The organism is Methylophilus sp. Leaf416 (genome assembly GCF_001424665.1).
Classification (GTDB): Bacteria; Pseudomonadota; Gammaproteobacteria; order Burkholderiales; family Methylophilaceae; genus Methylophilus.
On sequence record NZ_LMQS01000002.1, the window covers coordinates 1 to 115,343 of the forward strand.

Annotated in this window: 106 protein-coding genes, 4 tRNA genes and 3 rRNA genes; 38 read left to right on the forward strand and 75 right to left on the reverse strand. The window is 48.9% G+C overall.

Features of this window, described 5'->3' with window-relative positions:
- Positions 1–384 precede the first annotated feature (384 nt).
- The 10 genes from rrf to htpG all read right to left on the reverse strand — a co-directional run bounded on the left by rrf (position 385) and on the right by htpG (position 13,327).
- A 5S ribosomal RNA gene (gene rrf / locus ASG34_RS04835) occupies positions 385–498 on the reverse strand.
- Between the two features lie 270 nt (positions 499–768).
- Positions 769–3,657 (reverse strand): 23S ribosomal RNA (locus ASG34_RS04840).
- A 400-nt stretch (positions 3,658–4,057) separates the two neighbouring features.
- Positions 4,058–4,133 (reverse strand) — tRNA-Ala (locus tag ASG34_RS04845).
- A 10-nt stretch (positions 4,134–4,143) separates the two neighbouring features.
- Positions 4,144–4,220, reverse strand: a tRNA-Ile gene (locus ASG34_RS04850).
- 86 nt (positions 4,221–4,306) lie between these two features.
- Positions 4,307–5,845, reverse strand: a 16S ribosomal RNA gene (locus ASG34_RS04855).
- The 16S, 23S and 5S rRNA genes sit together here with 3 tRNA genes alongside, the layout of an rRNA operon.
- Positions 5,846–6,175: 330 nt before the next feature.
- Positions 6,176–6,252, reverse strand: a tRNA-Met gene (locus tag ASG34_RS04860).
- Positions 6,253–6,436: 184 nt separating this feature from the next.
- Positions 6,437–7,183, reverse strand: coding sequence for a DUF4197 domain-containing protein (locus ASG34_RS04865; RefSeq protein ID WP_055827425.1), 747 nt, complete (start codon positions 7,181–7,183; stop codon positions 6,437–6,439).
- A 100-nt stretch (positions 7,184–7,283) separates the two neighbouring features.
- Positions 7,284–9,785, reverse strand: a complete 2,502-nt coding sequence (locus ASG34_RS04870) for a glycogen/starch/alpha-glucan phosphorylase (protein WP_055827428.1) — start codon at positions 9,783–9,785, stop codon at positions 7,284–7,286.
- 213 nt (positions 9,786–9,998) lie between these two features.
- Positions 9,999–11,261: an OmpP1/FadL family transporter gene (locus ASG34_RS04875; RefSeq protein WP_055827432.1), complete on the reverse strand. Its 1,263-nt coding sequence runs from the start codon at positions 11,259–11,261 to the stop codon at positions 9,999–10,001.
- Positions 11,262–11,413: 152 nt separating this feature from the next.
- Complete coding sequence (gene htpG / locus ASG34_RS04880; RefSeq protein WP_055827435.1) at positions 11,414–13,327, reverse strand: molecular chaperone HtpG; 1,914 nt, start codon at positions 13,325–13,327, stop codon at positions 11,414–11,416.
- 256 nt (positions 13,328–13,583) lie between these two features.
- Here htpG and ASG34_RS04885 point away from each other — a divergent pair, with 256 nt between their 5' ends.
- A complete protein-coding gene (locus tag ASG34_RS04885; protein WP_055827438.1) occupies positions 13,584–14,216 on the forward strand; it encodes a hypothetical protein in 633 nt (210 codons plus the stop codon).
- 251 nt (positions 14,217–14,467) lie between these two features.
- Here ASG34_RS04885 and ASG34_RS14140 read toward each other — a convergent pair whose 3' ends face one another.
- Positions 14,468–15,166: a hypothetical protein gene (locus tag ASG34_RS14140; RefSeq protein WP_055827441.1), complete on the reverse strand. Its 699-nt coding sequence runs from the start codon at positions 15,164–15,166 to the stop codon at positions 14,468–14,470.
- 170 nt (positions 15,167–15,336) lie between these two features.
- On the opposite strand from ASG34_RS14140, the gene ASG34_RS04895 reads away from it, so the two are divergent.
- Both ASG34_RS04895 and ppx read left to right on the forward strand, forming a co-directional pair.
- Positions 15,337–15,612, forward strand: a complete 276-nt coding sequence (locus ASG34_RS04895; RefSeq protein WP_235559666.1) for a hypothetical protein — start codon at positions 15,337–15,339, stop codon at positions 15,610–15,612.
- 18 nt (positions 15,613–15,630) lie between these two features.
- Positions 15,631–17,109, forward strand: coding sequence for an exopolyphosphatase (ppx, locus tag ASG34_RS04900; protein WP_055827446.1), 1,479 nt, complete (start codon positions 15,631–15,633; stop codon positions 17,107–17,109).
- Between the two features lie 64 nt (positions 17,110–17,173).
- Here the strand turns inward: ppx and ASG34_RS04905 are convergent, their stop codons facing one another.
- Positions 17,174–17,419 (reverse strand): hypothetical protein, encoded by a 246-nt coding sequence (locus ASG34_RS04905; RefSeq protein ID WP_055827457.1) that lies wholly within the window; start codon positions 17,417–17,419, stop codon positions 17,174–17,176.
- A gap of 75 nt (positions 17,420–17,494) precedes the next feature.
- Positions 17,495–18,115, reverse strand: a complete 621-nt coding sequence (locus ASG34_RS04910; RefSeq protein WP_055827473.1) for a ParA family protein — start codon at positions 18,113–18,115, stop codon at positions 17,495–17,497.
- Positions 18,116–18,259: 144 nt separating this feature from the next.
- Here ASG34_RS04910 and ASG34_RS04915 point away from each other — a divergent pair, with 144 nt between their 5' ends.
- A complete protein-coding gene (locus tag ASG34_RS04915) occupies positions 18,260–18,757 on the forward strand; it encodes a hypothetical protein (protein ID WP_055829039.1) in 498 nt (165 codons plus the stop codon).
- A 148-nt stretch (positions 18,758–18,905) separates the two neighbouring features.
- On the opposite strand, the gene ASG34_RS04920 is transcribed toward ASG34_RS04915, so the two are convergent.
- The 20 genes from ASG34_RS04920 to rpoE all read right to left on the reverse strand — a co-directional run bounded on the left by ASG34_RS04920 (position 18,906) and on the right by rpoE (position 38,026).
- On the reverse strand, positions 18,906–19,370 hold the full coding sequence (locus ASG34_RS04920; RefSeq protein ID WP_055827476.1) for a SixA phosphatase family protein: 465 nt from the start codon (positions 19,368–19,370) through the stop codon (positions 18,906–18,908).
- A 10-nt stretch (positions 19,371–19,380) separates the two neighbouring features.
- Positions 19,381–21,423, reverse strand: coding sequence for a polyphosphate kinase 1 (gene ppk1, locus ASG34_RS04925; protein WP_055827479.1), 2,043 nt, complete (start codon positions 21,421–21,423; stop codon positions 19,381–19,383).
- Positions 21,424–21,499: 76 nt separating this feature from the next.
- Positions 21,500–23,038: a cryptochrome/photolyase family protein gene (locus tag ASG34_RS04930; protein ID WP_055829041.1), complete on the reverse strand. Its 1,539-nt coding sequence runs from the start codon at positions 23,036–23,038 to the stop codon at positions 21,500–21,502.
- The gene (locus ASG34_RS14265; protein ID WP_082504807.1) at positions 23,035–23,196 is read right to left on the reverse strand and encodes a DUF2256 domain-containing protein; all 162 of its coding nucleotides are present in this window, start codon (positions 23,194–23,196) and stop codon (positions 23,035–23,037) included. Before ASG34_RS14265 ends, ASG34_RS04930 begins: the two co-directional genes overlap by 4 nt.
- The gene (tpiA, locus tag ASG34_RS04935; protein WP_055827481.1) at positions 23,193–24,023 is read right to left on the reverse strand and encodes a triose-phosphate isomerase; all 831 of its coding nucleotides are present in this window, start codon (positions 24,021–24,023) and stop codon (positions 23,193–23,195) included. Before tpiA (ASG34_RS04935) ends, ASG34_RS14265 begins: the two co-directional genes overlap by 4 nt.
- 141 nt (positions 24,024–24,164) lie before the next feature.
- A complete protein-coding gene (fba, locus tag ASG34_RS04940; RefSeq protein ID WP_055827484.1) occupies positions 24,165–25,199 on the reverse strand; it encodes a class II fructose-bisphosphate aldolase in 1,035 nt (344 codons plus the stop codon).
- A gap of 11 nt (positions 25,200–25,210) precedes the next feature.
- On the reverse strand, positions 25,211–26,188 hold the full coding sequence (locus tag ASG34_RS04945; RefSeq protein ID WP_055827487.1) for a class 1 fructose-bisphosphatase: 978 nt from the start codon (positions 26,186–26,188) through the stop codon (positions 25,211–25,213).
- A gap of 266 nt (positions 26,189–26,454) precedes the next feature.
- Positions 26,455–27,228 carry a tRNA threonylcarbamoyladenosine dehydratase gene (locus ASG34_RS04950; RefSeq protein WP_235559668.1) on the reverse strand — a complete coding sequence of 258 codons (774 nt, stop codon included), beginning with the start codon at positions 27,226–27,228 and terminating at the stop codon, positions 26,455–26,457.
- Between the two features lie 17 nt (positions 27,229–27,245).
- Positions 27,246–27,632: a holo-ACP synthase gene (gene acpS, locus ASG34_RS04955; protein ID WP_055827493.1), complete on the reverse strand. Its 387-nt coding sequence runs from the start codon at positions 27,630–27,632 to the stop codon at positions 27,246–27,248.
- A 110-nt stretch (positions 27,633–27,742) separates the two neighbouring features.
- Positions 27,743–28,471 carry a pyridoxine 5'-phosphate synthase gene (gene pdxJ / locus ASG34_RS04960; protein WP_055827495.1) on the reverse strand — a complete coding sequence of 243 codons (729 nt, stop codon included), beginning with the start codon at positions 28,469–28,471 and terminating at the stop codon, positions 27,743–27,745.
- A 114-nt stretch (positions 28,472–28,585) separates the two neighbouring features.
- A complete protein-coding gene (gene recO, locus ASG34_RS04965; protein WP_082504808.1) occupies positions 28,586–29,338 on the reverse strand; it encodes a DNA repair protein RecO in 753 nt (250 codons plus the stop codon).
- 23 nt (positions 29,339–29,361) lie between these two features.
- A complete protein-coding gene (gene era, locus ASG34_RS04970; protein WP_055827499.1) occupies positions 29,362–30,264 on the reverse strand; it encodes a GTPase Era in 903 nt (300 codons plus the stop codon).
- Positions 30,261–30,932, reverse strand: coding sequence for a ribonuclease III (gene rnc, locus ASG34_RS04975; protein ID WP_055827502.1), 672 nt, complete (start codon positions 30,930–30,932; stop codon positions 30,261–30,263). The genes era and rnc overlap by 4 nt, the downstream gene beginning before the upstream one ends.
- A 5-nt stretch (positions 30,933–30,937) precedes the next feature.
- On the reverse strand, positions 30,938–31,315 hold the full coding sequence (locus ASG34_RS04980) for a DUF4845 domain-containing protein (RefSeq protein ID WP_055827504.1): 378 nt from the start codon (positions 31,313–31,315) through the stop codon (positions 30,938–30,940).
- 48 nt (positions 31,316–31,363) lie between these two features.
- Positions 31,364–32,179 carry a signal peptidase I gene (gene lepB, locus ASG34_RS04985; RefSeq protein ID WP_055827507.1) on the reverse strand — a complete coding sequence of 272 codons (816 nt, stop codon included), beginning with the start codon at positions 32,177–32,179 and terminating at the stop codon, positions 31,364–31,366.
- 32 nt (positions 32,180–32,211) lie between these two features.
- Positions 32,212–34,005 (reverse strand): translation elongation factor 4, encoded by a 1,794-nt coding sequence (lepA, locus tag ASG34_RS04990; protein WP_055827510.1) that lies wholly within the window; start codon positions 34,003–34,005, stop codon positions 32,212–32,214.
- A 138-nt stretch (positions 34,006–34,143) separates the two neighbouring features.
- The gene (locus tag ASG34_RS04995; protein WP_055827513.1) at positions 34,144–35,568 is read right to left on the reverse strand and encodes a DegQ family serine endoprotease; all 1,425 of its coding nucleotides are present in this window, start codon (positions 35,566–35,568) and stop codon (positions 34,144–34,146) included.
- A 290-nt stretch (positions 35,569–35,858) separates the two neighbouring features.
- A complete protein-coding gene (locus ASG34_RS05000) occupies positions 35,859–36,812 on the reverse strand; it encodes a MucB/RseB C-terminal domain-containing protein (protein ID WP_055827515.1) in 954 nt (317 codons plus the stop codon).
- Between the two features lie 17 nt (positions 36,813–36,829).
- Entirely contained in the window at positions 36,830–37,285 is a 456-nt protein-coding gene (locus tag ASG34_RS05005) for a sigma-E factor negative regulatory protein (protein WP_055827517.1), read from the reverse strand.
- A 111-nt stretch (positions 37,286–37,396) separates the two neighbouring features.
- Positions 37,397–38,026 carry an RNA polymerase sigma factor RpoE gene (gene rpoE / locus ASG34_RS05010; RefSeq protein WP_055827520.1) on the reverse strand — a complete coding sequence of 210 codons (630 nt, stop codon included), beginning with the start codon at positions 38,024–38,026 and terminating at the stop codon, positions 37,397–37,399.
- Positions 38,027–38,235: 209 nt separating this feature from the next.
- On the opposite strand from rpoE, the gene nadB reads away from it, so the two are divergent.
- From nadB to ASG34_RS05025, 3 genes are all read left to right on the forward strand, one after another.
- On the forward strand, positions 38,236–39,846 hold the full coding sequence (nadB, locus tag ASG34_RS05015) for an L-aspartate oxidase (protein WP_055827523.1): 1,611 nt from the start codon (positions 38,236–38,238) through the stop codon (positions 39,844–39,846).
- A gap of 1 nt (position 39,847) precedes the next feature.
- Positions 39,848–40,321: a thermonuclease family protein gene (locus tag ASG34_RS05020; RefSeq protein WP_055827526.1), complete on the forward strand. Its 474-nt coding sequence runs from the start codon at positions 39,848–39,850 to the stop codon at positions 40,319–40,321.
- A gap of 62 nt (positions 40,322–40,383) precedes the next feature.
- Complete coding sequence (locus ASG34_RS05025; protein ID WP_055827529.1) at positions 40,384–40,863, forward strand: FKBP-type peptidyl-prolyl cis-trans isomerase; 480 nt, start codon at positions 40,384–40,386, stop codon at positions 40,861–40,863.
- A gap of 11 nt (positions 40,864–40,874) precedes the next feature.
- Here the strand turns inward: ASG34_RS05025 and ASG34_RS05030 are convergent, their stop codons facing one another.
- The 7 genes from ASG34_RS05030 to ybeY all read right to left on the reverse strand — a co-directional run bounded on the left by ASG34_RS05030 (position 40,875) and on the right by ybeY (position 45,308).
- A complete protein-coding gene (locus ASG34_RS05030) occupies positions 40,875–41,537 on the reverse strand; it encodes an ATP-binding cassette domain-containing protein (protein ID WP_055827531.1) in 663 nt (220 codons plus the stop codon).
- Positions 41,537–42,226: a molybdate ABC transporter permease subunit gene (modB, locus tag ASG34_RS05035; protein WP_055827534.1), complete on the reverse strand. Its 690-nt coding sequence runs from the start codon at positions 42,224–42,226 to the stop codon at positions 41,537–41,539. The genes ASG34_RS05030 and modB overlap by 1 nt, the downstream gene beginning before the upstream one ends.
- A gap of 18 nt (positions 42,227–42,244) precedes the next feature.
- A complete protein-coding gene (gene modA, locus ASG34_RS05040) occupies positions 42,245–43,027 on the reverse strand; it encodes a molybdate ABC transporter substrate-binding protein (RefSeq protein WP_055827536.1) in 783 nt (260 codons plus the stop codon).
- A gap of 109 nt (positions 43,028–43,136) precedes the next feature.
- The gene (locus tag ASG34_RS05045; RefSeq protein ID WP_055827539.1) at positions 43,137–43,484 is read right to left on the reverse strand and encodes a winged helix-turn-helix domain-containing protein; all 348 of its coding nucleotides are present in this window, start codon (positions 43,482–43,484) and stop codon (positions 43,137–43,139) included.
- A gap of 6 nt (positions 43,485–43,490) precedes the next feature.
- Positions 43,491–44,039, reverse strand: coding sequence for an SMC-Scp complex subunit ScpB (gene scpB / locus ASG34_RS05050; RefSeq protein ID WP_055827542.1), 549 nt, complete (start codon positions 44,037–44,039; stop codon positions 43,491–43,493).
- 11 nt (positions 44,040–44,050) lie between these two features.
- Positions 44,051–44,836: a segregation and condensation protein A gene (locus ASG34_RS05055; RefSeq protein WP_055827545.1), complete on the reverse strand. Its 786-nt coding sequence runs from the start codon at positions 44,834–44,836 to the stop codon at positions 44,051–44,053.
- 37 nt (positions 44,837–44,873) lie between these two features.
- Entirely contained in the window at positions 44,874–45,308 is a 435-nt protein-coding gene (gene ybeY / locus ASG34_RS05060) for an rRNA maturation RNase YbeY (protein ID WP_055827548.1), read from the reverse strand.
- Between the two features lie 63 nt (positions 45,309–45,371).
- Between ybeY and tpiA (ASG34_RS05065) the strand changes: the two genes are divergently transcribed.
- Positions 45,372–46,154 carry a triose-phosphate isomerase gene (tpiA, locus tag ASG34_RS05065; RefSeq protein ID WP_055827551.1) on the forward strand — a complete coding sequence of 261 codons (783 nt, stop codon included), beginning with the start codon at positions 45,372–45,374 and terminating at the stop codon, positions 46,152–46,154.
- Positions 46,155–46,237: 83 nt separating this feature from the next.
- Here tpiA (ASG34_RS05065) and ASG34_RS05070 read toward each other — a convergent pair whose 3' ends face one another.
- From ASG34_RS05070 to ASG34_RS05090, 5 genes are all read right to left on the reverse strand, one after another.
- Complete coding sequence (locus tag ASG34_RS05070) at positions 46,238–46,456, reverse strand: hypothetical protein (RefSeq protein WP_055827555.1); 219 nt, start codon at positions 46,454–46,456, stop codon at positions 46,238–46,240.
- A 210-nt stretch (positions 46,457–46,666) separates the two neighbouring features.
- Positions 46,667–47,824 (reverse strand): cupin domain-containing protein, encoded by a 1,158-nt coding sequence (locus ASG34_RS05075; RefSeq protein WP_055827557.1) that lies wholly within the window; start codon positions 47,822–47,824, stop codon positions 46,667–46,669.
- Positions 47,825–47,839: 15 nt separating this feature from the next.
- Complete coding sequence (locus ASG34_RS05080) at positions 47,840–48,580, reverse strand: hypothetical protein (RefSeq protein ID WP_055827562.1); 741 nt, start codon at positions 48,578–48,580, stop codon at positions 47,840–47,842.
- The gene (phoR, locus tag ASG34_RS05085) at positions 48,577–49,875 is read right to left on the reverse strand and encodes a phosphate regulon sensor histidine kinase PhoR (RefSeq protein WP_082504840.1); all 1,299 of its coding nucleotides are present in this window, start codon (positions 49,873–49,875) and stop codon (positions 48,577–48,579) included. Before phoR ends, ASG34_RS05080 begins: the two co-directional genes overlap by 4 nt.
- A 92-nt stretch (positions 49,876–49,967) precedes the next feature.
- Positions 49,968–51,056, reverse strand: coding sequence for a TIGR03790 family protein (locus ASG34_RS05090; RefSeq protein ID WP_055829049.1), 1,089 nt, complete (start codon positions 51,054–51,056; stop codon positions 49,968–49,970).
- A 107-nt stretch (positions 51,057–51,163) separates the two neighbouring features.
- Between ASG34_RS05090 and ASG34_RS05095 the strand changes: the two genes are divergently transcribed.
- The gene (locus ASG34_RS05095) at positions 51,164–51,859 is read left to right on the forward strand and encodes an SDR family oxidoreductase (RefSeq protein ID WP_055827566.1); all 696 of its coding nucleotides are present in this window, start codon (positions 51,164–51,166) and stop codon (positions 51,857–51,859) included.
- Between the two features lie 25 nt (positions 51,860–51,884).
- Here ASG34_RS05095 and ASG34_RS05100 read toward each other — a convergent pair whose 3' ends face one another.
- On the reverse strand, positions 51,885–53,045 hold the full coding sequence (locus tag ASG34_RS05100; RefSeq protein WP_055827569.1) for a GNAT family N-acetyltransferase: 1,161 nt from the start codon (positions 53,043–53,045) through the stop codon (positions 51,885–51,887).
- A gap of 119 nt (positions 53,046–53,164) precedes the next feature.
- Complete coding sequence (locus ASG34_RS05105; RefSeq protein ID WP_235559669.1) at positions 53,165–53,731, reverse strand: EF-hand domain-containing protein; 567 nt, start codon at positions 53,729–53,731, stop codon at positions 53,165–53,167.
- Between the two features lie 476 nt (positions 53,732–54,207).
- Here ASG34_RS05105 and ompR point away from each other — a divergent pair, with 476 nt between their 5' ends.
- Together ompR and ASG34_RS05115 are read left to right on the forward strand one after the other, a co-directional pair.
- The gene (gene ompR / locus ASG34_RS05110) at positions 54,208–54,933 is read left to right on the forward strand and encodes an osmolarity response regulator transcription factor OmpR (protein ID WP_055827575.1); all 726 of its coding nucleotides are present in this window, start codon (positions 54,208–54,210) and stop codon (positions 54,931–54,933) included.
- 27 nt (positions 54,934–54,960) lie between these two features.
- Positions 54,961–56,274 carry an ATP-binding protein gene (locus ASG34_RS05115; protein WP_304437668.1) on the forward strand — a complete coding sequence of 438 codons (1,314 nt, stop codon included), beginning with the start codon at positions 54,961–54,963 and terminating at the stop codon, positions 56,272–56,274.
- A 13-nt stretch (positions 56,275–56,287) separates the two neighbouring features.
- On the opposite strand, the gene cysG is transcribed toward ASG34_RS05115, so the two are convergent.
- Positions 56,288–57,676, reverse strand: coding sequence for a siroheme synthase CysG (cysG, locus tag ASG34_RS05120; protein WP_055827578.1), 1,389 nt, complete (start codon positions 57,674–57,676; stop codon positions 56,288–56,290).
- Positions 57,677–57,796: 120 nt separating this feature from the next.
- On the opposite strand from cysG, the gene miaB reads away from it, so the two are divergent.
- Both miaB and ASG34_RS05130 read left to right on the forward strand, forming a co-directional pair.
- Positions 57,797–59,134 carry a tRNA (N6-isopentenyl adenosine(37)-C2)-methylthiotransferase MiaB gene (gene miaB / locus ASG34_RS05125; RefSeq protein WP_055827581.1) on the forward strand — a complete coding sequence of 446 codons (1,338 nt, stop codon included), beginning with the start codon at positions 57,797–57,799 and terminating at the stop codon, positions 59,132–59,134.
- 3 nt (positions 59,135–59,137) lie between these two features.
- Entirely contained in the window at positions 59,138–60,088 is a 951-nt protein-coding gene (locus ASG34_RS05130) for a PhoH family protein (protein WP_055827583.1), read from the forward strand.
- Between the two features lie 270 nt (positions 60,089–60,358).
- Here the strand turns inward: ASG34_RS05130 and ASG34_RS05135 are convergent, their stop codons facing one another.
- Positions 60,359–60,973 (reverse strand): glutathione S-transferase, encoded by a 615-nt coding sequence (locus ASG34_RS05135; RefSeq protein ID WP_082504810.1) that lies wholly within the window; start codon positions 60,971–60,973, stop codon positions 60,359–60,361.
- Positions 60,973–61,989, reverse strand: coding sequence for a quinone-dependent dihydroorotate dehydrogenase (locus ASG34_RS05140; protein ID WP_055827589.1), 1,017 nt, complete (start codon positions 61,987–61,989; stop codon positions 60,973–60,975). Before ASG34_RS05140 ends, ASG34_RS05135 begins: the two co-directional genes overlap by 1 nt.
- A 149-nt stretch (positions 61,990–62,138) precedes the next feature.
- Here ASG34_RS05140 and ASG34_RS13805 point away from each other — a divergent pair, with 149 nt between their 5' ends.
- Positions 62,139–62,267, forward strand: a complete 129-nt coding sequence (locus ASG34_RS13805; RefSeq protein WP_082488045.1) for a DUF3149 domain-containing protein — start codon at positions 62,139–62,141, stop codon at positions 62,265–62,267.
- A gap of 85 nt (positions 62,268–62,352) precedes the next feature.
- Here the strand turns inward: ASG34_RS13805 and ASG34_RS05145 are convergent, their stop codons facing one another.
- Positions 62,353–66,222, reverse strand: a complete 3,870-nt coding sequence (locus tag ASG34_RS05145; protein ID WP_055827592.1) for a DUF3683 domain-containing protein — start codon at positions 66,220–66,222, stop codon at positions 62,353–62,355.
- Between the two features lie 92 nt (positions 66,223–66,314).
- Here ASG34_RS05145 and ASG34_RS05150 point away from each other — a divergent pair, with 92 nt between their 5' ends.
- The 8 genes from ASG34_RS05150 to ASG34_RS05185 all read left to right on the forward strand — a co-directional run bounded on the left by ASG34_RS05150 (position 66,315) and on the right by ASG34_RS05185 (position 71,968).
- A complete protein-coding gene (locus ASG34_RS05150) occupies positions 66,315–66,821 on the forward strand; it encodes a TlpA disulfide reductase family protein (protein ID WP_055827595.1) in 507 nt (168 codons plus the stop codon).
- Positions 66,822–66,824: 3 nt separating this feature from the next.
- Positions 66,825–67,235 (forward strand): CopD family protein, encoded by a 411-nt coding sequence (locus ASG34_RS05155; protein ID WP_055827598.1) that lies wholly within the window; start codon positions 66,825–66,827, stop codon positions 67,233–67,235.
- A 3-nt stretch (positions 67,236–67,238) separates the two neighbouring features.
- The gene (locus tag ASG34_RS05160; RefSeq protein WP_055827600.1) at positions 67,239–67,985 is read left to right on the forward strand and encodes a hypothetical protein; all 747 of its coding nucleotides are present in this window, start codon (positions 67,239–67,241) and stop codon (positions 67,983–67,985) included.
- 70 nt (positions 67,986–68,055) lie between these two features.
- Positions 68,056–68,622, forward strand: a complete 567-nt coding sequence (locus tag ASG34_RS05165) for a TetR/AcrR family transcriptional regulator (protein ID WP_055827604.1) — start codon at positions 68,056–68,058, stop codon at positions 68,620–68,622.
- 115 nt (positions 68,623–68,737) lie between these two features.
- A complete protein-coding gene (locus tag ASG34_RS05170) occupies positions 68,738–69,709 on the forward strand; it encodes a carbohydrate kinase family protein (RefSeq protein ID WP_055827607.1) in 972 nt (323 codons plus the stop codon).
- A 45-nt stretch (positions 69,710–69,754) separates the two neighbouring features.
- Complete coding sequence (locus ASG34_RS05175; RefSeq protein ID WP_055827609.1) at positions 69,755–70,213, forward strand: glycine zipper 2TM domain-containing protein; 459 nt, start codon at positions 69,755–69,757, stop codon at positions 70,211–70,213.
- A 158-nt stretch (positions 70,214–70,371) separates the two neighbouring features.
- Complete coding sequence (locus ASG34_RS05180; protein WP_055827612.1) at positions 70,372–71,157, forward strand: GNAT family N-acetyltransferase; 786 nt, start codon at positions 70,372–70,374, stop codon at positions 71,155–71,157.
- A 1-nt stretch (position 71,158) separates the two neighbouring features.
- The gene (locus ASG34_RS05185; RefSeq protein WP_055827614.1) at positions 71,159–71,968 is read left to right on the forward strand and encodes a lysophospholipid acyltransferase family protein; all 810 of its coding nucleotides are present in this window, start codon (positions 71,159–71,161) and stop codon (positions 71,966–71,968) included.
- A 17-nt stretch (positions 71,969–71,985) separates the two neighbouring features.
- Here the strand turns inward: ASG34_RS05185 and ASG34_RS05190 are convergent, their stop codons facing one another.
- From ASG34_RS05190 to ASG34_RS05210, 5 genes are all read right to left on the reverse strand, one after another.
- The gene (locus ASG34_RS05190; RefSeq protein WP_235559670.1) at positions 71,986–72,747 is read right to left on the reverse strand and encodes a sulfite exporter TauE/SafE family protein; all 762 of its coding nucleotides are present in this window, start codon (positions 72,745–72,747) and stop codon (positions 71,986–71,988) included.
- A 30-nt stretch (positions 72,748–72,777) separates the two neighbouring features.
- Positions 72,778–73,614 carry a symmetrical bis(5'-nucleosyl)-tetraphosphatase gene (locus ASG34_RS05195; RefSeq protein WP_082504811.1) on the reverse strand — a complete coding sequence of 279 codons (837 nt, stop codon included), beginning with the start codon at positions 73,612–73,614 and terminating at the stop codon, positions 72,778–72,780.
- A gap of 120 nt (positions 73,615–73,734) precedes the next feature.
- Complete coding sequence (locus ASG34_RS05200; protein WP_055827616.1) at positions 73,735–74,238, reverse strand: c-type cytochrome; 504 nt, start codon at positions 74,236–74,238, stop codon at positions 73,735–73,737.
- Positions 74,239–74,413: 175 nt separating this feature from the next.
- Positions 74,414–75,898 carry a choice-of-anchor I family protein gene (locus ASG34_RS05205; RefSeq protein ID WP_055827618.1) on the reverse strand — a complete coding sequence of 495 codons (1,485 nt, stop codon included), beginning with the start codon at positions 75,896–75,898 and terminating at the stop codon, positions 74,414–74,416.
- A gap of 158 nt (positions 75,899–76,056) precedes the next feature.
- Entirely contained in the window at positions 76,057–77,196 is a 1,140-nt protein-coding gene (locus ASG34_RS05210) for a sugar phosphate nucleotidyltransferase (protein ID WP_055827620.1), read from the reverse strand.
- Between the two features lie 155 nt (positions 77,197–77,351).
- Here ASG34_RS05210 and ASG34_RS05215 point away from each other — a divergent pair.
- The 5 genes from ASG34_RS05215 (at position 77,352) to ASG34_RS05235 (ending at position 80,835) form a co-directional block, all read left to right on the forward strand.
- Positions 77,352–77,428, forward strand: a tRNA-Arg gene (locus tag ASG34_RS05215).
- Positions 77,429–77,633: 205 nt separating this feature from the next.
- On the forward strand, positions 77,634–78,209 hold the full coding sequence (locus tag ASG34_RS05220) for an MOSC domain-containing protein (protein ID WP_055827624.1): 576 nt from the start codon (positions 77,634–77,636) through the stop codon (positions 78,207–78,209).
- A gap of 413 nt (positions 78,210–78,622) precedes the next feature.
- The gene (locus ASG34_RS05225; RefSeq protein WP_055827627.1) at positions 78,623–78,973 is read left to right on the forward strand and encodes a hypothetical protein; all 351 of its coding nucleotides are present in this window, start codon (positions 78,623–78,625) and stop codon (positions 78,971–78,973) included.
- Between the two features lie 133 nt (positions 78,974–79,106).
- Complete coding sequence (locus ASG34_RS05230; RefSeq protein ID WP_055827630.1) at positions 79,107–79,502, forward strand: YccF domain-containing protein; 396 nt, start codon at positions 79,107–79,109, stop codon at positions 79,500–79,502.
- A gap of 25 nt (positions 79,503–79,527) precedes the next feature.
- Entirely contained in the window at positions 79,528–80,835 is a 1,308-nt protein-coding gene (locus ASG34_RS05235) for a chloride channel protein (RefSeq protein WP_055827632.1), read from the forward strand.
- A 30-nt stretch (positions 80,836–80,865) separates the two neighbouring features.
- Here the strand turns inward: ASG34_RS05235 and ASG34_RS05240 are convergent, their stop codons facing one another.
- From ASG34_RS05240 to ASG34_RS05260, 5 genes are all read right to left on the reverse strand, one after another.
- Positions 80,866–81,966 carry a mechanosensitive ion channel family protein gene (locus tag ASG34_RS05240; protein WP_082488043.1) on the reverse strand — a complete coding sequence of 367 codons (1,101 nt, stop codon included), beginning with the start codon at positions 81,964–81,966 and terminating at the stop codon, positions 80,866–80,868.
- A 160-nt stretch (positions 81,967–82,126) separates the two neighbouring features.
- Positions 82,127–82,861 carry a phosphatase PAP2 family protein gene (locus ASG34_RS05245; protein ID WP_082504812.1) on the reverse strand — a complete coding sequence of 245 codons (735 nt, stop codon included), beginning with the start codon at positions 82,859–82,861 and terminating at the stop codon, positions 82,127–82,129.
- A 30-nt stretch (positions 82,862–82,891) separates the two neighbouring features.
- The gene (locus ASG34_RS05250) at positions 82,892–83,692 is read right to left on the reverse strand and encodes a metallophosphoesterase family protein (protein WP_055827637.1); all 801 of its coding nucleotides are present in this window, start codon (positions 83,690–83,692) and stop codon (positions 82,892–82,894) included.
- Positions 83,689–84,705, reverse strand: a complete 1,017-nt coding sequence (locus ASG34_RS05255; RefSeq protein ID WP_055827640.1) for a diacylglycerol/lipid kinase family protein — start codon at positions 84,703–84,705, stop codon at positions 83,689–83,691. The genes ASG34_RS05250 and ASG34_RS05255 overlap by 4 nt, the downstream gene beginning before the upstream one ends.
- 235 nt (positions 84,706–84,940) lie before the next feature.
- Positions 84,941–85,324, reverse strand: coding sequence for a DUF6232 family protein (locus ASG34_RS05260; RefSeq protein ID WP_055827643.1), 384 nt, complete (start codon positions 85,322–85,324; stop codon positions 84,941–84,943).
- A 170-nt stretch (positions 85,325–85,494) separates the two neighbouring features.
- Here ASG34_RS05260 and ASG34_RS13810 point away from each other — a divergent pair, with 170 nt between their 5' ends.
- On the forward strand, positions 85,495–85,650 hold the full coding sequence (locus ASG34_RS13810) for a PEP-CTERM sorting domain-containing protein (protein ID WP_082504813.1): 156 nt from the start codon (positions 85,495–85,497) through the stop codon (positions 85,648–85,650).
- Between the two features lie 204 nt (positions 85,651–85,854).
- On the opposite strand, the gene ASG34_RS05265 is transcribed toward ASG34_RS13810, so the two are convergent.
- The 4 genes from ASG34_RS05265 to ASG34_RS05280 form a co-directional block, all read right to left on the reverse strand.
- Positions 85,855–86,733 (reverse strand): alpha/beta fold hydrolase, encoded by an 879-nt coding sequence (locus tag ASG34_RS05265; RefSeq protein WP_055827644.1) that lies wholly within the window; start codon positions 86,731–86,733, stop codon positions 85,855–85,857.
- Positions 86,734–86,735: 2 nt separating this feature from the next.
- Positions 86,736–87,356 (reverse strand): LexA family protein, encoded by a 621-nt coding sequence (locus ASG34_RS05270; protein ID WP_055827647.1) that lies wholly within the window; start codon positions 87,354–87,356, stop codon positions 86,736–86,738.
- Positions 87,357–87,510: 154 nt separating this feature from the next.
- Positions 87,511–87,885, reverse strand: coding sequence for a DsrE family protein (locus tag ASG34_RS05275; RefSeq protein WP_055827650.1), 375 nt, complete (start codon positions 87,883–87,885; stop codon positions 87,511–87,513).
- A gap of 114 nt (positions 87,886–87,999) precedes the next feature.
- On the reverse strand, positions 88,000–88,884 hold the full coding sequence (locus ASG34_RS05280) for a LysR family transcriptional regulator (RefSeq protein ID WP_055827652.1): 885 nt from the start codon (positions 88,882–88,884) through the stop codon (positions 88,000–88,002).
- 179 nt (positions 88,885–89,063) lie between these two features.
- On the opposite strand from ASG34_RS05280, the gene ASG34_RS05285 reads away from it, so the two are divergent.
- From ASG34_RS05285 to pdeM, 5 genes are all read left to right on the forward strand, one after another.
- Entirely contained in the window at positions 89,064–89,702 is a 639-nt protein-coding gene (locus ASG34_RS05285; RefSeq protein WP_055827657.1) for a pyridoxamine 5'-phosphate oxidase family protein, read from the forward strand.
- A gap of 478 nt (positions 89,703–90,180) precedes the next feature.
- A complete protein-coding gene (locus tag ASG34_RS05290; RefSeq protein WP_055827660.1) occupies positions 90,181–91,302 on the forward strand; it encodes a ligase-associated DNA damage response exonuclease in 1,122 nt (373 codons plus the stop codon).
- Complete coding sequence (locus ASG34_RS05295) at positions 91,299–93,062, forward strand: ATP-dependent DNA ligase (protein WP_055827663.1); 1,764 nt, start codon at positions 91,299–91,301, stop codon at positions 93,060–93,062. Before ASG34_RS05290 ends, ASG34_RS05295 begins: the two co-directional genes overlap by 4 nt.
- On the forward strand, positions 93,059–95,851 hold the full coding sequence (locus tag ASG34_RS05300; RefSeq protein ID WP_082504814.1) for a ligase-associated DNA damage response DEXH box helicase: 2,793 nt from the start codon (positions 93,059–93,061) through the stop codon (positions 95,849–95,851). The genes ASG34_RS05295 and ASG34_RS05300 overlap by 4 nt, the downstream gene beginning before the upstream one ends.
- Before the next feature lie 17 nt (positions 95,852–95,868).
- A complete protein-coding gene (pdeM, locus tag ASG34_RS05305; protein ID WP_055827665.1) occupies positions 95,869–96,564 on the forward strand; it encodes a ligase-associated DNA damage response endonuclease PdeM in 696 nt (231 codons plus the stop codon).
- A gap of 59 nt (positions 96,565–96,623) precedes the next feature.
- On the opposite strand, the gene ASG34_RS05310 is transcribed toward pdeM, so the two are convergent.
- The 4 genes from ASG34_RS05310 to ASG34_RS05325 form a co-directional block, all read right to left on the reverse strand.
- Positions 96,624–97,172 carry a GAF domain-containing protein gene (locus ASG34_RS05310; protein ID WP_055827668.1) on the reverse strand — a complete coding sequence of 183 codons (549 nt, stop codon included), beginning with the start codon at positions 97,170–97,172 and terminating at the stop codon, positions 96,624–96,626.
- 350 nt (positions 97,173–97,522) lie between these two features.
- Entirely contained in the window at positions 97,523–100,078 is a 2,556-nt protein-coding gene (locus ASG34_RS05315) for a bifunctional diguanylate cyclase/phosphodiesterase (RefSeq protein WP_055827672.1), read from the reverse strand.
- A 321-nt stretch (positions 100,079–100,399) separates the two neighbouring features.
- Positions 100,400–100,918, reverse strand: a complete 519-nt coding sequence (locus ASG34_RS05320; RefSeq protein WP_055827674.1) for a response regulator — start codon at positions 100,916–100,918, stop codon at positions 100,400–100,402.
- A 314-nt stretch (positions 100,919–101,232) separates the two neighbouring features.
- Positions 101,233–101,601, reverse strand: coding sequence for a DUF6232 family protein (locus ASG34_RS05325; RefSeq protein WP_055827677.1), 369 nt, complete (start codon positions 101,599–101,601; stop codon positions 101,233–101,235).
- A gap of 274 nt (positions 101,602–101,875) precedes the next feature.
- Between ASG34_RS05325 and ASG34_RS05330 the strand changes: the two genes are divergently transcribed.
- The 3 genes from ASG34_RS05330 to ASG34_RS05335 all read left to right on the forward strand — a co-directional run bounded on the left by ASG34_RS05330 (position 101,876) and on the right by ASG34_RS05335 (position 103,752).
- Positions 101,876–102,265, forward strand: a complete 390-nt coding sequence (locus ASG34_RS05330; protein WP_055827681.1) for a hypothetical protein — start codon at positions 101,876–101,878, stop codon at positions 102,263–102,265.
- Between the two features lie 789 nt (positions 102,266–103,054).
- Positions 103,055–103,228 (forward strand): DUF1328 domain-containing protein, encoded by a 174-nt coding sequence (locus ASG34_RS13815; RefSeq protein ID WP_082488040.1) that lies wholly within the window; start codon positions 103,055–103,057, stop codon positions 103,226–103,228.
- Between the two features lie 152 nt (positions 103,229–103,380).
- Positions 103,381–103,752 carry a YidH family protein gene (locus ASG34_RS05335; protein ID WP_055827684.1) on the forward strand — a complete coding sequence of 124 codons (372 nt, stop codon included), beginning with the start codon at positions 103,381–103,383 and terminating at the stop codon, positions 103,750–103,752.
- Positions 103,753–103,856: 104 nt separating this feature from the next.
- Here the strand turns inward: ASG34_RS05335 and ASG34_RS05340 are convergent, their stop codons facing one another.
- The 6 genes from ASG34_RS05340 to ASG34_RS05365 all read right to left on the reverse strand — a co-directional run bounded on the left by ASG34_RS05340 (position 103,857) and on the right by ASG34_RS05365 (position 112,735).
- Positions 103,857–105,044: an efflux RND transporter periplasmic adaptor subunit gene (locus ASG34_RS05340; RefSeq protein WP_055827686.1), complete on the reverse strand. Its 1,188-nt coding sequence runs from the start codon at positions 105,042–105,044 to the stop codon at positions 103,857–103,859.
- Positions 105,034–108,213: an efflux RND transporter permease subunit gene (locus ASG34_RS05345; protein ID WP_055827691.1), complete on the reverse strand. Its 3,180-nt coding sequence runs from the start codon at positions 108,211–108,213 to the stop codon at positions 105,034–105,036. Before ASG34_RS05345 ends, ASG34_RS05340 begins: the two co-directional genes overlap by 11 nt.
- A complete protein-coding gene (locus ASG34_RS05350) occupies positions 108,206–109,153 on the reverse strand; it encodes a DedA family protein/thiosulfate sulfurtransferase GlpE (RefSeq protein WP_055827695.1) in 948 nt (315 codons plus the stop codon). The genes ASG34_RS05345 and ASG34_RS05350 overlap by 8 nt, the downstream gene beginning before the upstream one ends.
- A gap of 83 nt (positions 109,154–109,236) precedes the next feature.
- Entirely contained in the window at positions 109,237–110,331 is a 1,095-nt protein-coding gene (locus ASG34_RS05355) for a calcium:proton antiporter (protein ID WP_055827698.1), read from the reverse strand.
- 216 nt (positions 110,332–110,547) lie between these two features.
- Positions 110,548–111,615, reverse strand: a complete 1,068-nt coding sequence (locus tag ASG34_RS05360) for an NAD(P)-dependent alcohol dehydrogenase (protein ID WP_055827700.1) — start codon at positions 111,613–111,615, stop codon at positions 110,548–110,550.
- A gap of 166 nt (positions 111,616–111,781) precedes the next feature.
- A complete protein-coding gene (locus ASG34_RS05365; protein ID WP_055827703.1) occupies positions 111,782–112,735 on the reverse strand; it encodes an AraC family transcriptional regulator in 954 nt (317 codons plus the stop codon).
- Between the two features lie 184 nt (positions 112,736–112,919).
- On the opposite strand from ASG34_RS05365, the gene ASG34_RS05370 reads away from it, so the two are divergent.
- The gene (locus ASG34_RS05370; RefSeq protein ID WP_200934458.1) at positions 112,920–114,875 is read left to right on the forward strand and encodes a PQQ-dependent sugar dehydrogenase; all 1,956 of its coding nucleotides are present in this window, start codon (positions 112,920–112,922) and stop codon (positions 114,873–114,875) included.
- 153 nt (positions 114,876–115,028) lie between these two features.
- A complete protein-coding gene (locus tag ASG34_RS05375; RefSeq protein ID WP_055827708.1) occupies positions 115,029–115,316 on the forward strand; it encodes a PsiF family protein in 288 nt (95 codons plus the stop codon).
- The last annotated feature ends 27 nt before the right edge of the window (positions 115,317–115,343 follow it).

Sequence of the window (115,343 nt, forward strand, 5' to 3'; positions counted from 1 at the left end):
GCATTTGTATTTTCTGAGGCTTCTACGCATTAAATGCGCTTCACCCAACTACAAACACCCACACTTATCAGTCATCCTAATTTTTAAAGAACAGGGCCACTAGGGCCTTCAACATCAACGCTTTGCGTTAACGAGGTGCGCATTATACAGAGCTTTTTTAAGCGGTCAACAACTTTTTAACTGGCTGCTGACACATTCTGATCAATCGCAAATTTATTACTGCCTTCCTTCAAATTAACGTTTCGTTGTTTCGAAGCAAGCCGCGCATTTTACAGCGCTGGCGATTTTCGTCAAGAAAAATATTACTTATTTTCCATTACAAAAATCGACTATTTACATAAAAAATAGAGCCTCGCATTCACGAGGCTCTATTCGTTGTAAGGAGCTTGGGGATGACCTACTTTCGCATACGAAGAGTACACTATCATTGGCGCAAGTTCGTTTCACGGCCCTGTTCGAGATGGGAAGGGGTGGTTCCAAACCGCTATTGTCCCCAAACATAACTGGTAATGTTATGCCTGACATATCCCAAGGGATATGTGACATGCAGAGTGCTGAGTTGTAGCTCAGCCTGCTTTAACAAATTGGAAGAAGTAAAGGATGCAAGCGTTCGCTTGGTTTTCAATGGGATTAGGGTATGAAACAACTTGTGTTTCTTATTTCTAGATGATTGCCAAATCATATTGCTTTGAACTACACCTTATGGATTTTCATCCATTAGATTTTGTATCGTTTTCACGTTACATCATGTCTAAGTTTTAAGGTTATAGGATCAAGCCTCACGAGCAATTAGTATCAGTTAGCTTAATGCATTACTGCACTTCCACACCTGACCTATCAACGTCCTGGTCTTGAACGACTCTTTAGCTGGCTTAAAGCCAGAGGCAAGTCTCATCTCGAGGCGAGTTTCACGCTTAGATGCTTTCAGCGTTTATCTCTTCCGCACTTAGCTACCCAGCTATACCATTGGCATGATAACTGGTCCACCAGAGGTGCGTCCACTCCGGTCCTCTCGTACTAGGAGCAGGTCCCCTCAAACTTGCAGCGCCCACGGCAGATAGGGACCAAACTGTCTCACGACGTTTTAAACCCAGCTCACGTACCACTTTAAATGGCGAACAGCCATACCCTTGGGACCGGCTACAGCCCCAGGATGTGATGAGCCGACATCGAGGTGCCAAACTCCCCCGTCGATATGAACTCTTGGGAGGAATCAGCCTGTTATCCCCAGAGTACCTTTTATCCGTTGAGCGATGGCCCTTCCATACAGAACCACCGGATCACTATGACCTGCTTTCGCACCTGCTCGACCTGTCCGTCTCGCAGTCAAGCAACCTTTTGCCATTGCACTATCAGTACGATTTCCGACCGTACCTAGGTTACCTTCGCACTCCTCCGTTACTCTTTGGGAGGAGACCGCCCCAGTCAAACTGCCTACCATACACGGTCCCCAGTCCGGATTACGGACCTAGGTTAGAACCTCAACAACATCAGGGTGGTATTTCAAGGTTGACTCCACGATATCTAGCGACACCGCTTCATAGTCTCCCACCTATCCTACACAAATCTTGTCAAAGTCCAATGTAAAGCTGCAGTAAAGGTTCATGGGGTCTTTCCGTCTAGCCGCGGGGAGATTGCATCTTCACAAACATTTCAACTTCGCTGAGTCCCGAGAGGAGACAGTGTGGCCATCGTTACGCCATTCGTGCGGGTCGGAACTTACCCGACAAGGAATTTCGCTACCTTAGGACCGTTATAGTTACGGCCGCCGTTTACTGGGACTTCAATCAAGAGCTTGCACCCCATCATTTAATCTTCCAGCACCGGGCAGGCGTCACACCCTATACGTCCACTTTCGTGTTTGCAGAGTGCTGTGTTTTTATTAAACAGTCGCAGCCACCTTTTCACTGCAACCCCATCACGCTTCAAGAGCAAGTCTCTACACGTTACCGGGGCGCACCTTCTCCCGAAGTTACGGTGCTAATTTGCCGAGTTCCTTCTCCCGGGTTCTCTCAAGCGCCTTAGAATTCTCATCCTGCCCACCTGTGTCGGTTTGCGGTACGGTCTTATACAACTGAAGCTTAGTGGCTTTTCTTGGAAGCATGGTATCAATCACTTCACGTACAAGTACGCTCGTTATCACGTCTCAGTCTTAGCTCTCCGGATTTGCCTAAAGAACCAACCTACACGCTTGAACCGGGACATCCAACACCCGGCTGACCTAACCTTCTCCGTCCCCACATCGCATTGTATAGAGGTACAGGAATATTAACCTGTTTCCCATCAGCTACGCATCTCTGCCTCACCTTAGGGGCCGACTCACCCTGCGCCGATGAACGTTGCGCAGGAAACCTTGGGCTTTCGGCGAGGGAGCTTTTCACTCCCTTTATCGCTACTCATGTCAGCATTCGCACTTCTGATACCTCCAGCATTCCTCACAGAACACCTTCGCAGGCCTACAGAACGCTCTCCTACCATGCACCTAATAAATTAGGGCATCCGAAGCTTCGGTTACGTGCTTAGCCCCGTTACATCTTCCGCGCAGGACGACTCGACCAGTGAGCTATTACGCTTTCTTTAAATGATGGCTGCTTCTAAGCCAACATCCTGGCTGTCTATGCCTTCCCACTTCGTTTTCCACTTAGCACGTCATTTGGGACCTTAGCTGTCGGTCTGGGTTGTTTCCCTCTTGACCACGGACGTTAGCACCCATGGTCTGTCTCCCGTAATTGCATTTCTCAGTATTCGGAGTTTGCAATGGTTTGGTAAGTTCTTATGAACCCCCTAGCCATAACAGTGCTCTACCCCCGAGAATGATATACGAGGCACTACCTAAATAGTTTTCGGAGAGAACCAGCTATCTCCAAGTTTGTTTAGCCTTTCACCCCTATCCACAGCTCATCCCCAAATTTTTCAACATTTGTGGGTTCGGACCTCCAGTACCTGTTACGGCACCTTCATCCTGGCCATGGATAGATCACTTGGTTTCGGGTCTACACCCAGCGACTAATTCGCCCTATTCGGACTCGATTTCTCTACGCCTCCCCTATCGGTTAAGCTTGCCACTGAATGTAAGTCGCTGACCCATTATACAAAAGGTACGCAGTCACGGAACAAGTCCGCTCCCACTGTTTGTATGCATACGGTTTCAGGATCTATTTCACTCCCCTCCCGGGGTTCTTTTCGCCTTTCCCTCACGGTACTTGTTCACTATCGGTCGATTACGAGTATTTAGCCTTGGAGGATGGTCCCCCCATGTTCAGACAAGGTTTCTCGTGCCCCGCCCTACTTTTCGTTACCCTAGTTCCACAGACGGGATTTCGTATACGGGACTATCACCCACTACGGTCGGACTTTCCATTCCGTTCTACTATCGCATCTGCTAAAAATAACAGGCTATTCCATGTTCGCTCGCCACTACTTACGGAATCTCGGTTGATTTCTTTTCCTCGAGCTACTTAGATGTTTCAGTTCACTCGGTTCGCCACCATCTCCCTATATATTCAGGAGCGGTTACCCTTGCGGGTGGGTTTCCCCATTCGGACATCTCCGGATCAAAGCTTATTTGCCAGCTCCCCGAAGCTTTTCGCAGGCTATCACGTCCTTCATCGCCTGTAATCGCCAAGGCATCCACCATATGCACTTATTCACTTGACCCTATAACGTTAAAACCTAAACCCTTTTTAAATCCAGGTTTCGTCGTGCATGAGACACGCGTTACAGGTAATTCTAAAGCACTATCAAACCTCGTTAGATTCGCTCAAATCAATGATTTCTCATCAACCTAAGCCTCTCAACTTGCGTTTAATATATTTATGATTTTGCAATCAATCGATATTATTTCCGGTTAAAAAATAATATCGCCCATTGAATATAAGTTGTCATCACACAACCTATATTCCTTTACTTCTTCCATTTTGTTAAAGAGCAGTCTTAGTCATTAAACTAATCGTTTAAAAACCAGAAGCAAACATTATTTGATCGTTACCAATCAAGTAACATTTGCTTCTAATCTCTAAACCGCAACAAAGAACCACGTATCCAAACCATCAATAGGTGGTGGAGGATAACGGGATCGAACCGTTGACCCCCTGCTTGCAAAGCAGGTGCTCTCCCAGCTGAGCTAATCCCCCAATATCAGAGTGGTGGGTCTGGTTGGGCTCGAACCAACGACCCCCGCCTTATCAAGACGGTGCTCTAACCAGCTGAGCTACAGACCCTAAGGCGGTTTGCCTAAATCTTTGTTGCTGCTTATTTTCAGATGACTGATAAGAGTGAATGCTTGAAGCCGAGTGATCTTCTCTAGAAAGGAGGTGATCCAGCCGCACCTTCCGATACGGCTACCTTGTTACGACTTCACCCCAGTCATGAATACTACCGTGGTAAGCGTCCCCCTTGCGGTTAGACTACCTACTTCTGGTAAAACCCACTCCCATGGTGTGACGGGCGGTGTGTACAAGGCCCGGGAACGTATTCACCGCGACATGCTGATCCGCGATTACTAGCGATTCCGACTTCATGCTCTCGAGTTGCAGAGAACAATCCGGACTACGATCGGCTTTCTGAGATTAGCTCCCCCTCGCGGGTTGGCAACTCTCTGTACCGACCATTGTATTACGTGTGAAGCCCTGGCCATAAGGGCCATGAGGACTTGACGTCATCCCCACCTTCCTCCGGTTTGTCACCGGCAGTCCCATTAAAGTGCCCAACTAAATGATGGCAATTAATGGCAAGGGTTGCGCTCGTTGCGGGACTTAACCCAACATCTCACGACACGAGCTGACGACAGCCATGCAGCACCTGTGTCCACTTTCCCTTACGGGCACCTAATGCATCTCTGCTTCGTTAGTGGCATGTCAAGGCCAGGTAAGGTTTTTCGCGTTGCATCGAATTAATCCACATAATCCACCGCTTGTGCGGGCCCCCGTCAATTCCTTTGAGTTTTAATCTTGCGACCGTACTCCCCAGGCGGTCTACTTCACGCGTTAGCTGCGTTACTCATGGATTTTACTCCACCAACAACTAGTAGACATCGTTTAGGGCGTGGACTACCAGGGTATCTAATCCTGTTTGCTCCCCACGCTTTCGTGCATGAGCGTCAATATTATCCCAGGGGGCTGCCTTCGCCATTGGTATTCCTCCACATCTCTACGCATTTCACTGCTACACGTGGAATTCTACCCCCCTCTGACATATTCTAGTCTGGCAGTTTCAAACGCAGTTCCCAAGTTGAGCTCGGGGATTTCACATCTGACTTGCCAAACCGCCTGCGCACGCTTTACGCCCAGTAATTCCGATTAACGCTCGCACCCTACGTATTACCGCGGCTGCTGGCACGTAGTTAGCCGGTGCTTCTTATCAAGGTACCGTCAGCCTCACTCTTTATTAGAAAGTAAGTTTTCTTCCCTTGCGAAAGAGCTTTACAACCCGAAGGCCTTCTTCACTCACGCGGAATGGCTGGATCAGGCTTGCGCCCATTGTCCAAAATTCCCCACTGCTGCCTCCCGTAGGAGTCTGGACCGTGTCTCAGTTCCAGTGTGGCTGGTCGTCCTCTCAGACCAGCTACTGATCGAAGCCTTGGTAGGCCATTACCCCACCAACTAGCTAATCAGATATCGGCCGCTCTTATAACGTAAGGTCCGAAGATCCCCTACTTTCCCCCTCAGGGCGTATGCGGTATTAGCTAATCTTTCGACTAGTTATCCCCCATTACAAGGCACGTTCCGATATATTACTCACCCGTTCGCCACTAATCCCCCTAGCAAGCTAGGGTTCATCGTTCGACTTGCATGTGTAAAGCATTCCGCCAGCGTTCAATCTGAGCCAGGATCAAACTCTTCAGTTTAATTCCTAACTATTACTTTATACCTCTTTCGAGGCGGTATTCGTTTCGCTTAATTTCTCAAATTCATTTCAAGGTATGTGTGTAAAAAACACTGTACATACTTGTCATAAATCTAAGTGTAAAGCATTTGTATTTTCTGAGGCTTCTACGCATTAAATGCGCTTCACCCAACTACAAACACCCACACTTATCAGTCATCCTAATTTTTAAAGAACAGGGCCACTAGGGCCTTCAACATCAACGCTTTGCGTTAACGAGGTGCGCATTATACAGAGCTTTTTTAAGCGGTCAAGCAAAGAAGTCAATTTAAATTTAAACAGAATTTTTACTTGGTTGCGGGAACAGGATTTGAACCTGTGACCTTCGGGTTATGAGCCCGACGAGCTGCCAGACTGCTCCATCCCGCGTCCGAATCGACCTAAAAACTTGTGTTGCGTCGAGAGGTGAGACTATAGCAAAGAATTGAAAGAGGTGTCAACACAAAATCAGAGAATTGTTACGGACAGATGTATAGACAGTGACGCATCAGTTAAATAAAAACGCCGTTTCCTCACGGCGTTTTTATTTAACCGACTGAATACTAATACTAAATTACTTTGCTGCGCCAAATACCTTTTTCAGTAAGTTACTCGCCTGCCCCATCGGATCCTGGCGGATAGCGGCTTCTTCTTTCGCGACCATTAGGTAAACACCATCCAGCGCCTTCTGGGTGACATACTGATTAATATTGGCATTTTCCTTTTTCACCACACCAAACTGGCTGCCCATTTCCGCATACTTATTATAGGTATCAGCCAACTGCACATTTGCAGTTGCCTTTTGTACGATAGGCAGAAATTTTGCCGCCATGTCAGTTGAAGTGGTTTTTTTGAAATATTGCGTTGCCGCATCTTGCGGACCGGTCAGTATGCCTTTGACATCCGCAAGACTCATTTGCTTGATGGAGTTAACCAATAAGGCCTTAGCTTCTGGCACCGCTTGCTCTGCGGCCCGGTTCATTTTCAACACAAGATCATCGGCCTGATCCCCCATGCCAACCATTCGCATGCCTTTCTCTATTTTCTTTAGTGAATCAGGCAACGGAATTTTCACTTCTTTATTACCCAGAAAGCCATCTGTCGCACCAAGCACATCAACGGCTTTAGTCACTCCCTGGTTAAGAGCCAGCTTGAGACCATCGTTTGTTTCCTTGTCAGTTAAATTGCTGACAGCCGCATCATTGCCAGCTGTGGAATCACCCCTCACTTTATTGACAACATCGCCCAAACCTTTGAGGTCAAGTGCCTGAGCATTGGTAATTATCAAACCCAAAACAAGTAAATAGGCTGTTTTTTTCATTATGCTTCTCCGTCCAAAAGGCTGCTCTAGTGTACCCACAAAGCACAAAGCAAGTCCATAAGGACTTGCTTTGCTTAAAAGCTACTTTTATAAAGCTGAATCAGGCTTTGAACTGTTCCACTTTCCAGATACGACTCGCATATTCGCCTATGGTACGGTCACTGGAAAATTTCGCCATCCGTGCCACATTCAAAATAGCCACGCGTGACCAGGCATCCTCATCTTGATATAAGGCAGCCACTTTGTCTTGCGCCTCAACATAAGCTGAATAATCTGCAAGTAATAAGTAATGGTCACCTTTTTGCAGCAGGGTTTCCACGATTGCCTGGTAGCGACCGCGTTCGCCAAATGAAAAGAATCCGTTTCCTATCATGTCGATGACCTGCTTGAGTTCAGGGTTGCCGTTGTAATAATCCCATGGGTTATAACCGCTGGCTTTAATCTGCGCCACCTCTGGTGTGGTCAGCCCAAAGATGAAGATATTCTCGTCACCCACTTCTTCCTTGATTTCGACATTGGCCCCATCCAGCGTACCTATGGTCAGCGCACCATTCAGCGCCATTTTCATATTACCGGTGCCGCTGGCTTCAGTACCTGCGGTGGAAATTTGTTCGGATAAGTCCGCGCCTGGGAATAGGATTTCAGCAGCACTTACCTCATAGTTAGGATAGAAGACGACTTTTAGCTGATCGCCCACTGCCGGGTCATTATTGATAATTGTCGCCACATCATTAATCAAACGGATGATCTGCTTGGCTAGCCAGTAGCCAGGTGCGGCTTTACCGGCAAAAATCACCACGCGCGGCGTCTGGTTGTGTGCCTGGCCATTGCGGATTCGGTTATACAAAGTGATGACATGCAACACATTCAATAACTGACGTTTGTATTCATGAATACGCTTGATCTGCACGTCAAATATCGCTTGGGGATTAATAGCAACGCCAGTTTTCTGCAATATTTTGTATGCCAGCCTTTGCTTATTGGCGGCTTTCACTTCGCGGAAAGCTTTTCTGAAAGCGGCATCATCTGCCAAAGGCTCAATTTTTTTAATCAGGCTAAGGTCTTTCTGGAAACCGGTACCTATATGCTTGATTAACAGTTCAGTCAGCAAAGGATTACATTGGTTGAGCCAGCGGCGCGGCGTAATGCCGTTGGTCACATTGGTAAATTTGCCAGGATAGATTCTATTGAAATCGGCAAACAAGGTGGTTTTCAATAACTCGCTATGTAACGCGGCGACCCCGTTTACAGTGTGACTACCGACTACAGCCAAATGCGCCATGCGTACACGGCGGCCATTACCCTCATCAATAATAGAGACACGGCTCAGCAAATCACTGTCGCCAGGGAAATGCTGGTTAACCATTTGCAGGAAGCGATGGTTGATTTCGTAAATGATTTCCAGGTGACGTGGCAACAGTGATGAAAACAAATCCACTGACCAGGTTTCCAGTGCTTCCGGCATCAGGGTATGGTTGGTGTAGGCGAAGATCTGAGTGACCAGATTCCATGCTTTTTCCCATGGCAGATGATAAAGATCTATCAGTTGATACATCATTTCAGCGACGGCAATCGCAGGATGTGTATCGTTTAACTGGATAGCGACCTTTTGCGGCAAGGTTTCCCAATCGGGATTGTGCGTGATAAACCGGTGCAGGATATCTTGCGTAGAGGCCGATACAAAAAAGTATTGCTGTTTTAAACGTAATTCTTTACCAGATTCAGACGCATCATTCGGATATAGAACCTGGGAAATGGTCTCCGCCCCATGACGGCCTTCCACAGATTTATCGTAGTTACCCTGATTAAATGATGTCAGGTCAAACTCTTTAGCGGCTTTGGCAGACCACAAGCGCAGGTTATTGACCGTTTGCGTGCCATAACCCGGCACTGGGACATCATAAGGCATGGCCACTACGCTGGCGGTGTCTATCCAGTGGCGCTCATTACCCCGCTCTGTATGCACCTGCACTACACGGCCATAAAATTTCACTTCGCAAGTATGCTCAGGACGCTGAACCTCCCAGATGTTCTGGTAGCGCAACCAGTTGTCAGGGTTTTCCACCTGCTGGCCGCCTTCGATACTTTGCCTGAACATGCCATAGTCATAACGGATCCCGTAACCGGTGGCGGGGATATCCATGGTTGCCATTGAATCGACAAAACAAGCAGCCAGTCTGCCCAAGCCGCCATTACCCAGTGCAGCATCCGGTTCCATCTCGGCCACGCCTTCCATTTGCTGGCCGATTTCCTGCAAACCTTCGCTTAATTCCGGTGCAACGCCCAGATTCAGTGCCGCATTAGAGAGCATGCGGCCGATCAGAAACTCTAGTGAAAGATAATAAACACGTTTGGTATTCGCATCTCTATAGGCATCGCGGGTTGTCACCCAGCGGCTCATCAGGTGATCACGTACAGTAAAGGCAGCAGTTTGATACCAGTCACGGGTCGTAGCCCAGGAGTCAGATTTACCCAGGGAAAAGGTCAGGTGGTTGCGTAATGCCTGTGGAATCGGTAACTGTTCATTCAAAAATTGTTCAGCGTTATGGATAGTTTCTTTTTTATCGGTCTTGCTACGTGTGGATTTGGCATTGGTGGCCATGCATCTTCCCCTAGAATATTCAATAACGGATGTGACTGTGAAGATTGTCTACATTTAAAAAGCAAAAAACAAGCCTGTCAGCGGCTGTTACGCTATATGACAAAAAGCCACGGCGAAAGGTGCCATGGCTTTTATTATAAATTACTATAAATGTAATTTTGATGACTATCGTGCTTACGCTAGTTTTGTCATACAAAAATCAAAGACTCACTCCTAAAGCGACCAACCGTAAGCAACCCCTAGAGAGTTCTGGTTCATGCGGACGTCCGCTTCTCCACCGCCAAATGGCACGGCAGGGATAGAGTTATTGCCGCGCACTTTATTTTCAAAGGCATGCGCAAAAAAGAAAGAAAGCTCGGACTTATTCGGCAAGGTATAGGTGGCTCCTAAAGTAAGGTGATCCTGAACCACGGCTGGCGCAAGAATATTAAACAAGGTTTCGCTACTGCGTACCGGTTGTGAACTGTGGTTATAGCCTGCGCGTAATGTCAACGAGTCACTATAGGCATACTGCGCACCTACCTTAAGAACTGTCACATCCCGCCAGCCAAAACCAGAGCCGCTGGATGAGCCTAATCGTGAAGCAAGGTTACTTAGTGACAAATTACCGATCGCATTCACATCAGAATATAAGATTCGCTGCGCATCTGCTGCCAGTGTCAGTGCAGGCGTGGTTTTGATGGCAATCCCGATACCGTAGTTTGCAGGGATATCAATATCGCCACCTTCCGCAAACAAGCCTTTATATTTGTCAAACTTGCTGGCATAGGTTTTTGTTTGATAAGTGGCACCTAAAGTCACCGCATCACTTACTTGCCCAACCCAGCCGAACCGCAAGCCGGCGCCGTAAGAGTTGTCATGTCCGTTATTGGTGACATTGCCCGGCGAGGTGCTTGAAAGCGCATTATCAAAGTTCTGTAAGCCCTTCGCCTCAAACCGCTGGTAAGCCAGATTCAGGGACACGCCTAATACATGTTGCTCATTGATGCGCCAGGTCGCGGTTGGTGCAACGACCACTTGCAGGTAATCAATCCCGGTGCGGCTACCTGTGTTATTGAAATAAGGGATACCATCTTTATAGTCGGTATTCATGCCGCCATTACCATAGACGCTCACGCCCAGCGTGGTGCGGTCATTAATCACCCGGTTATAACCAAACTCCGGGATAAAAAAATGCTCGGTATCGTTACCATCGTAACGTCCATCCAGCGCGCCGCTACCACCGGCGGTGTTGGACAGACGGACATCGCGGTCAGGTTTAAACCAGGTAACCCCAAAATCAATACGGTCACCGACGATGCCTAAGCCTGCAGGGTTTGTTGCCGCTGCCAGCGCATCTTGCGGCAGCGCAATACCGACACCACCCAATCCCAGGCCCTTTACTCCATAGCCATGGGCAAAATAACCATCAGTCGCATATACATGCCCTGCCATAATGGAAAGTAGCCATGGTAATAATTTAACGGTGTTACGCATTTCAGCCCCTTAGCGATAGTTGAGGCTTATTAATCTACCAATCTTATTAAATAGCTAAAAATAATTTGGAATTATATTGTTATAACTTTAAAAAATATAAAGCCCGCATCTGCGGGCTTTATATCTGACGCTGATTCGGACTGACCGAATGATTACAGAATCAGGCTGTTCATACGTTTCACAAAACTGGCAGGGTCTTCCAGCTGACCACCTTCAGCCAGCAATGCCTGATCAAACAACACATGTGCGTAATCGGCAAAACGGGCATCATCGGTTTCTGCTTTCAGTTTTTCCACCAACCGATGCGCGGGGTTCACTTCCAGGATAGGCTTGCTTTCAGGCGCCTGCTGGCCGGCTGCTTTCAGGATACGTGCAAGGTTACCCGAAAGATCATGCTCGCCTGCAACCAGGCATGCTGGTGAATCTGTCAGGCGATGCGTCACTTTGACTTCTTTCACTGCTTCACCAAGCGCGGTCTTGATGCGCTCCACCAGGTCTTTGGCATTTTCCTCCACCTGTTTCTGCGCTTCCTTGTCTGCTTCATCTTCCAGCTTGCCGAGGTCCAGATCACCTTTGGCAATCGATTGCAGTTTTTTGCCTTCAAACTCTGTCAGGCTACCAAGCAACCATTCATCTACCTTGTCTGACATCAGTAATACTTCAATGCCTTTCTTGCGGAAGATTTCCAAATGCGGCGAATTCTTCGCGGCAGCAAAAGTATCGGCTGTGATGTAATAAATCGCTTCCTGCTCAGGCTTCATACGGCCGATGTAATCTTTCAGTGATACATTCTGTACTTCGTTATCCGCATGGGTGGAAGCAAAACGCAGCAGAGCGGCAATTTTTTCTTTATTGGCAAAATCTTCGCCAGGACCTTCTTTCAATACGCGGCCAAACTCACTCCAGAACTTGCTGTAATCTTCAGGCTTGTTTTCCGCCAGGTCTTCCAGCAAGCTCAACACTTTTTTCACTGAGCCATTTTTAATCGCTTCCACATCACGACTGTCCTGCAGGATTTCACGCGATACATTTAATGGCAGATCGGCAGAGTCAATCACACCGCGCACAAACCGCAGGTATTGCGGCATCAGCTTTTCGGCATCTTCCATGATGAATACGCGTTTCACATACAGCTTGATGCCTTGGCGACGCTCGCGGTCATACAAATCAAACGGCGCCTTGCCCGGAACGTACAACAGAGATATATATTCCTGCTTGCCTTCTACACGGCTGTGGGTATAGGCCAGCGGGCTCTCATAATCATGAGAAACGTGTTTGTAAAACTCGTTGTATTCCTCCTCAGTGATGTCACTCTTGCTGCGCGCCCACAAAGCAGATGCCTTGTTAATCGTTTCATCCTCATCAGTTGTCACCATCTGACCGCCTTCGCCATTCTCGCCATCTTTCCATTCGGATTTTTTCATCACGATAGGTAAGGTGATATGGTCAGAATATTTGCGGATGATGGTTTTCAGTTTCCAGTCATTCAGGAACTCGTCTTCGCCTTCACGCAGGTGCAGGATGACCTCGGTACCGCGCCCGGCTTTTTCCGTTGTTTCAATCGTGAAATCGCCTTCACCGCCTGATTCCCATTTGATGGCTTCCGTCTCGCCGGCGCGGCGTGTAATCAGTGTGACTTTGTCAGCAATGATAAAACTGGAATAGAAACCGACACCAAACTGGCCAATCAGGTTGGCGTCCTTGGCCTGGTCGCCGGTCAGGTTCTGGAAGAATTCCTTGGTGCCGGATTTGGCAATGGTACCGATGTTATTAATCACTTCTTCGCGGCGCATACCAATACCATTGTCAGAAATGGTCAGGGTGCGTGCGTCTTTATCAAAAGAGACATTGATCTTCAACTCACTGTCATTTTCGTACAGGCTGCCATTCGAGATTGCCTCAAAGCGTAATTTATCTGCTGCATCAGAGGCATTAGAAATTAATTCACGCAATACGATTTCTTTGTTGCTATACAGTGAATGAATCATCAACTGCAGTAATTGTTTGACCTCGGCCTGAAAGCCCATGGTTTGTTTAGATGGCGATTCTGCTGTCGCTGTCGTCATAACGATTTCTCCAAATAACAGGGTTACACGAAAATTTTGTGATTAGATGGGGAAAAGAAAACCGTTTTTCAAGAGGGGATAATGACGGATGAATTAAATCAGAGATCCAACCCACGATTACAACATAGATTTACTCTCACCATTCAGTGGCTAAAACGACAGTTCATGATGTTGCTTGCCTATTTAAAGCGTTTTTCTCAGCACGCTTCTTGCTAGCTTTTTATTGAAAAGGCTTTGTAAATAGAAGGAGTGGATCATGAATATTTTTCACACTTTAATCGAGCAAATGCAGGTCATGCAGTTGCCCTTAACCGCAGTCACACTCACTGCGGTGCCGCGTGCGGATACCCCGCTGTTGCTGATGTTACATTGGCACGGCTTCCGCAAACAGCCGATGGAGGCTTTGCCCCTGCTCAAACCAATGCTGCAACCGGTGCCAGGCTCGGCCTTGCAGATCAATGATCGCTGGCGTCAGCCGGAAGTGGTAGAAGAAGTCGTGCTGGATGCTGCATGGCAATTGGGCGCCTGGGACGTGCAGCGCGAAGAACACCGTGCATGCACTTATATTGGTGCAAGTGACCAGGAAGCTTTGGCCTGCAAGCAGGCATTTGGCAAATATGATGAAGAACTTGAAGAAGATTTACTGATAAGTGAAGCGCCCGATCGCGATGAAATGTTGCAACTTGGTGCCAAAGTTGGGTATATACGCTGGCAGTTCAGGCCGGTGAATGGTGGGGTTTGGCAATCGACGGCAGAGGATGATACGTTGCTGGAAGATGGCAGCAGGATTCCGCCGTGCCCGATTAGACCATTGGCGTTGAAGGGTGGGAAGATGAGCAGGACTGCTTTTAGGCTAGGGCAGATTAACCGGATTATTCTTTTGAGATAGGTTTTACTGAGAAGTGTCTCAATAAGTCAAGGATTGAGAACTTATGTGGCATTTTATTTCGCCGCTAGGCGAGTGACTTTTCTTTGCTTGCCCAAAGCAAAGAAAAGTCACTCGCTGAGAAGCGAAAAGGAATGGTGATTATCTGAAGAAATACTGACTAGAATTTCAGAGTAAAGCGACTATTTCCAAACTAAACATAACTCTTGCCTGTATTCTGACCTCTGCCAGAATGACGACCTAAAAATAAATGCCTATGGTGTCCATCTCAACCCAATCGACAACCACTGACTCTCACTATCCCCATTCACCTGCTGCCCAATCGTTCCATCAATCTGGAACACCTCCGGCACCAGCGAATACCTTACCCCCAACTGATAAAACGGATTCTGCGAATTGTCACCAAACACTTCCGCAATGCCTTTAAATGCGCCACCCAGCTTAAATTCTGCCCCCAAGCCCATGCTGGCTTTAAGTTCTGAAGCCTGCTTGTCCCGCAACATCCCCATATTCAGGTGCACGATCACATCATCATCGTGCAGCGAAAAAGATACCGGCACATAAAAATAAGTATTACCCAGTTGATTGGGCCCAGGCTGGATATCTGTGTGCTTGACATGGCCTGCCGCAAATCCTGCACCCCAGCCATTAGTCTCTAGTGGTTTGAATAAGGTTTTGAATTGTATTATCCAGTCTTCGGTGCGGTAGTTTTCATCCTGATTACGATAAACGCCGCCACCAAAAGTGATTTCTAAGTTTTCGCCCAAGTTACATGCTGGTAACGCCCATGCTTCACGCCCTCCTTCATAGGAACGCATCCAGGTTTCAAGTTGGCAGCTATGGGCATTGGTCAGGCGCGCGTCATCGGTGACTAGAGGGCGTGCAGCATAAACACTGTGCGAAAAACACAGCGCTAATATCAGGCTTATACAGATGAGGACAGATTTATGCATTTTTTGTTTTTATTTTATTTTCAAGCCGTGACAGTTTGATGAAACCGCCTTTTTTCATGCATGTGTTTTCATATTCGTTATGCGTCACATTAGTTTCACTGGCCTATGCCAATATAACGATTTATACTGTTTGCAAGACTTGTCTACCGAGACAAATCATGACGGAGGCAATGATGGCGAATATTGAGGTGACCGAAACCAGTCCACACTCTTTTTCAGTGACCGTTCATGGGGCACAAGTCACTACACATCAAGTCAGCGTCAAACCCGATTATGCAAAACAGCTATTAAGCACGCCGAATACTATCACCGAACTGGTAGCGGCTTCGTTCAATTTTTTACTCGACCGCGAATCGAATACCAGTATTTTGAGAAGTTTTGATTTAAGTGTGATTGAACGTTACTTTCCTGAGTATCCCAAGGTCATTTCCCGTTATCTAAAGTAATTTCTTCAGTGGTATCGCATGCTAAACATTACCCAAGACACCCAACTCGCAGCTGTAGACCTGGGCTCCAACAGTTTCCGGCTTGAAATTGGCCGTGTGGTCGACGGACAGATTCTGCGCGTGGATTACTTAAAAGAGGCCGTTCGCCAGGGAGGTGATCTTGATGAAGATCGTAACCTCAAGCCTGAAGGCATAGAGCGCGGACTGAAATGCCTGGCCCGGTTTGGTGAGCGTTTAAAGGGCTTTCCTGCTGAACAGGTGCGCGCTGTAGCGACACAAACCCTGAGGGAAGCAACTAACAGTGCTGAATTCATTAAGCAAGCGCAAAAGGTATTGGGTTACCCGATTGAGATTATTTCAGGGGTGGAAGAAGCACGCCTGATCTACCAGGGTGTCAGCCGCATGCTGCCGCAGTCGGATGAAAAACGCCTGGTCATTGATATCGGCGGACGCTCGACCGAATTTATCCTTGGTCAGCATTTCAAAGCCAACGTTACAGAATCCCTCAGGTTAGGCTCAGTTGGCTGGTCACAAAAATACTTTGCTGATGGCCAGTTAAGTGAGCGTAACTTTGAACGGGCTGAAATCGCCGCCGAATCTATTATCGATATGATTGCCAGCCGATATAACGGCCACTGGGATGTCGCGTATGGTGCTTCGGGCACGGTCGGTGCCGTAGCCGATGTATTGGCTGGCTCAGGATTTTCTGCCGAAAAAATCGAACGTAGCCAGTTGGAATGGCTGAAGCAAACGCTGATCAAAGCTAAAACACCTGACCGCCTGCATATGGAAGGGCTGAAGGATGACAGGCGTGCGGTGATCGGTGGTGGCCTGGCCATCCTGACTGCGGTATTCGATACGCTGAATATAGACACCATGAACGTGGCCAATGGTGCGCTGCGACACGGTGTGCTGTATGACATTTTAAGTCCGGCTGATGCCACCGAAGATTTGCGTTCGGCCTCCATCGCCCGCCTGTGCAAACAGTTTGGCGTAGAGCTGGAGCATGCGCAGAATGTCAGCAAGGTAGCCCTGCATTTTTATGATGCGATGCAAGCCTGTGATACACAAAAACCTCTGCTGCAATGGGCCGCACTGTGCCATGAAATCGGCTGGGCCATTTCACATACTGACTGTAACAAGCATGGCGCTTATATACTGGATAACACCGAGCTGATGGGGTTTGCCCAAAGCGAGCTGCACACCATCAGTCTTCTGGTATTGGGTCATCAAGGAAAATTGCGCAAACTACCTGCGGATTTCGACAACCAGGACCTGGTGTGCCAGTTGATGGCATTACGCCTGGCAGTGATTTTCTGCCACTCACGCCGGTTGCCTGTGATGAAACATTTACAGCTGATACACGACAAACAGCAGTTTACGCTAGCGCTGCCAGCACAGTGGGTCAGCCAGCACCCTCAAACGCATTACCTGCTGGAAGAAGAATGCCAGCTTTGGCAAAAACTCGGCTGGCAACTGGAAGCGGAATACAGTTAAAAAAACGGGCCGAAAGGCCCGTTTTGCTAATGCGGCATTGTACGCATCTACTGAAAACTACAAACTAATCCTTTTTCTTCTTCGATTGTTTTTCATCTTCTTCGCGCAGTTTTGCTACTTTCTCACGCCACTCTTGCAGCTGCTCATCTTCAATCTCCAACTGCAACGCAAGCGCTTCTTCCTGGGTCAGTTTTTCCTTGATAAATCGTTTAGGCAACTTGCCACCCATGCGTGACAGCACGCGTTCAGCTTCATCAGGGCTGAGTTGTTTCACTTTTTCCAGGTACACTGGATTTGACTTATCTTTCATATGACTCCCTTTAATTTGATGCTAGCTGCCGGCGTCGACAGCTTTTTTACTCATCGCCTGAAACGACAGGCCTCTCTAACTGTTCTGCAAAATCCAGTCGGTGACCGGATTCCACTGCGCAATATCGATCTCCTTTAAAGAGCCCGACAATTCAAAAATACTTAACCCCTCTTCTGCCGCAGTGACATAGATCTGCGAAGAACGCAGCATCGACAAAACCGCAAAGCCGGTCTCATCCATAAACGCTAGCAGGCGCTCGGCAGATTTAGTACGCGGCATCACACGCATGCCCACCAGCCCGACAAAAGTCTTGTGCTTGCGCACGGCTTTTTCTTCAGCCAGCAAGCTCAGGAAGTCCTGGGTAGCGCCAATATCAAAAGCAGAAGGTGCAATTGGTACCAGAATTAAATCGGTCTCGGTCACTGCATCAGAAATTTTTTTGTCGCGTAAACCACCGGGGGAATCGGTAATAACCCAGTCAGCTTTTTGCAAAGCGGATTTACCCAGGTCTTCAGCATTGAATACAGTCGCTACATGCTGTGGACGGCGCGCCAGCCAAGATGCTGACGATTGCTGGCGATCAATATCTTCCAGTACAACTTTATGTCCCAATTGCGCCAGATACCCAGCAAGATTGGAGGCGAGAGTCGTTTTACCGCTACCGCCTTTGGTGTTTGCCACCAATACCCTGCGCATCTCATGCTCCCTGTGTGATGGTGTTGAATTCTGTCATGGAAAACAGCCTCTATGACACCATATCAATATGAAATTTTTATGACAATTGACGCAAAACAAAAACGGTATAAACTGTTTTCACGCAAAAATAAACAGGAGATCCACATGGCCACTAAACCGGCAGCCAAACCTACGGCAACAAGCAAGCCAGTAGCCGCTAAAACCCCTGCATCAAGCAAAACAGTAAAACCAGGAACCGCCAAACCAGCGACGGCAGCTTCTACAGCTAAGCCAGTGGCAAAACCGGTGGCCAAAATTGCGGCAAAACCGGCAACTGTTGCACCTAAAAAAGCGACGCCCGCTGCTCAAAAACCAGTGGCAAAAGTAGTAGGCAAACCTGCTGTGAACAGCAGTAAACCTGTGACAGCTGATAAATCAAAAACACCTAAAGTCAAAATGGAACGCGATAGCTTTACCATGCCAAAAGACGAATATGCACAAATTGCTGCATTGAAGAAACGTCTGGAAGCCGCTGGCAAAGCGGTTAAGAAAAGCGAACTACTACGCGCCGGTTTAAAACTGCTGTCTGGCCTTGATGACACAAAACTGAAAGCGGCATTGGCAACAGTACCAACCATTAAAACCGGCAGACCAAAGAAGTAATTTCCAGGGTATTAATTGTAAAAATTCGAATCAGACAGCCTGGATTGAAGAGGTAGCTCACATATCTGTTGAGCTACCTCTTTCAGTTTTTACGTTTCCGAAAAATAACCACCTCGAGCAGTCGCTTAAACTGATCGATAACGACAGGTTACTCCACCAAGTCTGGCGACTGCACGCTGTAGAGTTTGTAAGGCGGGCCGGACTTTGGCAACCGTAACCACCAGACGGCGCCTTTTTTAATACTCAGTTGCGTATCTTCCATACCCAGGCATTGGGCAGCCAGTTCGCCTATCCAGGGCTGATGCCCGACCAGCATAATGTGTTCAAACGGGCTCTGCTCAAGTAATTGCAAAATCGGCTGTAAAGGCCGTTCAGGCGCGAGGCGGTTTTCTTCCTGCCAGCCATCCGCCCAATAAGCGGCCGTTTCCTTGGTCCGCAATGCCGGGCTGACCATGGCGTAGGTTTGTTTAGGCAGGTATTTCTTCAGCCAGGCCGCCATTTGCTTTGCCTGCTTGTGGCCTTTTTTAGTCAAAGCTCGCTCGAGGTCAGAATGACCATGCAGCAAGTCTTCTGCTTCTGCATGCCGCCATAAAATCAGGTTACGTACCGCCATCTCGCAGACCCTATAATGAATGATACTGTTTTAGCAATATCTGCTGGCAAGACTGCAATGGGGCATCGCCTGCCGATTCGCGCACGGCTTTATACACACCCTGCTCAGTCAACTGCCAGGCATCCAGGTTGTCATCGAGGTATAACTGCAACCCCTCCTGCATAATGCGCAATTGCATTTCAGGGTCAGTGATCGGCCACGCCAGCTCGACACGGCGTATCATATTGCGGCTCATCCAGTCGGCGCTAGAAAGCCACATTTGGACCTGCCCATCCAGATTGAAATAGAACACGCGCGAATGCTCCAGCAAGCGGCCCACAATTGACCGGACACGGATGCGGCCTTTCAGCGCGGGCAAATCTACCGGCAAGATGCAGGCGCCACGGATGATCAGGTCAATCTCGACACCGGCTGCGGCAGCTTTGATCAAGGCTTCGGTTAATGGGATATCTGTCAGCGCATTCATCTTGGCGATCACGCGCGCCGGTTTGCCTTGCCTGGCCAGGCGTTGCGCTTTACCCAATTGCTTGATCATGCCAGCGTGTAGCGTGAACGGTGCCACCAGCAAATGCCGCATGCGCGGCAAGGGCAACTCGCTGGTCAAATGACGGAACAGGGCTTCCATTTCCCTGGTCAGGTCAGGATTTGCCGTGAGCATGCTCCAGTCGGTATATAAACGTGTCGTTTTCGGATTGTAGTTTCCGGTCGACAAATGCCCGTAGCGATGGATGCTTTTCCCTTCGCGACGCATGATCAATAACATCTTGGCATGGGTTTTCAGGCCTACCACACCATACACCACCTGCGCGCCTACGGATTCCAGCGCCTCTGCCCAGTTGATATTGGCTTCTTCATCAAAACGGGCTTTGAGCTCAACCACTACCAGCACTTCTTTACCACGGCGTACCGCTTCCTGCAGCAATGACAGCATGCGCGGATCAGCGCCGGTGCGGTAAATGGTCATACGGATAGCCAGCACATGCTCATCCTTGACTGCTTCTTCCAGCAACTGGATCACTACATCAAAGCTTTCATAAGGTTGATGTATCAATAAATCACGCTCACGCATCTGCGCCAGCAAAAGAATGTTTTTATTGATGTGTTTAGGCCACTGTGGCTGAAAAGAGGTGAACTTGAGATGATCGCCTTTTGCCATATCCGGCAGCTGGATCAGGCGGCCCAAATTCACCGGGCCATTCACGCGGTAAAGCGCCAATGCGGGCAGGTTGAACTGTTTGAGCAGGAATTCAGCCAGCGCATCATCACACTCATGCGTGACTTCCAGGCGCACTGCTTTACCGTATTGGCGATGGGCAAGCTCTTCACGCAAAGCCATGCGCAAATTACTTACGTCATCCTCATCAACTTCAAGGTCACTGTTACGTGTGACGCGGAACTGGGAAAAGTGCAGGATTTTTGCACCTGCAAACAGCACATGCAGGTTTGAGCGAATAATACTGGTCAGCGATACAAAACATTGCTGGCCTTTACTAATGTTACTCGGCAATTGCAACAAACGCGGCACTACGCGCGGCACGCGTACGATGGCGATTTTTTCTTCTTTATCAATCTCAATGCGGACAATAAAATTAAGCGACTTATTAGCGACCTGAGGGAAAGGATGCGATGGATCGAGCGATACCGGCATCAGAAATGGCAACACTTCACGCTTGAAGTAATTGGCTACCCAACTGATTTGTTCTGGCGTACGCACGGTACCGGAAACCAGGTGTATCGCTTGCTCGGCAAGCGCTGGCATTAGCGCATCATTAAACAACTCATATTGTTTTGCTACCAGCGCATGTGCCATGCTGGCAATTTGTTCGCAACCAGTAGCGGTGACCGGGCCATGCGTCACGCCTTGCTGATGCGCTTCCATTTGCAAAGGCATGCGCACTTCAAAAAATTCATCCAGATTATTGGAGACAATGCATAAAAATCGCAGTCGCTCCAGCAGGGGGTAATCTTCGCGTTGCGCCAGGGATAATACGCGCGCATTAAAACTGAGGATACTGAGGTCTCGGTCTAATAAAACAGAGGGGTTATTTTTCATGTCGACTATTGTAGCGCTTGGCGGCCAGCCATTTATGACAGTTTTATGAAATCGTATGAATCAAAAAATTCCTCGTTTATAACTGCTGTATTTGTTTCAGTCGCTGACTGGCAAATGCCTTGATCGCAGATTGTTCGCTGGCCGTCATTTTGCCCACATGTTGCACCATCAGGCGGGTGCGTTGATTACCAGCCAGCAATGTTTCATGCTTGATTAAAAATGCCCAATACAAAGTAGTGAATGGACAGGCAGCCTCACCTGTTTTCAGTGTCGGGTCATAGCGGCAGTTTGCACAATAATTACTCATGCGTTTGATATAGGCACCACTGGCGACATAAGGCTTGCTGGTGAATCTGCCACCGTTGGCATACAAGGCCATGCCCGCCACATTTGGTAATTCCACCCACTCGACTGCGTCGACGTAGACAGCCAAAAACCAGTCTGCGACCTGCTGGGGCGAAAATTCAGCCAAAGTTGAAAACAGGCCTATGACCATCAAGCGCTGGATATGGTGTGCATATCCGGTTTCCAGGGTTTGGCCTATACATTGCGACAGGCATTGCATCTGCGTTTGTCCGGTCCAGAACCAGGCTGGCAAATCACGTTCATGCTTGAAATAGTTAGCTGACTTTAATGCCGGCATTTCCAGCCAGTAAACGCCACGTACAAATTCGCGCCAACCCAATATCTGCCGTATAAAACCCTCAACACTGGCAAGCGGCGCCTGGCCTTGCTGGTAGGCCTGCTCGGCAGCGGCAATGACTTCCCGCGGATTCAACAGTTTAAGATTGAGCGCCGAGGCCAGCAGAGAATGCCATAAATAAGGGCTGTCTTGCCACATGGCATCCTGGTAAGTGCCAAACTGCGGTAATTTTTCTGCGATAAAATGCGAGAGCAGTTTAAGTGCCTGTGCACGCTTCACCGGCCATGGAAACTCATCCAGCTTGCCAGGATGATCGGGAAACCGTTTTTTTACTAAGGCGATGACCGCTTGAGTAAGCGCATCGGGTGCAAACCTTGGCGATGGCTTTAAATTTTGCGGACCTTCTTTACCTAAGTGTTCCCGGTTCTGCTTGTCATAGTTCCATTCACCACCGGCTGGCGCGTCGCCTTTCATCAGCAACTTGTATTTTTTGCGCATGCCGCGGTAAAAGTTTTCCATTCGCAAAGAACTACCTTTTTGCTGCTCTGCCCAACGCTGGAACTGCGGGATACTGCACATATAATGCGTGTCCTGCAGAACATCCAGCGCTACATGATGTTCCTTGGCTGTGGCCTGTAATGCCTGCAATACCCGCCAATCGCCAGGCTCGCACACTCGCATCGCTTCAGGCTGATGTTGCTGCAACATGGCTCGCCACACCGCAGCCAGGTCCGGGTAATCATGTGATTCGAGTTTGAAATAGGTAAGCGGAAAATGCCTGGCTTGCAAAGCTTCGGCAAAGTGGCGCATGGCGGATAAAAACAAGGTAATTCGCTGCCGGTGTGACCAGACATGCGTACTCTCCTGCATGACTTCTGCCATCACAATATGATCCTGAGATGGATCAAATGCTTGCAGGGCGGGGTTATCCAGCGTGAGCTGGTCACCCAAAATGATGACCAGGTTTTTCATGCTGCTGCTGATTTCGCTTGCCGCCGGCAACGTTCGGAACAGTATTTGACTGCTTCCCAGTTATTCGCCCAGGATTTTCGCCAACTCATCTCCCTGCCGCATTGCTGGCAGGGTTTGCTGGGTAAGTGACTTTTGTTGCCTTTAAACGAAGAGATCATGCAACATAGACTGGTGCAGACCTGCTGGATTCCTTTAAGGCCTGTTTTTGCTGGTAGCAACGGCTGGCGGTTTTGCAGATATCCACGAAATCTTCAGCAACCAGCGCCGCACGCCCCAGCAGGCCACCATCGATATCCGGCATCACTAACAGACTTTCAGCATTTTTAGGCGCCATACTGCCGCCATACAGGATGCGGATCTGATCAGCAAACTCGCGGTCACGCTCGGCAATCATCATGCGGATAAACGCATGCATACGTTGAGCATGTTCAGGCGTAGCATGTTCGCCGGTACCAATCGCCCATACCGGTTCATAGGCAATCACCATATTCAGTTTTTTTGCCAGCGCAAACGCCTTGTCGTCCAGGCCATACACTACATTCAGCATCTGGTTACGGACGATTAACTCCGCCATGCCACCATCGCGTTCATCCAGCGTTTCACCAACACAAAAAATGGGGGTAAGCCCGGCATGCAAAGCATTCAGCAAGCGTTTGGTCGCTACCTGGTTACTTTCCAATTTGAGGGCGCGACGTTCCGAGTGACCGACGATAGTGTAAGTGCAGCCAAATTCGGCGACCATTTTTGCCGAGATGCATGAGGTAAAAGCGCCCTCAGTAAATTGACTGACATTTTGTGCGCCCCAGGCAATCGCGGAGCCTTGTAAAGCAGACTGCGCCTGATATAAGTATACATAGGGCAGGCACACAGCCGCATCCACACCTTCAAGATGATGGAGTTCTTGTTTGAGCCGATTCAACAGGCCCTGATTTTCCAGCAAGCTGCCATGCAGCTTCCAGTTACCGACAACTAATTTTTTGCGCATGATGTAAACCTTTCTATCATGCCCCCTTGGTTAGGATTATTTTTTAAGAGCAAGCGTTTAAGTTGGATGATGTGTTTCGAGTACCAGTTAGCTGGCAACGTTATTATCTATGGCAGCTTTACCCAACAACCGTTCAATCATTTAATAAATGGCGGCCATTTTTTCCAGGGAAACCACTTTTATTTTACCCGCCTGCCCTGCACTGCCAAATGCTTCAAAGCGCTCCTTACAAAGCTGTTGCGCGGCGTTGGTTGCCTCTTTAAAGTAACCCCGTGGATCGAACTCTTCCGGATGTTCTACGAAGTATTCGCGAATGGCTGCAGTCATTGCGAGGCGGATATCGGTATCAATATTGACTTTGCGTACACCGCTCTTGATGCCTTCCACAATCTGGGAAACCGGAACCCCATAGGTTTCCTTGATGTTACCGCCATAATGGCGGATTCTTTCCAGGAATTCTTGCGGCACACTTGAAGAACCATGCATGACAAGATGCGTATTAGGAATCTTGGCGTGAATTTCCTGGATACGCTTGATGGATAAGGTATCCGCTGACGGCGGACGTGTGAATTTATATGCACCGTGACTGGTGCCAATCGCAATAGCCAGCGCATCTACTTTGGTCGCTTCAACAAACGCAGCCGCTTCGTCCGGGTCGGTCAATAGCTGGGATTCATCCAGCTTTCCTTCGGCGCCTACGCCATCCTCTTCTCCAGCCATGCCGGTTTCAAGTGATCCCAGTACACCTAATTCGCCTTCTACAGAAACACCCACTGCATGAGCAAACTCTACCACGCGCCGTGTCACATCCATGTTGTATTCATAACTGGCCGGGGTTTTGTGATCTTCTTTTAACGATCCATCCATCATCACGCTGGAGAAGCCGCTACGGATCGCCATCTGGCAAATTTTGGGAGAAGTGCCGTGGTCCTGGTGCATACACACCGGAATATGTGGAAACTGCTCGATGGCTGCTTCTACCATCTTGCGCAGAAAGGACTCGCCAGCATAGCCACGTGCCCCAGCCGAAGCCTGCAAAATAACCGCACTGTTTACTTCGTCAGCAGCTTTCATAATGGAGATGATCTGCTCCATATTATTGATATTGAAAGCAGGATAGCCGTAACTATTTTCGGCGGCGTGATCGAGTAACTGCCTGAGGGAAATCAATGCCATGCAAAACTCCTTTATTCTGTGGCTTGCTGGTGATATTCACGCAAGCGCTGGATTTCTTTTTTGGAACCCAGTAAAACCGGGACCCGTTGGTGGCAGGACGTGGGTTGTATCGCGAGGACATCTTCCAGGCCAGTGATGCTCTCACCGCCCGCCTGTGCCACTAGCAGGCTCATCGGGTTGGCTTCATACAATAATCTTAAACGCCCGGCCTTGATCGGCTGTTTATTGTCGCTTGGATATAAGAACACACCACCACGCGCCAGGATGCGATGCACATCCATCACCATACTGGCGCACCAGCGCATATTGAAATCACGGCCGCGTTCACCTTCTGCGCCTTGTAAACATTCATCTATGTAACGCTTCACTGCTGGTTGCCAGTAACGTTGATTGCTGGCGTTAATGGCGAATTCGGAAGTCTCAGCTGGAATTTCGACCGTTTGTTGGGTAAGCACAAAGCTGTCATTTTCATGGTCAAGCGTAAATACATGTGTACCTTGGCCTAGCGTCAATACCATTAAAGTCGCTGGCCCATACATAATGTACAGCGCTGCCCGTTGTGCCTGTCCTGGTTGTAGAAAAGCCTGCTCGCCCTGGGTTGCCACACCGGTATTCGGTAATATAGAGAAAATACTGCCGACCACGCCATTGATAGATAAGTTGGAAGAACCATCCAGCGGGTCCATGCAGACCAGAAACGGTGCATCCACGGTTTCAAAAACAATCGCTTCTTCTGTTTCTTCAGAGACTACACCGGCTACCACGGCAGAAGCACGAAATTGTTCAAGAGCGACTTCATGACTACGGATATCCAGTTGCATCTGGGTTTCACCCTGCACATTCGTACTGGTGGTTTTCTCGGTCACCCCTTGTAATGCGCCTTGCTTGACCAGGTCAGCAATCTCAATACCAGCCTGGGCTGCGTGCCATATCAGCACGTTCAATGCATGATTCAGTGAAACCTGTTTCAGAAATACATCCAATTGCATGGCAGATACCTTTGTTATGGTTTTAGCGATACTTGCAGCGAAACTTTAACCCACCTTCATGCGGCCCTAAATAAAGAAGACAGACTGGAAACCCCTGCACTAACCTCAATCAGAAGTTTAACTATGCAATGTCTATGCCTGTTTTCTATTCGCTGTTTTCTATTGGGTAGACGTTACATCTTAAAGATTGTTCAACAATCTTATAACAGTAGTGTGTCAATTTACGCCAAACTCACTGCGAAGCGCAAATTGAATTGAAAAGAGGATTAGCGCGAAAACACTAATTCTTGCAGGGCATGCTGCGCAGCGATAAAGCCGAAACTGGCAGTGACACAAATACTGGAACCATAACCGGCGCAATTCAGGCCGGTCAATCCTGCCTGGGTATCACAGGCTTCTGCTGGTTTTTCCACCGGCTCATCGGAATACACCGCAGTGATGCCGAATTTGGCTGATTTTTTGTTATCACTGGCTTTGGGAAAACCATGATCACGACGCAACTGATTACGGATTTTTGCCAGCATACGGTCGCCATGCACATGCGCCAGATCCGCCAGCCGGATACGTGTCGCATCGAGCTTGCCGCCAGCACTACCCACCACAATCAGCGGCAATTGCTGCTGATGGCAATAATTTGCAAGTGCAATTTTCGCTTTGGTATCATCCATGCAATCGACCACGATGTCCGGGCGCATTGCTAGTACCGCTGCCATATTTTCTGCTGAAATAAAGTCCTCGATCTCAACCACGTCACAGGCCGGATTAATCTGCGCAATCCGCTCATGCATGGCAGTGACTTTTGCTTTACCTACACTTTCATCCAGCGCATGGATTTGCCGATTGATATTGGATACCGAAATATTATCCAGGTCGACCAGGGTCAGCTTGCCCACGGCATTGCGCGCCAGTGCTTCTACTGTCCATGAGCCAACACCGCCCAGGCCTATCACCAATACATGCGCCGCTTGCAGTTGCTGCAAGCCTTGCTCGCCATATAACCGACGCACGCCGGAAAAGCGGCGTTCATTATCTTCTGCCACGACTGTATTTGCTAATATCACTTGCTTACGGTTTCCAGTACGACATAAGCCAGCGCCAGATTTTTTTCGTCGCTGATACTGATATGTGACTGGTGGATATGATGTTGTTTGAGGAAGCCTTGTAACGTCGCGGCCAATTGCAGCAGTGGCCGACCCAACGCATCGTGGGTGACAGCAATATTATGAAAGCTGACATCGCCGCGAATTCCGGTACCAATGGCTTTGGCAAAGGCTTCCTTGGCGGCAAACCGCTTGGCAAGAAAGCGCGCTTTTAACTGGCTGGCCTGGTAATCCGCCCATTCAGATTCGGCCAGAATGCGTTTGGCAAATGGCTCACCAAACTGGTCCAGCGAGGCTTGAATGCGCTCGACTTCAACAATATCAGTCCCTATTCCAAAGATCATTTGACCACCTCGCAAAACAATTTTGCATTGATATTAGGCATCGCCAAATACTTTTAACAGACGCATTCGTATGAATGACTCACTACAATTATAAAACTGGATGGGCTGCATTACCTGGCTGAAAACTCTTTCATCAGGGATTTCATCTCACGCACCGCATTATCCCAACCGACAAACAAGGCATGCGCGACGATAGCATGGCCGATATTCAGCTCTTCAAACCCCGGCAAACGCGCGATGCGGTGTACGTTGTGATAATGCAGGCCATGCCCGGCATTGACTACCAGGCCACTGGCTTTCGCATGATGCAGGGCTGCCTCTACTCTGCGTAACTCTTCAGTTTGCGTTTTTTCAGTGTCCGCATCGGCAAATGTACCGGTATGTATTTCGATCACCGGTGCACCGATTTTCACTGCGGCATCGATCTGTGCCAGATCCGGCGCGATAAACAATGACACGCGTATCCCCTGGTCCGACAGTTTCTTGACCGCATGTTCCACTTTGGCGTAGTGTGTGAGCACGTCTAAACCACCCTCGGTGGTGCGCTCTTCGCGACGTTCCGGCACCAGGCAAACATCCTGCGGTTTCACCTGGATCGCGATATCCAGCATTTCATCGGTCACCGCACATTCAAGATTCATCTTGGTTTGGAGCAAAGGCCGCAAAGCAAAAATATCCGCATCCTGCATATGGCGTCTATCTTCACGCAAATGCAACGTAATACTGTCCGCACCAGACTGTTCAGCACGCAATGCTGCCTGCACTACACTGGGGTACCTGGTACCACGTGCCTGGCGAATTGTGGCGACATGGTCAATATTCACACCTAATTTCAACATATGTTCTTTCGATTGCTTTGGCTGGCTGCCACATTTTTTTGAATTATAAACTTAGCCAGCGCATGCTCTCAACAATCTGGCTATTTAAGGCTTTTTATTTCACGCTAGATAAGCTTAGAAGTCTTGCAGATCGACCAGCAACTGGCGGGTATGCAAGGGCTTTTCACCAAGGTAATGCTGTAACAAATAGCGCATCAATTGCTTGCTTTGCACCTGTGTGGTTGTGTTGCTGTAACTTCCACGGGCCATATCGAGCAAGGACCGGCCTTGAATCAGCACACCATTCTTGGTAACGTTTAAGGCACAAGCGCCATAGTCGGCTTCGAATCGATAGGTTTCTTCGGCATGAATAATCTCGCCATTTTCATCATGCGTCAGTGGCACGGCATAACCCAGCTCTTGCAACATTTTCAATTCAAACCGGCGCATGATTTCTGCCAGTTGGCCACTGCCGGTTTCGTGTGTAAGCGTAGAAAGTATTTGTACGGTTTCGGCGTAATACTCAAACAGTTGCGCATGCGCATCGTCGCGCGGCAGCAGGCGTAACAACAACTCGTTCATGTAAAAACCGCACATCAGCGCGTCACCTTTAAGCAGGGTCAGGCCAGTCAGCCATTCCAGGCCGTGCAGGGTTTTGAGTTCATTCTTACCTGACCAGGTGCCAGCCAGTTGCTGAAAAGATTGCAACATGCCGCGCATGGCTGAAAGCGGCCGACGCGCGCCTTTGGCTACGCCGGCAATCCGTCCAAAATCGCGGCTGAACATTTCAACCACCAGGCTGGTTTCTTTGAAAGGATACGTGTGGAGAATAAAGACTGGCTGTTGCGATTGCTTGAGTGCAGCAGCATTAGGGATGCTCACAGCCATGATGCGACCGCCAGTGCAGGCGACTAAAACCCTAGGCTTTTTAATGCACGCTCGTCATCTGCCCAGCCACCTTTAACCTTTACCCAGGTTTCCAGGTAAACTTTGGAGCCGAACAGCTTTTCCATATCCTGGCGCGCTTCGGTGGAGATTTGTTTGAGTTTCTCGCCACCCTTGCCAATGATCATGGGTTTCTGGCTGTCTTTATCGACAATAATCACGGCAAAAATGCGGCGAAGTTTTTTGACGGTTTCAAACTTTTCAATTTCTACCGTCATTGAGTAAGGCAACTCATCGCCTGCCAACCTGAATATTTTTTCGCGGATTAACTCGGCGGCTAAAAAGCGTTCATTCTTATCGGTGAGTTCATCTTCACCATATATCGCTGGCTGTTCGGGTAAATGTTCCCGCACCGCGTCCAGCAAGCCATCCAGGTTCTGGTTCTTTTTGGCACTGACCGGGATGATACCGGCAAACTCAAACAGCAGATCAAAGTCCTGGATCAATGGCAATAAATTACCTTTATCCCCCATCAAATCTGCTTTATTCACTACCAGCAAGACCGGCTTGTTTTTAGGTAACAGTTTCAGGACCAGCTCATCTGCTTGGCCAAGCTTCATCGGCTCGATCACGAACAGCACCACATCGACCTCAGACAATACCTGGGTCACTGTTTTGTTCAGGGTTTTGTTTAAAGCATTGATATGTTTCTGCTGGAAGCCCGGCGTATCCACAAACAGGAATTGGGTATCCTCAGTGGTATGGATGCCCAATAAACGATGGCGTGTGGTCTGCGCCTTGCGTGAAGTAATGGCTAACTTCAGGCCCAGGATATGATTCAGTAAGGTAGATTTACCAACGTTTGGCCGGCCAACGATAGCAACGGTACCGCAACGGAAATCTTCAGTAGGTTCTATATGTTCTGTCATGATTGAATTTTTTCCATGGCGAGCTTGGCCGCCTGCTGTTCTGCCACGCGGCGGCTAGTGCCGGCACCAGTAGTAGTGATATTTAGTTTCTTGATAAAGCATTGCACGGTAAAGGTCTGTGCGTGTGCCTCGCCTTCGATAGACGCTACCTGATACTCTGGCAGGTCCATCTTTTTGCTTTGCAGGTATTCCTGCAGTTGTGACTTGGCGTCTTTATCAATCACCTTCGGGTTGATAGTGGTGAGTGTTTCGCGGTATAGCAACGCCACCACTTGTTCAGCGGCTGCAAAGCCGCCATCCAGGTAGACTGCACCGACAATGGCTTCCAGCGCATCCGCCAGGATAGAAGGCCTGCGCCAGCCTGCGCTCTTCAATTCACCTTCACCGAGTTTGAGTGCATCGCCAAGATTCAGTGCAATAGCGATCTCAGCGAGGCTGGCTTCTTTTACCAGCTTGGCGCGCAAGCGGCTGAGGTCTCCCTCGGGTATATCAGGGAATAAATTAAATAACTGATGCGCAATAATAAAGTTGAGCACGCTATCGCCTAAAAATTCCAGGCGCTCGTTATTGCTGGCTGAAAAACTGCGATGTGTGAGCGCTTGCTGCAGCAACTCAGGCTGCGTGAAGCTGTAACCGATGCGGGTCTGTAAGACTGGAAGCGCGCTCATCTCACCTACTGCGATGCTTTGCTGGCCGCATCAAAATCGATCAGCAAACTGATAGTATCTGTGAGGGGAATCGTTTTTTGGTAACGGACAGCCACTGCACCGCTGGCGATAGTCAAATCGCGGCCTTGCACGGTCTTGATCATATCCACATGCATCTGGCGGTCAAACGCGGCACGGATATCGGCATCACTTTGCAGCATAGGGTCATGCGCCAGGCGGTTGACAGTCGATTGAATCGAGAAATATTCCATATAAGATGGCAACGCTTTCAGTGCCACCATGCCCAGAATACCCACTGCAGTTAACACCAGCAGAAAACCGATCAAGCCTAAGCCGCGTTGCGGCTTTGCTGTAGTCTGCGTTGAAATATGAGAACGTTTCATATGCCATCTCTCCACAAATGGTGATTGCCTAAACGATGACGACCGGCATTAACCAATACTTTGCCCGATACGGCGCCACTGGTCAAAGTTAAACCAGATAAAAAACGCCCGACCAACCAGATATTTCTCTGAAACAAAGCCCCAGACACGGCTATCAGAACTATTGTCGCGGTTATCACCCATGGCATAGTACTGGCCTTCAGGCACTGTGATCGCTTCGCCTTGCATTAAGCGGTCACCCAAGCTGCCAGGGCTATACTGATTCATAATGTCATGGATCAGTACATCATGTTTGACATCGCCTAACTGCTCCGTCAGGCGTGAAGCAGTCACATCCACCGCGCGTGAGCTGCCACTTTCATCGTTCACATTCAATGCATATTTGTAGGGCTCAATGAAATCAAGGTTAATGACTTTGTCATTGATAGTCAGCTGTTTGTCACGGTATTGAATTTTATCGCCCGGCAAACCCACCACACGTTTAATGTAATCAATCGATGGGTCTGGCGGGTAATGAAACACGAATACGTCGCCACGCTTAGGTTTATCCACCGGATAAAACACATTGTTCAGGATAGGCACACGTAAGCCATAAGTGAATTTGTTGACCAGTATATAGTCACCAGCCAGCAATGTCGGCATCATGGAACCGGAAGGAATTTTGAACGGTTCAACGATAAATGAGCGCACCGTGAACACCAGCAGAATGACCGGAAAAAAGCTTTTGCTGTATTCCACATACCATGGATCAGGCACATCACCCAAGGCACTTGCCTGGCGTTTTTTGCGCAGGACCAGGATATCCAGCAACCAGATAGCGCCGGATACCAGCAAAATCACCAACATAAAAATTGCAAAATACATGCTCGTTCCCTGTAGAAAGCGGGGTTTCCCGTTTATTTATCTTCAACGCGCAGAATCGCCAGGAAGGCTTCTTGTGGAATTTCCACATTGCCAACCTGCTTCATGCGTTTTTTACCTTCTTTTTGTTTATCCAGCAATTTGCGCTTACGCGTAATATCGCCACCGTAGCACTTGGCAATCACGTTTTTACGCATGGCCTTCACGGTTTCACGGGCAATGATATTAGCCCCAATTGATGCCTGGATGGCAATATCAAACATTTGGCGAGGAATCAGTTCGCGCATTTTGGAGACCAGTTCACGGCCACGATAAAGACTGTTTGCGCGATGCACAATCAGGCTTAATGCGTCGACGCGCTCTCCGTTGACCATGATATCCAGCTTCACCAGATCGGCGGCACGGAACTCCAGGAACTCATAGTCCATCGATGCATAACCGCGTGAAACAGATTTCAATTTATCAAAGAAATCCAGCACCACTTCGTTCAGCGGCATTTCGTAACTCAGCATCACCTGGCGGCCCATATACTGCATATTGCGCTGGATGCCGCGTTTGTTATTACACAAGGTCATCACCGGCCCAACATAATCTTGCGGCATCAACAGATTGACCACAATCATAGGCTCGCGAATCTCTTCCACCCGGGAAGGCTCAGGCAGGCGGGACGGATTTTCAATCTGCACCACTTCACCGGTTTTGAGCAACAGCTCGTAAATCACGGTAGGTGCAGTAGTGATCAGGTCCATATCGTACTCGCGCTCCAGGCGCTCTTGTACGATCTCCATATGCAGCAAGCCTAAGAAGCCACAACGGAAGCCAAAGCCCAGTGCAGTCGAGTTTTCCGGCTCAAACTGCAGACTTGAGTCATTCAAGCTCAGCTTTTCCAGTGCGGTGCGCAGACCTTCAAACTGGTTGGACTCAACAGGATATAGACCGGCAAACACTTGCGGCTTAACTTCTTTAAAACCAGGCAGAGGCTCAGAAGCCTTTCTACCGGCTAAAGTGACCGTATCGCCGACTTTAGCGGCTGCAAGCTCTTTAATACCTGCAATAATAAACCCTACTTCACCTGCGCTTAATTGCGGGCGTTGCAGCGACTTTGGCGTAAAAACACCGACTTGCTCACACAAGTATTCAGCGCCGGTTGCCATCAGGCGGATTTTGTCTTTGGCGCGCAATACGCCATCAACCACGCGCACCAGCATCACTACGCCTACATAGTTATCAAACCATGCATCAATCACTAACGCTTTTAAAGGACCATCGACATCACCTTTTGGCGGCGGGACTTTGGCAACCACTTCTTCGAGCACATCGCGTACGCCTTCGCCGGTTTTGGCGGAGCAACGCACAGCATCGGTGGCATCTACGCCAATCACATCTTCAATCTCTTGGGAAACGCGTGCCGGGTCGGCAGAAGGCAAATCTATTTTATTCAGGACAGGGGTAACTTCAACCCCCAGTTCAATCGCGGTGTAACAGTTAGCTACACTTTGCGCCTCAACACCTTGTGAGGCATCTACGACCAGCAAAGCGCCTTCACAGGCAGAGAGCGAACGGCTGACTTCATAGCTGAAATCCACATGCCCTGGCGTATCAATCAGGTTAAGGAAATACGTTTCACCGTTGTTGGCTTTGTATTGCAGGGCGGCGGTTTGCGCTTTAATCGTAATACCGCGCTCACGCTCGATATCCATACTATCCAGCACCTGCGCTTCCATTTCGCGCGCCTCCAGCCCACCGCACATTTGAATGATGCGATCAGCCAGTGTCGATTTGCCATGGTCGATGTGGGCAATAATCGAGAAATTACGAATATTCTTCATGTTCTGCTATAGGTTGATTACAAGCAAGAAAGGCGCTTTACGCGCCTTTCCAAATTTGCTGGCATTTTACAGCAAACGCCTATTTATCAGGGATTTATTTTAAAACACTGAATGTTTGCTGCGCTTTAAAACCCATATTTATTTGCTTACCTTGATAGGAACATACAAAGTATTTTCGCCTCTCAGCACCAGCACTGCCACCGTTTTTCCGGAAGGCACAGCGTTGATCTGCTTATTGAACAAATCTACACTTTGGCTTTCATTGTTGTTCAGGCCAAGAATCACATCACCACGGCGGATACCTGCTTGCGCCGCTGCGCCCACGCTTTCAATCACCAGCAAGCCATTTTTTCCATTCAGCTTTTTCTTTTGCTGTGGTGTTAATTCACGCAAGGTAAGGCCGATTTTATTGGATTCTGATTTAGAAGGCTCTTTGCTCGAAGCAGGGGCTTCGGATTGCTCGTTTGGCATTTCACCAACGCCTAACTGCAGTGTCTTGCTGGTGCCTTTACGCACAATTTCCACTGGCACGACTTTACCAGGTTTGATAGAAGCGACAACACGCGGCAGATCACCGGAAGTCACAATTGGTTTACCGTCAAACTTAAGGATAATATCGCCAACTTCCAGACCACCTTTGTCTGCGGGGCTATTTTTTTCCACGCCGGCAATCAGTGCGCCACTGGTTTGTTTCAGGCCAAAGGAATCCGCCAAATCTTTAGTTACTTCCTGAATACCAATGCCTAACCAGCCACGTGAAATACGGCCAGTCGCCTTCAACTGATTGGAAATATCAATAGCCACATCAATCGGGATGCTGAATGACAGCCCCATAGAGCCACCACTTTTGCTATAAATCTGGGAGTTCACACCGACCACTTCACCCCGCAGGTTAAATAGCGGACCGCCTGAATTACCAGGATTAATCGCAACATCGGTCTGGATAAATGGAACATAATTTTCTTGTGGCAGGGCACGGCCTTTGGCACTGACGATACCGGCTGTCATGGTGTTTTCAAGGCCGAAAGGAGAGCCAATCGCTGCTACCCATTCGCCGACTTTCAATGCACTTGGGTCACCCACCACTACTTTGGGTAAGCCAGTTGCTTCGATTTTAATCAGGGCAACATCAGTACGTTTGTCAGCACCAATGATTTTCGCCTTGAATTCACGCTTGTCCGATAACTTGACCAAAACTTCATCAGCCTCACTCACCACGTGCGCATTGGTCAAAATATACCCGTCACTGCTGATGATAAACCCTGAACCCAATGACTGCGTTTTGTAGTCCTGCCCGCCTTCCTGGCCCGGCATACCAGGCATACCCGGAATACCGAACCGGCGCAGCAATTCTTGCAGATTTTCATCATTAGGCATGCCAGGGAAACCCATGCCACCGCCACCGTGAACTACAGAAGTAATACTGATATTAACCACTGTGGGTCCTTGTTTTTCTGCTAGCTCAGTAAAGTCAGGCAAATCCTTGGCCTGCGCCGGCATGACAAACATACTCACTGACATGGTGCATGTCAGAAACACTGCAGAAATCCATTGCTTCATCATGATTTTTCCTATTATTTAATCAATTAATTCAATATTTTCAAAGACTTATTCATAGCAGCCAAATAAGAAAACCTGGTCACTGTTAAAACACTATCTACATATGGTGATTACACGCACAAAAACAAAGAGGTTTCATTTGACAATCACTCCACATCAATACGCCAGACGCTACCAGCTCATCCAATATTGATTGATTAGAGGAATTTGTCATGAATGAGGAAATATCAGGGATGAAAATAATTCTGGGAGTGCATGCAGCAAAGAGAACAGGTAGAAATCATCGAGTGTGATTACTTCTTAAAAGTCACCTGCTGCGCGATTTGCTCAACGGTTTGCGCCGGCACTTCACCTACAACCACCAATTGATAGCCGTTTAAGACATGGGCGTATACATTGGTCGAACCCATGGTTTTTTTGCCAATGCGAGGTTGCATGCCTTTGATCACAGGCTCAACAAACAGCGACACTGAAGCAAGGCCATCAGAAAAAATTAATTGTTGGACTGGCACCGTACGACCCGGGACCCGCAAGCGGATCTGGTCTACTTTTTTATACCCGGCAGGCAGGTTTGCGATTACCAGATTATTTTCCACATGGGTCAAATCGGTGGTGTCATCCATCACATAAGGTTTGGAAGCGTCGATCTTGGGTTGGAACCAATCCAGGTCTTTGGTTTGCAACATGGATACCTGATTGAAACCGATTTGTTCCAGGGTATGACCTTGCACATCCAGCATGCTCATCTTCAACAGCAAGCCATATTCGCTATCAGACCAGACGCGGTATTGATAACGCAAGTTGTCATTGGGAATCATATCGATTACTTGAGCCAGACGCCCGGCAATCCGCTCCTGGCCAACGAATTTCAACTTGTAGTTTTGCTTGAGAGGTTGAAGCTGGGTCGGCAACATGGCCGGGAAGAGGTTCTGACCACGACGCTTTTCGATCACTACCTTGTCATTTTTTGCATTAAAAATAACAATATCGTCACCTTCACTAAACACTTCGCGTGGACGGCCATCAAGGACGACATTGCGGGTAAATTCCCGGCCGGCTTCATTGATATGGGTAATTTGAACGGAGCGAATAATCGCTCCGTTATGATAGATAAATAATCCCTGGTAGTTAAGCTCTCTGGCTGCAGAAGCTGTTTTCTGCATAGTGACCCATAAATCTTCATCTGCGACTGCCTGTTGGCAGAGCACTAACGCAAATAACGCACGAATTACAAACTGCACAGACATACCAATCACAGTTAAAGCTATTCGCCAGCGTAAGTTACATTATGAATATAGTACGTCGCACTATTAGGTGAGTAATTGTGATGCGCCATGACATATTGATCAGTTTCACTGTCAGCAATTTGCACCGAATCAACAGTTGAAGGCTGGTTGAGCACAAACATACCGACAAAAAAAGCAGCTGCTACAGACGCTGCAATAGACCAAACGTATTTATTGGGTCGTGACTTTATTGGAACCACTGACTGTGCAGCAGCTCTTGGCGCCAATACCACAGGCTCATCACTCAGTTCTGCCATGATGCGGCTGGTCATATCGGGTTGCACCCAATACTCTTCACGCATCACATCGCGAATCACATGATACTCCTGCCAGGCTTGCGCTACTTCGCCAGTAGATTTGGCCGCGAGAAATATATGTTCACAGCGTTCAATATCGGCTTCGCCGTCGATTAAAGCGGATAATTGCTGCTTCATAATAACCCCAAGTCAATCAATGTTTTTATGTTAGCATTTAACAAATTGTTTGTCATAACACCCATTATTTAAAAGTTTACATCAAATGGCTGCACTAATAGTGTTACCGGATTACCAACGTTTGTGGTTTGGTGTGTCCAGCAATGGTCTTAATTTTGCAGCAATAGTCTCACGTGCACGGAAAATACGTGAGCGGACAGTGCCAATCGGACATTGCATTACTGTCGCAATATCTTCATAGCTTAAGCCTTCGAGCTCGCGCAACGTGATAGCTGTGCGCAACTCTTCTGGCAACGCGGCAATCGCATCATTCACGGTTTGCGCGATTTCTTTAGTCATGAGAGAGGTTTCAGGCGTCTCCATTGTACGCATGTCCTGACCCTCATCGAAATTTTCTACGTCTTCAATTTCAACGTCCTGCATCACCTGTGGCTTGCGTCCCATGGACACCAGGTAATTTTTGGCAGTGTTGATGCCAATACGGTATAACCACGTATAAAAGGCACTATCACCGCGAAAACTATGCAATGCGCGATACGCTTTAATAAAGGATTCCTGCACCACATCCTCTACTTCAGCCTGGTCGCGGATCATACGCGACAATAGTCTTCCGAGCTTACGATTGTACTTTTCGACCAACAGGCCAAATGCACGTTTATCGCCCTGCTGGGCACGTTCAACCAACAGTTGGTCGAACTCTCTATTCTCAAGCTGTTTGGCGTTTGCCGCCTGAACAGTCATATCGCGATGACTCCCTTGGGTAATTTTATGATTGGGAGTAGTATACGCTTTTGTATTGCTTTCGACGAACCCGGTGCGCGTTAACGCCTCTAATTTTGTTGTGTGTAACATCGTCTCATCCCTTATTTTTGCCTGCGATTGCAACATGCAATACAGACAAATTTCTGACACGGCTTTTTCTACAAAAGTTCCTCTGCCTTTACAACAATATGAATAAAGTATTTGATGTCCTCATAATTGGCAGCGGCTTGGCTGGTCAATCTCTGGCCCTGCGGCTGGCTGATAATTACCGTATTTGCATATTGAGTAAACGCGAGCTTTCTATGAGCGCCAGCAACTGGGCGCAAGGTGGCATTGCAGCGGTACACAATAGTGAAGATTCAATCGAAGCGCATATTCAGGATACTTTAGATGCCGGTGCCGGACTGTGTGATAGCGAAGTCACCCGTATGGTGGTCAACAATGGCCGTGCCAGTATTGAATGGTTATTGCAGCAAGGGGTTAACTTTACCCGCGAGCCTGAAGACGACCGCCTGCACCTGACGCGCGAAGGCGGCCATAGTTACCGCCGGGTCGTGCATGTGGCAGATGCCACCGGCCAGGCGGTACAAACCACCTTAACCGACCGCGTACGTGAACACCCGAACATCACCGTTCTCGAACACCATATTGCAGTCGACTTGATCACCACGCACAAGCTGTTCCAGCAAACTGCCACTGATGGCCCTAATCGTTGCCTGGGTGCGTATATACTCAATAGCCAGACCGGGCATGTCACTACGCTTTCGGCGCAATATACAGTGACTGCAACGGGTGGCGCAGGCAAGGTTTATCTTTACACAACCAACCCCGATATCAGTACCGGTGACGGTATTGCCATGGCATGGCGGGCTGGTTGCCGCGTCGCAAATATGGAGTTTGTGCAGTTTCATCCGACCTGCTTGTACCACCCGCACGCCAAATCTTTTCTGATCTCGGAGGTATTGCGCGGAGAGGGCGGATTGCTGACCTTGCCAGATGGCACACGCTTTATGCATTTGCATGATGAGCGGGCAGAACTGGCGCCACGCGATGTGGTCGCGCGTGCGATTGACTTTGAGATGAAAAAACGCGGGCTGGACTGTGTTTATCTGGATATCAGCCATAAGCCGCTGGAGTTTATCCAGTCGCACTTCCCCAACATTTACAAACGCTGTTTACAGCTCGGGATAGATATCAGCAAGCAGCCGATCCCGGTCGTGCCCGCTGCGCATTACACCTGTGGTGGCGTCATGACTGATATGCATGGGCGCACCGATATTGATTGCCTGTATGCAATTGGCGAAACCGCCTGCACTGGCTTGCATGGCGCGAACCGCCTGGCAAGCAACTCGCTGCTTGAGTGCCTGGCATTCAGCGAAAGTTGCGCGCAAGACATTCAAGCCTCTGGTCAGCAGCCTACCATTTCGCTACCGGACTGGGATGAAAGCCGCGTCACTGATGCCGATGAAGAAGTACTGATTACGCACACCTGGGATGAATTGCGTCGATTCATGTGGAATTACGTCGGCATTGTGCGCACCACCAAAAGGTTAAGCCGGGCTTTACATCGCATTCACATGTTGCGCGACGAAGTACACGAGTTTTACAGTAACTTTAAAGTAAGCCACGACCTGATTGAACTGCGTAATTTGTTACAGGTAGCAGAACTCATCGTCCGCTGCGCAATTGAGCGCCAGGAGAGCCGTGGACTGCATTACAGCAAAGATTATCCGGAGCTGCTGCCCGAGGCGATCCCCACGGTATTAACGCCAGAAAACTACACCAGCCTGCTGGATTAATATGCCAAATATCTGGCTGTTATTACTGCCTTTTGTGCTTAGCATTCACGCGCAAGCTGAACCCGTTTTGAAAAAAGTCATTGATGGCGATACCGTTATCATTCTGGACCAGGGTAGAACTTACCACCTGCGGCTGCTGGATATTGATGCGCCTGAATCCCAGCAAAGCTTCGGCAAACAATCGAAACGTACCCTGATGGCACTTTGCAATAGCAAGATTACAGTGCGGGCCATCGGCACAGATCCTTACGGACGCACCCTAGGCCATTTATACTGTAATCGCACAGACGCCAGTCAATATCAAGTTGCACAGGGGATGGCCTGGTTTAACAGCCGCTACTCATCTCGGGCAGAATTAGCATCATTGCAACAACAAGCGCAGCAACAAGAATTGGGTTTATGGCAACAAACCAACCCGACTCCCCCATGGCTCTGGCGCAAGCATTTTGGTCAACATTATCAACAGCGAGAGTGACACCATCCCGGCAATATCCTTTAGAATAATGTTTTATTACCGGATAACTTAGGACATTTCACATGCAAGTAGCAATGAACACCGTAGTCAGTATGACTTACAAACTACAGAACACTGATGGCGAGACACTGGAAGAAAGCCAGCAACCGGTGGCCTATCTGCACGGCGGTTACGACAATATTTTCCCTAAAGTTGAAGAAGCCATGCACGGTAAAAATGTAGGCGATGTGATTGAAGTGAGCCTGGATCCTGAAGATGGCTTCGGTGAATACGATGACGGCCTGGTACAAATCGAACAAGCCAGCGCTTTCCCGGCTGAAGAGTTAAAAGTCGGTATGCAGTTTGAAGGTGAAGACGAAACAGGCGATGTGATTTTGTATACCATTACCGATATTGCCGATGGCAAAGTCGTCGTTGACGGCAACCATCCCTGGGCGGGTCAGCGCCTGCTGTTTACCGCGACGATTAAAGATGTGCGTTCGGCAAACAAAGAAGAAATCGAGCATCAGCACGTACACGGTGCCGGTGGTCATCATCACTAAGCTTTAAAATTTCAACCCGACTGGCGCAATTGCCCTTGCGCCAGCACTAATACTTCGTTGGCAATCTCTGTCACTTCCTCCCGCACATGGCTGACATACACAGTCGGCAATCCAAAAGTAGTGATTACTTTTCTGATGTAAGGCAGTACCTGCTGTTTCAATGCATCATCCAGGCCACTTAACGGTTCATCCATAAGCAGTACAGCAGGCTGGCTTAGCAAAGCGCGGCCAATCGCAACGCGCTGTTTTTCACCGCCGGATAACTGGCCAGGTTTGCGTTTGGTGAGCGTGCCGATATCCAGCACATGTATGACTTCTTCCATTGAAATGGAAATTTTTCGTTTCGGCATGCCATACACTAGATTCTGCTGCACATCCAGATGTGGAAATAAACGCCCATCCTGAAATACGATACCTACCTGCCGCTGCCATGGGGGACGTTTGATCGCTTTTTTTGAATCAAACCATACCTGCTGATCACTTTGAATGATGCCGGAGGCAGGCATTAACAAGCCAGCGATGTTATGCAACAAAGTAGTTTTTCCGCAGCCGGAGGCGCCCATAATGCCGAGGCAGTCGCCAGGCTTCAAATCAAACCTGGCTTCAACGGTAAACACAGGCTGTGTCGCCGCGACAGCATAAGGCTGGTTGATCTGAATATCTACATGCAGCATCAGCGTTGGCTCCTGATCAGCCGTCTTTCCAGCCATTGACTGGCGAGCAACGCGAAAATAGATACCAATACACTCAAAATTACCAACCTGAGCGCAGCGGCATCTCCCTCGGGAGTTTGCGTCAAACTGTAAATCGCCAATGGTAAGGTGCGGGTTTCGCCTTCCAGATTGCCGGCAAACGTAATAGTCGCGCCAAACTCACCCAGACTGCGGCTAAATGCCAATATGCTGCCCGTGAGCAGTCCATGGTAAGACAATGGCAAAGTGATAGTCAGGAATACCCTGATTGGAGATGCACCCAGTGTTTGGGCGGCCTGCTCCAGTAGCGGATTTACCTGGAGCAATGCCTGCCGGATTGAGCGCACCATCAAGGGAAACGCCATCACCGCCGAGGCAATCACGGCTCCCCACCAATGAAAAGTGAATTGAATATGAAACTGTTCATATAGCCAGGCACCGATCCAGCCTCTGCGTCCAAGCAATACCAGCAACATATAGCCCAATACAACAGGTGGCAATACCATAGGTAAATGCACCAGCGCATCCAGCAGCGACTGTCCCCAGAAGCGTTTTTTAGCTAATAGCCACGCCATTGCCATTGCCGGTAAAAGCAAAATAACCACGCACCAGGCCGCCACTTTCAGCGAAAGCAGCACGATGGAAAGTTCGGCAGGCGACAGTGTCCACATGGTAATTAGAACAATGGCTTACTCAGCAACGAGTGGCTTGAAGCCATAAGAAGCAAGTAATTTTTTAGCCTCGACTGATTGTAGATACTTATAAAACGAGGTGGTTGCGGCGGATGCCTGCGGCAATAATGCCATCGGATACACAATAGGCACATGGCTGTTTTCAGGGAATTCACCAGCCAATTTTACCTTGTTTGAAGATTGTGCATCGCTGGCATATACGATACCCACATCGCACTCATCACGCTCGACCAGGTTCAATGTGGCACGTACATCTTGTGTACTGACCAACCTGCTTTTTACTTTTTCCCACCAACCCAGACTGGTCAATGACTGCTTGGCATAAATCCCGACCGGGACTGACAGTGTATCGCCGGTGCACCAGTAGCCAGGCGCCTGCTGGTTCACATCTACAGATGCCTCGGCTTTTATGTTCAATGGCTTGGCTAGTGGCGTGATCAGCACCAGGCGATTACTCAGCCAAGGTTTGATAGTCGCATTTTGTAGCAATTGCTTGTCTTTCAGGTATTGCATCCATTTTTCATCGGCAGAAATAAACATATCACCAGGTGCACCCTGTTCCAGTTGCTTGGCAAGAGTACCCGATCCACCATAGACTGGCACGACTTGCACGCCAGCTTGCTGGCTGTAATGCTTGACCAATACATTCATCACATCGGTCAAGCTGGCTGCGGCAAATACTTTAATTTTCCCCTCTTCTGCGTGCGCCAATGCATGGACCAGGCAAAGACCTACCAAAGCGCTCACATAAGACAAGTGCAGCCAACCGCATTTTTTCATATTTCTATCCCGTTTAATCATTAACAAAATGCTCTTGCGCAACAATCGTCAACATTCAATAATGCTACCATCGTTATATCCACACATGCATTACGCCACTCAAAAAAATTTACGCTTTTTTCAGGTGCCGTGTAATCAGGTCAAGTTCATCTGCGGCTGCCTCTGCCGATTTTTTTAGAATCTGTTGATATGCACCAATAAGCGATTTGCCGAATTCAGTTACTTGCGCACCACCACCATGCGTGCCTCCCGTAGAGCTCAGCACTACAACCTGGTCAAAGCAGCGATTCATGACATCCACCAGTTCCCAGGCCCTGCGGTATGACATCTGCATTTGCTTGGCCGCGGCGGAGATGGAGCCATGTTGTTCTATCATCTGTAACAATTCTATTTTGCCGGGACCGAGCGCTGTATTACCTTCATGACTAATACGGATTTTAAGTAATGAGTCCCGCATCACAAGTTATTCCAGCGGAATTTCTGCTTGTGCAAACGCTTCAAAGGGCGGCAATTCTGCCAGCGAACGCAAATCCAGGTCATCCAGAAAATGTTTGGTAGTTGCATATAATGATGGCCTGCCGGGCACTTCACGTTGGCCGACCACGTCGATCCAGTCGCGTTCCTGCAACTGGCGAATCACATTCGGGTTTACCGCCACACCGCGGATCTGCTCAATATCGCCACGCGTTACGGGCTGGCGATAGGCAATAATAGCCAGGGTTTCCATCACTGCGCGTGAATATTTTGGTTGTCGTTCAGGGTTCAGGCGCGAGATATACTCGCTGTATTCCGGCTTGGCCTGAAAGCGGTAGCCGCTGGCAACTTGCACTAAATCCAGTGTTTTATCCAGCCAGTCTGCTTTTAGTTCGTCCAGCAGCATGCGCAGCGTGGCGCGTTCCATGCGCCCGGAAAACAATTTAAGCAAATCATCTAGCGCCAACGGCTGCGGCGATGTCAGCAACGCCGCTTCCAGAATCTGCTTCATCTCCTGGATATTATCCGGATCACGCACTATATTCCTCCTCAATCATGCGCATTCGCCTGCACATAAATGGTCCCGAATGCTTCTTGTTGCGTGATACGGATCAGGCCTTCTTTTGCCAGTTCCAGCATCGCCAGGAAACTCACTACCAATTTAGGCACGCCATCCGTTTCAAGGTCAAACAACTCATCAAACCGTAACACCGTTGCGGTGCTTAAACGGCGCAATAACAAACTCATATGCTCACGCACCGAAAGCTCTGCCCTGCCAAGTTTGTGGTGCTGGTTTAGCTTGGCGCGTTTGAGTACATTGCGCCAGGCCTCCACCAGGTCATCCAGGCTGACCTCGGGAGGTTTTACCTGGCTGATATGCTGGTAATACGCGGCGGCGACATCAATCTCTTCACCCACTTTGGGCAATGCATCCAGCCGTTGTGCAGCCAGCTTGATGGCTTCGTACTCCATCAGGCGCCTGACCAGCTCCGCGCGTGGATCATCCTCTTCTTCCACTTCAGTTGGTTTAGGCAACAGCATGCGTGACTTGATTTCAATCAGCATGGCTGCCATCAGCAAATAATCTGCGGCCAACTCGAGTTTAATGGCTTTCATTTTTTCGACGTACGCCATGTATTGGGCGGTCAGCTGCGCCATCTGGATATCCAGAATATCCAGGTTATGCTTGCGGATCAGGTAAAGCAATAAATCCAGTGGACCTTCAAACGTGTCCAGGTAAACTTCCAGCGCATCCGGCGGGATATACAAATCCTGCGGCAGCTCGGAGAGCGTTTCACCTTTGATTTTTACCTGGCTGTTTTCCAAGATGTCCATGTGGAGATTGTAACGATTTAAGTACGCAGATTAAAGACTATTCAACATAGGGGTTAGCAAAGCCCAGCTTCTGCATGGCGGCCATTTCCATCGATTCCATCAGCGCTGCTTGCGCATCCACTTCATGGTCATAGCCATGCAAATGCAAAACGCCATGCACAGTCATATGCGCATAATGCGCCAGCAACGTTTTGCCCTGCTCGATAGCCTCTCTTGCAACCACTGGCGCACAAATAACGATATCGCCCATCAAGTGCGGATGTTCGGTGAGCGGAAACGTCAGCACGTTGGTCGCATAATCCTTGCCGCGATAAGTCGCATTTAATATGCGCCCTTCTTCTGCATCCACAATCCGGATAGTCACGCTGGTATCTACACGTAAAGCCGCACGCACCCAGCGCCTGAATTCTGCTTCGGTAGGCAGGTTGTTTTCTTGTGAGGCGAGTTGCAAGGAAAAATCAAGTTGCGGCATAGGGTCAAGTTTTCCGAAAAATATCCGTCATTATAAGAAGAAAACCCTTATAGGAACCGTGTGATGTCGAATCGCCCGAAACTGGTGGTTGCCAATCGCAAAATGCACGGCAGCTTGCCCGATAATCAACAATTTATGCAGAGCCTGCTGCTGCACACCCAGCAGCATCATGCCCGCTATGCGGTTTGCCCGCCGCACCCTTATCTGTATCAGGCACAACATATCCTGCAAAACAGCCATATTGCCTGGGGTGGACAAAATATGAGCCGTTTTGAGAAAGGTGCTTATACAGGCTCGGTTTCTCCGGTAATGCTGAAAGAGTTTGGTTGCACCTATGTGATTATCGGCCACTCAGAACGCAGGCAGCGGGGGCATGACAGTGATGAAAGCTGTGGTGAACGGTTTGAAGCGGCGCTCAAAGCCGGGCTGACACCCATATTGTGCATAGGTGAAACGCTGGAGGAGTATGAACAAGGTGAAACCGACCTGGTGGTCGTGCGTCAATTAAATCCGGTGATTGCGCATGTAGGGATTCAGGCATTATCCAAAGGCGTGATTGCCTATGAACCGGTATGGGCGATCGGTTCTGGCAAAGCCGCTACACCACAACACGTGCAAGCTATCCTGTCATTTATCCGTGGGCATATTGGATTGCTGGATGAACAGGTAGCAGAAAAAATGGATCTGCTTTATGGCGGCAGTGTAAATCCGAGTAACGCAGCACAATTACTGAGTATGCCGGATGTAGATGGTGGCTTGATTGGCGGTGCCTCCCTAGTGGCAGACGATTTCATTCGCATTTGCCAGATTGCTAACGAGTTAACCGACTTGAGAACTGCAGCTTGAATGCTAAACTGGTGTTGCAGGCAATAAAAAAGCCGACTTGCGTCGGCTTCTCTATCATCAGGTAATTCAGATTACTGTCTGAATTACTTAGCTTCTTCAGCAGGAGCAGCTTCAGCAGGAGCAGCTTCAGCTGGTGCAGCCTCAGCAGGAGCAGCTTCAACTGGAGTTTCAGCAGCTGGTGTTTCAGCAGCTGGAGCTTCAGCAGCAGGAGCCTCAACAGCAGGAGCCTCTTCAGCTGGTTTTTCACCACAAGCGGTCAAAGCCAAAGCCAACAATGCAGCCAACAATGCAGAACGTGTCATCTTTATTTCCTTAGTATGTATGAGCAAAATTTTGTGTACGGCACAATTCTGATATGCAAGAACTCGCCGAGTAGAAAAATTGTATCAGTAATTTATTAAAAAAAGAATGTAAGTACAATCAAAAACAGAGGATTTTTTTGCATAAGAACAACAACTCTGCATTTTTTGACAAAAATATGTCGCAATTGGTTCAAATTAGCGCTGCGAGGATCATATTTCGCCCAAATGCAGATAGCCCAGCAGGTACATATCACGCAGCCAGGCAAGCAACATCTTGGCATTCTCTGAATGAAAAAGCCGTGCGCCCAATTGTCGTTGATTAGCCAGTGAATTGAGTAAATGCCCACATTCATCAGCCAACTCAACAACTTCACCATTGATAAAATACTGGCCTTGCCAATGCAACATCTGTGTTTGCAGGTCCAGTGTAACACCTGACTCGCGTACTTGGTCAGTAAACTTGGCCAGGCTCAGTTTGCGGTTTGGCGTAAAAACCACATAGGCTTTCGGCTCAGTGAAATAGCGGGCCAGAAATGGCCCCAACGCTTCCGGCTGCCAGGTCAGCCGTTGCAGCATGCCACTTACCCGCTTCACCATTGCCTGGTCAATTGCCGCAGCATCTAAAACTGGTTGCAATTCGGGATCCCGGTACAGCTCATCAGACAATCCTTCCTGCCGGCAGGCATCCAGGAATTCCACTGCCAGTTCTCTTGCTGCCGGTGCACGAAACCCAATCGAATAGGTCATGCAATCATCATCTTCAGCCACGCCCCAATGGGCTATATTTGGCGGCAGATACAGCATATCGCCAGGTTCCAGCACCCATTCCTGCTCGCTGACAAAATGTGAAAGGATACGTAAGGGCGCATCCGGAATCAGGCGCAAATCATTCTGCTGACTGATAGACCAGCGTCGCTTACCCGCACCTTGCAGGAGAAAAACATCATAACTGTCGATGTGCGGACCCACGCCTCCACCAGTCGGTGCATAGCTGACCATGACATCATCCAGCCTGGCTGTTGGTATAAAATTAAAACGTGCCAGTAAAGCTTGCGCTTCGGGCAGGATGTGATTCATGCCCTGAACCAATAATGTCCAGTGCTGTGAGGGCAGCGCCGCGAAATCATCTTCTTCAAACGGGCCTTGCGCCACCTGCCAACCTGCTCCTGCATCCGCATGTTCTGGATCAAACTGAATCAGCCTTGATGGTACTTCTGTTTCACAAGCCAAACCAGCCAGTTCATCCGGCGTAAGTAAGCCTTTAAAACCGGGGATTGCGCCACGGATCAGTAACGGCTTTTTTTGCCAGTATTCCGTCATAAATTGCGTCGGGGTCAAGCCGTTAAGTAGGGTCAGTGCTTCTTGCATGGCAGTATCTAATACTTATCTAAAAGGGAGGAAAGGCATAGTGCTAATGCTTTGGGTCAGCCTTGAAATAAAGCGTTGCGATTTTTCCGCCAGCATGAAAGCCAGCAAATCGGTGCGGGCTATCAGCTTGCTGAATTCACGCTCAAAACTCAGGTTCTGGCCATCCGTTTGCATGCTGTTGGTCAATAACAATAGTTCGCCGCGCGCATTTTTGGCGGTGCCTAGTTTCCATACAGCAATTTCAATATTGCGCGCTGCATTGTACAAGTTTTGCGGCTCAATACTATCGATCAGGAAAAAAGCGGATTTATTGCCGTGCGCTCGGTATAACATGGATTGCATGCCCACGATCAGTGCCAGCACACGGTCACCACTGAATTGTGGATTCAAAGCCAGCTTGATTGCTGCTGTGTCTTGTGCACCACCTAAGGCCTCAAACCGCCATTGATGTGTACTTACCTGATCAAATACCTGTATGGCAATCTGGTCCGGGGTACCTAGCCCAGATTTGTGCGCTTCTGCAGGGTTGCGTTTGTAGAGCTTCAGCATTAACAGGCGCATGCTGGCTACATTTTCGCTATATTCAATATCCGCCAGCCGATCAGTGTCATTCTTAATTAACTGATGCAGGGTGTTACGGTCCTGCCGGATGGGTAGTGGTTTACCATTTGGGGAATCGACATAACCACCGCCAGGATTGGTACTGCAGGCGGCAAGCAACAATATGCTCATCCAGCTGCAGCCCACCCATTTCATGCCACAAGCACCCTTTGGGCCGGGAATATAATGCTGAAACGGCTGCCGTGCCCCGGTTCACTTTCCACTTTCAAAATCGCCTGGTGATGATGCAATATGTGTTTTACGATCGACAAGCCAAGGCCTGTGCCGCCGGTATCACGGCTGCGCCCGCTATCTACGCGGTAAAAACGCTCGGTTAATCTGGGTAAATGCTGGGATTCGATGCCGATGCCGGTATCCTGCACACTAAATACCACTTGCTCATCCTGCATCTGCCAGAAAATATCAATATTGCCGTGCTCCGGCGTGTAACGCACCGCGTTGCTGGTCAGATTGCTCATGGCGCTGAATAACTCACTGTAGCTGCCGCGGATATTCACATTGGCATCATTATGTAACGTCACTTTATGCTGGCCATGACTTAACGCCTTCGCGTCTTTCAATAACTGATTGAGCATAGGTTCCATCGCAATATCGATTTCATCCTTGAGCGTGACATTATTCTCCAGACTGGACAATGTCAGCAAGTCTTCAATGATGCGCCGCATGCGGGTGGTTTGCGCCTGCATCATCTCAAAATAAGGTTGTATATCGGCGGAAATCTCGCCTTGCATATCGCCGATGGTTTCCAGGAAACCACCCACCACGGTCAAAGGTGTGCGTAACTCATGCGACACATTCGCTACGAAATCGCGGCGCATGATTTCAGTTCTTTCCAAGGCTGAGATATCGCGGCAAATCAGCAACCGCTGCTTGCTGGCAAAAGGGATAATCTGCAATTCTAGCGATACATCCGGGCTGCGCCAGGATTTGAGCTTCAGCGGCTCGCTGTAATCTTCGCTCTGCAAATACTGCACGAACTCAGCCTGACGTAATAAATAATAGATAGGCTGATTTTCATCATGCTGGCGTTTCAGGCCCAGGCGTTGTACAGCTGGCTCGTTAAACCACTCGATTTCATTGCGGTGATTAAGCACCACCACGCCATCGGGCAAGGCACTTGTTGCGTGGCGTAATCTTTCCAAGGTACTGCTGAGCTGGCTTTGGCTACGCGAATGACGGCGCATTTCCTGGTAAAGGTTGGCAAAGATGTCTTCCCATATACCTTTGCCATTGGGCATGAAGTTGAGACCGGGTTTTAGTGACCATTGATATAGCCGGTGCATCCAGTAAAGATGCCCCGCCTGGTAAGCAATAATACCTGCTGTAAATACTAGCCACGCAGTGTCGGCGCTAGTGGCCCAACCCAGGATCAGGCAGCAGAAAGACCAGAAGAACAGCAGCCAGAACGCTTTCCAACGAATATCTTGCACAGGCAACACCCAGAATACAGATGGCTGGGATTATACGACACATACGCGACAGGATTGTGACGTGCATCTATTGGCTTGAGAAACGTCTGTTTTTACTCCAGCGTCATGGGCGCAACTTTGGCATAAGGTTTGGCTAATGGCTCGCCTACAAACACGCCCTGCATAGGCCATTTCACGCTTTTCCAGTAAGCCTCTATCAATGTTTCACCTGCCAGGTAATGTGCCATGACCACCTGGGGATTAGGAAATTTCTGCCAGTAATTACACGGCTCTGAAACCGTGCCATAACTACCGGTCACGCCAGCATCCAGCCAACGGGTGGCAGGCATTTGGTAAGTGCTGGTCAACATGCCGCCGGTCGAAGTTAAATGATCAGCAATCGCTCCTGGCAAGTAGCTATTGGTCAGCATGTAATCCACATTGGCCTGACCGGTAAAGTAGAACATCACGTCTTTTTCTTTTTCCAGCGCTTCCTGACTGACTGTGTGCAAAGTAAGACGCTTGGATTTGACGGTCATACCATCCGACGGGAAAAATGGTTCCCGCGGCTTTGAGCGAGCTGCATCCTTGGTTTTGAGAAAATAGCCGTTCGCTTCATTCAAGCTGAATTCACTCAAGGTGCCGCGGTCAATCAATGCTTTGGCTGCATCCACACTGGTAATCGGCAGTAGCATGGATAAACGGATATGATGATCTGCCCAGGGGCGCAAGGATGAACTGTTGAAATAAGGACTGTCACGCCCCGGATCGCAGGTTTTCTTACATTGTTCAAGATCCAGGCCTAGAGTCAGTGCACTAGTGAGGCTATTACACTGCACAGCAAACGGGGTTTTCCAGACTAACAAAAGCACTTGCTGATCTTGAAGTTTACCTTCAATCTGGCTTTTTAAAGATTCAAATTCGGCCACAGTCAGGGAGTCTTTGGCACGTTTAGGCAGCTCTATGCCTATCAGGTTAGCGACTGGCACCTGGCGTGCCTGCAAGTAATATCTGGCGACTTCTTCGCTTTGCGCATCATTGATATTGTAAATAACGGCAACATCTTCGGGCTTCAACAGGGACGGACGGGATCGCAACTGACGACTGATATCCGCTGCACCTGCAATAGCCTCTACAACCATCAACATGCCTAATAGACACAGCCCAAAAGCATGAGCACCCATTCTTCTGTTGAAACGCATCAATACCAACCACTCCATTTATGCTTATAAATATACAACTCAGGCAAAACTAACCACGTAAAATTCAATCATATCCCAGATTAGCTTAATTTCAGGAGATGAAATCAATGACGACTTCGCAAACCGTTTTGATTACCGGCGCTAACCGTGGTATCGGGCTTGAGTACGTCAGGCAATATGCGCAAGAGGGTAATACAGTTTACGCCACCGTTCGCGATATGGCTCAAGCTGTTGAATTACAATCCCTCGCCGCCAACTATGCCCGGATTCATTTGTTGGCATTAGATATTGCAGATATCAGCGCTATTCAAGCACTGGCTCGCGAACTGTCGGATGTATCTATTGACATCCTGATCAGCAATGCCGGTGCTTACCCACCAAGCCGCTTTGGTAAAACTGACCCACAGACCTGGCTGCAAACCTTTCAGATAAACACACTGACCACTTATTACCTGGCGGAAGCTTTTCTGCCGCATTTGCAACGTTCCGGTCAGGCCAAATTAATTGCCATGACCAGCAAAATGGGCAGCATGACGGACAATAGCAGTGGTGGTGAATACATATACCGCAGTACAAAAACGGCACTCAATATGGTGGTAAAAAGCCTGTCGCTGGATTTGCAACCATTCAACATTACCGTCGCGGCACTACATCCGGGCTGGGTGCGTACTGATATGGGTGGCCCGAATGGATTGATCGATACTAAAACCAGCGTGGCAGGTTTACGGAAAGTGATTGCCGGGTTGGACCAGGCACAATCCGGTGAATTTATTGCTTACGATGGCAAACTGGTGCCTTGGTAATCATAGAGTGGTGCAGACTTTTTCATTATGTTGCCTCAGGCAATGCTTTATATGGGCTGCGCTCTTCAAGCTCATCCACATAATGCTGCATGGCAGTTTCTTCTCTGGATAAAAAGCGCGCCACACTCTGGTGAAATTCTTCATGTGCCAGCCAGTGATAAGAGCAGGTAGTATATGGCAGGAATCCACGTGCTAATTTATGCACGCCTTGTGCGCCACCCTCAAAATAACGTATCCCATGCGCAATGCAAAAAGCTTGTGGCTGGTAATAGCACAACTCAAAATGCAGGCACGAAATATCTCGCAGGCTGCCCCAATAGCGGCCATACAGCGTGCTATCGCCCTGTATACACAGGCTAACGGCGATATCTTCATCTGATTGCGCCGCAATAAATAGCAACACATTGTCAGGCATATCGCGCGTAATCTGTTCAAAAAAAGCAAAGGTAAGATAAGGCTGGCTGCCATGTCGATGATAAGTGTTGCTATAACATTGATAAAACAATACTAAATCCGCTTCAGACAACTGATGGCCGTTGAGAACACGGCATGTCACACCTTGCTGGGCTACCTTGTTACGTTCCTGGCGGATTTTTTTACGCTTGTCATGGCTGAGTACTGCCAAAAAACCTTCCCAATCTTTGTAGTTTTGGTTTTCCCAGCGGAATTGCACACCTTCGCGGCGTAGAAGACCTTGCGTTGCACAATGCGTTGCCGACAATGCATCCGGAAAAAGAATATGCGTTCCAGACAACCCATGCTCTTCACAGAGTTTGCGCATGTGCCTCAACATTTCTGCAGTCAGCTGTTCGGGCTCTGTAATATCCGGATGCACTAATAAGCGGGGGCCAGCGACAGGTGAAAAAGGAATGGCAGAGATCAGCTTGGGATAATAAGTGCCACCGGCTTGCTGGTAGGCATCTGCCCACGACCAGTCAAATACATATTCGCCGTACGAATGGGTTTTAATGTAGCAAGGTGCGGCGGCTACCAATTGTTCACCATCAAGCACGGTCAGGTGGTAGGGAATCCATCCGCTCTCATGGTCTACTGATGCAGAAGATTCAAATGCGTGCAGAAACCTGTAATCTAGCATCGGATGCTGTCCGGCCAATGCCTGCCAGGCCGCAGGTAAAATATCCTGCAATCCACGAGACCAGGTAAAAGATAAACGGCTTAGAGACATGATCAGTGGCGGGTAGATGTAATTTCCAGTGAAGGAAAGTATACCCTTATAACCAAGGTTGTCAGAAGATTATAGGCAAGCCAGAACAACTCACATGGCACATGCAAGCTGAGTGAATATTAACTGGGGCGTTTACGCTGGCTTGAGCCGTCTTTGCCAGAGGAATTCACAGAACTACTTGCTGGAATCACTGCAGAGTTAGATTTTGACTTGTTTTTGGCTTTGCTATCGAGATCGGCATCGGTAGATGCAGATTGCTGTGCTTCGGTTTTAGATTCAGCTTCACGTTGACGCTCGACCATTTTAGCGTAAGCATTTTCCAGCTCATCGAGCGTAATCACACCATCACCGTCGAGATCTACATAAGAGAAATGGCGTGCTACCTGAGGCAGACACAAAGTCGCTTCTTCACGATCCAGCGTATCATCATTGTCACGGTTACATTCATTAAAGCGCTGGGAAATGCTGTCATGCATCGCTTTACGCTTTTGTAACATCAATTGATGGTCGGGGTCGGTATTACGCGCATATTCACTCAGCGCTTTGCGAAGTCGAGCACGGTCTTCGGGGCTGAAGTTGTGTTCTAATGTTTTGGTAAGTCCGGTATCTTCATTGTCTATCACCCGGTTATCACTTAACCGGATTGGCAACCTGAGATCGGCAAAGGCAGGTAGTGCTAGCAACATGGTCGTTGTTAGCAAAAAAACCTCATTGAAATGTTTTATCGCTCTAAACATCCACACCTATACATAAGATCGTATCTTTACCTTTTCGAGACATTTTAAAGCCGCAAACGCTAGACTTAAAATTTACTTAAAAAGATAAGTTGGAAAAATGCCGGATGACTTAAAAAGTCAGGCTGCATACCATAACGCAACTAAAGTCCGTTCATCAACAGATTTAACACAAAATAGCGCTTTTCAAGCCACTACTGTTAATAAACGGGCATTTATCATGCATTACGATTGTAAATGCAATATTTCATTGCCACCGCTATTTGTAACCAATTTGTAACCGCCCCATTTCATGCTCCATGCAGCTTGGAGTATAATAGCGGTCGATAAGTTTAATCACTTCAGCCGTTTTATCATCCAGTCTCCTGTAACCGTTATTTCGGCTTAACGCGTTAATTGAGACGCCAGTTTTTGTGTAAAAGGTTCGTATGGCAGAACAGTTTAAAAAAATATTGATGGTCGATGACGACTTGCGCATGCGCGAACTTTTGCAGCGTTACCTGACTGAACAAGGGTTCAATATCAAGTCTGTGTCTGATGGCAAAGAGCTGGATAAAGCCATGGCAGCCGAAAGCTTTGATCTATTGATACTGGACTTGATGTTGCCGGGCGAAGATGGCCTCGCCATCTGCCGTCGTTTACGAGGCGCTAACCATGTGACACCGATCATCATGCTGACTGCCCGCGGCGATGAGGTAGACCGTATTGTCGGCCTGGAAATGGGTGCGGATGATTACCTGCCAAAACCTTTTAATCCACGCGAGTTGCTGGCAAGGATCAATGCCGTGCTCCGCCGCCACGAAATCACGCCCAAACTGGCAACTGAAGATAAAAGCTCAGCATTTCAGTTTGGTGAATTTGTGTTTGACGTCAACACCCGCAGCCTGAGTAAAAATGGCACGGCCATTACCATCACCAGCGGAGAATTCACTTTATTGAAGGTATTTACCGAGCACCCTAGGCAACCACTTTCACGCGACAGGCTCATGCAGCTTGCGCGCGGCCGCGAACTGGATGTATTTGACCGCAGCATTGACGTGCAGGTCTCTCGCTTGCGCCGCATTATTGAACCGGACCCGGCACATCCACGCTATCTGCAAACCATGTGGGGCTTTGGTTATGTATTTATTCCTGATGGCGAATCGCCGCAGTAATTTACTGCATCACTCGCCATAGCCCTCGTGCGCTTACTGCCCCGCAGACTCCTCTCCCGCATCATGTTGCTGATTGCCATTTTACTGGCAGTCAGCATCTATGCGTCGCTCAAGATTTTTGATTATTTCGATCGCGAACCGCGTGCAACTGCAGCCGCATTACAGGCAGTCACGATTGTCAATTACACACGCGCTTCGCTGATCGCCTCACACGAAAACCGCCGCCTTGCCCTGCTTTCAGAACTATCTGGGCGAGAAGGTGTGCGTGTCTATGCAGCAGATTTCCTGGAAGATATTGAGCCATTACCTGCTGATCCTTTCATCGCCCTGATGGCGCAAAAAATCCGTGACAGGCTCGGTGAAGAAACCATCATCACCGTCAATCACTATGATATCCCCGGTCTTTGGATCAGTTTCAATGTCGGCCAGGATGACTTCTGGGTAGTGATCCCCAAAATCCAGGTTGACAGGCCTTTCCCTTGGCACTGGCTGGGCTGGGCGGCGGTAGTTGGGCTGTTGTCGTTAGTTGGTGGTTACTTGCTTACGGCCCGTATCAACCGGCCACTGACCATGTTGGTACATGCCGCAGAACGTTTACGTAATGGCGAACCTGCCCCGAAACTGCCTGAAGATAGTGTGGAAGAACTGCGAGAAGTAACGCATACCTTTAACGAAATGGCCGAGTCACTGGCCAGGCTGGATGCAGAGCGCACCTTGCTGCTGGCTGGGGTTTCGCATGATATCCGCACGCCACTGGCGAGATTGCGGCTGGCGGTAGAAATGCTGCCGCAGGAAGCCGACTATATGAAACACGGCATGATTGAAGATATTTCCGATATGGACAATATCATTCACCAGTTTCTGGATTTTGTGCGCGGTGTGGAAGGCGAACCCACACGTATGATGGATATCAATGATCTGTTACGTGCATTGTCGGAAAGACAATTGCGCGCAGGGCGTGAGTTAAAAATATCTCTAGGCCCAAAGTACTTTATCCCTATCCGGCCACTCGCCATGCAGCGCTTGCTCGATAACCTGGTCGGTAATGCCTATAACTATGGCAAAGGTAAGGTAGAAGTGCGCAGCCAGGTGATGGCAGATAAAATCGTGGTGAGCGTGCTGGACAACGGCCCTGGCATTCCGCAGGAGCATGCAGAGCGCTTGTTACGTCCGTTTGAGCGTATGGATAGCGCACGCAATAAATATGAAGGCGGTAGCGGGTTGGGACTGGCCATTTGCAACCGTATTGCTAAATTGCATGGCGGCCAACTATTCCTGCTCAACCGGCCAGAAGGCGGGCTGGAAGCCAGGTTGTCGCTGCCTATCTTGCCAAATACTTAGTTACTTTTAGCTATTAACCCTCTGGCGTAAACCAGTTCAAGCGTGCCCTGAGTTTGACCACTTCGCCGATAATCGTCAGGCTAGGTGGTTTTAATCCTGCCTCTGCCACATCATTAGCCAAGTTAGCCAGTGTAGATTCAACTACGCGCTGTTTCTGGGTAGTGCCTTGCTGTATCACGGCGGCCGGCATATCAGACGACACGCCTTGCGCTATCAACTTTGTACAAATTTGCTCCAGTCCGACTAAGCCCATGTAAATCACCACAGTTTGTCTTGGGCGCGCCATCGCTTGCCAATCCAGGTCTACCGTGCCATCTTTCAGGTGGCCGGTAATAAACAGGCAAGCCTGCGCATAATCCCTGTGCGTTAACGGAATTCCGGCATAACTGGATACACCATTTGCAGCAGTGATACCTGGAACTACCTGGAACGGTACCCCATGTTGCATCAGCGTCTCGATCTCTTCACCACCGCGGCCGAAAATAAACGGGTCGCCGCCTTTTAAACGCAACACCCGTTTACCTTCCAAGGCCAGCCTGGCCAGCAAGGCATTGATCTCCTCCTGCGGCAGGGTGTGCTGGTCACGCGACTTGCCGACATACACCAGCTCGGCATCGCGCCGCACCAGTTCCATCACTTCCTTACTAACCAGCTTGTCATAAACGCAGACATCGCATTGCTGCATCAAGCGCAGCGCGCGGAAAGTCAGCAAATCGGGATCACCGGGCCCACCACCAACCAGATAGACTTCTCCGCGTGCGGGGGCATCGTCACTTTGCGTTAGTAACTCACCGAGCAATTCCCTCGCCGCCTGCTCCTGTCCTGACAATACCCGTTCCACCAATGGGCCATTTAACACATTTTCCCAGAACCGCCGACGGCTCTGCGTGGTAGAAAATCTGGCTTTAACCTGGTCACGGAATTCGCCAGCGATGGTCGCAATCCTGCCATAAGCAGCGGGAAGCATGGTTTCAATTTTGCTACGAATATGGCGGGCCAGTACCGGCGCATTACCTTCGCTGGAAACCGCAATGACCACCGGGCTGCGGTCAATAATCGAGCCCATGGTAAAGGTACACAAAGCTGGTGCATCCACCACATTGACCGGGATATTCATCCGTTTGGCAGCCACTGAGACCGCCTCATTCACCAGCTCATCATCTGTTGCTGCAATCACCAGGCAGGCACCGGTCAGCTGTTCAGGCGAAAATGAGTTCCGCACATATTCAATCTCATTTTTTTCCAGCATCTGCTGTAATTCAGACGTTAACTCTGGCGAGATAACAACCACATTACCCTGCGCTTTTAGCAACATGGTCACTTTGCGCGTCGCCACGTCGCCGCCACCTATCACCAGGCAGCGACGTTGGGCAATATTGAAGAAAATCGGTAAGGCTTGCATGCAAGTAAGATTTTTTTTAGATGTAACCATTTTACCGCAGTCCGCGTATTGCGCTGCCGATTATCATCCCAGCCACAGTCAAATAAGCTAAAATACTGTTTTGATTTGAAAAAATGCTAGATGAAGCAGGACAGCGGTAAAAAAATATTCATTAAATCGTTTGGTTGCCAGATGAACGAATACGATGCTTCACGCATGGTTGACCTGATGCATGAACACGACGGCATGACCCAAACCGACAATATGGAAGAGGCCGATGTCATCTTGCTGAATACCTGCTCGGTGCGCGAAAAAGCTGAAGAAAAGGTATTCAGTCACCTAGGCCGCATGATTCCGCTTAAAGAAAAAAATCCCAACCTGGTGATCGGTGTCGGTGGTTGTGTTGCCAGCCAGGAAGGCGATGCGATTATCAAACGCGCACCGTATGTTGATGTGGTATTTGGTCCGCAAACCTTGCACCGCTTGCCTGAACTGATCAAAGCCAAACGCCTAGAAAATAAACCTCAGGTAGACATTACCTTCCCCGAAATTGAAAAGTTTGACCATTTACCACCGCCACGAATAGAAGGCGCCACCGCATTTTTAAGCATTATGGAAGGCTGCAGCAAATATTGCAGTTTTTGTGTAGTACCTTACACACGTGGTGAAGAGTTTTCACGCCCGTTTGAAGATGTACTGACCGAAGCCATTCAACTGGCGGAACAAGGCGTGAAAGAAATCACCCTGCTTGGACAAAACGTTAACGCTTACCGCGTGCAATATGAGGGCATAGAAGCGGACCTGGCGATGTTGATTGAAACGGTAGCAGAAATACCGCAAATCGAACGTATCCGCTACACCACCAGCCACCCGAATGAAATGAACGAACGGCTGATTGCATGCCATGCCGATGTGCCGAAACTGGCCAATCAATTGCACCTGCCGGTGCAAGCGGGTAGTGACCGTATATTGATGGCTATGAAACGCAACTACACTGCCCTGCAATACAAAGGCCTGATCCGCAAACTGAAAATGGCAAATCCGCAATTGACGATTACCAGCGACATCATTGTCGGCTTTCCAGGCGAAACGGAAAAGGACTTTCAGGCTACGCTCAAGTTGATGAAAGACGTCGGTTTTGATTACAGCTTCAGCTTCCTCTACAGCCCTCGCCCCGGTACCCCGGCTAGCTATTTGCCGGATGAAACTCCACAAGCGGTCAAAGCTGACTGGTTAAAACAATTACAAACCGAGAACGAAGCAAACGGCGATGCTATCAGCCGTGCCATGCTGGGGACTGTGCAACGGGTGCTGATTGATGGCCCATCGTGGAAAGACCCAAGCTTGCTGGCAGGTAAAACCGATAACGGCCGCGTAGTGGATATCGCTGCCGATGCACGTTTTATCCACCAGATGGTCCAAGTAAAAATTACCGATGTCTACAACCCGCATCGCCTCGTAGGCGAAATAGTGAATTAAGTAATGGAAATCACCCTAAAACCTGAAAACAACCTGATGCTGGCCAATTTGTGCGGCCCGCTTGATGAAAATATCCGCCAGCTGGCGAATGGCCTGGATATTGATATTAACCGTCGCGGCAGCACCTTTCATTTGACCGGCACAGATACCAATACCCGACTGGGTGCGCAGATGCTGGAAAACTTTTATGCGCGCTCAAAAAAACCCATAGAACTGGAAGATATTCAATTAGGCCTGGTAGAGATCGACAAGCTAAAGCCTGAAGAGGTCGCATCGACCAGCATGCCGACACTAATGACACGCCGTGGCGACTTGCATGGCCGCACCCCGCGTCAGGTCAGCTATCTGCAGCAGATCCAGGATCACGATATCACTTTTGGCATTGGCCCCGCCGGTACTGGTAAAACTTACCTGGCAGTTGCCAGCGCCGTCGATGCGATGACGCGTGATCGTGTCAAACGTATTGTGCTAGTGCGTCCTGCGGTAGAGGCAGGTGAGCGCCTGGGCTTTCTGCCGGGGGATCTGAACCAGAAAGTTGACCCTTACCTGCGCCCCTTGTACGACGCGCTATATGACCTGGCGGGTTACGATACGGTCAACAAAATGTTTGAGCGCGGTGCGATTGAAGTGGCGCCACTGGCTTATATGCGCGGCCGTACTTTGAACCAGAGTTTCATTATTCTCGATGAAGCGCAGAACACCACGCCTGAGCAGATGAAGATGTTTTTGACCCGTATTGGCTTTGGTACCAAAGCGGTGATTACGGGTGATGTGACACAGATTGATTTACAGCGTCATCAGAAGAGTGGCCTGGTCGAAGCACAGAAAATCCTTAAGGAAGTTAAAGGCATCGCGTTTACGCAGTTTATGTCGCAGGATGTGGTACGGCATCCGTTGGTGCAAAAGATTATTAATGCTTATGAGAAGTTTGAGCAGAACAGTGAGAAGAATTAATTTCTTGGCATTAGTGAGAGACTGCTTTTCGCCACTCGGCGAAAAGTAATGTCGAATTGGAACGCTGAATCATCCAAAGAAATAGCTTTTAGACCTTCCAGAAAATGCGACACTAGTTCTCTATTGCTACTAAGCTAAGCATGTCCTTTCCTAGCTTTCCCATTGCAGGTCGCAATGGCGTTCCGCAGGTACAGAGCATGCTCTGTGAAACCCCTGCTAAATCCTCCACTGAAATGACGATTTATTCGCCCGCACAATCACGCGCCAAAACTAACTCTCAATATAAGCCGGGAATTTCTGCATCACCTCAGCAAACAACTCCCCTTCCACCCATCCCGCCAGCCACTCCCGCAATCTGGAATACGAACTCCGACCAAACCACTCCGCATCCACCGCCGCAAACTGCCGGATAAACGGAAAAATCGCTACATCCGCAATACTGGCGGAATCCCCCAACAGAAAACGATGCTCAGCCAGCAAAGTTTCCAGCCTTTGCAAAAACTGCTCCCCCTGCTCACGATAAAACAACACTGATTGCTCCGGATAACGCTCAGGATATTTATACCTGTCCAATGACTTCTTAAACTCGCCATCATTAACACTGATCAGCGAATCAGCCATCACCATATTGCATTTAAGCCATCCACTCGGATCATTTTGCTGTAATGCCCAGCGCATAATATCCAGGCTCTGTTCCAACACTGCTCCATCAGCCAACTGTAATACCGGCACGGTAGCTTTGGGCGATATCTGCAACAAGTGCTGCGGCTTCTCACGCAGCGAAATCTCACGCAATTCCACTTGAATCTGTGCTGACCATATCGCCATCCGGGCTCGCATCGCATAGGGGCAACGGCGGTAGGAATAGAGTATTGGCAGCGACATTAAAGTAACGCGCGGCGGCAATCTTTGATCAACTGCGGCCCTTTATAGATCAACCCGCTATATAACTGCACAAGGCTGGCACCTGCTTCGATTTTCTCTTTGGCATCCTCGCCACTCAAAATCCCGCCCACGCCAATAATCGGAAGGCTGTTTTGCAAAGTGGCTGCCAATGTACGGATGACCTGTGTAGCGCTATCCCTTACTGGCGCGCCCGATAAACCACCGGCCTCTTCTGCGTGCTGCAAACCGGCGACTGCATCTCTGGCCAGCGTGGTGTTAGTGGCAATCACGCCATCGATTCTATGTTGCATCAACAAACCGGCAATTTCCTCTATCTGCTCTGTAGTTAAATCAGGTGCAATTTTTAATGCGACGGGGACATATTTACCATGCACTTGCGACAGGATATTTTGTTCAGCCTTCAAGGTCGCCAGCAACTGGCTCAGCGCATCCTTTTCCTGCAATGCGCGCAGATTTTTAGTGTTGGGTGATGAGATATTCACAGTGATGTAGCTGGCATGTGCATATACCTTACGCATGCAGGTCAGGTAATCTTCAGCTGCGCGCTCATTAGGCGTATCAAAATTCTTGCCGATATTGATACCCAAAATACCTTTAAATTTCGCCACTTTTACATTCTGGATCAGATGATCCACACCTTTGTTATTGAAGCCAAAGCGATTGATGATGGCATGCGCTTCTGGCAAGCGGAATAAGCGCGGTTGCGGATTACCCGGCTGCGCGCGCGGTGTCACCGTGCCTACTTCCACAAACCCAAATCCAAGCGCGGCCATACCGTCGATCACCATGGCATTTTTATCCAGGCCAGCCGCCAAACCTACCGGATTAGGAAAATTCAGACCCATCACTTTTTTCGGTTGATCAGCCAGATGACGGCCTGCCAACGCCAACAATCCCAACTGCTCTGCGCGTTTAAGCGAGTTCAAGGTCAGGTCATGCGCTTTTTCAGCATCCAGTTTGAATAATAACGGTTTTAATAAGGGGTACACGTTCATCAATTATTTCCGGTTATTGGCGCGTGAAAGTGATTTCACACTATTCAGCATGCATCAGGTTTGCGTTATATCAAAAACGCTATCGGCATAAGAGGCCAAAATAATCATCAGAGTCATTGTTGCAAGTATTACCACTCACAGGAGGACATATGAAAATTCTGATTGATTTACTCTCTACCGACTACGGTTTGATGAGCCTGGTCGTGATTGCCATCATAGCTATCGTGATGACCTGGGCCGGCATATACGTTTACGTCCAATCGCGAAAGTCATCATGATTCAAGTGATGTACCATCACTTTTTAATAAACTGATTCATTCGCTGATTTAATAAAACCCCGCATTTGCGGGGTTTTTATCGAAGTTACAGAAGTACCTTCTCGATACCGCCGTTATTGGCTTTATGTATGTAGTCTTCCATCCAGTTTTCGCCAAGAATATGCTTGGCCATTTCGACCACAATATAATCAGCCTCAATACCGGTGTCATCGCCATAACGTGACAGACCTTGCAGGCAGCTTGGGCAAGATGTGAGAATTTTCACCTGCTGCTCGGGTGCTCCGACAGTCAGGCCCATTTTCTCCATGCCTTTCTCAAGCTCTTCCTGCTTGCGGAATTTCACTTGCGTGGCAATGTCAGGGCGCGCTGCAGCAAACGTACCGGACTCACCGCAACAACGGTCATTCAGCGCCACATCCGTCCCCATCAGCTTGTTGGTGACTTCCAACGGCTTATAGGTCTTCATGGGTGAGTGACATGGGTCGTGATACATGTAACGCGTCCCCGTGACGCCTTGCAGGCGCATGTCTTTTTCCATCAGGTACTCGTGGATATCCAGCAGGCGGCAGCCCGGGAAAATCTTCTCGAACTCGTATTTCTGCAACTGATCCATACACGTACCGCAAGACACGATTACCGTCTTGATATCCAGGTAATTCAGTGTATTGGCCACGCGGTGGAACAGCACACGGTTATCTGCCGTGATTTCCTGGCCTTTGTCGTGGTTACCCGCAGATGTTTGTGGATAGCCGCAGCACAAGTAGCCTGGTGGCAACACGGTTATCGCGCCAACCTCGTACAGCATGGCTTGTGTCGCCAGGCCAACATTAGAGAACAGACGCTCTGAACCGCAACCGGGGAAATAGAACACCGCTTCCGAATCTTCGCTCACCTTTTGCGGATTGCGAATAACCGGAATCATGGTGTCATCTTCCACCCCCAGCATCGCGCGTGAGGTTTTGGATTGCATTTTCTTCGGCATCGGGCGATTGATGAAATGGATCACCTGCGCCTTGATATCTGCTTTACCAACGGTGGCTGGCGGTGCCTTTTTATCTTTCAGCAGGCCAAACTTCTTCGCCAAACTATTGGCGATATTAATCACCTTGTAACCCATCTGTATCATGCCGGCGCGCACCAGCTTGATAGTAGCCGGATCCTTGGCGTTCAGGAACAGCATGCCCGCTGCGGTACCAGGGTTGAAATTCTTCTTACCCTGTTCGCGCAGGAAATTACGCATTTTGATCGATACATCGCCAAAGTCGATATTGACCGGGCACGGCTTCTCGCAACGATGGCAGACCGTACAATGGTCGGCTACATCATTGAACTCGTCAAAATGCTTGAGCGAAATGCCGCGGCGCGTCTGCTCTTCGTAAAGAAAAGCCTCAATCAGCAGCGAAGTACCCAGGATTTTGTTACGTGGTGAATACAACAAGTTGGCACGTGGCACATGGGTAGAACACACCGGCTTACACTTGCCGCAACGCAGGCAGTCAGAAATATCATCAGCAATCTCGCCAATGGCAGATTGCTCCATAATGATGGATTCCTGCTCGAGCAGGCCGAAGCTTGGTGTATAAGCGTTTTCCAGGCCTGAACCCATCAACAGCTTGCCTTTGTTGAAGTGGCCTTTCGGGTCAACCTTATTCTTGTAAGTGGTAAAAGTATCAATGGTCGCCTGGTCAAGGAACTCCATTTTAGTGATACCGATGCCGTGTTCGCCAGAAATCACGCCATTCAGCCCACGCGCCAGATCCATAACGCGTGCCACCGCTGCATGCGCATCCTGCATCATGCCATAGTCGTCTGAGTTGACCGGGATATTGGTGTGCACGTTACCGTCACCGGCGTGCATGTGCAGCGCAATAAACACGCGGCTCTTCAATACCGTTTTCTGGATTTCGTCCAGTTTCTCAAGGATGCGCTGAAACTCACGGCCAACAAAAACATCCGCCATAGGACGCTTGAGTTCGCGCTTCCAAGATACGCGTAAATCATATGACTGCACCGCACGGAATACATTTTCATACTGAGCAAATGGTTTTCCCATTTCCCCAAGCACGCTCACTGGTTCATCCAGCGTATTTAAAATCAAACGCCATTTTGCACGCAGTTCACGCAGCATTTGCAACGCAATATCCCGCTTGGATTTCACACCTTCCGGATCAGCATTACCATCTTCATCAGGCTGCAGTGGCAGGTCGCCCTGCATAAAGGTTTCTAGCGCATCCACCAGCCGCAATTTGTTCTGGATAGATAATTCTATATTGATGCGCTCAATACCATCAGAATATTCACCCAGGCGTGGCAATGGAATCACCACGTCTTCGTTAATTTTGAAGGCGTTGGTATGACGCGCAATTGCTGCGGTGCGTGAACGGTCCAGCCAGAATTTCTTGCGTGCTTCGGCCGACACGGCAATAAAGCCTTCGCCATTACGTGCGTTGCACATGCGCACCACGGCTGAAGCGACTTCGCCGACAGCGTTTTCATCATCAGATGCGATATCGCATAACAACACCATTTTCGGGCGTTGCTGGCGCGCAGCCTTGGTGGCATAGCCGACCGCTTTTACATAGCGCTCGTCCATATGCTCCAGGCCTGCCATGATCACGGCAGGCTCTTGCTTGGCGGTAGCATCAAGATAGTCTTTGATTTCAACAATGGCCGGCACGGCATGGGAAACATTGCCGAAAAATTCCAGCGCGATGGTACGCACGTGTTTAGGCATGCGGTGCAAAATGAATGTGGCTGAAGTAATCAGGCCATCACAACCTTCTTTTTGTACACCAGGCAGGCCAGACAGGAATTTGTCGGTCACGTCTTTACCGAGGCCAACTTTACGGAAGCTAGGCCCGGGGATTTCAAGAATTTCCGGCTCGGCCAGCAGATTCTTGAAGCCGATGTCATAACGGCTAATTTTAAAGCGGGCCAGTGGGATATCGTGAATCTTGCCCAGGTTATGGTCTAGACGTTCAACTTCCAACCAAGTCGCATCCGGGGTCACCATCCTCCATGAAGCGAGGTTATCCAACGCGGTACCCCAGAGCACGGCTTTTTTACCACCTGCGTTCATAGCAACGTTACCGCCGATACAACACGCATCAGCAGAAGTTGGGTCACACGCAAACTCTAACCCGGCTTCAGTGGCGGCATCCATAGCACGCCGCGTGACGACACCGGCGCCACACTCAATGGTGGCCACCTGGCGGGCAACACCTGGCAAGGTGCGCATTTGCACGCCAGTGTGTTTGTCCAGCTTTTCGGTATTAATCACTGCTGACAATGGCGTCAGCGGAATCGCGCCACCGGTGTAACCGGTACCGCCTCCACGTGGAATCACGGTCAGGCCAAGCTCAATACACGTGCGGACCAGGTAGGAAATTTCAGCTTCAGTATCCGGGTTGATCACCACAAACGGATACTCTACGCGCCAGTCAGTGGCGTCTGTCACATGCGAAACACGCGCCAAGCCGTCAAACTGGACGTTGTCTTTGCGGGTAAATTTGGTCAGTTTTGCCAGCGCTTTTTTGCGCAGGTCGGCAGTTTGCTTAAAGTCATCCGCAAACTTTTCGACCGCTTTGGTCGCGGCTGCAATTAGCTTTTCAACCTTGTCGTTGCTACCGCTACGCTCACGGATAGCAGAGATGCGGTGATACAAGGCATCAATCAGCGCTTTGCGGCGTTTTGGATTTTCCAGCAAGTCATCTTGCAGATAGGGGTTGCGTGACACCACCCATAAATCGCCAAGCACTTCGAACAACATGCGTGCGCTGCGGCCGGTTTTGCGCTCGGTGCGCAAGACATTCAGTATTTCCCAAATCTCTTCACCAAGAAACCGAATCACGATCTCACGGTCAGAAAAGGAGGTATAGTTGTACGGAATTTCGCGCAAACGCGTAAGAGGAGTAGAATCCGAATTGAGCAATTCTGCGGTCACTGGTGCGTTCATTGATAATTTATCAAAAGCAAAAGTGAATTATATCATGCTGAGGTCGGCTCAAACACGTAGGCGCTTTAGGGTTTTTAATCTCAAGAAACATTATGTCGAAATACTTCTCTTCCTATAAAAAATGGATCATGCCTTTAGTGGCGCTGGCGTTATTCATCGGCCTGGCGATAGCAGTGATGCAAAAACCACAAGCGCCAGAAGTGACCTTTACTACCCTGGACGGCAAAAAAATCAGCATGGCATCGTTGCGCGGCAAAACCGTGCTGGTCAATTTCTGGGCCACCGACTGCCCAGGCTGTATCAAAGAGATGCCGACGCTGATTGAAACTTACAAGAGATATAAAGATAAAAATTTTGAAGTCATTGCGGTGGCCATGCCTTATGATCCTCCAGCCCAAGTACTTAATTACAGTCAGGAAAAAGCGTTACCCTTTGCTGTAATGCACGATGGTTTTGGCGAAATGGTAAAAGCCTTTGGCAACGTTAACCTCACGCCGACTGCTTTCGTATACGACCCACAAGGCCGCCGCCTGCAAAAAGTAATAGGCGAACTGGACTTTCCCAAATTGCACGCACTTATAGAACAGCAGGCACGCTAACTCATGTTATGGATTAAAGCGCTACACCTTATTTTCATCACCAGCTGGTTCGCCGGGCTTTTTTACCTGCCGCGTATTTATGTGAATATGGCGATGGAAACAAATACGCACGCCTATGCGCGCCTGTTGTTAATGGCTCAAAAGCTTTACCGCTTTATGCAGCCACTTTCTATCCTTGCATTGGCTTTTGGCATATGGCTATGGCTAGGCTACGGCTTTACGGGCGGCTGGCTGCATGCCAAACTCTTACTGGTATTTTTTCTGCTTGGCTATCATCATTATTGTGGCAAACTGCTTAAACAATTTGCGGCACACAGCAACCAGCGGAGCCATGTCTGGTTTCGCTGGTTTAACGAAATTCCAGTAATCCTGTTATTTGCCATTGTCGTTTTAGTGGTAGTCAAACCTTTTTAATCCATGCTGGACTCACTACTTCAATCAGAGTGGTTGATTCGCATGCTGGATAAATCCGGCCAGCAGCCAGTGCAAAAATTGCTGGCATTGTTTTCTGTGCTTGATGATTTACTTTCCAGCCCGTTGACTGCGAAAAATCAACCCGCCCCATCCACTTCAACAGCTGACCGCTTACAGAAATTCCTCACGACACAATCTCAAAAAGCCGGCGCACGCCTGCCGGAAATGTTGGCAAACCAGCTATACTTTATGGCAATCAGTGCCTGTCAGGAAAAACTTCTACATCCGGATTCCACTGCCTTGCAGCATGCCCGGCAAGCAGCACAGGCATTGATTAAAGAGCAAACCACCCGCGAAATTAACTGGCTCGCAGTTCGTAATTACGGCATCGTCGCCACAGCATTATGTACCGGCATCCTTGCAGGCCACTTCTGGCCATCAACGAAGAGTATCGAAATCAGTATGGCACATGCTGCTGAGCAACCTGAACCAGCGCCTAACCCATTTTCGCTTGAAGCCAGTCCATCAGAAACTGCTGCCATTTATGGTCGCCTGGAAACAATGAAACATGGTGAATGCCGCCTGCTTGAAGCACTGCAACTGCCGGAAAAACTAAAAAGCGTGTACATCGAAAATGTCATTAACGGCCATGTCACCACCAACCGTGATGAGCAGGTGCTGGTCAACCAGTTGCTGGACCAGGTGCAATGCAATTACACCCCAAAACTCATGGCTAACTCTAAAAGTTAACGCCAGCCATACTTTCATTGCTAAATGACTGTGACTATACTGTTTAGTATAGGGTGCTATAATCAGGCATATGAGCGTACTCAAACAAAAAATCCTGCAAGTATCGACGGACTTATTCCAGACCCGTGGCATCAACTCTACCGGAGTGGATACTATTGTGGCGGTCGCGGGCACCACCAAGATGACGCTCTATAAATACTTCGAAACCAAAGAAGAACTCATCCTGGCAGTGTTGCAGCAAAGCCACCAGGATTTTCAAACCTGGATGAACGATAAACTGGGTGGTTTGAGCGACAAGCCTGACGAGAAAATTCAGCAACTGTTTGATTTTATAGAAGAGTGGGTAACTTCGCCTTCCTTTGTTGGTGTGGCTTTTATTAAAGCTTCTGCTGAATTCCCCAGTGAAGAAAACCGTATTCACCAGCTTTCATCACAGCAATCACGCGAGTTCCGTCTTTTCATCAGCAAGCTTGCACAAGAAGCAAATATTAAAGATGCCGAAGGTTTAGCCCTGCAGCTTTCCATCCTGTTTGAAGGTGCGGTACAAGCAGAGCAAATCAAGCGCGGTTCTGGCGCCATCAAGTCGGCTAAAAAAGCAGCAAAAACCTTGATTGATATAGCCATCAAGCAATCCTGAAATAATCAGCCTCATCGGGCACTCAGTCTTGTCAAAGTTTAAGTAAGACTTGCCAGCTTAAAGGCTGGCGGCAATAATAGCCGCTATTATCACAACCCCTTTTTCACCACACTACATGAAGATTTTAATTTGCGGCTCTTTGGCCTATGACACCATCATGGTGTTCCCCGACCAGTTTAAAAACCACATCCTGGCGGACAAAATTCACAAGCTCAGCGTGGCTTTCCTGGTACCGGAAATGCGCCGCGAGTTTGGCGGCACAGCGGGCAATATTGCCTATAACCTGCAGTTACTGGAAGGCCAGCCGCAGATTATGGCGACCGTAGGTGATGACTTTGCGCCTTACCAAAGCTGGCTTGATCAACATAAAATTGATCGCACACATATCAAAACCATCAATGGCGCTTTTACCGCGCAGGCATTTATCACTACCGATATCGATGATAACCAGATCACGGCATTCCACCCTGGTGCCATGCAAAACGCCCACGCCAACAGCGCCAAGGATGTAAAAGATGCGGTACTGGCGATTATCGCGCCGGACGGGCGTGATGCTATGTTCCAGCATGCCAAAGAGTGCCATGAAGCTGGTATTCCTATGATGTTTGATCCCGGTCAGGGCCTGCCAATGTTTAATGGCGAAGAATTACTCTATTTTATTGAGCTGGCAGACTACCTGGCAGTGAACGATTATGAGTCTCAGGTCATCCAAGATAAAACAGGGCTTACACTTGAGCAACTTGCCGGCAAAGTGAAAGCACTGATTGTAACGCTGGGTGGTGAAGGATCACATATTTATGCTGATGGTCAACGTCATGAAATTCCATGCGTTAAAGCTGAAGCAGTGATAGATCCGACTGGTTGTGGTGATGCTTACCGTGCCGGTTTGTTGTACGGGATTGCACGTGGCTGGGACTGGAAAACGTGTGGTCGCCTGGCAGCAACGCTGGGCGCGATTAAAATTGCACATCGTGGTGGTCAGAATCACAAAGCCAGTCGCGAAGAGATTGAAAGTATTTATAGCCATGCGCTGGTACAGGATGCAATTAAGGAAGACCCGTCATTAGGCCGTCCCGCATCAAGCTAGGCCAATATTGAGCTAACAAAGAGAAAATAGTACAGGAGAAAACACATGAAAGTGCGTGCATTAAAGTGGGTTGCTGTAGCGGTAATGGTAGGATTCTTAGGCGCATGTGCCAGTTCTAATTCCGGTAGTGTGTATTCGCGAGACGAAGCACGTAAAACACAGACAGTGAAAACCGGTGTGGTAGAAAGCGTACGTAGCGTAAAACTGGAAGGTACCAAATCTCCGGTAGGTACCGTTGCCGGTGGTGCTGTAGGTGGTATCGCGGGTAGCAGTATTGGCGGTGGCAGAGGCAGCATTATCGCAGCGGTAATTGGTGCAGTCGCTGGTGGTTTGGCTGGTTCAGCGATTGAAGAAGGTGTTACCCGTAAAAATGCCTACGAAATCACTGTTAAGCTGGATGGCGGTAACCTGGTTTCTATCGTGCAGGAAGCGGATGAACAATTCGCGCCGGGTGACCGTGTACGTATCGTTGAAAATGGCTCAACCTCACGTGTAAGCCATTAAGTCCTTAATCACAAGTAATTTAGCAAATAAAAGAGCGACCTGGTCGCTCTTTTTTATTGCCGTACAAAGCCATTTTCGTCACACAACTGTCACGACTTCGTCACCAATCGTTCACATGCCAATCCTATCATCTCGCTAAATCACCAAGGAGAAGCGGGATGTTTGAACAAGATTTGCAACCTGGCATACATCAGTCTGATATTCAAAGCAGTATCCATAGCGCGCGCAAACCGGCGACCTCACTGAGCGTTGCACTAGCCACCAGTGCAGAAGAAATCACCGAAGCTCAACGCCTGCGCTTCCAGGTATTTTCCGAAGAAATGGGCGCGCATATCAAAAGCCAGAACGGATTGGATGTAGACGGCTTCGATGCCTTTTGTGACCATTTACTGGTACGTGACGATGCCACACAACAAGTGGTAGGCACTTACCGCATCCTCAACCCGATGCAGGCCATGCTGGCTGGCGGCTATTATTCAGCCGGTGAATTTGATTTAAGCAGACTGTCGCCATTGAGTGACCGTACCGTCGAAGTGGGGCGCGCCTGCGTACACGCAGATTACCGCACCGGTGGCACGATTACCATGTTGTGGGCGGGACTGGCTAAATACATGATGGCGCGCCAATATGAATACATGATCGGTTGCGCCAGCATTTCCATGCATGATGGTGGTCATATGGCCGCTTCATTGTTCAGCAATTTGCGTGAAGAGTATCTTTCACCGGCTGAATACCGCGTGTTTCCGCACAACCCGTTACCGATTGAAGCACTGAATCAATCATTGCCAGTCACCTGCCCGCCGTTGATCAGAGGTTATCTGCGCCTGGGCGCCTACATTTGTGGCGAACCAGCCTGGGATCCAGCTTTTAATACTGCAGATATGCTGGTATTGTTACCTCTCTCCCGCATCAATCCCAGATATGCAGCGCATTTCCTGAAATAATTTGCCTAAGAATCATCTAACCAACTTACAGCGACGCGAAGCGCCTTTTCTAATCCGTGGGTGGCGCATCGCCCGTATCAGCTTGCATGTACTGATAGGCTTAACCTTGGCGACACTGATGTTGCCAGTAGCCAATCGCAGCGTGCGCATGGCGATCATTCAATGGTGGTGCCGCCGTTTATTACGCTGTTTTAACATCACCCTGACCACCAGTGGCACCGTGCCAGGTAAAGACACGCATGGCGTATTATTTGTCGCCAACCATATTTCCTGGGTAGACATTCATTCCATCAACAGCTTATTGCCGGTGCGTTTTGTTGCCAAACTGGAGGTGAGAAACTGGCCGGTATTTGGTTATCTGGTGAGAAAATCCGGCACTATTTTTATTAACCGCACACGCCAAAGGGATGCTGCGCGCGTTGTGCAGTTAGCCAGCAATGCCTTAAAGCTGAGGGATAATTTATGTGTTTTCCCGGAAGGGACCACCACAGAAGGTGACCAGGTTTTACCTTTCAAAAGCAGCCTGATACAAGCGGCTATTGATGCCAACACTATCGTGATTCCGGTGGCCATTTGTTATGCGCAACCTGATGGCAGCATTAACCACGCGGCGGCCTATGCCGGTGAAACCACCATGATTGAATCGATGCTGGCGTTTATTCATATGCGTGCGCCAACCGTGCATCTACATTTTTGCCAACCGATTATCGCCAGGGAGTTGAGCCGTCAGGCACTGGCGGAACTGGCCCATGCCGAAATCACAAGTGTGCTTTACAAGTCACCTGCGCAATACCAGCAAGCTGTAGCCTAGCTTACAAATATAATTAGCTAGGCCACATAAGCTTGCCAGCCAGCCTTTAACACTAATAGCGTCACCATCACAATAAACACCCTTCGCACCAGCAATGCACCATGCTTGAGGGCGAGCGAGGTACCCAGCACACTCCCGGCAATATTGGCTACTGCCATCGCCAGACCTGCTTGCCACCAGACGTGACCGGTGGCCGCTAACAATATTAGTGCGGCCAGGTTAGTTGAGGCATTCAATACTTTTGAGGAGGCAGAGGCATGCAGGAAATCCACACCCAGCCAGCGGATCAGCAAAAAGATAAAGAAACTCCCGGTGCCAGGGCCAAAGAATCCGTCATACCACCCTATCATCCCGCCTATGCCCATGGCTAATAACAGGCGATTGCGTTCTGTATGCATGGGGCTATGCAACATACCGAACTGACGGTGCTTTAAGGTATACAACAACACAAAAACTAAGATCAGCGGTAGTAGCTTACGCAAGAATTCCGGATCGGTTTTAGTTAATGTCCACGCCCCTAACCATGAACCGGCAAATGCCACCAGCGCAGCAGGTATTAGCCACGCCCAGTCCAGTTTTACGCGCCTGGCATAACGTGTAGCGGCCACTGCAGTGCCAAACACACTTGAACATTTATTGGTGCCTAGCAATAAAGAAGGTGGCAATGAGGGATAAGTTGATAACAGCGCAGGCACGGTCACCAAACCTCCCCCGCCAACCATGGCATCCATCACACCGGCCAAGAACGATGCCGCAACCACCAGCCATAAGTCCATCATACTGACGGTACGTTCACACTGAAAAATCCGTTAATCACTGCCACCTGCCGCTGGCCGGTCTCGTGCATCCAGCCCCACTTGCCGGATACTTTTGTCATCCATATTGTAAGCCGTCAGCTGGCGCCCCCATAAACATCCTGTATCGAGTGCTACGACGCCATCGCCTTGATGCAACCCGAGCGCTGACCAATGCCCGAACAGAATCGTTTGCATGCCGGCCGAGCGCCGTTCAGGAATCTGGAACCAGGGATAATAATCGGCAGGCATATCAGCCACTTCGCCTTTAAAGGTGAACTCCATCTCGCCTTCTACATTGCACAAACGCATACGGGTAAACGCATTTACAATCGCCCTCAACCTGTCCATGCCCACCAGCGCATCGTTCCATTTCGCTGGCGTATTGCCATACATTGCAAACAGGAATGTCCCGTAATCAGCACTACATAAAACGGCTTCCACTTCTTCGGCCAATCGTTTGGCTTTGCTTAAAGTCCATTGCGGATACAGACCGGCATGCACCATCGCATAGTCGTCTTCCAGCGCCATCAATGGTTGCTGGCGTAACCAATGTAATAATTCGCCACCATCGTCGGCAGCAAAAATGTCGGCCAGGGTATCAAACCGATGTGGCGGACGGACGCCATGCGCTACTGCAATCGCATGCAGTTCGTGATTACCCAACACCAGTTTGATCTGGTCTTTATGCTTGTAAGCCCAACGTAAAACCTCCAGCGAGCCATTGCCACGATTGATAATATCGCCTACCAGCCACAACTGGTCATGCGCGGGCTGAAAGTTGATTTCAGCCAATAAATCCAGCAGCGAGTAATAACAGCCTTGAATATCACCAATTGCAAATCTTGCCATGCCTGTCACCTGCGCCCGTGTATATACTTAAATAGTTCGCCTCTAACCTGCACTATAAACAAAGAGGCGCTTGAAAACAAAAAAGCCGCTTGTGAAAGCGGCTTTTGCAAATCGTAGTATTTATTTCTTCAAACTTGCAGCATCAAATTTTGCTCCGGCCTGATTCGCCATGTAAGCCACGGCATCGGCTACCTCATGATCAGTCAGGTCAGCGCCGCCTCCACGTGGTGGCATGCTACGGATACCTTCAATCGCATGTTTCACCAGTGTTTCGTAACCCTGTGAAATACGTGGGCCCCAGTCACCGGCATTACCGATTTTTGGTGCACCTAATGCCCCTGCAGCATGACAGGCAGAGCAAGTGACTTTAACAATCTCTTCACCACTTTTTTCTACATGCTCACCAGCGTCTGCAGCCACTTCCACAGTAGCAACCGGCTGAATGTTTGCGGCTATTTTTTGTTCTGCCGCTTCTGTAACTTCCTTAGCGGGAGCAGGTTTTTCACTGCCAATCACGCCAAAAAGATAAGCCAATAATGACACTAACAGAGTGAATCCAATAATTGTGCCTGGTATCACAATGATTAACTCTTTGATGCTTGAACCTTCCTTGTACCCCGACATATCTGCGCCCCATTGATTTTGAAATGACCTGCGCGATTATAACGCAGAACCCAGTGTCATGAAATGTAACATGGCTTGAGGCCGCCCGCACACCTTTAAAGGCCTTGAAAACAAAACAGCCAGGCAATCAGTGCCCGGCTGCATGAGTCATACTGCAAATGTTATTGTGATTAGCTTATTTCTGACGGCGACGCATCGCGCTCACTGCTAACAGGCCCAGGCCCAGCATTGCTGCTGACGTTGGCTCTGGCACTGCGCTGATGCTGTAAAGCGAAGTGGTGTTAGAACCCTCGTTAGCAAACGCCAGGTAAGATTTACCGCCAAAAGTAAACGCGGTCAACCCTTCCGGTGCCAGATCACCCGTAGACACTATCATGTCGATAAAGCTGACTTTGGTTGGGTCAGTAATATCAAACAAAGCAATCGCACCAGTGGTGGTTCTTTCCAGGCCAACCGCAGCAATGGTGCGGCCATCTAATGTAAACAGCTCAACACCTTCTGGCTCTACGCCTTTGTCGCGGCTGCGGCCATCATCGTAAATGCCACGAGCTGCGGCTTCTTTATCAAGGATGTCGCCGCTGTCATACACCAGGGCACCGTTCGCATCTAGGATGCTAAATGAGCGTGTACCAGCCGCATATAAATCACCAGGCGAAGAATCGGTATTCAACACGCGGATATTAGCCAGCTCGCCGGTCGCACCTAATGAACTGGCAGCTGAACGGTCACCGTCATCTTCACGGAAATCACCTTCATTCGCAGTCACCAGGTAAGTCTTGCCACCTGCAGAATAAGCCTCAATGCCATCTGGCATAGGCAAGCCTTTGACATTTGCATTGATAAAACTGATGCTGCCGTTGTTCAACGGATCAATAGTATTACCGGGCTGGCGGAAGTCTTTAGCACCCAGGCCAACCACATTGGTAAAGGTGTTGGTTTTCAGATCCAGGATACCAATCGCATTGGCCTCCTGCAATGTCACATAAGCCTTGCTGCCATCCGGGCTTACCGCGATATATTCCGGCTCAAAATCCATGCCGGTGTTAGTGCGGATATGTGATCCTGAAGTCGGCACGCCATTGAATGTCGCTGTCGCAGCCACTGCGCGTGAAGCCACGTCAATCACGGTTACGCTACCCACAGGGTCGTTCGCTGCGGCACCGTAATTACGTGGCACGGTATTACCGATACGTGAACCATATTTATCCGGTGTGCCTTCATTCGCCACCAGGATTTTCGAACCGTCATGCGTAAATGTCAGCATGTCTGGCAACGCGCCGACAGTAAAGCTGTTGGTGCCTGCTGCCAGACTTCTGCTTGAAGTGTCATACAGTTGAACGATACCGGCGTTGGTACGGGTATTATTTTCAATCGCAAATGCGGCCAGGCCATTTTTGATACTGACGCTGTTGATACTGCCGAAAGCGCTGGTATCAATACGTTGCACTAGGCTACCTGTGCTGGCGTTCAATACATCCACACCTTTCACACCTGCTACCCAGATGGTGTTGGTAATAGCATCATAGGCTGGAATTTCAGCCAGATAGCCGCTACCACTATGGACAAAGGACCATTCCTTGCTGATTTGATAAGTTGTCGCGGCCTGCGCAGCACTCATGGTGCTTAACGCTAATGCCAGCATTAAAGTGATTTTTTTCATTTTGGTATCCTCTCTCAAAGACCTTAGAGGATACGTAGCGAATATGACAAATCCTTTAAACTCACATGTCAAACAGAAGTCAACGGACTATATAAAACCGCTAACAACGATAATTCATCAGCCTAAAAACAATAGACTTGTGAGCGCACACTCTCACATCACAGCCGGGCATAAGCATAATTCTGCGGATACACCACTTTTTCGCGGGCATCGGTCCAGATAATGTCGCAGTTCTCATCGTCGAAATGCACCATGCGTCCATTTCGGTCCACACAATACTCACCGCAGACGATACGCTCTTCCACTTTGTAATCCTGGGCGATACGCGTGTAATCAAACAGGATAGAACGGATCACCGTACTGTCGCGCTGGATATGGCATCCGTTGCTGATCCAGGTCGGGCCGATAATGCGTGCGTTCTTGTCCACCCTTGAACCGGAACCGATATATACCGGCCCTTCAATATGCGTATGTTCCCAATCAATATGCACATTCAACCCGACCCACACACCCGGTTTGATTTGCTTGCCGGGAATCGGCATCGAAGGAAAAAAACCCTGCATCATCTGTTGCATCACTAGCCAGTAATCCGCCACCACGCCAATATCTATCCAGTTAAAGGGATGCTGGATTGCATAAAAAGGCAGCCCGCGCTGGACCAGCAACGGGAACAAATCCGAACCAATATCAAACTCACTGCCGGAAGGAATCAGGTCCAGCACTTGCGGTTCAAAAATATAGATACCGGTGCTCGCCCAGTTAGAACGCGCCTCCAGCTGGCTGGGTTTTTCCTGGAAAGAAATAATGCGCCCTTCCTGATTGGTCACTACCACGCCATAACCGGAAACCTTATCCATAGGCACCTGCATGGTCACCAGGCTCGCCATCGCACCCTTCTCTTTATGCTCCCTTACTGCCCGCGTGATATCCAGGTCAATCACCGCATCCCCGCACAACACAATCGTCGTTTCATCAAAAAAACCACTGAAATCCTGGATCTTGCGCATACCTCCCGCAGACCCAACCGCATGAGGCACCACCTGCCCATCAATAATATCGCCCTCAAACGAGTAGCCGATATTCACGCCGAACCTATGGCCGTCCTCAAAATAATCCTGGATTTTTTTGTGCAGGTAACTGACGTTGATCATAATATCCGCAACCCCATGCAGAGCGAGATGCTCAATCAGGTAAGCCATCACTGGCTTGCCCAAAACCGGAATCATAGGCTTGGGCAATTCATAAGTAAGTGGGCGAACACGCGTGCCCTTTCCCGCTGCCAAAATCATCGCTTTCATAATGCACTGTCCTTAAATAACTTTAACGTTTCAACGGACAAGCATAGTCAGGCACTATGACAAGATTATTTCAGGCTACTTATGCCAGCACAGTATTAGAAAAAGGCGGCTAGCGCGCCAAGACAAGGAGACTTATTTGCTATAATGGCAGGATTGCGCCCGTAGCTCAGCTGGATAGAGTATTGGTTTCCGAAGCCAAGGGTCGTGAGTTCGAATCTCGCCGGGCGCACCAGTTATCAATAGTGATACAAAACCTCCTCACTCTGCACCTCTACAAAGCTACAAAAGATTCGTGAATCTTTCCAAACTCTGCTACTTAGATGGTAATAGGTTTGGTAGAAATTAACCTTACCGGCTCTTACCGATAGCTTTAAGCCAAATCTAAAAACATCGATGTATTAAAATACTTCTGATTTATTTGAACATCATCTTCTGTCATGCAAACCCTCAACCTGCGTCAGTTGACTCAACATTTTAGCCAGCACGGACGACTGGATGCCATTTACCTGCGTCCGGACCGTGATCAGCCTTGTTTGCAACAAGATCAAGTACAAGCGATTGCTAAACTTGGATTGCAGGGAGATCGCATAAGTTTGCGCCAGTCATCGACTCCGAATGGTAGTAAGCGACAAGTGACATTGCTGCAGGCAGAGCATTTACCCGTGATAGCCGCCCTCACTGGTCATTCACAGGTTGATCCGGCTTTGCTCAGGCGCAATCTGGTTGTTTCCGGCATCAATCTGCTGGCGACAAAATCGCTATTCAAAGATCAGCCGTTGCATTTATTGATAGGTGATGTAGTACTGGAGGTAAGTGGCCCTTGTGAGCCATGCTCAAAAATGGAACAAGTGCTTGGAAAAGGTGGCTACAACGCCATGCGCGGCCATGGCGGGATAACGGCACGGATCATACGAGGTGGTCTGTTACGTATTGGAGATTCGGTAAAGATAGTTGTAGGGACTGACATTGAGAAACCTCAGCAATCCTCCCTACCCCTGTTTGGCAATGACTAGCAGCAAACGTTTTAAAACTGTGTAATCCAATTTGAATCTTCTCACTGTGGGTTGAATGTATATCCAAAACTTATTTTCCCGTTAACAACAAGTAATGTTCCCCTGAGGATGCGCCTATTGCATCACTGATCCTTTCTCAATGATGTCAGGTTACTTCTAAATTCAACTCATAGCCGGTAAGCCTCATCCTACAATTAAATGAGATAAATGCTGATGTATTGAATATTACATGCAGCGTTAAATACCACTGCGATAATCAATTTATCGTACCAAAAAAAGAAGTTCACTTCTTTATCCATCGCTAATATCAGTTTTGGATAATTCGCGACGACAGTGAAAAACTCAAAGGTGGTTCATCTACACAAGAATTAACTTCCTTAGAGTTGCTTGATAAAAACTTATGGAGAAGTAATATGAATTTAGAGATCGTAGCTATTCACAACCACGGAAATCTAAGGGATGAATTTGTTGAGCTTAAAGCCAAAACAGCATGCCAACTCCAAAATTATATGGTTGCAGATGCGGACTATGACACTTCATTCTCAAATAAGCTATGCCAGGTGTATTGGTTCTATCCTAAAGAGGTCAAGGAAGGAGATATTATTCACTTGCATACTGAAAAAGGGGATGACATTTCCACACCGAACGTGTTTGGGAGCACGACGCATATCATCCATTGGGGTTTGGAGGAAGTGGTTTGGAATACTGGAGATGTAGGTGTTTTGTTCGAGTTGAACAATTGGAGCCCCAAGAAAACTGGATAACTAAACTCTGAAACATCGATTTATTGATGCATTTAGAAAAATATTGATAGAAAAGACTCGAATGCTGTTAGTTGAGTCTTTTTTACGTTATGTTTAGTCAATCATCTCTTCCGCATGCAAAAGGGGAACAAAAATGCGTAGTATCGGTAATTTTCTCTGGTTTATTTTTGGTGGTTTTTTCATGGGCCTGGCCTGGTGGTTTTTTGGCATTTTGGCCTTCTTAACAATCATCGGTATTCCTTGGGGTAAGGCGTGCTTCGTGATTGGTCAATTTACTTTCTTGCCATTTGGTCGAGAAGCGTTGAGTCGGAGAGAGTTAAATCACAAGGATGACATTGGCACAGGTACACTTGGATTTGTAGGAAACGTCATTTGGTTTATCTTCGCTGGTGCATGGCTGGCGATTGGTCATGTTGCTTCTGCGCTTGCCTGCTTCATCACAATTATCGGTATCCCTTTTGGTATTCAACACCTCAAACTTGCAGTGCTTGCACTGGCCCCTATTGGTAAAACCATAGTGACTAAATAGTTTGCCTTAACGAAGAAAAACAATAATGTTCAGCCAATTAAAAAAAATAGTGTCATCGATTCAACTTAGTGATGTTCATGCCTGGCTGGGCAGATTCATTATCTGGTCGGCCGCTGCTGCCACAGGTCTTGTGATCGTTCTTTTTGCAAAGGCTACCGAGAAAGCAATCTCATTTTTTGAGGGGATTCAATCCGAGATTTGGTGGGTACCTATTTTGATGATGCCTGTGGTAGGCATTTTCATTATATGGGTTACCAGGACCTGGTTTAAAGGAGCTTCCGGTAGTGGCATCCCGCAAACGATGGCGGCTTTAAATCATGATGAACACCAGCCTATCAGTCATTTGATATCCATAAAGATAGCCATTGCTAAATTCTTCCTTGTCACATTGGGGCTTGCCGCGGGGTTTTCGGCAGGGAGAGAGGGGCCATCTGTGCAGGTCGGCGCAAGTATCATGCACAGCTTTCGAAGATTCTTGCCGGCAAGCTTCACCATAGACCCTAAACACCTGATACTTGCTGGCGGTGCAGCGGGCATTTCAGCCGCTTTTAATACGCCATTGGCAGGGATTGTTTTTGCCATTGAAGAGTTAAGCCGTAAATTCGAACAAAAAACCAATGGCGTCATGATTACAGCGATTGTGCTAGCCGGGCTGGTTTCTATATCTATTCAAGGTAATTACACTTACTTTGGTCATCTGAATGTGGGCATCATCAATAAGGATATTTTGCTGCCGGTACTGATCTGCGGTCTGGTTTGTGGGGTAACCGGCGGTATTTTCAGTAAGGTTCTGATCGAATTTTCAGATAATCTGCCCGGTAAAGTCACGACCTTTCGCACGAACCACCCCTATTACTGGACAGGGTTTTGCGCTTTGTTGGTGGCAGGGCTTGGCATTGTGAGTCACGGTGCGGCGAATGGCTCAGGATATTCGCTGACTAAAGCGATGCTGCATGGCTCAATCGATGAGACTTGGTACTATCCAGTGGTCAAGTACCTAGCCACTATTTTCACGTATTTAAGTGGCATTCCCGGAGGGATCTTTGCGCCAGCGCTTTCGATTGGGGCAGGCATAGGCTACGACCTTGCGAGTATCTTTCATTATGATGGAATGGTGATTGCGATGACCGCTTTATGTATGGCTGGCTTTCTGGCTGGTGTTACACAGGCACCCATTACCTCATTTATTATCGTGATGGAAATGATAGACGGGCACGAGATGGTCATCAGCCTGATGGCGGTTTCACTGATCGCCACCGCGACTTCGCGTGTATATAGTCGCCCGCTATATGCAGTGCTTTCTACCAAGTTTGCAAAAGGTGTGCAAACTTAGCGAAAGCTTAACTACGCTTGTAAGCGCCTGTCACTGTAATGAAGGACTTAGTGCACCTTCAGGAAGTCGCATTTTCAGCTCAGCATTTTTAGACAGATTCAACGTCATGGTTGGGAAAGCAAAGCTGACGTTCATGGATTCCAGTTCGCGCATCAGGTATAAATTGATTGCTTGTTGTATATCCATATATATGTTGTAACTGCTATCCAGCACGTAATAAACCACTTCAAAATCCAGTGAGCTAAGCCCAAATCCCTTAAAGTGGGCGCGGTCGAATCTGGTTTGGGATTGTGATGTGATTGCTTGCTTAACGATCTCCGGGATTTGTTCAACCACATCTGCTTTGGTCCCGTATGTAACGCGAAACTCAAAAACCACTCGTCTTTCTGCCATGCGTTTGTAGTTATGAATGGTATTTTTAAGTAACTCAGTATTGCCACAGACAATCTGTTCGCCACTCAGGCTACGAATATGCGTGGTCTTTAAACCAACGCGCTCTACCGTGCCGAGCACATCACCAAAAATAATAAAATCGCCGATCACAAACGGTTTATCCAAGCCGATCGCTAGCGATGCAAATAAATCACTGAGTATATTCTGCACGGCTAAGGCAACTGCCACCCCGCCCACGCCCAGACTGGCGACAAAAGCGGTGATATTCACGCCCATGTTTGCCAGAATACTTAGCAACGCAATTGACCATACAACCGTTTTGAAAATCCAGGAAAGCATCGTGGTCAGCACTGCATTTTCCGCTGAGCCATCGGTGGCGACCACTTTAGCTTTAGCCCATAGGCTGATTCCTTTGCTAAACCATATCGCTACCTGAATACCAATTACAAAGAAAGACAGATAATCCAGGCGAGTCACCCACTTGGCGTTCAACTCCAGGAAGTGCATGGCAAACAGCAATGAAAATAATGCAAACGTTAATTGATTGGTACTGCGCATTACCTCGATAACCAAATCACCCAGTTTTGTCGGGTTTGTTAAAGTAAATTTAGAGATTTTCTTAATGGTAAATTTCCGGATCAGCAGCAATCCCACATAGGTGATTGCGAAAATCAGCAAGGTATAAAGCCACTCATTGATGGTGAAACTTAGAAATTTATATTGAAGCCAGCTATTCATTTCTTTCCTTATATGAAAGGTTAATGATTAGTCAGGATGTTTATTTGAACTTACAGAAGAAGCAAACGAGGTTTTGAGAATTTCACAAACAGAAAAACTAACCATTACCCAACACAGAGAAAATAGGATAAAAATGAGGTTTGATAGTTCAATAAAAAATTCAGCGTTGTTGATAATAAATACGATGGCTATGGATGGCGGTTAAACACAATACCAGCCAGGCAATGGCTTCCAGAAATGCTGCCAGTACATCACTTAGATAATGCGCGCCTAGATACAGTCGGCTAAACGCAACCAGTACAATCATCGCAGAAGCGATCAGCAGAATAACTGCGGCTCCACTCCGCGAATGCGTTTTTGTAATCAGCAGTGCAGCCAATACGCCATAAAAAACCGTACTGGCAACGACATGCCCGCTGGGGAAACTGTAGGTAGTCAGCGTGATAAGTGGATTTTCAAATGATGGGCGCGCCCGGTGAAAAATTTGCTTGGCAAGCAGATTGAGCAGCATGCCTCCTTGCACAATTAACAAAATCGACAAAGCTGCATACCAACGTTTTTTCCAGGCGAGCGTTAACGTTATTAAAGCGGCGACAGGGCTAATCACCCAAGGATCATGCAAGTTGGTAATGATAAGCAGGCATTGAGTTAACAGTGGAGAGCCATGCTCATGCAACCATTGGGCAATTTCGATATCGACGACTGTCAACGTACCACCGCTGACAACATTGTTGGCAATAAAGCCAAATAGTGACCCTGTGAGCATCACCATTATGCCGCCGAGCGTTATATGGATGCGCAGTGATTGAGGGCGATCCATCACTCGACAACCCCAAACCACCAGCATAATAACGAGAGCGACGGACAGGATACTGCCAAGTAATATCCACGACATGGTCAGCGTTTAACCCTAGTTTGCATATCCCTAAGAAAGCTTCAATAGCTTGTTTTCTGCAATGATAAACCGGGAGGATGCTGCATCAAAATCCATCCGCTCCACTATGCAAGAACGTAGTGCTGAGTCATAGCGGATAAGATTCACTGAATTTGGCTTTTTTTCGCGTACCCGCTTCGATACGGCAGTACCCGCGGACACTATCCAGAGTGGGCGTGTGACATCCTGAAACTTTTCTTGCAGATTGCGGATGTAGGCTAGATGAATATGCCCACTTAAAATCAGGTCTGCCCCCGCCGCTGCCCAGGCCGCTATCGCCTTTTTGTGCCCATGCAGCAAATTCTCTTTATCGCTTTCGCGCTCAACGTATACCGGCTGGTGCACAACGATGATACGTAACTGATTTGGTGATGCGCTCTGCAATTTTTGAGAGACACTTTCAATTTGTTGCCTGGAAACTTCACCATCCGCGTGACGCCAGGGCCGAGTGGTATTCACACCAATCACCTGTACATCCTGATTGGAAAATTGCGGCGCAAGCTCCCGACCAAATACGCGTCGGTAATTGCCATAGGGATTAAAAATACGCGCAAAAATATTAAACAGTGGAATGTCGTGATTGCCAGGAATCACCAGCTTAACCGACGCAGCCAATTGATCCAGAAAGCTGCGGGCGCTATCAAATTGTGCGGCACGTGCACGCTGTGTGACATCTCCGGACAGGATGGCGATATCAGGGCGTATTTCTTGCGCTAGCTGCAATAAAGCAGCCATTACTGGTGGTTGCTCGGTTCCAAAATGGGTGTCGGAAAGATGGAGGATCACACTCATACTTCGTTTCCTGACGATATATGGGCAACCAGTCGCAAGGGCTTGGGCCCGACTCGGAATGTCAAAGGCGGCTGCATGCGTGAAACTTCACCATCCATCGCCACCTTTACAGAACGCTTGTGGCGGCGCAATAAGGGTTCAACCACCAGCTGACGACAGGCAAAGTGGGTGACATTCTGCGATTTGCTTAGCACGCCTAGCATACCGTGAAATGCCACCGCCACCCGTTCAGTTGCTGTCATAGGCGGGAGTGCAATAATGGCAAGTTGTCCATTTTGGACCTGTTCAGATTCGAGCTGCAGGCCGATAGCCTCCAGCTGTATCGCGTTGTTGCCTACAAAGATTGTTGAAGCAGGCAGGACTTCCTCCCCGTTTTGCTGTTGCCCGCCGCTATGCTCAATGCGTAGCAGCATTTTGATATCACGCTTTAACAAGGTAAGAAAAGCCGCCACTTTGGCGACCGCGCGGTTACGGCCATGCTGCTGTTTAAACTCCTCCCGGTCTGCAAGTAGTTGCGGATAGAGCCCCAGGCTGGCATTCACCAGAAAAACCTCATCATTGAGTAGCCCCACCTGTATTTGCCGCTCACTACCAATACGCATGCCATCAATCAACGCTTTAGCGGCTAACGCCACATCCTGCGGTATGCCATTGTCACGCGCAAAGTAATTGAAGGTGCCTAGTGGCACTATGCCAAACGGCAATCCGGCAGCCAGCACCTTCTGTGCGACAAAACGTATGGTGCCATCCCCGCCCGCTGCGGCGACCACCCCATGACGATGACATGCCTGTTCCAATGCCTTGTTGGTCATTTCTGGCAGGTCTGAGCCGCGCTGGCATAAAAACAGCTCATAGGGCTGCTCAGCCTCGTGAAATATTTTTGCCAATTCATTGGCGACCGTCGCTGCATCTTTTGCGCCGGAACCGGCGTTTAAGACGATAAATAGTGGAGGAAAATGATTGGATGGATTCTCTGCAGAATGCAGCGGTGGTTGCGGGAGTGAATTGTTCATATGTTTAATACATAAAGATGTTCATGAAGTTTCACACCTTTTGCAGATTTAATCCATACAAAAAATAATTGTGTTAATCATTAACGAAATAATTAATCATCTGAACATAAAATCTTTTAGGAAAATGCATGTATGCAATCTCGGCTTGAAGCGGCAGATCGTGGGCAAAAAAATCTCTCGCATCCTTAATCAAGCTAAGGATCACGAGAGGCAGAGGAATCTAACTGGAAATTACTTACACTTGCGCTGAGCTGCCACGCAAGGCAAGTGCGACATTCAAAGCTGTCAGCACGTTTTCAACATCTAAAATGTTATCGCCGATGACTGCCTGGATATTGCCAGCCAAAGTATGGATCACCACTGCATATTGTGGGGTGGCAAGCAGCCACATGACCGCACCATAGACCAATGAAAAGGTGCCGATCAAAGGTAAGTTACCATTACCAAAGAGCATTAGCAGACCGCCAATCAGGCAAACTTTAGCCATACGCAAGTTTGGGCTAAGCTTCTTCGATTCGACCGTTGTGACATGTTTGATGGGGATCGGTTTACCGTTAACAATAAACCGGCTGTTACTAACACTTATGCCGTGATGACTGAAGTAAATGGACTCTTCCATAAATTTACCTCTATCGTAGTGATAAAATGTGTTAACATTATATTACTATAAATATACAATAAATAACAATATATTTTAGTCCTTTAGTCTTAGTCAATGTGGGCCATTGTTGTAACACAATGCCCCTCATAGAATTCTCAGTGTCACCACTAACAACAATAAAGAAAAATATGTTTCAGAAATTGATTTTTATTACAGGCTTGCTCGCTACAGCAGCAGCTAATGCCGCTTCATCTACTAACTCTCCAGTGCCTGAACCAGAAAGCATTAGCCTGATGCTGTTTGGCGTGGGACTGATTGGTGTGATTGTGTTTCGTCAGAAATAGACGAGTGTTTGAATAGTAGTTGCCAGTATCGCTTTAACCTTGCCTGGTACGCTACCTGTGCCTCTTACTGAGAGCAATGACGGATTCCGAAATACAGTATTTCCAGAGCTCAACGCTGATACGCCACCAGCGAGCTATCAAAACTCCGTTTTTGCTGCACAGTTTATAAGTGAACCTCAAGATTCACTTATAAACTGAATTACCTTAATACGCACCTGCAGTTTGCAGAGAGAACCTTCCTGGTTTCTTGATATGATTTGTGGACGTTACTTTCGGTTTTAAAAATGAATCAATTGCCGCAGCCAGGCGCGCAGGTTCATCGTACGGTAACCCATGCCCGACATCAGGAATCAGCTTGTATTGCAAATCCGGGTTTAGGGCATGCAATTCGCGCGCTGTCTCGGCAGACACAATACCTTCGCTGCCAAGCACCAATAACGTCGGTACATAAATATTGCGGATCAGTTCGTCAAATTCGGGGTTAGGCGGAATCAGCACATCAAATGCGTTCTCGCTGGTCCGTAACCTTGCCTGCACAATGTATTCGATGACCTCGGATGAGCGATAGCGGTACCTGGCTTTGGCTTCCCTGAATAACTCCTCTTTGGTCGACTTCAGCATCTGCCGGTGTTGCTCAACCATATCACTCTCGTACACGCGGTTTTGAAATTCAGGGCTGACAAACGTAGGGTCGGCCAGGATAATGCCGCTGACAGCGAAACCCAACCGGCTGGCAACCATTGCCGCCGTCATGCCGCCCATCGAGTGACCAAGCAGGTAGGGTGATTTAATATCCAGCGTCCTTATCAGCTCGATCACATCATTGGCATGGTCTTGATAGGTGTAGCCATGCTGTGGCGCACTAGAATAACCATGGCCGCGTGCATCAGGCATGATGATGTCGAAGTGCTCTTCCAGCTCACGCGCCAATTGCGACCAGCACGCACCACTGCCGGTCAAGCCATGCAGCGCGATTAGTGTAGGCTTGTCTGCGCCACCCGTTCTTAAATAGTGAATATTGATGCCGTTTGCGCGGCACATCGTATCCATCCAGTTTGCAGAAATAATGTTTTTGCGTGTCATGATTAAAACTTCCTGAAAGAACCGGTCACCACACCCCAGATTGCAAATTGCATTTTGCCCTGGATGAGGATAGGTTCATATTTACCTGAAGAGTTGGCCGGCAATAACTTGGGGTCGCCGTTCTTTTGTTTGGCTAAGGTTTTGATGGTGAATTCGCCATCAATCATCGCCAGCACGATATCGCCTATCGATGCCTGTTTTCTTTTATTCACAATCGCTTTATCACCGGGCAACAACCCGGCCTCAATCATGGATTCGCCCTGGATAGTGACAAAAAAAGTATTGGCCGGGTCCTGGATCAAATAGCCATTCGGGTCCATGCGCGACTCTTCATCGCTATCAGCCGGAGATGGCAAACCGGCGGGCACTTTGGACTGGTAGAGCGGCAAACTTAAACTATCCAGCGTTTCGGCTAACTGTGCAAATTCACCCACACTATCCAGATTGCCTTCCATCTGGCGCAGCCGTTGCTTCTTGGCATACGCCTCCAGAAAGCTGGCAATGACCGGCTTTTGACTGTCTGGCACACGGATAACGCTGGTGGCTTCCATGTAAGTACCGGTGCCATGCTTGCGGCCTGAACCAGGTCTTTTGCCACCATTTTTCTTGTCTTCTTCACTCATGGATTTTATTGTAACAATAATCAGTTTTTATTGTAACAATAATCAGATTAATTTTATGTAAATAGTTGAAGTGTGATGGTGCGGATAAATCGCAGTTCTTTTTAACTGGTCGCTAGCACCTTTATTTCAGGCGCTAGCGACAGAATGGCACTGATCAGAAATTGAAAATCGTGTAACCGTCGCTGGATAGCTGTGCGATGCTGGTCAAGCCGGACGTACCCGGCACACTGTTATCCGTTACCAGATCGAAACCATGTTTTTCTGCCTCGTCCCTGGCACCAAACACATCCGCGCAGCCACATGAAACACCTGCGACCACATCAGACACTGCAGAATACAGTTGATATAAAGGATGACCTACTTTGTTCAGGTGGCTGACCCAGCGTGTGCCGGTGCCCTGAAAATAAACTGCAACGTCTATGTTTTTCTGCTTGAAATCATAGGCGGCTGCCAGGCCATTGAAGGCGCGTCCCAACGCTTCTTCACCGCCGTGGGTGGGATCGGAAAAAATGATGATGGCTGCTTTCATGTTGCTCTCCTTTGTTCGGGTGATGTCTTGATTGACAGCCCGAATGTTAGAGATTGAAGGCAGTGGGAAAAACTATTTACGGTGAAATGGATTGTTTCGCCAGGCGCAATATCGTCAAGGATTCAATTTTCGGTTGGCACGCAAGTTTTCGACAATGTAGTCGATGAAGCTGCGTACTTTGGATGAGCCTAGTTTATCTTCCCGGTGCACCACATGCACAGGCCAGGGCTCTTCTTCATAGTCTTCGAGGATCACATGTACGGCGTTTGTTTCAATCTCGTTCCACACCTGGTATGAAAGCAGACGCGCAATACCCAAGTCGCCCATGGCAGCCGCGAGTGCCGCATCATTGCTGGTAACGGTCAGGCGCGGATCCATACGTACCTGTAACGGCTCATGACCGGCTTTAAAATGCCATTCGGTATGCGGTGATACGGCGCTGGATGAAATAATGGAATGTTTAGTCAAATCAGCGGGCTGCCTGGGCGTGCCGGATTTCTCCAGATATGAGGGCGATGCACAGAGTACCCGCCGGACCTCCCCCACTTTGATCGCACGCAGCCCGGAGTCAGGCAAATGCCCGATACGGATCGCGACATCCATGCCTTCATCCACCAGGTTGGTAACGCGGTCTACCAGGTTTGCCACCATATTGACCTGCGGATAACGTTGCATGTAATCGATCAGGCAAGGCATGACAAACAGGCGCCCGAACATCACCGGCGCGGTGATTGAAAGCGTGCCACGCGGTGTGGCATTACTTTCAGCGACCGCTTCATTCGCCTCGGCAATGCTGACCAGGATAGCCCGCACATTTTCGTAATACTGACGGCCGGCATCGGTGAAGCGCACATTCCGTGTGGTTCTTTGCAATAGCCTGGCGCCCAGTTGCTCTTCGAGCGCCACCACCGCACGCGTGACTGCCGCCGGGGAAATATCCAGCTTGCGTGAAGCAGCCGCAAAGCCGCCCTCTTCAGCGACGCTGGCAAACACGCGCATTAAATGAAACTGGTCGATAGTATTTCTCCCATTATTACGTTTCTCTTATACATTCATTAAAGACATGGTCACCTGCAATATTTCTGTGGGCGAAATAATGTATTGCGGCTAGCCCTGATTCTCTCCTTCGCATTATTTACTAAAATTCGTCCATCAGTAAACAAGCAGAGGAGAAGATCATGACTGAATCATTCGCTTCAACATTGGTATCCCCCAGTGACGTCGTATTCACAGCAGCAGTGAAAGCCAGACAGGAAGAAATGGGGTCGAGATCGGGCTATGCAAAATTCGAAAGCACCCGCGGTTGGGAATCCCGCGTGACACCAGTACTGGCCGACTTTATTGCAGCGCAGACCAGTATGTACATTGCCACGGCCAATGCCGAGGGACAACCTTATATGCAGCATCGCGGCGGTCCGCTAGGTTTCCTGCATGTGCTGGATGAGCAAACGCTGGCCTTTGCCGATTATGCGGGTAACAAGCAATACATTACGGCAGGCAATCTGGATGAAAACCCAAAGGCGCAGCTTTTCCTGATGGATTACGCCAATACACAACGCGTCAAAATCTGGGGCGAGGCAAAGATTGTGACCGGCGATCAGGCGTTAATCGCACGCGTTTCTTCACCCGATTATCCGGCCAAGGTTGAGCGCGTGATTGTCTTTACCATCAAGGCCTGGGATGCGAACTGCCACAAGCACATCCCAAAGCTGCTGAAGGTAGAAGATGTGATTCCGGCAATCCAGGAACGTGACCAGAGGATTGCTTTGCTGGAAGCGCGACTGAAAGAGTTAGAGAGAAAACTCTCCAATGTATGAAGGGTGATCCTCGATAGGTATTCTTAAAATATTCATTTCGCCTCTTGGCGAGTTACTTTTCTTTGCTTGCACAAAGAATAAGTAACCAAAAGAAATGCACCCTAGCTTCCGCTTGTTTCCTGCGTTGCTCATCAGCGTGGGCGTCCAGCGAAACTCGCCCTGACAAGCCACACACGACGTGGCTTGTTGCGGAACTCGAACAGACGCTGACCGACATCTCCCACGCTGACTGCGCTACTCGGCGCGTCAGATAGGGGCCCATAAACCACAGCACGATTAAATAGCCGTGGAACATAAAAGGCAGTGGGCGCTCAGTCACTTTAAGTCGATCGCCAACCTAATAATCTATTTGTTGTTTTATCCCTCAATACTGAGATTTTTGCTGTTTGCATTTTTTATTCCGCATGCAGAATGAAATTGTATTAGTGCTGTCATATCCCCATATTTAATCATCCAGATAAGTGTTGGATTTAACCTTATGGAACTAGTGGTAGCCCGTCCCGAAGGGTTGTATTGCCCACCTGGCGACTTTTACATTGACCCCTGGCGGCAGGTAGAACGTGCCGTCATCACGCACGGGCATGGCGACCACGCGCGCACTGGTCACTCGCATTACCTGGCTGCGGCCGCTGGTGAAGGTATTCTGCGCAAACGCCTGGGTGAAGATATTAATCTGCTGACGCTGGAATATGGCGAAGTCATCAATCACCATGGTGTGAAGCTGAGCCTGCATCCCGCAGGACATGTGCTGGGTTCTGCCCAGGTGAGGCTGGAATACAAAGGTGAAGTATGGGTAGCTTCAGGCGATTACAAAGTAGAGCCCGACGGCACCTGCGCGCCGTTTGAAAGCGTACGCTGCCATACCTTTATTACCGAATCCACCTTTGGCCTGCCGATTTACAAATGGCAGCCGCAGGGCGAGATTTTTGCTGACATCAACCAGTGGTGGCAAAGCAATGCGGATAACAATCGTGCCAGCGTGCTGTTTTGCTATTCTTTCGGTAAAGCGCAACGGTTGCTGTCCGGGCTAAACCCGCACATTGGGCCGATCCTGGTCCATGGCGCGGTCGAACCCTTGAATAAAGTCTATCGGGAAGCGGGCGTCAACCTACCAGCCACCCAATATGTCAGCGAAATGCAGGATAAATCTCAGATAGGCAAAAGCATAGTGCTGGCTCCGCCCTCAGCGCAGGGTACACATTGGATCAAACGTTTTGGTGATTATTCGGATGCGTTTGCAAGTGGCTGGATGCAGTTACGCGGCACTCGCCGACGTCGTGGTGTGGACCGCGGTTTTATTATGTCTGACCATGCAGACTGGCCTGGTTTGCAAACTGCCATTCAAGCCACTGGTGCCGAACGCGTGTTTGTCACGCACGGGCAAGTACACCCCATGGTGCGCTGGTTATGCGAGCAAGGTCTGGATGCGCAAGGCTTTGTCACCGAGTACGGCGAAGAAGCAGCTGAAGCAGAAACAGACCTGTCACCTGAATCTTCAGAAAGCAGCCAAATGACAGAGACTGCTTTGCCACCCGAAGCCGGGCTGCCACCTGAGACTGAGGGCAGCGAGCAAATGAACATAGCAAAGGCGACCGTTTGAAAGCGTTTGCCGATTTATATAGCAGGCTGGATGCCACCACCAGCAGCAATGCCAAACTGGCTGCGTTGCGTGATTATTTCCTGCTAGCCTCTCCCGCCGACGCCGCCTGGGCCGTCTATTTCCTGGCTGGTGGCCGTCCGCGCCAACTGGTCCCAACCAAACTTTTACGTGAACTGACACTGACTGTAGCCAGCCTGCCAGAATGGCTATTTGAGGAAAGCTACCACTCGGTGGGCGACCTGGCGGAAACCATGGCGTTGCTGTTACCAGAATCCGCGCATACGTCAGAAGAAGGTTTGGCCACGTGGATAGAAAACAAACTACTCCCGCTGCGCGGCCTGGCGCCAGACGTGTTGACCCTGCAATTGACACCGTTATTGCAGCAACTGGATCAGCGCAGCAAGCTGGTCTGCATCAAACTGATTACCGGCAGTTTCCGCGTTGGTGTTTCGAAACTGCTGGTCACGCGTGCCCTGTCTGCGGTGGCTGAAATAGATGCCAAGCGTATCGCCCAACGTCTGGTTGGCTATACCGACCTTTCGGCACGTCCGACTGCCGAGCATTATTTAAGACTGATTGCGCCGCTGAATGAAGAGGGTGACGAGCGTAGCGAAGGCCAGCCTTACCCATTTTTCCTCGCCCATCCTTTACAGTTGCCGACTGACGAGTTTGAAACTGCGATTGGTAGCCCGCAAGACTGGCTAGTGGAGTGGAAATGGGATGGCATACGCGCGCAGCTGGTCAAACGCGACGGCCAGCTATGGGTATGGTCGCGCGGTGAGGAACTGGTGACTGACCGTTTCCCCGAATTGAATGTGCTGGCGGAAGCCCTGCCGGATGGTACGGTAATTGATGGCGAGTTGGTGGTCTGGAAACATGCGCCTGCGCCTGATGTTGAAGTTGACCCGGAGAAGATAAAAGATCAAATCGCCGACCAGCCTGCGCCCCAAAGGACACAAGGACAGGTTCAACCGTTTGCCTTACTACAACAACGCATAGGCCGTAAAACGTTAACCGCTAAAATCCTGGAAAACCTGCCGGTGGTGATCCTGGCTTATGACCTGCTCGAATGGCAGGGTGAGGACTGGCGCGAACAACCGCAGTCTGCCCGCCGCGCACAGCTGGAAAAGGTTGTTCTGACCTGCGACCGGCCACAATTGCAGCTATCGCCTTTAGTCACAGGCAATAGCTGGCAAGACCTCGATCGCCAGCGCGAAGCCTCGCGCAGCCTGGGTGTGGAAGGCTTTATGCTCAAGCGCAAAGATGCGCAATACGGCATAGGCAGAACCAAGGATGTCGGCGTGTGGTGGAAGTGGAAGATAGAGCCTTACACCGCAGATGCGGTGCTTATCTACGCGCAGACCGGCCATGGCCGCCGCGCCAGCCTGTATACCGATTACACATTTGCGGTGTGGGACAGTGCCCAGGGTAATCCGGACCGGAAACTGGTGCCATTTGCCAAAGCGTATTCCGGCCTCACCGATGCCGAAATGCGGGAAGTGGATGCGATTATCCGTAAAACCACGGTTGAAAAATTTGGCCCCGTGCGCAGCGTAAAACCGACCCTGGTATTCGAGCTAGGCTTTGAAGGTATTTCTTTAAGCGGACGCCATAAAAGCGGCATCGCCGTGCGCTTCCCGCGCATGCTGCGCTGGCGACAGGATAAGCCGGTGGCAGAAGCCGATACCTTACAGACTTTGCAGGCATTGTTGCCGCAGGTTTCACGCCCTGAACCTAAAGAAGAAGCGGCTCTGCCATGACCATGGAAGCCTCTACAGAATTGACTCTCCATGATAAGCCTACTGAAAAGCCAAAACGTAGCGCTTTTCAGTTAAGCCGGCAATGGTTTGCTACACATCAGTGGCAGCCGTTCCCTTTCCAGCAGCAAGTATGGCAGGCAGTCGCTCAAGATCAATCCGGCATGCTGCATGCTACCACCGGCGCCGGTAAAACCTATGCAGTATGGATGGCGGCGATTGAGCGTTTTGCTCTCACAAAACCGAAGGCATCCGCTAAACATTTAAATACGGCTGCTGAGAAACCTGCCAAACGAAAAGTAGTGATGCAGCCGCTGAGCGTATTATGGATCACGCCCATGCGTGCGCTGGCCGCTGATACCGAGCGTGCATTAATGACGCCAGTGAATGAATTAAACCTTGATTGGAGCATCGGTTTACGCACTGGCGACACCAACAGTGCCGAGCGTTCAAGGCAATCAAAACGCCTGCCGACCGCGCTGATCACCACACCGGAAAGCCTGACCCTGTTACTGACGCGTCCGGATGCCGCCGACACTTTTGCCAGCCTGAAAATGGTAGTCGTGGATGAGTGGCACGAACTGATCGGCAACAAACGTGGTGTGCAGTTGCAACTGGCCCTGGCGCGCCTGCGACGCTGGCAGCCAGCATTAATCACTTGGGGATTATCGGCAACATTGGGGAATTTGCAACATGCCATGGATGTCCTGATTCCCGGCGTATCCGATAGAAGCACCTCTGGTCCAGACGCATCCAATACAGAACAATCCAAACCGCTGCTGGTGCAAGGCAAGCTGGCGAAACACCTGGTGATAGATACTTTATTGCCGCCCGGCATTGAACGTTTCCCCTGGGCCGGTCATTTGGGTTTACGCATGCTGCCGCAAGTAGTGGAGCAGATTGAATCCAGCCCGAATAGCCTGATTTTTACCAACACCCGCTCGCAATGCGAAATCTGGTACCAGGCTTTGCTGGAAGCGCGTCCGGACTGGGCGGGTTTGATTGCACTGCACCACGGCTCACTGGACAGGAATGTACGTGAATGGGTAGAAAACGGCCTTAAAGAAGGCACGCTAAAAGCCGTGGTCTGTACCTCCAGCCTGGATCTGGGCGTGGACTTTCTGCCGGTGGAGCGCGTATTGCAGATAGGCTCGCCCAAAGGCGTCGCACGTCTGATGCAACGTGCAGGCCGCTCTGGCCATGCGCCCGGCCGCGCTTCGCGCCTGACCGTAGTGCCTACGCATAGCCTGGAGCTGATCGAATCGGTGGCCGCCCAGGATGCGATTGCGGCACGTAATGTGGAGCCGCGTGAGTCCCCGCAAAAACCTTTAGACGTATTGGTGCAACACCTGGTGACGATAGCGCTGGGTGGTGGTTTTACTGCAGATGACTTGCTGGCAGAAGTGCGCAGCTGTTACGCCTACCGCCATTTAACCGATGAAGAATGGCGCTGGGCGCTGGCGTTTGTGCAACACGGTGGCGAGTCGCTGACTGCCTACCCGGATTATCGCCGCGCAATTCCAGACGAAAACGGCGTCTGGCATGTGCCGGATGCAATTCTGGCCCGACGGCACCGCATGAGCATAGGCACCATCGTCAGTGACTCCAGCATGGTGGTAAAATTCTGGAGTAAAGGCGCGTCTGGCAAGAGCTTGGGATCGGTGGAAGAAAACTTTATCGCGCGGCTCAAACCCGGTGACCACTTCCTGTTTGGGGGACGCCTGCTGGAACTGGTACGCGTGCATGAAATGACTGCTTTTGTGAGCAAAGCTACAGGCAAAAAAGCCGCTGTGCCGCGCTGGAATGGCGGGCGCTTGCCGCTTTCTACCGAGCTTGCCAATGCGATGGTAGCGCGTATGGATGCGGCTGCGCACGGCCATTTCGATGGCCCGGAAATGCAGTTGATCAAACCTTTACTACAAGTGCAGAGCAACTGGTCCGCATTGCCGACCAACCTGAATTTGCTAGCCGAATCCATGCACTCGCGTGAAGGCTGGCATTTGTTTCTATACCCTTACGCCGGGCGCAGCGTCCACGTCGGGCTAGCCAGTTTACTGGCCTGGAGGGCCGGCAAGCATCAGCCGAATACGTTTTCCATTGCGGTGAATGATTATGGCCTCGAACTGCTTTCCGCGACAGCGGTGGATTGGGATGCGTTATTAACAAAAGATATTTTTTCAACCGACAATCTGCTCCAGGACGTGATTGGCAGCCTGAATGCGGGCGAACTGGCACAAAGACGTTTCCGCGAAATCGCGCGTATTTCCGGACTGGTGTTTGCCGGTTTTCCCGGTGCGCATAAAAGCGCCAGGCAGGTACAGGCTTCATCCAGTCTGTTTTTTGATGTATTCCGCAAATACGATCCCAAGAACTTATTGCTGACGCAAGCGCAGGAAGAAGTGCTGCAACAGGAATTGGAGATAGCGCGCCTGTCTGCCACCCTGCAACATCTGCAAAGCAAACAAATACAATTAATGCATATCAAAAGACCGACGCCGTTTGCGTTTCCTTTACTGGTAGAACGTTTCCGTGAAAGCAGCAGCTCGGAAAAACTGGCTGAACGTATTTCACGTATGGTGGCCGACCTGGAAAAAGCCGCTGGCGCTGGCGCTTACATCCCGGAAGAGAGCGTGGACGCGCAGGCAAAATTCAACGTGCAGGAGAAAGTGTATAAGAAACGCGAACGCGTGCGCAAAACCGGTTTACCCATGGAACCAGATACTGAAAATGCAACGAATCCCAAACGACGCCGCACTGGAATTATCCCGCCTAAAGCGCGACATGGTTTTTGAGGAAGTTTATGTAATCAATGAAAAATGAATTACCTTTAAACATTCGTTCTCACACCGTGCTTTTGCTAGCCGACAAAGCCATCTACTGGCCGCAGCAGAAAGCGCTGTTGATCGCAGATGCGCACTTCGGCAAGGCCGCGGCATACCGTGCCTTGGGTCAACCTGTGCCGCAAGGCACCACTAGCCAGAACCTTCAACGACTGAACGCACTGCTATCTGCTTACCCGACCGAGCAACTGATTTTCCTGGGAGATTTCCTGCATGCGCCCAAGTCGCATGCACCGGCCACTTTGGCCGCGTTAAGACACTGGCGTACGCAACATCAATCGATGAAATGTATCCTGGTACGCGGCAATCACGATAAAAATGCCGGTGACCCACCAGCGGATTTGAATATTGAAACAGTGGGTGAGCCTTACCTGATGGGCGATTTTGCATTGCAACATATTCCCGCACCCCACCCTACACATCATGTGATTGCCGGCCATATCCACCCTACTTTCCGTTTGCTGGGCAAGGGTCGGCAGCGCCTGATTTTGCCGTGCTTTCACCACCAGGAAGGCATGACCTTGCTGCCCTCTTTTGGTGACTTTACCGGCGGGTTTGTGATGGAGAATAAAGCAGGTGACTTTATTTGCGTGACAGATGGTGAATGTATCTGGTCAGTTCCGCACAATCAGCAGCGAATAAATAACGAAGCGTTCAATATCTAACGATGAAGCAAGCCAGAGGAAAAGTAAGAGGAGATGATCGGCCGAGCTTAAATAAGCACCTATACAAGCTGATTAGTGTGCTGAGTCGCTACTTTATTCAACTCTTGCAGGGAAATTCTTCTCGCAAGCAAGGCTTTTGTTGTGATGTTTGCGAGGCCAGTCAACACCTGTTTCTGCATATCATTCAGTGCATTTGGTTTAGTATCAATCACACACACAGTCCCAATCTTTTCCCCTAGAGGCAGGGCAATCGGCGCACCAGCATAAAAAACAATATTAGGATGGCCTGTTACCAGTGGATTATCCAGAAAACGGCTATCTTTGGTTGCATCCTTGATCTCCATCAAGCTATTTTCACGGATGGTATGCGCACAAAACGCCAGTTCACGGCTAGTTTCCCTCACACCCTCTAAACCAACCTGTGCCTTAAACCATTGTCGCTCACTATCTACCAGGCTAATCAGGGCGATTGGCATCCCGCAAACCTGGGAAGCTAGCAATGCAATGGCATCAAAAACAGCCTCGTAAGGGGAGTCTAAGATAAGCAGTTTACGTAAGGCTGAAATACGATCAGGTTCGCTAAACTGCTCTTCATAGTGACTGACCATAACAACCTTTATTATCGAATTATAAACATCAGAGTGTACTATTGTTTACCACAGTTTCATACAAATAATGGATGTGAAAACTACACAAACGAGAGTATTTAGTTATTTTTTATGGCGAACAAACCACCAGGAAAGACAGGAAAATATTCATTAATATCAATGTATTGCAAAAATACCCCATATTCCATTGCTAAAGACAAGCATCTTTCCATGAGTAAAAATTTGAATATTTCTTGCTGTAACTATTCTTGCGATAAATATTAGGGTTATTTTTATAAACGGGCTTATTCATGATCAAGATTTTGTTAGCACTTTTCTACAAGTCAATATTGAAACCAAACTGTAACCCATTACCTTTTCCTCGCCAAAAGCCAGGTTTCAAAAACAGCCTGCGGCAAGGGTTTTGAATAGAAATATCCCTGGATAAAATCGCAGCCCATGCTGTTTAACAGTTCCAATTGCGCTTCAGTTTCTACACCCTCTGCAATGACTTTTAATCCTAATTTATGCGCCATCATGATGATGGCTTCAACCAGGGGGAAATCAGTAGATTCAGCGGCTATATTAGTAATGAATGTACGGTCAATTTTCAGGTAATCGACATCAATGCGCTTGATATAAGCCAGCGAAGAATAACCGGTGCCAAAGTCATCAATTGCAACTTCTATCCCCGCTTCGCGGAAACGCATCAGTTGTTTGGCTGTTTTCTGGGAGGCATCCAGCAACACGCCCTCGGTAATTTCTACGCACAGGCAGTTATTGGTATTGGCCGCTGAAGCAAGCAGGGTGAACCATCTGTCGAAATAAGTAGTGTTTTTGAATTGCGTCGGTGATAGGTTGACGCTGATCTGGAAATCCGGGTGAAACTGGGTACGCCATTTCAGCGCCTGCGCCAAACTTTCTATGAGTACCCAGCTGCCTATTTCATGGATCAGCCCAGTCTCTTCCGCCAGAGGGATAAACTCTGCCGGGCTGACCATGCCCATGGTACTGTGCTGCCAGCGGATAAGAGCTTCGGCTTTTGTCACATTGCCGGTTTTAAGATCGACCACCGGTTGATAATAAATTTCGAATTCGTTATTCAGCAATGCGCTGCGTAACTCACGCTTTTGCTCAGAGCGACGGGTTGCCACATATTGCATTTCCCGGGTGTAAAAAGAATACTGGTTGCGACCCAGCTTTTTGGCTTCGTACATTGCCTGGTCGGCATTTTTAATCAGGCTGGAGGCATCGGCTGCATCGTCGGGGTAGACAGTGACACCGATACTGGCCGAGATATAAGTGGCGTGCGTATCGACCATAATCGGCGCCTGCAACAACTCAAGAATAGAGGTGGCGACCTTGATCGCGGTTTGGTATTCGTGCACATCGACCAGAGTTACCGTGAATTCGTCGCCACCCAACCGCGAAGTGCAATCCGTCACGCGGATCACTTGGTTAAGCCGCCGCGCGACTTCAATCAGTAACTGGTCGCCGCCTTGATGGCCCATGGCATCGTTTACTTCCTTGAAACCATCCAGATCCAGGTACAGCAAGATGACTTTGGTGCCCAGGCGATTGGCACGGAACACCTCTTGTTGCAGGCGTTCCTGGAATAAACGGCGGTTTGGCAAATGGGTTAGCGCATCGTAATTCGCTTCATACCAGATGCGCTCTTCATGTTTCTTTTTCTCCGTAATATCCGAAAACAGTACCACGCGCCTGAACGGCCGCCCTTTGTCATCGTTAGTGGTGTTGACAGTTACCCAGTTGATATATTCTTCACCGGTTTTTTTAATGCCGCATATTTCTCCACGCCATGAACCGTTATCGTGCAGGTCTTTGCGGATGGCCTCATAAAAATCCCGGTCATGCCTGGGCGAGCCAAACGTGACAGGATGGTGACCGATGACTTCAGATGAGTCATAGCCGGATATCTTGGTGAAAGCCGGATTGGTCGCAATGATGATGCCATTAATATCCAGCACCAGCATGGCTTCACTGGTATTTTTAAAGATAGAATCTGACAGCCGTAACTCTTCTGCAGTACGATGACGCTCGATAGCGATACGGGCCAGGTTGGAAAGATATTCCAGTTGCTCAATATCCGCCGCCAAAGGCGTTTTCGGCGCTTTGTGATAAATCGCGAAAGTGCCCGCCACATCGTTGTTGTCCACAATTATCGGCACCGACCAGCAAGAGGCCAGCCCATACGTGGCAGCAAGTTCTTTGTAACCCTCCCAGCGCGGATCGGTCTGTATATTTTCGACATACACCGGCCTTCCTTCAAATGCAGCAGTGCCACACGAACCTATATCAGGACCAACCTGTAAATTCTCTATCGCTGCGGAATAGCCTGGCGGCAAGCTGGGAGCGACATAATTTTTCAGGAGTTGCTTATTCTTATCCAGCAAATGGATAGAGCAAAAACGTTCAGGATTTTCTTCTTCTACCCCGCGCACAAGATACGCAAGTATGCTTTTCAAAGGGGCATTGTGCGCCACCAGATCCAGCACATGATTTTTGATATGCTCGCGCGTTTCGGCACGCTTACGATCAAAGATAGGCCGCACTACCGCACAGTTATACTCCTGCCCTTGATACTCAATATAGTTGGAGTTGATTTCAACCGGTAAGAATTGACCATCTTTTTTTCGATGTTGCGTTTCAAATGTCCGCGAACCCAGCGCTTTTAGCCGCTCTAAATGTGCAGCCCAAACCTCAGGTGTGTAACTCAAATCGATATCAAAAATTTTGAGTTTATAAATTTCTTCTTTGGTATAACCAAGCGCTGTATACGCCGCCTCGTTTACATAAATAATGTCGCCTGCGCTATTGATACAGGTAATCCAGTCTTGAATTTTACTCAATGCAAACCGCGAAAATAAAGCAAAGTCCAGAAAGTCTCCATGGTCGGCAACTGGCATGGCAAATCCTCCCAAAGTGCAAAATCTGCTGGCTACAGATCTTTATATATGAGCAACATTTACTCAGCCATAACGACTAGACAATATTTATTCCAATATAGTTGTGTGAAGTTAAACCTGCAATGCCAAGGCTAAGCTGCTGGGCAGCTGAGTAAAAGTGAGGTTTGTCCAATTAAAACTAAAAAGCTTTTAACATTTGCGGCAAGGCGATCTATTTGAATGCCTTAGCGTTGGCTGTCTTTAAGAGATATCCCAATACGATTTTCTAGCGGGATCAAGGCAGCGAATAATATTAAAAATACTTTGTCATCCTGATTCCAGCTACGCAGTAGTCTTCTCGCCAGCCTCATCAATGCGCTGAATCAGCATTTCAAAATCTACTGGTTTGACCAGGTGGTGATCAAAGCCTGCCAGAAATGCAGCCTTTTTATCATCCTCCCTGCCATATCCGGTGACGGCGATCAAAGTGGCATGTGACATGGCTTTATTGGCTTTAATACGTTGTGCAAGCTCATAGCCATCCATTTTCGGCAAGCCTATATCCAGCACGCAGACCATCGGCAAAGTGGCTTCAATCAACTCGAGCGCTTTTAATGAGTCGTGCTCAACCATTACTTCATGACCATACAACTCTATAAATGAAGCTAGTGTAGTCGCCGCATCTACATTGTCATCAACTACCAGCACGGATATTTTCTTTTGCTGTTTTAATTCAACTATGTCGGTATTGTTCTCGTGCAAAACCTTGTCCTTCCACAAAGGCAATGTGATCGTAAACTGGCTTCCCTTATTGCGCCCTTTACTGAAGCAACTGACGGTGCCGTCATGTAATTTCAGCATACTTTCACTAGCGCCATATCTATGCCAAGCCCACCCTGAGTAGCTTCAGAAGTGGTTGTTTACATAACAGCTCTTGTATTAATTACCCTTAATCAAAACCCATCAAATTCAGGATTGATATTACAAGATAATGTCGGCACGATGGTGCAATAAAAAGCTGCTTTGCAGGCTGCACTCATGTATTGCGACTTACCAAGTGCGGGAATATTTTAAAAGAAACTCGAATAACAAGGGAAGGAGAACAGGTAGCCCTTATACAGACGAAGAGATAAAACAATGACTCACACCGGTTGGTTTCTAAAATTCTTTTGATGTTAGCCTCTATTAATAATTGCGGTATTCAGTGCGCGAATCACTCGATCCACATCAGTGCTATTAGTGCTGGTTAACGCCTGCTTCTCACCCTCCTCAGTGTGAATAATCACAGCATACATAGTCTGCGCAGTGAACCAGGCCACCATGCCGAGCGCTATCGAAAAGCCACCGACAAACATGAAGATATCTTCAAAAATCATCAGGAATGATCCTGATAGCACGTAGATGGTTGAGAATGTGCGCTTTGGCTCTATCAATCCATGCTGTACAGCAGTGACTGTATCAATCGCATAGGTTTGCCCATCAGCGATAAACTGTGTATCACTGACTTTAATCCCTTCAAGACTGAAAAATACGGTTTCTGCCATCGGCGTTTGAGCTTATCAAGCTGCATCCAAATTGTTTTTAAACATTACTTGCAACATAGTTTACTATCTATTAACAAATATTCACATCAAGAGTAACCTCATTTTTAAAGCTTAATTCTCAAAGTTGCATTTATGCCCATGTATTAACAAGAACTTCACTTCAAGTGATGCTGCAGACTAGGTGAAAGACCAGATGAAAAAAGTTTAGCCTGATGTATGATGAAGTTTGAGAGCAGATGTGTTTTAAACGAATAGCCCACTAAGGATGTTTTGTATGCACCAAAAAGAATTTGTCGCCAAGGATGGCCTAACTTATACGATAAAGCTCGATGCAACGGGGGAAGAGATTTCGGTATTAAAAGGGACTGAGCTGATAGGGGTGATTGACTTGAAACGCGTAATCAATCCCAGAGGTTCCAACTATTACCTGATCACAGTTTTAGACCTGGAAAAATGCAAAAGAATAGGATTGGGCGAAGCGAGCCTCAGGTACCATCAGGAGATATTCCGCTTGCCCCTTACCGCCAATGGCGACATAGGCGAAGGCAGGCGATCAAGCAAAGGCCAGATGACCAGGGAAGGCATTGTTTTTATACAGAAAATGCGTGCCAAAGAAGTGATTGAAGCAGAAGACTTCCACAATGCATTCAGCGAAGACGAGTGATTATTTAATAAAAAAAATCACACTGAACAAACTGACTAATACCAAAGAGACTATCGGAAATAATTTGATTAGTACGTATGAGATCCACACCAGCCTGAGTAGCAGCGAAACACCTGACCAATACAATATTTTAATTACCAGATTTTTATAATCAGACATTGTTATATTTCTTGTAGTGTTGTTATATTTCTAGCAAGCTGGCACTAGCGAATCTGCTTTCCCGTCACCAGGTTCTTGCAATCAAGCTTGTTGCAGGCAATCTTTATAATAAAACAAGAGACGAATTATATCGTCCCAAATTAATGACAGCGTTTTGGAAATACGGTCTAAATACCCTGTTCATTGCCGGATATTCGGGTAAGTTTGTTTTGTAGCAAAAACTAGCTTAGCCATGCTTTTACCATGAAACGGTTATGTCTCAAGTTTTGTTTTCAAGCAAGTTCTGGCATGCTGATTTAGCTCAATAGCCCGCAATTATCAATGAATGATGGATAAAAATTAAATCAGCTGTGTCAGATAATCTCAATCCTGGACTGCTTCATATCTTCAACTCAGAACCCAGCCAATCACCGCATTAAATATAGACTCTGGTGATTTTCACATGTTTTTTATTACTGACGAACTGGCCTGATAGGTAGCGTATTGCCGTAGGCTGATTCTTACCTTTAATCCAGCAAAGTCCTATACTCAACACTAGATTCAGCTCTTATGATGGCAACAGCTTTAAAACATTTACCATCATATTATATAAATTATATAAATATTAATACACTATAAAGGAGCCGGAACATGCTTTACTATGCGCTGATATTTTTAGTTATTTCCCTGATTGCAGGTGCGCTGGGTTTTCGCAGCGTTGAGTCTGGTGCAGCAAAAATCTCAAAAGTATTTTTCTTTATTTTCCTGATTCTTGCTATCGGTGTAGCTATTCTGGCTGTCCTCGGTATAAGCCTGTTTGTATAGCAGCTTAACTTTGTTTGCACCAAGCTAGTTTAGGTTTCCATCAAGCTAGTTTAGCGTCCGCAATCGCGTCACTGCGATAAACTTATCCAGGCATGCGGCCTGGATAAGTCGTAAAATGGCACGATTAATCAGTGATTGCGAGTACACTTTTCATGTCTTACCTTGATGACCCACGCGTTTACTTTGCTGCCGAGCGCACTTTACTTGCCTGGCAACGCACATCCATCGCCTTGATGGGACTAGGATTTGTGATTGAACGATTTGGCCTGTTCATCAAGCTAATGAATATTGATGCCCGGCTTGCAGAGTCACAAAGCACCGTCTCATTGTTCATCGGCGTTGGCTTTATCCTGATTGGCGCATTGACCGCTTTATTATCTGCGATGCAGTTTGTCGTATTCTGTAAGTCCCTTGGTCAACAGGAAAAACCGCGCGGACACCTGTTCTGGTTACCACCGTCGGTGAATGTTTTTTTAAGCTTATCTGCTACTGCATTAAGTATCTGGTTAATTCTGGCGCGCTAAATCTGGCAATGTGACTTGCACAGACTAGCTACTCCTTACTAATCCATTAAACGATCAACCTAATAGCTAACGTCATTCAACTTAAATACTTTGAATGGCTTAAATTACTTCGCTGGCTGGGCCTGCTCTTTTGATGGCTGATCAGCTGCGGTGGCTACATTCACCGATGTGCCGTCAGTAACGCCATCCGGCGGGTTTTCAATCACCCGGTCATTGGCCGTTAGGCCGGTCTGGATTTCCAGCGTTTTACCCAAATCACGTGCAATGGTGATGGTTTTCAGAGACACTTTCTGGTCGGCGCCAACGGTGGCGACTTTCAAGCCATTCTGGTCAAAAATCAATGCACTGGCAGGAATGCTTAAAATGCCAGCGGCATCCTTCATTTGCAGATTCACATTGGCAAAACCGCCCGGCAAAAACTTGCCTGCTGCATTATCAACCAGCAATTGCACCAGAGTTGTACCTGACGAAGTATTAATGGCGCCGGAGGTAGACTGGATGGTGGCTTCAAAACTGCTCTCGGGATACTCTGGCACACTGAAAGTCGCTTTACCGCCAGGTTTGATATGGCTCACGTAATTCTGCGGCACATTGATATATAAACGCAATTTGCGTGTGTTGGACACTTCAAATAATGGCAATGCTGTACTGCCGCTACTACCAGCATTGATTAAAGCGCCCGTATCCGTATTACGTGCAGTCACTGAACCATCAAACGGCGCCACGATGCTGGCAAAACCTTTAAGTGCCTGCAAGCGCTGCACATTAGCCTCAGCCGCTTTTACCAGCGCCTGTTTACTTAAATAATCGCCCTGTTTCTCATCGACTTCCTGCCGCGCGATTGATTGGGTTTTCAGCATATCCTGCCAGCGTTTGGCAGTAGTCTCTGCAAGGCTGACATTTGCCTGCGCACTCGCCAGATCAGCCTTCGCCTGCAATAGTTCCTGGTCAAGGTCTGGCGTTTCCACCTCACCTAATAATTGCCCGGCTTTGACTGAACCGCCGATATCGACTTTCCAGTTTTTGAGGTAACCGCTAACGCGGGCATAAATCGGTGCACGTGAAAATGCTTCAAAGCGCCCCGGCAAAATCAGCTGACTACCGTCAACCGCTCCACCTGGATGGCTGACACTTACGGTAGGCACCGCCTGCTTGTCAGTCCAGTCTTTAAGTTTGTCATCATGGCTGGCACGGGTAGACATGCCAATAATGACAATGCCTGCGGCAATCAAGGCCAGCAGCAAGCCGCCCAGTTTCAACCGGCGCGATGCGTGGTGGGAGTTAGTGGTCATGAGTCTCTCCTGTAGAGGTGCTGACAGGGGTAAAGTGTGTTTTCCTGTGTATGGCGCTAAAGACCACCGGCACAAATAATAAGGTAGCGACGGTAGCAAAAATCAAACCGCCGATGACCGCGCGTCCGAGTGGTGCATTTTGTTCGCCGCCTTCACCGAGGCCTAATGCCATCGGCGTCATACCGATCACCATTGCCAGCGCCGTCATCAGCACCGGGCGGAAACGTACAAAGCCGGCATCAATAGCAGCTGCGGTAGCATCTTTAAGTTCATCCAGCCTTTCGCGCGCAAAACTGATGACCAGCACACTGTTGGCAGTCGCCACGCCCATACACATAATCGCGCCAGTCAGCGCAGGTACGGAGAGCGGCGTGTAAGTCATAAATAGCATCCAGACGATGCCGGCTAGCGCAGCCGGTAATGCGGTAATGATCACGAACGGATCACTCCAGGATTGCAGGTTAACCACAATCAACAGGTAAATCAGCACGATGGCGCCCAATAAGCCGAAAAATAAACTGGTAAAGGCATGGTCCATGGTGTATGCCTGACCGAGCATCACGACACTAGTAGCCTTGGGTACTTTGTCTTTGCTGTTCTCGAGAATCTCGCGAATGTCGGCGGCGACTGCGCCCAAGTCTCTATCCTGGGTACTGGCGTGTATCTGCACCATGGGCTGGATATCGTACTGGCTGACAACCGCGTTACCTACATTGCGCTTGAATATCGCCAGGCCGCCTAAGGTTTGGGTTTGTCCATTATTGCCACTGACAGGCAGGTTCGCCAGCGTATTCAGACTATCAAGCTGATATTGCGGGGTTTGCAACACGATGGGATAAGTCACGCCATTGGCAGGGTTTAGCCAGTATGTCGGTGATACCTGTGAACTGCCTGCCATATTGATCACCATGCTATTGGTGACATCCCGGGTGCTGATGCCGATTTCCTGTGCGCGGGTTTTATCGAGATTGATATCAAATGCCGGACGGCTGCGCGATTGCTGGATACGTGCATCGACCACGCCAGGCACGGTGCGTATTTTCGCCAGTAACTGATTGGCATATTCAAAATTATCCGCCAGCTTGCCTCCACGTATCTGGATATCGATCGGCGCCGGTGATCCAAAGTTCAGGATCTGGCTGACGATATCAGCCGGCGGGAACGAAAATGTCGTATCCGGGAATTGCTTGGGCAATATTTCGCGTAAGGTGCGGATGTAGTCCGCCGTCGGCGCATGCTCCGGTTTCAGCGCAATCTGGATATCTCCATCCTGCGTACCGATGACACCGGTGTTGTTATACGTCATATTGATGCTGCTGATAGGCATGCCGATGTTGTCGACGATGGTCAGTATTTCATCCGCAGGAATGACTTTTTTAATTGCCGCCTGGATATTGGCAAAACGGTTGGCCGTGTCTTCAATGCGGGTACCGACAGGCACGCGCGCATGCATCAGTATTTGACCGCTATCCACCGCCGGGAAGAAGTTACTGCCCAGCATCGGGGTCAGCAAAAAAGATAGCAGTACAATCAACATAAAGCCGCCCATGAACAATCGGCTATGATCAATCGCCAGCTCCAGCAGACCTTTGTAAGACAGGCGCATGCGTTCAAAAACTGCTTCAAAACTGCGCTGGAAACGCACCAACGGGTTGCGGCTGACTGGCGCATGCTCATCACCATGGACATGCGGTTTCAACATGTAATTTGCCATCGTAGGCACCAGCGTACGCGACAGGATAAACGAACTCACCATCGCAAACATTACCGCCTCGGCCATAGGCACAAACAAGTAACGCGACACGCCTTCGAGGAAAAACATAGGGACAAACACAATGCAGATGCATAGTAGCGAGACAAACGCAGGCGTCACAATTTGCGCCGCGCCATCAAGGATAGATTGCTCTACCGGCTTGCCCTGCTCCAGATGCCAGTTTATATTTTCTATGGTAACGGTGGCTTCATCAACCAGGATACCAACCGCCAATGCCAGGCCGCCAAGCGTCATGATATTTAAGGTTTCACCGGCAATCGATAAACCGATAATGGCGCCCAGAATCGAAAGCGGAATCGATGTCGCAATAATCAGCGAAGACCGCCAGCTACCAAGAAAAAGCAATATCATCAGGCTGGTTAAAATGGCCGCCAGCACACCTTCAAACACCACGCCGTGAATGGCGGCGCGCACAAACAGTGACTGGTCGTTGATCGGTGTCGCAACCAGGCTATCTGGCAAGCTGGGCTTGATTTCTTCCAGCTTGTCTTTGATACCTTCCACAATCGCCAGTGTAGAAATCGCGCCATTCTTGAGGATGGTCATCAATACCGAACGGTTGCCATCCACATGTACGATATTGGTCTGTGGCGGACTGCCATCGCGTACTTGCGCAATGTCGCGCATGTAAATGGTAGTCCCATTGACGACCTTGACCGGGATATTGGCCAGTTCATCAACATCTGAAGCGGCATTGTTCAGGTTAAGTGTGTATTCAATGCTACCAATTTTTTGCGTACCCACCGGCACGACCAGATTGTGCGCAGCCAGGGCATTTGACACGTCCTGCGCTGACAATCCACGTGCCTGTAGTGCAGGCGGATTCAGGTCAATCTGGATCTGCCGGCTTTTACCCCCATACGGAAATGGCACGCCGGCCCCGGGCACAGTGACCAGGCGGATGCGCACTGCATTTAAACCCAGGTCAGCCAGATTTTGCTCGGTGAGGCCTTTGCCGGACAGTGCAATCTGCAAGATAGGCACCGTGGATGCATTGTAATTAAGGATCAACGGTGGCGTGGTGCCGGTCGGCATTTGCCGGGTGACGGTTTGTGAAATCGCCGATACCTGCGCATTGGCAGTCGCAATATTGACGCCGGGATGGAAAAAGATTTTGACGATGGCAAAGCCGTTAAACGAATTCGCCTCGATATGCTCAATATCGTTGACGGTGGTGGTCAAGCTGCGCTGGTAGAGTGTGGTGATACGTCCGGCCATATCATCAGGCGGCAAACCGCTGTATTGCCAGGCCACCGCGACAATAGGAATACGGATTTCAGGAAAAATATCCACCGGGCTGCGCACTGCTGACAGTGTGCCGACGATCAGGATCAGCAGTGCCATCACCACAAAGGTATATGGCCGCTTGAGGGCAATACCAACTACATTAAACATTGACGTCCTTTGCCGGCGGCAGGCTGATAATATAACCGGCATCCCGCCAGGCATCGATCCCGCCGGTTAATGGCCGGATATTGCGGTAACCGCGGTTGATCAGTTTCTTGGCGACTTTGGCCGCCGTGACTTCATTCGGGCAGGAGCAATACAGGACCACCGGGGCATCTGCATCAATATCCAGCACTAGGTTATCCACATCTTCCAGGGTAATAAACTGCGCGCCTGGAATCCAGCCGTCATCTACCAGGTGGGGAGCACGCGTATCCAGGATCACGGGCGCCGCGCCTTTATCCAGCATTTCGTTGAGCTCTTCAATACTGATACGCGCCATCCGCAGGCTTTTGATAAACCGCTGCCTGTCCCACCACTTGTATGCGATAAATGCGGCGAGTAACGCCAGTACCAGCAATGTGCCCCACTTACCCATCTGCACCAGTGTAGACATCAGTTCGTCAATGGCAGAGCTGAACAGGTTACCTAGCCACAGTGCTGTCCCTGCCCACAATGCAGCGCCCAAGCCATCCATAATAACAAAGACCAGGTAACGCGTGCCGGAAGATCCAGCCAGCGCGCTGGAAATAGAAGCAAAGCCCGGAATAAATTTACACACCAGCAAGGCTGGTGGACCGAATTTCAGGTACAGCGATTCGGTTTGCCTGACACAGGTATCTGGTGAAAGCGAAATCTTGCATAACTTTCCCATCACTTTTTTACCGTATTTGCGGCCCGCCATATACCAGATGGAATCCGCAATTAGGGCGGCGATCACGGCCACTGCCAGCAAAGTGCCCAGACTGTATTGGCCATTGGCAATCAGCACGCCCGACAGCAACAGTGTAGGGTAAGCGGGCAGCGGCAAACCTAACTGCTCTAGCAGCACATTGGCGAATATAATCAGCAGGCCGTATTGTTGAAGTAATTCCAGGAGGGTACTCATCATTCACTCATGCGAACGCCATTTGAATGGCGCTTAATTTTACAAAACTTTCTTGTAGAACTTCATTCCTGTAGCATTTTTTTCTACATGCCTAGCGTTGCAAGCATGGCAAACGCCATAAATAATACAAAATGCGTCATGCCTTCAATGGCATTGGTTTCGCCATCGTGCAAGTTGATGGTCGCGACCACCAAAGTTAAAAACGTCATGACCATCTGCGTTGGAGACAGGCCAACGATCAGCGGTTTATTCTGGATCAGAGCGATCGCCTCAATCACCGGCACCGTCAGAATGACAGTTGAAAGCGTTGCCCCCAGCGCAATATTCACGACCGTTTGCATGCGGTCATTCACCGCTGCTTTCAGCGCAGTCAATACCTCAGGGCTGGCAGCAATCACCGCCACGACAATTGCAGCCACAATCGGCGGCACACCACTCCCGTTTAGCCCGGAATCCATGTGCATGCTCATCTCTTCTGACAGCAGGCCTATGGTGATGATACCGACCAGAATATACACAATCGCCAGTCTGACATCTACGATGGTTTTGCGGGATGCCATCTCGCCCAGCCCGTCTTTATTATGCTGGTCACGGTAGCTGAAATAGTTACGGTGACGGCCTGTCTGCATTTTCAGGAACAGCGCATAAAACACACTCATGGTGATGATCGTAAACATCGAATATATACGCCAGTGTTCAGGCGGCAAAAACGCCGGCAATACCATCGAAATCCCCAGCGCCGTCATGATCATGACAATATAAGTATTGCCCGAGTTAACGTTGTATTCCACCTCGCCATACTTGATACCACCAACGATCGCACATAACCCGAGAATGCCATTGATATCCAGCATCACTGCCGAATAAATCGCATCCCTGGCCAGCGTGGTAGAAGAGGTATGGCTTAACATCATGACGATGATCACCACTTCAATAATGACCGCGCTGATGGTCAGAATCATGGTGCCATAAGGCTCTTTCAGTCGTTCCGCAACATACTCGACCTGGAACGACAGCTGGAATGCCAGGTTGATAATCAACACTACAAAGATAATTGAAACCACCAGCGACTCTTGCTGGCCAATGTGCATCACCTTGTCAATTTGAGTGAGGGAGATGTAGGCAAGAATCGATATCACTAGTGATATCAGGCCCTGAGGAGGTTTTTCTGCAAGCATGCGCTAAGTGGAAAATGAACAGATAACCATCTTAACACCGACCTTTAGTTTATGCCTTCAAACGGCCCAATTTGTATTGCATTCCATGCAAACCTTTTTGCTTCTTGACTGGCCTGTGCAATTCTTAATGCGCTGACAAAATCTTAAACTATCTAAATATGGCAAAAGCTAGAGCGCAAATTCAATCGCGCTCTAAATTACTATACCGTCTTTAATCTATGCTTTGGCAGCAGCATTGAACGAAGCAATATCAATCACAAAACGGTATTTCACGTCGCTCTTTAGCATGCGTTCGTAAGCTTCGTTGATGTAATTGGCATCAATGATTTCAACATCACTGACGATGTTGTGCTTGCCACAGAAATCCAGCATTTCTTGCGTCTCTGCAATACCGCCGATCAATGAGCCAGCGACCTGGCGGCGTTTGGTGATTAGGTTGGCACCATGCACTTCCACCGGATCCAGCGGACCAACCAGGACGATAGTTTTGTCGCGTTTGAGCAAGCCGATATAAGGGTTCAGGTCATGCGCCACCGGTACTGTGTCTATGATCAAATCAAAGCTGGCTGTATGTTTAGCCATGTCATCGGCATCTTTGGAAATCAGCACTTCATGCGCACCCAGTTTAGTGGCATCCGCTGCTTTACTGGCCGAGGTGGTGATCATGACGACATGCGCGCCCATGGCTGCCGCCAGTTTCACACCCATATGACCCAAGCCACCAAGGCCGATGATGCCGACTTTCTGGCCCGGCTGCACATTCCAGTGTTTCAGTGGAGAGTACAGGGTAATGCCCGCGCACAATAATGGCGCGACTGCTTTGGTATCCAGGTTTTCCGGTACGCTGACCACGAAATTTTCATCCACGGTAATGCGTTCGGCATAACCGCCAAACGTCAGGCCACCATGGCGGGTATCTTTTGAATTGTAGGTAAATACGGACTCATTGCAATATTGCTCTTCACCGGCACCACAGTCTTCGCAGTGGCGGCAGGAGTCGACCAGACAGCCGACTCCAACCAATTGCCCCAGCTTGAATTTATTCACATGGTCGCCGACTTTGCTGACGCGACCCACGATTTCATGGCCCGGCACCATAGGGTACAAAGAGCCGCCACCCCATTCGTTTCTGGCCTGATGAATGTCGGAGTGGCAGATACCGCAATATTCAATATCTATGAGGACATCGTGCGGACCAGGTTCACGGCGGTCTATGCTCATAGGCGCAACCGGGGTGGTTGCGTTTTGTACACCATAGGCGGCTGTTTTAAAAGTGAGTGCCATGTCGCGTTCTCCATATTTTTATTGAAACTTGAAATCACCGCCGGAATCAAGCTCAAGCTTGCCGACAATAACCATTAAAGTCTAAAAGAATCACTGTAATAATAATTGCCAGCTTTTCTTGAATGATTGCCTAAAGCTATGAGTTTTCCTGTCACTAACTCAAGGTCTACTGTTGCACCGTGACATATCTGGCATCCACATCACTCGGGGTAGTAATCAGGGCACTACGTACTGCACTGACCTCTTCCATCGGGCTTTTGCCAAACATACGCTTGAACTCGCGGCTAAACTGCGAGGCACTTTCGTAACCCACCTTGCTGGCCGCCAGGGTGGCACTTAAACCGTCTTGTACCATTAGCAACCGTGCTTTATGCAAGCGGGTCATTTTCAGGTACTGGATAGGTGAAGTAGCCGTCACATCCCTGAACGCCGCATGAAACGAAGGTACGCTCATAGTGGACTCCGAGGCCAGCTTGTCCACATTCAGCTCTTTGTCATACTCAGAATGGATCAGCCGCAACGCCTTGCTGATCTTACCTATATTATTGTGCGTGCTATGCGCCGCCAAAATGGCCGAGGCCTGCGATGTCTGCAAGATTCGGTAATGAATCTCGCGAATAATCGCCTGGCCCAATACCGTTGCTTCGGTTTTCGATTGCAGACATTCCAGCAGTCTGACCACCGCATTTGATAAACGTGCGTCCAGTGGTGTAGATGTGATGCCACTCTTGCCATTAATTTTCATCGGCGTGTCATGCTCAACACTCAATAACAGCTCAGAGATCATGGCCAGATTGATGCGGATGGAAATCGCCAGCAAGGGCTCTTCCAATGAAGCGATGGTTTCACTCTCGAATGGCAGCGGCACCGATAAAATCAGGAATTGTTGCGGATTGTATTGATAAACCTCGCCGCCAAGGTAGCCGATTTTGCGGCCCTGACAAACGAATACAATACTCGGCTCGTAAAAAACCGGGCTACGCGGAATCGACCGATTCCAGCGCATGAGTTTGACGCCATCCAGCGCAGTCAGCGTAAACCCTTCACTGCGCGTCTGGCTGGATAACAGCGCGATTGTTTTATCGCGGTCGTGGGCATACCAACAGTCAGCATTGCTCATATACTTATACTATGTGATTGATTAGGCATAAATAATACCCCTAAATTACTTTATTCACCTAATAAGACATAGAAATAGGCAACGATTTCATATTTTTAAACTTACCCGCGAACCACAGCCTGCGTAGACTACTCATACCACACTTGTATTGAATGCAATATTTTTGGAAAAGAGGAAAAACGTGATGAAAAATCAGCTGATAAAAGGCCTGATCGGTTCCATATTCGCAACCCTGTCAATGTCAGCCTGGGCGGATATTCAGGATGTGCGGGACAACCTGAGCAAATTGCGCGTGCCTGACGGTTTCAAGGTAGATGTCTACGCTGAAGTGCCCGGTGCGCGCCAGATGACACTGGGTACCAACGGCAACGTCTATGTCGGCACCCGTGGTAATAAAGTGTATGCAGTGGTGGATAAGAACAAAGATCACAAAGCCGACCAGGTAGTAGCGATTCTGGATGACCTGAATGTTGGCAATGGCGTCGCCATGGTAGATGGACATTTGTATGTGGCCGAACAGCACCGCATCACACGTTATGCTGCCCCGGATTTTGATCTCACCTTACCGTTTAAGGCCATGCGCGAAGTGGTCTATGACAAATTACCGAATAAAGCGCATCACGGCTGGCGTTATATCGCGACCGGGCCGGATAACAAGTTGTACGTCACTATCGGTGCGCCTTGCAATATTTGCGATCCGACCGGCATTGAAGCTTCCATTATTCGCATGAATCCGGATGGCAGCCAGGTGGAAACATTTGCCAAAGGAGTAAGAAACTCCGTCGGTTTGGATTTTCAGCCTGGTACGAATACCTTGTTCTTTACCGATAACGGTGTCGACTTGCTTGGCGCAGATATCCCGCATGATGAGCTAAATGCGGCACCTAAAGCCGGCCTGCATTTTGGTTTTCCTTACTTTGCCGGCGGCGATGCGCGTGACCCTAACTGGAAAAGCAAAACGCCACCTGCAGCAGTGACGAAACCAGTGGCTGAATTCCAGGCACACAGTGCCAACCTCGGCTTCAAGTTTTATACTGGCAAGCAATTTCCAAGCGAATACCAGGGCAATGCCGTCATCGCACAGCACGGTTCATGGAACCGTAAAGAGCCTGTCGGTTATCAGCTGGTCCGCGTGACTTTCGACGAGCAGAAGCAGGTTAAGGAAACCAAAGTATTTATTGATGGCTGGCTAAGTGCCGAAGGTGAAGTATGGGGCCGCCCGAATGACGTGCTGCAATTGCCGGATGGCTCATTGCTGGTTTCGGATGACTACAATGGCGTGATTTACCGTGTGAGCTATGATGGTAAAACACTGGGTAAATCTGCCGCGGCCGCCGCGCCCAGCACTCATAAAGGCGAGACGACTTTGACCGGATTCGCCATGCCGGAATCTGTATTTTCCGCACCGAATGGCGTCGTCTATATCTCGGAGATTGGTGAATTCGGTAAAGCTGGTGATGGGAAAATCACCCAGATCGAAGCTGATGGCACCCGCAAAACATTGGCAGAAGGCCTGAATGATCCTAAAGGCCTGGATATGTTCAACGGCCAGCTGTATGTTGCAGATGTGGATAGAGTGGTGAGTGTTGACGCGCAAACTGGCAAGCAAACGGTGACGGCTGCTACTTCAGCTTTTCCGCGCAAACCAGTGTTCTTAAATGACATTGAAATCGATGGCCTGGGCAATGTATATGTCTCGGACAGTGGCGATGACAATGGCAAAAGTGCTGGCATCTTCAAAATCACACCCGCTGGTAAAGTGACTGAAGTACTTAAAGCGAATGCCGGTATCAAACGTCCAAATGGCTTGCTGATGGATGGTGCCGACAGTTTACTGGTGGCTGACTTTGGCACAGGCAAATTGTTCAGGGTACAGTTAGGCGGCAAAAAAGCTTCCGTGACTTTGCTTAACCAGGGCTTTGGTGGTGCTGATGGTTTGGTTCGTGATACGCATGGTCACCTGTATGTGAGCGACTGGGCGGGCGGCAATGTCTGGCAACTCACTGAGCCTAAAGCGACGCCGCAACGCATCATCCAGGGCTACCAGTCGGCGGCAGATATCAGCTTGTCAGCAGATGGCCAATCCGTATTGATCCCTGATATGAAAGCTGGCACATTGCATAGCGTGCCTGTTCAATAAGTATTCATTGCGTACGTTTAAGCCCGGTTAATGACCGGGCTTTTTTATTCCACCCCGATGATCCTGCTCTGTGTCAGAATGGCGTGGTCAGGCTCGCATTCTGGCAGCCTGAATCATTTATCATCATAATTCATAATTTGTTAGGAGAATTTCATGAAAAAACTGGTTCTTGCGCTACTGCTTTCCTCATTCTGTCTTTCAGTTTCAGCAGGCCCGCAACAGGAAAAAATGAAAACCTGCAATGCAGATGCCAGCACCAAAGCGTTAAAAGGGGATGACCGCAAAGCGTTTATGAAAACCTGTTTATCTGCTGATAGTACGGACTCCGGCCTGACTGCACAGCAGAATAAAATGAAGACGTGTAACGCAGATGCAAAAACCAAGGCTTTAAAAGGTGACGAACGTAAAGCGTTTATGAAAACCTGCTTATCCGGTAAATAATTCCAGCAAGTATCCCGTCTCAATCAC

Excerpts from the sequence above, each read along its gene's own strand:
- ASG34_RS05070 (WP_055827555.1), bottom strand. The coding sequence starts at position 46,456 with ATGACACGTTCTGCATTGTTGGCTGCATTGTTGGCTTTGGCTTTGACC.
- ASG34_RS05140 (WP_055827589.1), bottom strand. The coding sequence starts at position 61,989 with ATGAACGTGTACCCCTTATTAAAACCGTTATTATTCAAACTGGATGCT.
- ASG34_RS04865 (WP_055827425.1), bottom strand. The coding sequence starts at position 7,183 with ATGAAAAAAACAGCCTATTTACTTGTTTTGGGTTTGATAATTACCAAT.
- ASG34_RS04980 (WP_055827504.1), bottom strand. The coding sequence starts at position 31,315 with ATGAAACGTTCTCATATTTCAACGCAGACTACAGCAAAGCCGCAACGC.
- ASG34_RS05345 (WP_055827691.1), bottom strand. The coding sequence starts at position 108,213 with ATGTTTAATGTAGTTGGTATTGCCCTCAAGCGGCCATATACCTTTGTG.
- pdeM (WP_055827665.1), top strand. The coding sequence starts at position 95,869 with ATGAAAAATGAATTACCTTTAAACATTCGTTCTCACACCGTGCTTTTG.
- ASG34_RS05250 (WP_055827637.1), bottom strand. The coding sequence starts at position 83,692 with ATGAGTGTGATCCTCCATCTTTCCGACACCCATTTTGGAACCGAGCAA.
- ASG34_RS04895 (WP_235559666.1), top strand. The coding sequence starts at position 15,337 with ATGATGGCGAATATTGAGGTGACCGAAACCAGTCCACACTCTTTTTCA.
- ASG34_RS14265 (WP_082504807.1), bottom strand. The coding sequence starts at position 23,196 with ATGATCTCTTCGTTTAAAGGCAACAAAAGTCACTTACCCAGCAAACCC.
- ASG34_RS05340 (WP_055827686.1), bottom strand. The coding sequence starts at position 105,044 with ATGACCACTAACTCCCACCACGCATCGCGCCGGTTGAAACTGGGCGGC.
- ASG34_RS05195 (WP_082504811.1), bottom strand. The coding sequence starts at position 73,614 with ATGGCAAGATTTGCAATTGGTGATATTCAAGGCTGTTATTACTCGCTG.
- fba (WP_055827484.1), bottom strand. The coding sequence starts at position 25,199 with ATGGCATTGATTTCCCTCAGGCAGTTACTCGATCACGCCGCCGAAAAT.
- pdxJ (WP_055827495.1), bottom strand. The coding sequence starts at position 28,471 with ATGTTGAAATTAGGTGTGAATATTGACCATGTCGCCACAATTCGCCAG.
- ASG34_RS05260 (WP_055827643.1), bottom strand. The coding sequence starts at position 85,324 with ATGGAAGAGTCCATTTACTTCAGTCATCACGGCATAAGTGTTAGTAAC.
- ASG34_RS04870 (WP_055827428.1), bottom strand. The coding sequence starts at position 9,785 with ATGGCCACCAATGCCAAATCCACACGTAGCAAGACCGATAAAAAAGAA.
- ASG34_RS05090 (WP_055829049.1), bottom strand. The coding sequence starts at position 51,056 with ATGCGTTTCAACAGAAGAATGGGTGCTCATGCTTTTGGGCTGTGTCTA.
- ASG34_RS13815 (WP_082488040.1), top strand. The coding sequence starts at position 103,055 with ATGCTTTACTATGCGCTGATATTTTTAGTTATTTCCCTGATTGCAGGT.
- lepB (WP_055827507.1), bottom strand. The coding sequence starts at position 32,179 with ATGTATTTTGCAATTTTTATGTTGGTGATTTTGCTGGTATCCGGCGCT.
- ASG34_RS04920 (WP_055827476.1), bottom strand. The coding sequence starts at position 19,370 with ATGGCGGTACGTAACCTGATTTTATGGCGGCATGCAGAAGCAGAAGAC.
- ASG34_RS05180 (WP_055827612.1), top strand. The coding sequence starts at position 70,372 with ATGTTTGAACAAGATTTGCAACCTGGCATACATCAGTCTGATATTCAA.
- ASG34_RS04885 (WP_055827438.1), top strand. The coding sequence starts at position 13,584 with ATGAATATTTTTCACACTTTAATCGAGCAAATGCAGGTCATGCAGTTG.
- ASG34_RS05270 (WP_055827647.1), bottom strand. The coding sequence starts at position 87,356 with ATGAGTGAAGAAGACAAGAAAAATGGTGGCAAAAGACCTGGTTCAGGC.
- ASG34_RS05325 (WP_055827677.1), bottom strand. The coding sequence starts at position 101,601 with ATGGCAGAAACCGTATTTTTCAGTCTTGAAGGGATTAAAGTCAGTGAT.
- ASG34_RS05255 (WP_055827640.1), bottom strand. The coding sequence starts at position 84,705 with ATGAACAATTCACTCCCGCAACCACCGCTGCATTCTGCAGAGAATCCA.
- ASG34_RS05055 (WP_055827545.1), bottom strand. The coding sequence starts at position 44,836 with ATGGACATCTTGGAAAACAGCCAGGTAAAAATCAAAGGTGAAACGCTC.
- ASG34_RS04930 (WP_055829041.1), bottom strand. The coding sequence starts at position 23,038 with ATGAAAAACCTGGTCATCATTTTGGGTGACCAGCTCACGCTGGATAAC.
- ASG34_RS05130 (WP_055827583.1), top strand. The coding sequence starts at position 59,138 with ATGGAAATCACCCTAAAACCTGAAAACAACCTGATGCTGGCCAATTTG.
- ASG34_RS05375 (WP_055827708.1), top strand. The coding sequence starts at position 115,029 with ATGAAAAAACTGGTTCTTGCGCTACTGCTTTCCTCATTCTGTCTTTCA.
- ASG34_RS05025 (WP_055827529.1), top strand. The coding sequence starts at position 40,384 with ATGCAAGTAGCAATGAACACCGTAGTCAGTATGACTTACAAACTACAG.
- ASG34_RS05145 (WP_055827592.1), bottom strand. The coding sequence starts at position 66,222 with ATGAACGCACCAGTGACCGCAGAATTGCTCAATTCGGATTCTACTCCT.
- ASG34_RS05355 (WP_055827698.1), bottom strand. The coding sequence starts at position 110,331 with ATGCTTGCAGAAAAACCTCCTCAGGGCCTGATATCACTAGTGATATCG.
- ASG34_RS05045 (WP_055827539.1), bottom strand. The coding sequence starts at position 43,484 with ATGCGGGACTCATTACTTAAAATCCGTATTAGTCATGAAGGTAATACA.
- ASG34_RS05320 (WP_055827674.1), bottom strand. The coding sequence starts at position 100,918 with ATGCTGAAATTACATGACGGCACCGTCAGTTGCTTCAGTAAAGGGCGC.
- ASG34_RS05330 (WP_055827681.1), top strand. The coding sequence starts at position 101,876 with ATGCACCAAAAAGAATTTGTCGCCAAGGATGGCCTAACTTATACGATA.
- era (WP_055827499.1), bottom strand. The coding sequence starts at position 30,264 with ATGACAGAACATATAGAACCTACTGAAGATTTCCGTTGCGGTACCGTT.
- ASG34_RS04875 (WP_055827432.1), bottom strand. The coding sequence starts at position 11,261 with ATGCGTAACACCGTTAAATTATTACCATGGCTACTTTCCATTATGGCA.
- ASG34_RS05000 (WP_055827515.1), bottom strand. The coding sequence starts at position 36,812 with ATGTCTGTGCAGTTTGTAATTCGTGCGTTATTTGCGTTAGTGCTCTGC.
- ASG34_RS05300 (WP_082504814.1), top strand. The coding sequence starts at position 93,059 with ATGACCATGGAAGCCTCTACAGAATTGACTCTCCATGATAAGCCTACT.
- acpS (WP_055827493.1), bottom strand. The coding sequence starts at position 27,632 with ATGATCTTTGGAATAGGGACTGATATTGTTGAAGTCGAGCGCATTCAA.
- ASG34_RS05235 (WP_055827632.1), top strand. The coding sequence starts at position 79,528 with ATGTTCAGCCAATTAAAAAAAATAGTGTCATCGATTCAACTTAGTGAT.
- ppk1 (WP_055827479.1), bottom strand. The coding sequence starts at position 21,423 with ATGAAAAATAACCCCTCTGTTTTATTAGACCGAGACCTCAGTATCCTC.
- ASG34_RS05245 (WP_082504812.1), bottom strand. The coding sequence starts at position 82,861 with ATGTCGTGGATATTACTTGGCAGTATCCTGTCCGTCGCTCTCGTTATT.
- ASG34_RS05105 (WP_235559669.1), bottom strand. The coding sequence starts at position 53,731 with ATGTTGCTAGCACTACCTGCCTTTGCCGATCTCAGGTTGCCAATCCGG.
- ASG34_RS05150 (WP_055827595.1), top strand. The coding sequence starts at position 66,315 with ATGTCGAAATACTTCTCTTCCTATAAAAAATGGATCATGCCTTTAGTG.
- miaB (WP_055827581.1), top strand. The coding sequence starts at position 57,797 with ATGAAGCAGGACAGCGGTAAAAAAATATTCATTAAATCGTTTGGTTGC.
- ASG34_RS13810 (WP_082504813.1), top strand. The coding sequence starts at position 85,495 with ATGTTTCAGAAATTGATTTTTATTACAGGCTTGCTCGCTACAGCAGCA.
- ASG34_RS05275 (WP_055827650.1), bottom strand. The coding sequence starts at position 87,885 with ATGAAAGCAGCCATCATCATTTTTTCCGATCCCACCCACGGCGGTGAA.
- ASG34_RS05225 (WP_055827627.1), top strand. The coding sequence starts at position 78,623 with ATGAATTTAGAGATCGTAGCTATTCACAACCACGGAAATCTAAGGGAT.
- modA (WP_055827536.1), bottom strand. The coding sequence starts at position 43,027 with ATGAAAAAATGCGGTTGGCTGCACTTGTCTTATGTGAGCGCTTTGGTA.
- htpG (WP_055827435.1), bottom strand. The coding sequence starts at position 13,327 with ATGACGACAGCGACAGCAGAATCGCCATCTAAACAAACCATGGGCTTT.
- ASG34_RS13805 (WP_082488045.1), top strand. The coding sequence starts at position 62,139 with ATGAAAATTCTGATTGATTTACTCTCTACCGACTACGGTTTGATGAGC.
- ASG34_RS05290 (WP_055827660.1), top strand. The coding sequence starts at position 90,181 with ATGGAACTAGTGGTAGCCCGTCCCGAAGGGTTGTATTGCCCACCTGGC.
- ASG34_RS05280 (WP_055827652.1), bottom strand. The coding sequence starts at position 88,884 with ATGCGCGTGTTTGCCAGCGTCGCTGAAGAGGGCGGCTTTGCGGCTGCT.
- ybeY (WP_055827548.1), bottom strand. The coding sequence starts at position 45,308 with ATGCCGCAACTTGATTTTTCCTTGCAACTCGCCTCACAAGAAAACAAC.
- ASG34_RS04915 (WP_055829039.1), top strand. The coding sequence starts at position 18,260 with ATGGCCACTAAACCGGCAGCCAAACCTACGGCAACAAGCAAGCCAGTA.
- ASG34_RS05005 (WP_055827517.1), bottom strand. The coding sequence starts at position 37,285 with ATGAAGCAGCAATTATCCGCTTTAATCGACGGCGAAGCCGATATTGAA.
- ppx (WP_055827446.1), top strand. The coding sequence starts at position 15,631 with ATGCTAAACATTACCCAAGACACCCAACTCGCAGCTGTAGACCTGGGC.
- ASG34_RS05030 (WP_055827531.1), bottom strand. The coding sequence starts at position 41,537 with ATGCTGCATGTAGATATTCAGATCAACCAGCCTTATGCTGTCGCGGCG.
- ASG34_RS05135 (WP_082504810.1), bottom strand. The coding sequence starts at position 60,973 with ATGTCGCTGCCAATACTCTATTCCTACCGCCGTTGCCCCTATGCGATG.
- ASG34_RS05165 (WP_055827604.1), top strand. The coding sequence starts at position 68,056 with ATGAGCGTACTCAAACAAAAAATCCTGCAAGTATCGACGGACTTATTC.
- ASG34_RS05075 (WP_055827557.1), bottom strand. The coding sequence starts at position 47,824 with ATGCAAGAAGCACTGACCCTACTTAACGGCTTGACCCCGACGCAATTT.
- cysG (WP_055827578.1), bottom strand. The coding sequence starts at position 57,676 with ATGCAAGCCTTACCGATTTTCTTCAATATTGCCCAACGTCGCTGCCTG.
- ASG34_RS05170 (WP_055827607.1), top strand. The coding sequence starts at position 68,738 with ATGAAGATTTTAATTTGCGGCTCTTTGGCCTATGACACCATCATGGTG.
- ASG34_RS05175 (WP_055827609.1), top strand. The coding sequence starts at position 69,755 with ATGAAAGTGCGTGCATTAAAGTGGGTTGCTGTAGCGGTAATGGTAGGA.
- tpiA (WP_055827551.1), top strand. The coding sequence starts at position 45,372 with ATGTCGAATCGCCCGAAACTGGTGGTTGCCAATCGCAAAATGCACGGC.
- ASG34_RS05020 (WP_055827526.1), top strand. The coding sequence starts at position 39,848 with ATGCCAAATATCTGGCTGTTATTACTGCCTTTTGTGCTTAGCATTCAC.
- ASG34_RS05350 (WP_055827695.1), bottom strand. The coding sequence starts at position 109,153 with ATGAGTACCCTCCTGGAATTACTTCAACAATACGGCCTGCTGATTATA.
- ASG34_RS05285 (WP_055827657.1), top strand. The coding sequence starts at position 89,064 with ATGACTGAATCATTCGCTTCAACATTGGTATCCCCCAGTGACGTCGTA.
- ASG34_RS04910 (WP_055827473.1), bottom strand. The coding sequence starts at position 18,115 with ATGCGCAGGGTATTGGTGGCAAACACCAAAGGCGGTAGCGGTAAAACG.
- ASG34_RS04995 (WP_055827513.1), bottom strand. The coding sequence starts at position 35,568 with ATGATGAAGCAATGGATTTCTGCAGTGTTTCTGACATGCACCATGTCA.
- ASG34_RS05230 (WP_055827630.1), top strand. The coding sequence starts at position 79,107 with ATGCGTAGTATCGGTAATTTTCTCTGGTTTATTTTTGGTGGTTTTTTC.
- ASG34_RS05160 (WP_055827600.1), top strand. The coding sequence starts at position 67,239 with ATGCTGGACTCACTACTTCAATCAGAGTGGTTGATTCGCATGCTGGAT.
- recO (WP_082504808.1), bottom strand. The coding sequence starts at position 29,338 with ATGGCTGTGAGCATCCCTAATGCTGCTGCACTCAAGCAATCGCAACAG.
- modB (WP_055827534.1), bottom strand. The coding sequence starts at position 42,226 with ATGTGGACACTGTCGCCTGCCGAACTTTCCATCGTGCTGCTTTCGCTG.
- ASG34_RS14140 (WP_055827441.1), bottom strand. The coding sequence starts at position 15,166 with ATGCATAAATCTGTCCTCATCTGTATAAGCCTGATATTAGCGCTGTGT.
- ASG34_RS05360 (WP_055827700.1), bottom strand. The coding sequence starts at position 111,615 with ATGGCACTCACTTTTAAAACAGCCGCCTATGGTGTACAAAACGCAACC.
- ASG34_RS05365 (WP_055827703.1), bottom strand. The coding sequence starts at position 112,735 with ATGAGCAATGCTGACTGTTGGTATGCCCACGACCGCGATAAAACAATC.
- ASG34_RS05315 (WP_055827672.1), bottom strand. The coding sequence starts at position 100,078 with ATGCCAGTTGCCGACCATGGAGACTTTCTGGACTTTGCTTTATTTTCG.
- ASG34_RS05080 (WP_055827562.1), bottom strand. The coding sequence starts at position 48,580 with ATGAAATGGGTGGGCTGCAGCTGGATGAGCATATTGTTGCTTGCCGCC.
- ASG34_RS05310 (WP_055827668.1), bottom strand. The coding sequence starts at position 97,172 with ATGGTCAGTCACTATGAAGAGCAGTTTAGCGAACCTGATCGTATTTCA.
- ASG34_RS05220 (WP_055827624.1), top strand. The coding sequence starts at position 77,634 with ATGCAAACCCTCAACCTGCGTCAGTTGACTCAACATTTTAGCCAGCAC.
- ASG34_RS05335 (WP_055827684.1), top strand. The coding sequence starts at position 103,381 with ATGTCTTACCTTGATGACCCACGCGTTTACTTTGCTGCCGAGCGCACT.
- ASG34_RS05265 (WP_055827644.1), bottom strand. The coding sequence starts at position 86,733 with ATGACACGCAAAAACATTATTTCTGCAAACTGGATGGATACGATGTGC.
- ASG34_RS05190 (WP_235559670.1), bottom strand. The coding sequence starts at position 72,747 with ATGATGGACTTATGGCTGGTGGTTGCGGCATCGTTCTTGGCCGGTGTG.
- lepA (WP_055827510.1), bottom strand. The coding sequence starts at position 34,005 with ATGAAGAATATTCGTAATTTCTCGATTATTGCCCACATCGACCATGGC.
- ASG34_RS05240 (WP_082488043.1), bottom strand. The coding sequence starts at position 81,966 with ATGAATAGCTGGCTTCAATATAAATTTCTAAGTTTCACCATCAATGAG.
- ASG34_RS04905 (WP_055827457.1), bottom strand. The coding sequence starts at position 17,419 with ATGAAAGATAAGTCAAATCCAGTGTACCTGGAAAAAGTGAAACAACTC.
- rpoE (WP_055827520.1), bottom strand. The coding sequence starts at position 38,026 with ATGACTGTTCAGGCGGCAAACGCCAAACAGCTTGAGAATAGAGAGTTC.
- rnc (WP_055827502.1), bottom strand. The coding sequence starts at position 30,932 with ATGAGCGCGCTTCCAGTCTTACAGACCCGCATCGGTTACAGCTTCACG.
- ASG34_RS05100 (WP_055827569.1), bottom strand. The coding sequence starts at position 53,045 with ATGTCTCTAAGCCGTTTATCTTTTACCTGGTCTCGTGGATTGCAGGAT.
- nadB (WP_055827523.1), top strand. The coding sequence starts at position 38,236 with ATGAATAAAGTATTTGATGTCCTCATAATTGGCAGCGGCTTGGCTGGT.
- ompR (WP_055827575.1), top strand. The coding sequence starts at position 54,208 with ATGGCAGAACAGTTTAAAAAAATATTGATGGTCGATGACGACTTGCGC.
- ASG34_RS05205 (WP_055827618.1), bottom strand. The coding sequence starts at position 75,898 with ATGAAAAAAATCACTTTAATGCTGGCATTAGCGTTAAGCACCATGAGT.
- ASG34_RS04945 (WP_055827487.1), bottom strand. The coding sequence starts at position 26,188 with ATGCAATTGGATGTATTTCTGAAACAGGTTTCACTGAATCATGCATTG.
- ASG34_RS05370 (WP_200934458.1), top strand. The coding sequence starts at position 112,920 with ATGAAAAATCAGCTGATAAAAGGCCTGATCGGTTCCATATTCGCAACC.
- ASG34_RS05095 (WP_055827566.1), top strand. The coding sequence starts at position 51,164 with ATGACGACTTCGCAAACCGTTTTGATTACCGGCGCTAACCGTGGTATC.
- ASG34_RS05200 (WP_055827616.1), bottom strand. The coding sequence starts at position 74,238 with ATGTCGGGGTACAAGGAAGGTTCAAGCATCAAAGAGTTAATCATTGTG.
- tpiA (WP_055827481.1), bottom strand. The coding sequence starts at position 24,023 with ATGCGCAAAAAATTAGTTGTCGGTAACTGGAAGCTGCATGGCAGCTTG.
- ASG34_RS05155 (WP_055827598.1), top strand. The coding sequence starts at position 66,825 with ATGTTATGGATTAAAGCGCTACACCTTATTTTCATCACCAGCTGGTTC.
- ASG34_RS05210 (WP_055827620.1), bottom strand. The coding sequence starts at position 77,196 with ATGAAAGCGATGATTTTGGCAGCGGGAAAGGGCACGCGTGTTCGCCCA.